The organism is uncultured Methylophaga sp., assembly GCF_947259025.1.
Taxonomy (GTDB): domain Bacteria; phylum Pseudomonadota; class Gammaproteobacteria; order Nitrosococcales; family Methylophagaceae; genus Methylophaga.
The window spans coordinates 1-115,343 of sequence record NZ_CAMYKO010000005.1; the positions used below are offsets into that span (position 1 = coordinate 1).

Below are 115,343 nucleotides of genomic sequence, written 5' to 3' on the forward strand. Positions count from 1 at the left end.
CAGTTATGCCTGGCGGCCATAGCGAGTTGGCACCACCTGATCCCATCCCGAACTCAGCAGTGAAACAGCTCAGCGCCGATGATAGTGTGGGAGTTCCCATGTGAAAGTAGGTCACTGCCAGGCTTTAATACAACAGAAAAGGCCATCCTCAACGAGGGTGGCCTTTTTTGTTGTCTAGAGTTTAGACCGTGACCTACTTGAACGAAGTGACATTTTTGCCGGGAGCAAAAATGGACTGCGAAGCTGCCCGAAGGGTGAGATGCAGGAAGCATCTCATCAAAGTAGGTCACCTTAGTTAAGAAGCGCTTATCTTGATTACTTAAGGATGGGCTTTTTTTATATCTGATAGTTTTGTAGTGCCCTTACTCGAACATGTGAACACCCCATGTGACAAAAACGCCGGGAGCGTTTTTGGACGACCGAAGGGTGGTCGCGCAGCGATTTGCCCCAAGGATGGGGCAAACAAAGTAGGTCACCTTTAACGTTGAACCAAGACTTACCTGGTTCACATTGAGGCCCGATATAACTACCAGCCAAAAACAATCCATAACCCATTAAAAAACCCTCAAACCCAACTATCTTCAACCCTCATCGATCAAAAACCGCTGCAAAAACCCATCCACCACATAGGGCTTTCTGCGTTCATCACAAAATGTGACTGACAGGGTATTATCAGAGACATAATAGATGACCTCCTGTTGACAATAGCGTCCGATGGCACAGGCTTCACTCCAGCCAGCATTCACTGCAAAACAGGGCAATCTTCGCTGATTATCAGTATTAATTTCTGTTAAAGCTTTGACCCAGAAAAAATGTTTCATCAGGTATGTTTCCAAATCCTGAGGGGCTGCGACTGGGTCGGTCGAGACTGAATTGGCAGGGGTGTCAGCAATAATGGCAAAGTGAATTGGCCAGTGGCTTATCTCACGTTCGCTGACAAATTGAGTATGGAAATAATAATCGGGTATTGAAGCTGACATGATGAGTTCCCGTGCGGATTCTAACCCTGTTTATAAAGCTGCTGATTTCTATCTGATGAACCTTGTTGTTGCTTGTTAAGCTAAGCACGACGGTGGTATAGAGTCAAAAAGAAACTATTTGTATCAAAATACTAGACGCCCCTATCCCTAGCTGCTATGCTTGCTCACAGTTTTTTCGAAAACCCCTCCCCGAAAGTACAGATCAGCGCCCATTACTGTGGCGTTTTCAAGGTTTTTCTATATCAAAAATCCCAATCCAGGTAATACATGAATCTGACAGAACTGAAAAAGCAGTCCGCTGCTGAATTGATGGATCTCGCCCTCTCCATGAACCTCGAGGGTCTGGCCAGAAACCGAAAACAAGAACTGATATTTGCCATCGTTAAAGCTCACTCTAAGCAGGGTGAAGACGTCGTTACCACCGGGGTGCTGGAGTTATTACCGGATGGGTTTGGTTTCCTGCGTTCACCTGAAGACTCTTATATCGCTGGCCCAGACGATGTCTATGTATCACCCAGCCAGATCCGTCGTTTTCATCTGCGTACCGGTGATACGATTAAAGGTAAAATCAGACCGCCCAAAGACAGTGAACGTTATTTCGCCCTGGTCAAAGTTGAAGAGATCAACTACGAAAAACCCGATAAGTCCCGCAACAAAGTCCCATTCGAAAACCTGACCCCACTGTTCCCCAACGAACGCTATTCACTGGAGCGCGGCAACGGCAGTACTGAAGATATCACCCCACGCCTGATAGATTTGGCCGCACCGATAGGTAAAGGTCAGCGTGGTCTGATCGTGGCTCCGCCAAAGTCGGGTAAAACTATGATTCTGCAATCACTGGCGCAGTCGATTGCAGCCAATTATCCGGATAGTGATCTGATCGTACTATTGATTGACGAACGTCCAGAAGAAGTTACCGAAATGGCGCGCTCGGTCAAAGGTGAAGTGGTTTCCAGTACTTTTGATGAACCCGCATCACGTCACGTCCAGGTAGCAGAAATGGTGATTGAGAAAGCCAAGCGTCTGGTCGAACACAAGCATGACGTCGTGATTCTGCTTGACTCCATCACCCGTTTGGCTCGTGCCTACAATACGGTGGCGCCATCATCAGGCAAGGTGCTGACTGGTGGTGTGGATGCCAATGCGCTGCAGCGGCCTAAACGTTTTTTTGGTGCGGCACGTAACATTGAAGAAGGCGGCAGTCTGACCATTATCGCGACCGCGCTGATCGAGACCGGTTCACGTATGGACGAAGTCATCTTCGAGGAGTTCAAGGGCACCGGTAATATGGAAGTCCTGCTTGAACGTAAACTGGCTGATCGCCGTATTTATCCTGCTATTAACGTGACCCGTTCCGGTACCCGTCGTGAAGAGCAATTGACCTCTGAAGATGATCTGCAGAAACTGTGGATCCTGAGAAAACTGATTTCTCAGATGGAACCGGTCGAGGCCATGGAATTCATGATGGATCGTCTCAAGTCTACCAAGACTAACGCCGAGTTCTTCGACATGATGAAACAGGGCTAAGATTGCACTGATTATGCAAGACACAATGCCGCCGGCCATCTTTATTATGGGGCCTACGGCAGCAGGTAAAACCGATCTGGCTCTGGCGGTTGCCAGGGCATTTCCTGTCGAAATCATCAGCGTCGATTCCGCACTGGTTTATCGTGGTATGGATATCGGGACAGCTAAACCCAGTGCCGATGTTCTGCAGCAATATCCTCATCACCTTGTTGATATTCTGGATCCCACAGAAGCCTACTCAGCTGGACGTTTCCGCGATGATGCCCGGGCATTAATGGCCGATATTACCGCCCGCGGCAAGGTGCCTTTATTAGTTGGTGGCACCATGCTTTATTTCAAAGCATTGCAGCAGGGACTGTCTGCTTTGCCGCCGGCTGATGCCGAAGTCAGAGCCAGACTGGATGCCATGGCCAGTGAGCACGGGCTGAATTATTTGCATCAACGTCTCAGTGAAGTCGATCCGGTCGCTGCGGCCCGCATTCATGTCAATGATCCCCAGCGCTTACAGCGGGCTCTGGAAGTTTATGAAATTAGCGGAAAGAGCCTCACTGAACTCACTGCACAAGGTGATGATGCATTGCCTTACCAGGTGACTAAAATCATTATCGCCCCGTTTGAGCGTGCTGTTTTGCATCAGAGAATTGCCCGGCGTTATCAGCAGATGGTGGCCGACGGGTTTATTGATGAGGTCAAAACCTTGTACCAGCGTGGTGACTGCCACCCGCAACTGCCGTCAATCCGTGCAGTTGGTTACCGTCAGGCCTGGTCGTACCTTGCCGGGGAGTATGACCACGAGACTTTCGTAGAAAAAGCCATTATCGCCACACGCCAGATGGCAAAAAGGCAGATCACCTGGCTTCGCGCTCAGGATGACGGTATCTGGTTTGATAGTGGAGCGGAGCTGCCGGAGACGGCGGTCAAGCAATATCTCACCGAACAGGTCCCAGAATTGCGTAATAATACTTGACGATTCCGCTGGGGCTTTTAGAATGAATGGTTGGCAGGCTTTTTTTAACAATAATAACAATGTGTGGAGCGAATGATGGCCAAAGCGCAGACTCTTCAAGACCCTTTCTTAAACGCATTACGTCGTGAAAATATTCCGGTTTCCATCTACCTGGTTAACGGCATCAAGCTGCAGGGACAAATCGACTCTTTTGACCAGTTTGTCATCCTGCTGAAAAACTCAGTCAACCAGATGGTTTATAAACATGCTATTTCCACTATCGTCCCTGCGCGCAACGTTAATTACAACCAGGAAGAATAGGAGCCTATTGATTGTTTGATCGTCCTGATAGTAAAGCGGCTTTTGACGATTCCTCGAATAAAGAAGCAGTTGTACTCGTTTATCTCAATTTCAATGACCCCAACTATGATGAATCTCTACAGGAGTTTCAGGAGCTGGTTGGGGGCACCGGTGCTAATATCGCAGCCATCATCCAGGGTAAAAGACACCGTCCTGATCCCAAGTTCTTTGCCGGTAGCGGCAAGGTTGATGAAGTCGCCGAGCAGGTGGCGGCAGCCCATGCGTCACTGGTGATTTTCAATCATGAACTGTCACCCAGCCAGGAACGTAACCTCGAGCAGCGGCTCAAGTGCCGTGTATTGGGCCGTACCGGTCTGATTCTGGATATTTTTGCCCGCCGCGCCCGCTCGCATGAAGGTAAACTTCAGGTGGAACTGGCCCAGCTCAAGCATATGTCCACCCGCCTGGTTCGGGGCTGGACTCACCTGGAAAGGCAAAAGGGCGGTATCGGTTTGCGTGGTCCTGGTGAAACCCAGCTCGAGACCGACCGGCGCTTATTGGGGCAGCGCATTAAAACGCTGAAGAAAAAGCTCGATAAAGTACGGTCACAACGTGATCAGGGCAGACGCTCCCGTCACCGTGGTGGCGTGCCGGTGGTATCGCTGGTCGGCTACACCAACGTGGGCAAATCCACCTTATTCAATAGAGTGACTTCGGCCGAAGTTTATGCCGATGACCGTTTGTTTGCGACACTGGATCCAACACTGCGCCGGATGAAGCTGCATGATACCGAAATGCTGATCATGGCTGACACGGTCGGATTTATCCGTCAGTTGCCCCATGATCTGGTGGAATCATTCAGCTCCACGCTGGAAGAAACCCGTGATGCCGCTTTGCTGGTGCATGTGGTGGATTGTGCCGCCAGTGATCGTGATGATCTGATGCATCACGTCAATGATGTGTTGCAGCAGATAGAAGCACACGAAGTGCCGCAACTCATCGTTTATAACAAAATCGATAAAGTCGAGCAGATGGCGCCGCGCATCGAGCGCAATGCCGATGGTGAAATCAGCCGGATATGGCTGTCAGCACAAACCGGTGAAGGTCTGGAACTGCTGCGTCAGGCGCTGCATGAATATTTTCCGCAACCTGAGCAGTCAGAGTATCTGAACTAGACAACGTGTTTTGGTTGCTAATAACAACCATCTCCGTAAAATAGTCGTTTTTAAATAATTATCTCTGTTTTCTCATCTTGGAGAGCTACATGGCTTGGAATGAACCCGGCAACGGTGGTAAAGACCCGTGGGGTAATCGTGGCAATGACGGGCCACCGGATTTGGACGAAGTTGTCCGTAATATGCAACAAAAACTGGGCGGCCTTTTCGGCGGCGGTAAAGGCGGCTCCGGCGGTAGCAACCGTTCCGGCCAGGGTAAATTTGGTCTGGGCCTGATTGCCGTTATCGCAGCCATTGTCTGGATGCTTTCCGGCATCTATATCGTCGAGGCGCCCGAACGCGGCGTGGTGCTGCGCTTTGGTCAGTATGCGACCACGACCATGCCTGGTCCACACTGGCACCTGCCTTATCCGATTGAAAAAGTCGAAGTCATCAACGTTGAAGAAATCCGTACAGTTGAAATTGGCTATCGCTCTACCGGTGTTGCCAACACTAACTCGATTCCTTCCGAGTCGCTGATGCTGACCAAAGACGAAAACATCATCGATCTGAAAATTGCAGCGCAATACCGGATTCAGGACGCAGCAGATTACCTATTCAACGTGCGTAATCCGGATATTATTCTGCGTCAGATGATGGAAAGCGCGGTGCGTGAAACTGTCGGCCGTTCCAACATGGACTTTGTGCTGACTGAAGGGCGTAGTGCGATCGCCAACAGCACCGAGCAACTGTTGCAAACCATGCTTGATGCACACGAAGCTGGTTTGCTGGTGACCAGTGTCAACATGCAGGACGTGCAGCCGCCGGAACAGGTGCAGGCAGCGTTTGCTGACGTGGTCAAAGCCCGTGAGGACGAAGTCCGTCAAATCAATCAGGCTGAAGCCTATTCTAACGACATTCTGCCCAAGGCCCGTGGTCGTGCGTTCCGTATTGTTCAGGAAGCCGAAGCCTACAAGAGCCAGGTGGTTGCCAAGGCCGAGGGTGACGCCAGCCGTTTTACTCAGGTCATGAGCGAGTACAATAAAGCCCCGGCGATCACCACTGAGCGTCTGTATCTGGATGCCATGGAATCAGTCTATTCGCGTAGTCAGAAAGTGATGGTGGATGTCGAAAACGGCGGCAGCAATGTTCTGTATCTGCCTCTCGATCGCCTGCGCAGTTCCGCCGGCAGTTCACCTTCCCGACTGGATCTCAATGAATTTAATTTCCCGTCTTCCAGTGGAAGCAGTAATTCATCATCAGGCAGCGCATCACAAAATGATGCCCGCAGCAGAGGAGGACGCTAAATGAGTTCACGTATGACGCTGATTCTGGTGCTGGTTGTGCTGGCACTGGTGACCTTAAGTTCTTCGCTTTTTGTGGTAGATGAACGGCAAAAAGTGGTCCTCTTGGCACTGGGTGAAATTGAACGTACAGATTTTGAACCCGGTCTGCATTTCAAAATGCCGTTTGTCAATAATGTGCGCAAGTTCGAAGCCCGTGAAATGGCACTCGATGCTCAGCCAGCACGTTACCTGACCGGTGAAAAGAAAAACGTGATTGTGGATTCTTTCATCGTCTGGCGCATTGAAGATGTGGGCACCTATTTCACCTCCATGGGGGGTGACGAAGAACGTGCCGCATTGCGTTTGTCGCAAATTATCAAAGATGGCCTGCGTGCCGAGTTTGGCCGCCGCACCATCCAGGAAGTCGTTTCCGGCGACCGGGTGACCATGGTCGAGGATATCCTCAAGCAGGCCAACCGCATTGCCGAAGGCTTTGGTATCGCCATTTCCAATGTGCGTATCAAGCGTATCGATCTGCCCTCCGAAGTCAGCTCCTCGGTCTATACCCGTATGGAAGCTGAGCGTGAGCGTGTGGCCAAAGAGCTGCGCTCACAGGGTGCCGAGGAAGCAGAAAAAATCCGTTCCGATGCCGATCGTCAACGCACGGTTATCCTTGCTGAAGCACAACGTGATGCCGAGGAAATTCGTGGTAATGGCGACGCCACCGCCACCGAAATCTACGCTGATGCTTTTGGTCAGAACGAAGACTTCTATTCACTCTACCGCCGCTTGAGCGCATATCAAAATGTCTTCCGTGGTGACGACATGCTGGTAATTGAGCCCACCGGGGACTTCTTCGACCGCTTCAGTGACTCGACCCTGTCTCCATTGCAGTGAGTCCGGAGCTGTTCCACAGTCTCTGGATAGCAACGGCTTTGATGCTCGTCATCGAGGGCATCATGCCGTTTTTGAGTCCGCAAACGTTTAAACGGGCTTTACTGCAAATGGCCGCGATGCCCGACAGGCAGGTTCGCCTGATCGGGCTTATCAGCATGATCGCAGGCCTGATTTTTTTGTACTGGATTAATTAACGCGACATGACTATCAAAGAGAGTTGGCTGCTGCCTGAGGGCATTGATGAGTTACTGCCACAGGAAGCCTCACAACTGGAATGCCTGCACCGTTCCCTGGTTGACCGCATGCGCAGCTGGGGCTATCAACTGGTGGTCCCGCCGCTGGTTGAATACCTGGACTCGTTGCTGACCGGCACGGCCAAAACCCTCGATATACAGACATTCAAGCTGACCGACCAGATGTCGGGCCGGATGCTCGGCATTCGGGCTGATATGACGCCGCAGGTAGCCCGTATTGCTGCGCATAAAATGCGTAATCAGGCCGAGATTCTGCGCCTGTGCTACATCGGCAGCGTCTTGCATACCTTGCCTCAAGGGCAGGGAACCTCACGCAATCCGATCCAACTGGGCGCCGAGATTTACGGTCACGCCGGCCCGGAAAGTGATGTGGAAAGCATCGAAATGATGGCGGATCTGCTCAATGTGACCGGAGCCGTGTCTGAAATCGCGCTGGATATCGGTCATGTCGGTATTTATCGCGGACTGGCCGAATACGCCGGCCTCACGTCGACGCAGGAAGAGGCCTTGTTCTCAGCGCTGCAGCGCAAAGCGGCGGCGGAGATTGACGCGCTGCTGGAGAGTTTTGAGCTGGCTGATGAGGCCCATCAGATGCTGCAGGCGCTGGCTGAACTTAATGGTGATCGCAGCGTGCTGGAACAGGCGCGTACCAAACTGGCCAAAGCGCCGGATTCAGTACAACAGGCCTTGGCAACACTCAATACAATCAGTGAGATGTTGTCTCAGCGTTTGCCTGAGTTAGTGATCAACCTGGATCTGGCAGAACTGCGAGGCTATCACTATCACACCGGTGTGGTATTCGCAGCCTATAAACCGGGCTCTGCGCAGTCTATCGCCGCCGGGGGCCGTTATGACGATATCGGCGAACACTTCGGCTACGCTCAGCCGGCTACCGGTTTCAGTCTGGATCTGAAAAAGATCGCCACTTTGCTGCCTGTCAGCGACCAGGCAGAGGCTGAAGTCATTGGCGTCGAATGGCATAACGATCCAGCCCTGCTGGATACTGTCGCCTCACTGCGTGATGCCGGCAAAGTCGTTATCTATCAAATGCCCGGCGCGGCAGTCACAACATCACATACATTGGTCAATCAAGCCGGTCACTGGCAAGTGACTGAAACAGGAACACAAACACGTGGCTAAAAATATTGTAGTAATTGGCTCCCAGTGGGGCGATGAGGGTAAAGGTAAACTGGTCGATCTGCTGACCGATAATGTGTCCGCAGTAGTGCGTTTTCAGGGCGGCCATAATGCCGGTCATACCCTGGTTATTGATGGCAAGAAAACGATTCTGCACCTGATCCCGTCGGGTATTCTGCGTGAAAATGTCCAGTGCCTGATCGGTAACGGTGTGGTGCTGTGCCCTGAAGCCTTGCTCAAGGAAATGACGGAGCTGGAAAACAATGGCGTGCCGGTTCGTGAGCGTCTCAAAATCAGCGCCGCCTGTCCCTTGATTCTGCCCTACCATATTGCCCTGGATCAGGCGCGGGAACTGCGTCGTGGTAAATCTGCGATCGGCACTACCGGCCGTGGTATCGGTCCGGCTTATGAAGACAAAGTCGGTCGCCGTGGTCTACGCGTTGGCGACTTGCTGGACGAAAAAGTCTTTGCTGAAAAACTCAGGGAAGTGATGGAGTTTCATAACTTCTCACTGGAAAACTACTACGGCGTCGAGCCGGTCAGTTATGACAAAGTGCTGAAAGACACGCTGGCGATGCGGGATATCCTGCTGCCTTTAATTGCCGATATTCCGGCCTTGCTGCAAGGCTATTACGAAGCCGGCGAAAACGTGATGTTCGAGGGCGCCCAGGGTGCACTGCTGGACATTGACCACGGCACTTACCCCTATGTGACTTCCTCCAACACCACTGCCGGCGGCAGTGCCACCGGTGCCGGTGTCGGTCCCTGTCATATCGACTATGTGCTGGGTATAACCAAAGCTTATGCGACACGCGTCGGTGCCGGGCCGTTTCCGTCAGAACTGTTTGACCACATCGGTCAGCATCTTGCGGAAAAGGGCATGGAAAAAGGGTCGACTACCGGCCGTGACCGCCGCTGCGGCTGGCTGGATATGGTGGCCTTGAACCGTGCCAGCTGGATCAACAGCATCACCGGCCTGTGTCTGACCAAGCTGGACGTACTGGATGGATTGGAAACCCTGCGCTTGTGCGTGGGCTATAAAAAAGCCGATGAGCCGGTTGATATTCTGCCGCTGAGCGCCGACGAGTTTGAAGGCTGTGAGCCGGTCTATATTGATATGCCGGGCTGGCAGGAGTCAACGCTGGGCGTGACCGAATATGAAGCGCTACCCGCCAATGCCCGGGCCTATATTGAAAAAGTGGAAAGCCTGGCCGGCGTGCCTATCGATATTATCTCCACCGGGCCTGATCGCTGCGAAACGATTGTTCGCCGCGACCTGTTCCAGGTCTAAATCAAAGCCCTCGCAAGAGGGCTTTTTTTATGTCTTTGTATCGGGGGAGACAGCTGCCATAATCGCCGAATAATCGGTATCATCCAGCCCCATCGCTAGGGTTTTATCCAGTAGTTTTTCAATGCCTTCGAGGGCACTGGTATCCAGCCCCAAGCCCTCGGCAACCGACAGGAACAGGCGGGTATCTTTGGCCAGATGCTTGGTGGGGAAGTTAGGGTTGCCAAAATCACGATCCAGCATACGGCTTAATTTTTTGTCGAAGGTGGGGGCATAGAGGGCACTGTCGCGAACAATTTTCATAAACTGTTCGGTTTCAATGCCTTCTTTTTCCACCAGGGCCAGGCTCAGTGAGAAGCTGGCTGTGAGCCCGGCAATCAACTGGTTCATCGCCAGTTTGACCGTGGCACCCTGACCGACCTCGCCGATATGTTGTGGTTCGCTGCCGATGATTTCCAGCAGCGGCAATGCTGTCTTGTAATCAGTTTCTCTGCCGCCCGCCATCAGGATAAGCTTGCCGCTGCGGGCCTCGGGCAGGCTGCCCAATACCGGACATTCCAGGTAACGGCCTTTCATGCTGTTCACCCGGCTGGCCAGTTCGCGTGATTCATCGGGGGCAATGGTGCCCATCTGCATGATCAGTGTGTCCTGGAAGGCAGCCGGAGCAATGCCATCAAATACCGTATGAATGGCCTCGGCATCACTGAGAAATAACAGGCAGAGGTTGCTTTGCTCCAGCACCTGCTGCGCAGACATGGCTACTTCAGCGCCCAGCGTGGCCAGTTCCCGGGTTTTTTCGGCGCTGCGGTTATAGATGATTAGCGACTGGTTTTCGGCCAGCAGATGCTGTGCCAGAGCCTGTCCCATCAGGCCTGTGCCGATTAATCCGATTTTCATGATTTATTAATCGATCCTCAAGCAGATAAAACAGTCACTATGCCATAGATAGCGGCGCCGTTGTGAGATAGAATAATGCCCATTTTACAGCAGACACAGGGGAAAACGGTGTACAAGAAAAACATGAGCATCGCAGGCTTCGACGAAGAAGTGTTCAATGCCATTGCAGCTGAAGATACGCGCCAGGAAGATCACATCGAACTGATTGCCTCGGAAAACTATACCAGTCCGCGGGTAATGGAAGCGCAGGGCTCATCTTTAACCAATAAGTACGCTGAAGGCTATCCGGGCAAACGCTATTATGGCGGCTGTGAGCATGTTGATACCGTTGAAGACATTGCCATTGCCCGTGCCAAACAACTGTTCGGTGCGGATTATGCCAATGTGCAACCGCACTCGGGCTCACAGGCTAACGCTGCTGTCTACCTGGCTTTGCTGCAGCCCGGCGACACTATCCTGGGCATGAGCCTGGCCCACGGTGGTCACCTGACACACGGTGCCAAGGTTAGCGCATCCGGCAAAATCTATAACTCCGTGTCCTACGGCATCAACACCGAATCTGGTGAGATTGATTATGAGGAAGTCGCGGCGCTGGCTAAAGAGCATCAGCCTAAAATGGTGGTGGCCGGTTTCTCTGCTTATTCGCGTGTGATTGACTGGCAGAAATTCCGTGAGATCGCCGATTCTGTCGGTGCCTATCTGCTGGTCGATATGGCGCATATCGCCGGTCTGGTGGCTTCTGGTCAGTATCCTAACCCGGTACAGATTGCCGATGTCACCACTACAACCACCCACAAAACCCTGCGCGGTCCGCGCGGTGGCCTGATTCTGGCGAAATCCAACCCGGACATCGAGAAGAAACTCAACTCTGCCGTATTCCCCGGCTTCCAGGGCGGCCCGCTGATGCATGTGATTGCCGCCAAAGCGGTGGCGTTCAAAGAAGCCATGCTGCCAGAGTTCAAAACCTATCAAGAGCAGGTCGTTAAGAACGCCCGTGTCATGGCCGAAGTGTTTATGAGCCGCGGTTATGATGTGGTTTCCAAAGGCACCGATGACCACCTGTTTCTGGTCAGCTTTATCGAAGCCGGCCTCACCGGTAAGGAAGTCGATGCCTGGTTGGGCGCTGCCAACATCACCGTCAACAAGAACGCGGTGCCCAATGATCCGCAGTCGCCGTTTGTGACTTCAGGTATTCGCGTCGGTACGCCGGCCGTGACCACACGTGGTTTCAAAGAAAATGAATGCCGCGACCTGGCCAACTGGATGTGTGATGTCATTGATGCCAAAGGCAGCGAAGATGTCATTAAGGAAGTGAAAGCCAAGGCCATTGCGGTTTGCCAACGTCTGCCGGTCTATTCCTGAGTTAAGGGCTGACGATGCGTTGTCCGTTTTGTGGTGCTGATGACTCCAAGGTGGTTGACTCACGGCTGACAGCGGAAGGCGATGCCATCCGCCGTCGGCGCATGTGCGTTGAGTGCAGTGAGCGTTTTACCACTTATGAAACGGCCGAACTCAGCCTGCCACGGCTGGTCAAACGCGATCGTTCACGTGAGCTGTTTGATGAAAACAAACTGCGTGCCGGTATTATGCGGGCGCTGGAAAAACGCCCGGTTAGTATTGATGATGTTGATACGGCGGTCAAAGCGATCACACGTCGTCTATGGGCCAGCGGTGATCGTGAAATCGACAGCCGCCTAGTGGGTGACTGGGTCATGGATGCCCTGCGTGAGCTGGATGAAGTGGCCTATGTGCGCTTTGCCTCGGTATACCGCAGCTTTCAGGATATTGATGCCTTCCGTGAAGAAATCGAGCGTATGAAAAGCCAGTCAGATAACGGGGATAACGAAGGCTGACAGGCTGAAAGGCCTGATTATCAGGCATAATAAGATTTGCCCCGGGTTCAGCAAGAGATGGTCATGTCGACACCTGAACAATATATGGCGCGAGCCATTCAACTGGCCGAACGTGGCCTTTACACCACCGACCCCAATCCGCGGGTGGGCTGTGTACTGGTCAAAAATGATCAAATCATCGCAGAAGGCTGGCATATGCGAGCCGGTGAAGGCCATGCCGAGGTCAATGCGCTGCATCAGGCAGGCCGCGAAGCGGCCGGCGCCGACTGTTATGTCACGCTTGAACCCTGCAGCCATTTCGGCCGAACACCGCCCTGTGTCGATGCCCTCATCAATGCCCGGGTTAAACGGGTTTTTATCGCCATGAGCGACCCCAATCCGATTGTTTCCGGTGCTGGTATCAAACGCCTGCAGGATGCCGGCATTGAGGTGCACAGCGATATCCTGGCCTCGCAATCGGAGAAACTGAACCCCGGTTTCTGCCAGCTTATGCGCATAGGCAGGCCCTATGTCCGCAGTAAGCTGGCGATGAGTCTGGATGGCCGTACCGCCATGGCATCGGGTGAAAGTAAATGGATCACCGGCCCCGAGGCCCGCACCGATGTACAGAAATTGCGGGCCCGCAGTAGTGCGATCCTGACCGGTATCGGCACGGTGTTGGCAGATGACCCGATGCTGAATGTCAGGCCCGGGCAGGGCGATAAAGGCTGGTATCCGTCACAGCAAAAAGTGCGTCAGCCTTTACGCGTCATCGTTGATGGCCAGATGCGAATTCCTGAAGATGCCAGATTGTTGCAGCAGGACAGGGTTTTGCTGGCGACAGCGGTCGATAAAGCTGCGCCGGGTGGCATAGACAGCGTGGTCCTGCCGGGAGAAGGGGACATCATCGACTTGAATGCATTAATGGCGGTGCTGGCTCAGCGAGAAGTCAACGAAGTCATGGTCGAAGCCGGCGGTGTACTCAACGGTGCGCTGTTGCAGGCCCGGTTGATTGATGAGCTGGTCATCTACATGGCACCCAAGCTGATGGGCGATATGGCGCGCGGCGTGTTTCATTTGCCGGGCATGGACACCATGGCGCAGAACATTTCTCTCAACATCACTGATATGCGTGCCATTGGCCGCGACTGGCGTATTACTGCCAAACCCGAATATAACGAAGCCTTTTAAATGAAGGATAGCTAAGCATGTTTACCGGAATTATTGCCGCTGTAGGCAAAGTGAATGCGGTTGAGCCCAGTGGCGGCGATTTACGACTTAAAGTCGATGCCGGGTCGCTGGACCTGTCTGATGTGAAACTGGGGGACAGTATTGCCACCAACGGGGTTTGTCTGACCGTGGTAGAGATTCATGGTAGCCAACTGAGCTTTGATGTATCCCGGGAGAGCCTGGATCGCACCAGCCTGGGACAGGCCAAGCCGGGCTCCAGTGTCAACCTGGAAAAAGCCATGGCAGTGGGTGACCGGCTGGGAGGCCACATTGTCAGCGGCCACGTGGATGGCCTGGGCAAGGTGACATTGCTTGAGCCTTCAGCACGCTCGGTCAAGTTTCGTTTTGAAGTGCCGGCTGAACTTGAACGTTATATTGCTGAAAAAGGCTCGATTTGCATTGATGGCACCAGTCTAACCGTGAACCAGGTCGGTCCCGGCTGGTTTGAGGTGAATATCATTCCGCACACGATGGAGTGGACGATCATCAGCGATTATCAGACCGGCACCGTGGTCAACCTTGAAGTGGACCTGATAGCCCGCTACCTGGAGCGCTTGTTGCCGGGCCAGACCGACCACGGTATTAGTCGTGACACTCTCGCCAAACACGGATTTATCTGATTATGCAGTTGAACACGACCGCTCAAATTATCGACGATCTCAAACAGGGCAAGATGGTCATCATCATGGATGACGAGGATCGTGAAAACGAAGGTGATCTGATCATGGCGGCGGAGAAGGTGACGCCGGAAGCCATCAACTTTATGGCCCGCTTCGGCCGTGGCCTGATTTGCCTGACACTGACAGAAGAGCGTTGCCGCGAATTGCGTCTGCCTTTGATGGTGTCGGATAACCAGACGCCATACTCCACCAACTTCACCGTGTCGATTGAAGCTGCCAAGGGCGTGACCACGGGCATTTCCGCAGCTGACCGCGCGCTGACCGTTCAGGTCGCCGTTGATCCTCAGTCCAGGCCTGATGACCTGGTTCAACCCGGTCATGTATTTCCGCTCAAGGCCCAGCCGGGTGGCGTGCTGACTCGGGCAGGGCATACTGAGGCCGGTTGTGACTTGGCGCAAATGGCCGGTTTCTCAGCCAGTGGCGTGATTGTCGAAATCCTGAATGACGACGGCAGTATGGCCAGAAGGCCGGACCTGGAAAAATTCGCCCAGACGCATGATCTGAAGATCGGCACCATTGCTGATCTCATCAGCTACCGGCTGGAAAACGAAATGACAGTCAAGCAACTGTCGCAATGTGATTTCCCTACCGATTATGGTGATTTCCGCCTGCACAGTTACCAGGATACCGTGAACAGTCAGGTGCATCTGGCACTGGTTTACGGTGATGTTGAGCCGGATCAGGAAACCCTGGTGCGGGTGCATATGGCCGATCCCCTGGGTGACTTGCTGGGTTCGGTTCGTGATCCCAGTCACTGGCCGATTCCGGAAGTGATGCAGAAAATCCAGCAGGCCGGCAAGGGCGTGTTGGTCGTACTGCGACAGCCGGAGCAGAACAAACAACTGGCGGCCAAGATCGCCCGCTACCAGCAGGAAGATGAAGCGGAAACGCCGCCACCGGGCACCGGGGGCTGGGATTTACGCACCTTCGGTGTCGGCGCCCAGATCCTGGCTGATCTCGGCGTTAAAAAAATGCGGGTGATCGGTACTCCTACCAAGCTGACCGGTGTGTCTGGCTTTGGACTGGAACTCACCGGTTACCTGGAGGCCGACCAGTTTTGAGCGACGCTCGACGTATCGTGATTGTGGCCGGCGAAGCCTCGGGCGATGCCCATGCCGGCAGGATGATTGCGGCGCTCAAATCAAAGCGGCCTGAGATTGCCGTATCAGGCATCGGCGGTGATGCTTTGCGCCAGGCCGGCGCAGAGATTTTTACCGATTTTCGCGAGCTGGCGGTGATGGGCCTGGTGGAAGTGCTCAAACGCTACCGCGCGATCAAAGCCATATTCAATGATCTGGTCGAACGCCTAAGCAGGGATAAACCGGACTTACTGATCCTGGTAGACTATCCCGGCTTTAACCTCAAGCTGGCCAAACAGGCCCATAAACTGGGTATACCGGTGTTGTATTACATCAGCCCCAAGGTCTGGGCCTGGCGTCCCGGTCGCATAAAGACAATTCGGCGCTACGTGGATCATATGGCGGCCCTGTTCCCGTTCGAGCAAAGCCTGTATCAGGATGCCGCTGTGCCAGTCACTTGTGTCGGTCACCCGCTGGTCGATGCGGTTAAATCTGACCTGACGCCAGAGCAAGCAAAAACGCAGTTTGGTTTGGATCCGCAGCATCGCGTTTTGGGTTTGTTTCCGGGCAGCCGTCGCAGTGAGGTGGAAAACCTGTTGCCGATCATGTTGCAGGCGGCAGAAAAAATTCAGCAGCGCCATTTCGACCTGGAAGTGGTGTTACCCTTGGCACCGGGTCTTGATACTGATTTGATTGAGCCATTACTGAAACAATCCAGCGCGAGGGTGCAGGTAATCTCGGCTGACTTTTATGATGTCGTGCGCAGTTGCGATGCGATTGTCGCGGCCTCGGGCACAGTCACATTGGAAATTGCTTTGATGGGCGTGCCGCACCTGATTACCTACCGGGTGGCCCCCATGAGTTACCGCATTCTCAAGCGTCTGGTCAAAATTCCCTATGTCGGGCTGTGCAATATCGTCACTGGTGACAATATCGTGACCGAACTGCTGCAGGATGAAGTTACGGTAGAGAACCTTGACCGCGAGCTAACCCTGTTGCTAACACAGCCCGAGGCACAAAGCCGGGCACAAATGATCCGCCAGCAGGTGCTGGCCGCTCTGGGACCATCCGGTGGTGCTGATAATGCGGCTGATGTGGTGTTGACCATGCTGGATAACGCTGATGACTGACAGTCTGCTGGTCGCCGGAGTCGATGAAGTCGGGCGCGGTCCACTGGCGGGGCCGGTGGTGACTGCGGCGGTCATTTTGGATCCGGATAAACCTATTGAAGGCCTGGCTGACTCAAAAAAGCTCACTGAAAAGCGTCGTGAAAAACTGGTGCCTTTGATTATGGAAAAAGCGCTGGCTTTTGCTATCGGCCGCGCCGAGCCGCTTGAAATCGATCAGCTTAATATTCTGCAGGCGACCTTGCTGGCGATGAAACGGGCAGTGGAAGGGCTGAGCCAGGCACCGGGACATGTGCTGGTGGATGGTATCCATGCGCCAGCCTTGAACTGCACAGTCACCACCGTTATCAAGGGCGATCAGTCTGAGCCCGCGATTGCGGCGGCTTCAATACTGGCCAAGGTCACGCGTGACCGGGAAATGCTGGAAATGGATGCGCTTTATCCCGGCTATGGGTTTGCTCAACATAAAGGCTATCCCACCAAGCAGCATCAGCAGGCTTTAATTGAACTCGGGCCGACAGACATTCACCGGCGCTCTTTCAGCCCGGTGCAGATGAGTCTGCTTTAGGCTGAAATCTCATGGTATTATTCACAGCTTATGCTGTCTCTTAATAAACTCATCAACAAACTGGTCAAAGGCAAGAAAGCCCAGCCTGACGTTCAGTCCGGCGAGCCGGTCATCGTGCCACGCAGTGAACACACCATCTCACGCAAGCAAATCAGTCAAAATGCCCTGAATGTCCTATACACGCTCAAGGATGCTGGCTATGAAGCCTACCTGGTGGGCGGCTGTGTGCGTGACCTGTTACTGGGCCATGAGCCCAAGGATTTTGATGTCGCAACAAATGCGCTGCCCGAGCAGGTCGACAAGCTGTTTCGCCGCAGCCGCCTGATTGGCCGCCGTTTCAAACTGGTTCATGTGCGTTTTGGTCGGGATGTGATTGAAGTCGCGACTTTCCGCGCGCCGCCCGAGGCCAGCAACCATGTTGATGATCAGGGCCGCATCATGCAGGACAATGTTTACGGCACGCTGGAGCAGGATGCCTGGCGCCGTGACTTCACTGTTAACGCGCTTTATTACAATATTCGTGACTTTTCCATTGTCGACTACACCAGCGGTATTGATGATCTCAACGCGGGGCTTATCCGGCTGATCGGTGATGTGGAGACCCGCTACCGCGAAGACCCGGTACGCATGCTGCGCGCTTTACGTTTTGTCGCCAAGCTGGGCCTGAAGTTGGATGACGACACTGAAGCCGGCATTTTCAACCATGCCGGCCTGCTGGCAGATATTCCGCCAGCGCGTTTGTTTGACGAGACGCTCAAGCTTTATCTCACCGGTAATGCGGCTGTTACCCATGAACTGTTATGTCATTACCACCTGTTTGATGAAATGTATCCGCAGACAGCGGCTTTGTTGCATCAGGAACAGGACGGTTATCCGCGCACCTTGCTGATGAAAGCGCTGGAAAATACCGATCGGCGCATTGATGCCAATAAACCGGTGACCCCGGCCTTTTTGTTTGCAGCGCTATTGTGGGAACCGGTCAGGCAGCGGGCGCAACTGCTGATGGAAAACGGCATGCCCGAGATTCCAGCGATGCAGCGTGCGTCTTCAGAGGTGATAGGCGATCAGATCCAGCGTGTGTCTTTGCCCAAACGTTTCAGTCTGGTCACCCGCGATATCTGGAATATGCAGCCGCGTCTGACTAAACGTCAGGGCAAGCGCGCATTCAAGTCTTTGCTACACCCCAAATTCCGTGCTGCTTATGACTTTCTGGCTTTACGCAGCGAAGCGGGTGAGCCGCTGGAAGAACTGGTCGACTGGTGGACCCGCTTCCAGGATGTGTCGGCGACAGAACAACAGACCATGGTGAACAGCCTCGGTGATGGCGGGGGCGGTGGGGGTAACCGCAAACCGCGCCGGCGCCGGCGCCGCAGGAAACCGGCGGCCCGGCAACAGAATAAGGGTGAGTAATGCAGGTCTATATCGGTCTGGGTAGTAATCTGGCTGATCCAGAGCAGCAAATCCTGTCAGCAATTGAAGACATTGCCGCAATAAAAGAGACCACGCTGTTGCAACAGTCGTCTCTGTATTCCAGCCCGCCCATGGGCCCGCAGGATCAGCCTGACTATATCAATGCCGTCGTCTGTATCGATACGACCTTGTCTGCCCACAAACTGCTGGATGCCCTGCAAAAGATTGAACAACAGCATGGCCGCATCCGTAAACGTCACTGGGGCGAACGTACACTGGATCTGGACATCCTGCTGTTTGCTGATAAGGTCATTGAAGACGAACGGCTGAGCGTACCGCATCCAGGCATGGCAAGCAGGGCCTTTGTGCTGTTTCCGCTGGCCGAAATTGCACCCGAAATAAGCATTCCCGGCATGGGCGAACTGAGTGTCTTGCTTGAGCAATGCCCGCGGGAAGGTCTGAAACAACTGGATAAGCAATAAACATGAAGCAATCGCTGCCACATCAATACATTGTTGTCGAAGGCCCAATCGGTGTCGGCAAGACCCATTTGGTTAAGCGCCTGGCCGAAAGTTTTGGCGGAACCGAACTGATGGAGCAGCCGGAACACAATCCGTTTCTGGAAAAGTTTTATCTCTATCCCAAACAGTCGGCCCTGCCCACCCAGCTCAGCTTTCTTATGCAACGGGTCAAACTCAGCAAAACCCTGAACCAGGATGACCTGTTCAATGACTTGCACATCGCCGACTTCATGGTGGAAAAAGACAAATTGTTTGCCCAGATTTCGCTGGATGACGATGAGTTGGCTTTGTACAACATGGTCTATGACAACCTGACCCTGCATCATCGCAGCCCTGATCTGGTGATCTACCTGCAAGCGTCGCTGCCGGTACTGAAGTCCCGCATTGCCCAGCGTGGTATTGGCTATGAACAGCATATCGAGGAAGGCTATCTGAAGCGTCTGGCAGATACCTATGCCGACTTTTTTCATTACTATGATGCATCACCGCTGTTAATCGTGAATGCCGAGCAGATTGATCTGGTCAACAGCGAGCAGGATTATCAGCAGTTATTAGAGCAAATCTGCACCATCCAGAGCGGACGTCATTACTACAATCCGCTGCCGGTAAAAGAGAAGAAATAATATGATCCGTCTTAGCCTGACTGCCCTGCGAAAAATGAAAAAAGCGCAGGAGAAAATTGCCGTTTTAACCGCCTATGACGCCAGTTTCAGCCATGCGCTGGAGCAGGCTGGGGTGGAAGTCATCCTGGTGGGAGATTCCCTGGGTATGGTAATTCAGGGCCAGGAAAGCACTTTGCCGGTGACCGTGGATGACATGATTTATCACACAGCTAACGTCGTGCGCGGTAGTGATAAACCATTTGTTATTGCTGATATGCCGTTTATGAGCTTTGCCAATTCCGATCAGGCAATTGCCAACGCAGCGCGGCTGATGGCTGAGGGCGGCGCGCAAATGGTTAAGCTGGAAGGCGGTGCGGTGATCGCCGATACTGTCGAGCAGCTTACCGCACGGGGTATTCCAGTCTGCGCCCATCTGGGCCTGCTGCCACAGTCTGTGCACCGGTTGGGCGGCTATATTGTTCAGGGGCGTGAACAACAGGCTGCCGAAGAACTGCTGGTCGATGCGCGCAAGCTGGAACAGGCCGGGGCCGATATGCTGGTGCTGGAATGTGTGCCTGCCACGCTGGCAGCCAAAGTCACTGACGATTTGTCGATCCCGGTGATTGGCATCGGTGCCGGTCAGGACTGCGACGGTCAGGTTCTGGTGCTTTACGATATGCTGGGTTTGACGCCGGGTAAACGGCCACGTTTCAGCCATGACTTCCTGGCTGATACCGGTTCGATTCAGGCAGCGCTGAGCCAGTATGTAGAGGATGTCAAAAGCGGCCGTTTTCCCACTGTCGATCAGCAATTCTAATGCAGGTCGTAGATAACCTCGTGGCCCTGCGTACGCGGATTAAAAATTGGCGGGCCGACAATGAAGTGATTGCTTTTGTGCCTACCATGGGCAATCTGCACCAGGGGCATCTCTCATTGGTCAAAAAAGCAGCCGAGCTGGCTGACCGCGTGGTTGTCAGTATTTTCGTCAACCCACTGCAGTTTAACGATAAGCAGGATCTGGACAATTATCCGCGGACTTTAAACGATGATATCAAGCAGCTCAGTGAACTGCGCTGTGATCTGGTGTTTACCCCGGATGACAGCATTATGTACCCGCGGGGTATGAGCAATCAGACCAGCGTGCATGTACCTGGCATGGATGACAAACTCTGTGGGCTGGGGCGGCCGGGCCATTTCGATGGTGTGGCCACGGTCGTGACCAAATTACTGAATATGGTTCAGACCGATATCGCCGTATTCGGTGAAAAGGATTACCAGCAACTGCTGTTGATCCGGCAACTGGTTCAGGATCTGAACCTGCCGATGGATATTATCGGCGCACCAACCTGCCGTGAGCAGGATGGTCTGGCCATGAGTTCACGTAATCAGCGCTTGACTGAGAGCGAGCGAGAAAAGGCACCGTTGCTGTATCAGCAACTGCAGGCAGTGAAAACAGCATTGCTTGAAAACCGGCAGGGGCTTGACGCCGCGCTGGCAGATGCGCAGAGTCAACTTAGCGAGGCGGGATTTGAGACCGAATATCTTGAAGTCCGCCGCGCTGATAATCTGCAACCGCTGCAAAGCGGTGAGACAACCACAGCCCGTATTCTGGTCGCGGCCAGGCTTGGGTCAGTCAGACTGATAGATAATATTCTGTGTGACCTTGCCTGAGCTTCCCTAACAAGGGATAATATTGGGCTAACTTACAAGATTTGTCCGCTATGCAACTGACACTGTTAAAAGCAAAATTACATCGTGCCTGTGTGACCCATTCCGAGCTGGAATACGAGGGTTCCTGCGCGATTGACGGTAAATTGCTGGAAGCTGCAGGTATTCACGAATACGAGCAAATCCAGATTTACAACGTCGCCAATGGCGAGCGTTTTACCACTTACGCTATCCGCGCTGAAGATGGCTCCAATATCATCTCAGTCAACGGCGCCGCCGCACACAAAGCCTCACCGGGTGATCGCATTATTATCTGTGCTTATGTCAGCATGGATGCCAAGGAAGTCGAGCAGCATAAACCGACTTTGGTTTATCTCGACGAGAACAACGACATCACTCATATGCGTCACTCAATTCCGGTACAGGCTGCCTGATTGAGCTAACTGAGTTTGTTCACCGAACTTGTGATGATAAAAGCGACTGTATTTCAGTCGCTTTTTTCGTTTTAATATCGTCACACTGGCGATAGCTTCACATCAATGTGGCAGTTCAGTGACTGGCAGGAGAAGCCTGCGTGATTGTCAGCGATGAAAGTCACGCCGTCATCAAACCGTCATCAAATCCTCATCAAGCTGTCACAGCATCACTCTATGCTTGCCGAAGTCAGGCAAGTTTAGAGATAAAAGATGCTCAATATTGAACAGGCAGTTCAGCAGAAATTTCCCCGTTTCCAACATACCCGTCCCTGGATTAAAAAGCCGACGTTAGGCTTTCTCCGCAGAATCACCCATGAGCAGGAAGTCAATCTGTTTCTGGAACAGCATCAGGACTTGCACGGCTTTGATTTTATCGACCAGGTGCTGGATTATTTCAATTTCAGCTACAGCATCAGCCATCGTGATCGCAGTAATATCCCGGCCACGGGCCGCGTGGTGATTGTCGCCAATCATCCACTGGGTGCACTTGATGGTCTGTCATTACTCAAGCTGGTGGGCGAAGTCCGTCGTGATGTCAGAATTGTCGCCAACGATATGCTGATGAACTGCCAGGCGCTGGAGTCACTGTTTCTGCCGGTGGATAACTTGTCCAAATCCACCCGAAAAAGCAGTATCTCGCGCATCGTCGACAGCTTGAATAATGATGAAGCCGTGATTGTATTCCCGGCCGGTGAAGTCTCGCGCTTTCGGCCTAATGGCATTCGTGACGGTAAATGGAACAGCGGTTTTCTGAACTTTGCCAAAAAGTCCAATGCGCCAATCCTGCCGATTTATGTCGGCGCCCGAAATTCGTCCTTATTTTACAGCGCTTCCATGGTTTACAAGCCGCTGTCGGGCATGATGCTGGCCCATGAAATGTTCAACAAGACCTCTAAGAACATCACCATGCGCGTGGGCGAGGCGATACCCTATCAGCAGATTAATGATCTGCCGCTGGTCAAGGCGGAAAAAGCCAAGCTGCTGCGTCGCCATCTCTACCGTATGGCCAAGGGTAAAAAGCCCTTGTTCAAGACTGAACAGACCATTGCGCACCCGCAGGAACGCCGCATTATCAAACGTGAGTTGCAGCAGGCGGAACTGCTGGGTGAAACCGCGGATAATAAAAAAATCTACCTGTTTGATTACCAGCCGGACTCCGCAGTCATGCACGAAATTGGCCGCCTGCGTGAACTCACCTTTCGTCAGGTGGGCGAGGGGACTGGCAAGAAACGCGATCTGGATCGCTATGATCGTGATTACCGCCACCTGATTTTATGGGATGAGCAGGAACTGGAAATTGCCGGTGCCTACCGTCTGGGCGAAGTCTCCCGCATCCAGGCACAACTGGGTAGTCGTGGAATTTATAGTGAAGAGCTGTTTGATTATGACCGGATCAAGATGCAGCGCTATTTTGATCAGGGCATTGAACTGGGACGAAGTTTTGTCAGCCCCAGGTACTGGGGGCGGCGCAGCCTGGATTATCTCTGGTATGGCATTGGTGCCTATCTCAAACGCTATCCTGAAATACGCTATCTGTTCGGCCCGGTCAGTCTGACCAACAGTTATCCGGACTTTGCCAAGGGGCTGATTGTCAGCTACTACCGCCATTATTTCGGCGACCAGGACAGGCTGGCCAATGCCCGCGTACCATACTTACTGGATGACAGCATGCAGGATCGGGTCTGGCAGACTTTAAGCGGTGAAGATGCTGATGAAGACTTTACCCTGATGCGTGAGCAACTGATGCATATGAATGTCACTGTACCTACGCTCTATAAGCAGTACGCCGATATCTGCGAAAGAGGCGGAGCCCGTTTCCTCGACTTTAATGTTGATGCAGACTTCGGTCATTGTATAGACGGACTGGTGATGATCGACTTACAACAACTCAAAGCAGCTAAGCGTAAACGCTATCTCGGTGATTAAGAGCTGACGCTATCTGTCGCGGCCATGGCAGTTTTTGTATTTTTTACCACTGCCGCAGAAGCAGGGATCATTGCGCCCCAGCTTAACCGGCGGCAGAAACAGCCCGTCATGATAGAACCAGCGTCCGGCTTCGCGTGTAAAGCGGGAACGTTCATGTAACTGACCCACCGGGTCATCCTGGTAAAACGCCACAAACTCAACCTCGGCCAGATTATTGGCCTGCTTGTGATCGATAATTTTGAGTCCCAGCCACTGCGTACTGGATACTGACTCCTGCAGTGCCTCACGCTCACCATGATGACGCTTGGAAGGGTGGAGCGTGTCCAGCAGATAATCGACCAGCCCCAGTTTGAAAGCGCTGAAACGCGAACGCATCAGGTTTTCGGCATTGTCTGCATGACGCTTTTGTTGGTGCAGCGGCTGACAGCATTCGGTATAAAGCAGCTCGCTATTGCACGGACATAGAGATGATTCACTCATAGTGCTCCTGAGCCAGTTGCATCAGATCGGGATGCTGAAACTGATATCCCAACCGTTGTTTTACTTTTTTGTTAGTGACGATCTTATACGCAGGCGGGGCAGGATCGGCAAGCGCCGGGAAATCTGTGCCCGCCAGTTCGCTGGCATAGCGATAAAATTCGCGTTTGGGGGGATGGCTGTCGCTGCAGCCGTTGAACACCTCACCCCAGCAATCCTGCTCGATGATGGCCATGATAATGCCGATACAGTCATCAAAGTGGATCAGATTAATCGGGGCATCAACTTGTTTAATGGTTTTACCACCACGGAAAAAACGGCCCGGATGACGCCCTGGTCCTACCAGGCCACTGAAGCGCACCACCGTTGTCTGAAACGCAGGGCACTGGCGAAATAACTGCTCAATCTCAAACAGGGGACTGTCGGGGTTTTCTGCGCCTTCATCCTCGCTGACTTCACGGTTAAGGTTCTGGTAGACGGAGCTGGAACTGACAAATAACACTTGCTGCAAAGAGCTGTTTTCGATGTCCCGAATCAGTCTGGCAAAGCCTTCCTTATTCTTACTGGTGATATTGATAATAAGGGTATCGGCGTCAAGGAATGCGCCATCGATGGGCTGATGTTTATCAATATCAACAAGGTAGCTGTCAAAACCCGACTCTCGCAGCAGCGCCAGTTTATCCGGGCTGCGGGTCGACAGTTTCAGCTGATTGCCTGCTTGTGTCAGGGTGGAAGCCAGCGCTTTGCCCAGCCAGCCACTGCCTAAAATACTGATCCTCTTGATAACACACCTTCCTTTTCAAACGGCGCCATTCTAACGCATACAGTCTAAATAGATAGCCCCTGAGTCATCGCGTGTTTAATGCTGTCTTAAAGCGCAATTGACGATAGAATAAAACCATTATGAGTGCCCCCGAATTACCCAAGATTTTTTCAGGAAAATGCATAACGATTTTATTCTGGCTGCTGCTGATGGGATCGCTGACATTATTTTTCAACGGCTTTATCCAGCAACGCGATAACCCCAACCATGCCCTGTTATCGAGCGACAGCGCCCGCGGCGAAGTGGTGCTGGAACGTAACCGTGCCGGCCATTATCTGGCGCCGGGCCTGATTAACGGTCATCCGGTTAATTTCCTGCTGGATACCGGTGCCACTCATGTGAGTGTGCCAGAGAGCATCGCCAGCGCCGCCGGACTGAAAAAGGGCCGGCAAAGCATGGTGTCAACGGCGAACGGTGTAATTCCGGTTTATCAGACTGAGCTGGCCTCAGTGCAACTGGGCGGCATTACCCTCAACAACATTACTGCCAGTATTAATCCGCATATGCCTGATGAAATGGTATTGCTGGGCATGAGCTTTATGAAACACCTGGATATGAACCAGCGTGATGGCACCCTGACTCTGCGGGTGCCGGGATCAGGATAGGGCGATCTTGATCACCTTCATATAGGGAAAATCCATGCGGGCAATCACTTCCTTGTCCGGATAATAAACCATATCCACACGCGCGCCCTTGAGCGACTTGTACTTACGACGGCGCTTGTATTTAAAGGGCACTTCCTGACCCTCAATCATGACCGTGTTCAGAATCCAGTCGCCATCCTGGCGTTGCACATGAGAGCTGACTTTCTGCATGGTGGAATGAGTCAGTTGCTCATGTTCTGCTAACAGTTTTTTGGTGGTTTTAACTTTCATGGCGATACCGCTGGTGGAGGATGCCGACCCGCTCAACATAGACTTCAGTTTCGGCGTAGGGCGGTATGCCATTATATTTTTTCACTGCACCCGGCCCGGCATTATAAGCCGCTGTGGCCAGTTTGATATCACCCTCAAACTGTTTGAGTAGCGCAGCCAGGTATTTCACACCGCCTTCAATGTTCTGTTTAACATCATAAGCGTTTTTCACGCCCAGATCACTGGCAGTGCCCGGCATTAACTGCATCAGTCCCTGGGCGCCAACGCGGGATGTCGCTTTGGCATTGAAAGCGGATTCGGCATGAATCACCGCTCTCACCAGTGCAGGATCGACCTGATATTGACTGGCAAAGCGTTTCACCTCACTGGCGTAGGAGGCGGTATTGAGACTGATGGTATGCCAGTTGATCCTGGAGTCGGGGTTACAGGCAAAGCAACTGTATTCGAGGGTTTCAAAGCTGCCGTGCCGGGGTTTTTTATCGGAAAACACAAAGCCTTCACCGGTCTGGGATTTATAAATGACCGTGACCTTACCCGGTGAAGTGGTGTTATTGCTGAACTCGATGCTGCCGTCGGCTTTCTCGATACGCTTGATAGCGTCAGCCTGAGCCGCCGGGGCTAAACATAAAAACAGGAGAAAGCGCGTCAGCGATTGCCTCATGCCACCGGCCAGTATCGTCCTGATGCGCCGATGATAATGGTCAGCAGGCCCAGAATCAGGTTCAGTAACACCAGCTTGCGGATCTGGGTCAGATTATTACGGCCGGTGATCCAGTCATGCTCCGCGACCGCCCATTTGAGCTTTTTGAACGGGTTGAAAAACACATGCATGAAAATCAGCATCATGAAAATGCCGGTCAGCAGCATGATGTGCACATGCACGCCGACCCCATCAACACCGCCCATGCCGCCCAGCAGGTGAATCATCCAGAAGCCGGTGACCAGCAGAGTAATGATAGCGCACCAGATCCAGACAAAAAACAGCCTGAAAACCTCACTCCACAGTGGCAGACGCTGCTCCGGCGGCAACAGACTGGCGGCAGTGGGCCTCAGTACCATATAGGCGAAAAACATGCCGCCGACCCAGATCACAGCGGCCAGCAGGTGCAGCGGAATCAGAATGCCCATCGCTTGTCTCCTTACAATTTAAGAGTCGATTGTAAGCCCTTCCAGCTTGATACGCCATTCGCGGGGGCCGGATTCATGGACCGAGTCACCCTGGCTATCGACGGCCACGGTGACGGGCATGTTTTCAACATAGAATTCGCGTACCGCCTCCATACCCAGTTCTTCAAAGGCCACCATGCGTGATGACTTGATCGCTTTGGACACCAGGTAAGCGGCACCGCCAATGGCTATAAGATAGATCGAGCGGTGGTTTTTAATGCTCTCTACGGTCGCTTTACCGCGTTCTGCCTTGCCGATCATGCCCAGCAGACCGGTCTGGCTCAGCATCATGTCGGTGAATTTATCCATGCGTGTGGCGGTAGTAGGACCGGCCGGGCCCACCACTTCATCTTTGACCGGATCCACTGGGCCCACGTAGTAGATAAAGCGGTTATGGAAATCCAGTCCGTCAGGCAATGGTTGCCCACTGGCCAGCAGATCGGCAATCTTCTTGTGCGCGGCATCACGACCGGTCAACAGATGGCCGGACAGCAGCAGAGTTTCCCCTGGCTGCCACTGTTCGATATCGGCCTGGGTCACCGTATCCAGATTCACATGACGGGTATTTTCTGCTGCTTCCCAGGTAATGTCGGGCCAGTCGTCAGCGGCGGGTGGCTCGAACTGGGCCGGGCCGCTGCCATCCAGTGTGAAGTTAATATGACGGGTGGCAGCACAGTTGGGGATCATCGCCACTGGCAGGGAAGCGGCGTGGGTGGGAAAGTCACTGACTTTGACATCCAGCACTGTGGTCAGACCGCCCAGTCCCTGAGCACCAATTCCCAGCTTGTTGACCTTGTTGTAGAGTTCGACCCGCAATTTTTCGGCTGCGGTTTCAGGGCCGCGGTCAATCAAGTCTTGAATATCAATAGGATGCATCAGCGATTCTTTGGCCATCAGCATGGCTTTTTCAGCCGTGCCGCCAACACCAATACCCAACATGCCTGGTGGACACCAACCCGCGCCCATTTTAGGCACGGTCTCCAGCACCCAATCCACCAGGCTGTCACTGGGGTTGAGTATGGTGAACTTGGCCTTGTTCTCGCTGCCACCACCCTTGGCAGCAAGCAGCACTTCCACCTTGTCACCGGGCACGATTTCGGTGTGAATCACCGCCGGGGTATTGTCTTTGGTGTTCTGACGGCTGCCCAGCGGATCGGAGACCACGGATGCCCGCAGCACATTATCCGGGTGCAGGTAAGCGCGGCGTACGCCTTCATTGACCATCTCTTCCAGACCCAGCTCGGCATCCCACTGCACCTGCATGCCGACCTTGATAAAGATATTGACGATGCCGGTATCCTGACAGATGGGACGGTTGTTTTCAGCGCACATGCGCGAGTTGACCAAGATCTGGGCGATGGCATCACGCGCTGACGGTGACTGCTCACGCTCATAGGCCTGGCTCATAGCCTGGATAAAATCGCGGGGGTGATAACAGGCGATGAACTGCAATGCGTCAGCGACGCTGTCAATCAGATCCTGTTGTTTGATGCGAGTCATTAAAGCACCTTTATCCCAGCTTGGCCTGCAAAGCGCTGATAACCTCATCCAGAGGCAGATCGTCGCCATCGCCAGTGCGACGGTTCTTGTATTCCACCACGCCATTATCCAGGCCGCGTTCACCCAGAATCAGGCGGTGGGGAATACCCACCAGTTCCATATCGGCGAAGGCGACACCGGGACGCAATCCGCGATCATCAAGCAGCACATCAACGCCTGCAGCCAGCAATTGCTGATAAATTTCTTCTGCTTTTTCTTTGACTCGTGCTGACTTGTGGGCGTTCACCGGTACCAGCGCGACCTGGAACGGCGCAATCGCTTCCGGCCAGATAATGCCGCGATCATCATGGTTTTGTTCAATGGCAGCAGCGACAACGCGCGATACCCCGATGCCATAACAGCCCATGGTCATCACCTGTGATTTGCCTGACTCGGTCAGTACCACGGCGTTCATCTTGCTGGAGTAATTTTCACCCAGCTGGAAGATATGACCGACCTCGATACCACGGGCGATATCCAAGGTGCCCTTACCATCCGGGCTGGGGTCGCCGGCCACCACATTACGCAAATCGGCCGTTTCCGGTTCCGGCAGATCGCGGCCCCAGTTGACGCCGGTCAGGTGTTTTTCATCTTCATTGGCACCGCAGACAAAATCAGCAGTTCTGGCGGCAGCGTGATCTACCAGCACCGGAATATCCAGCCCCACCGGGCCGACAGAGCCGATATTGGCGCCACAGTTTTCCTTGACCTGCTCTGGCGTGGCAAAGGTCAGCGGTGAGGCCACCAGGGGATGTTTTTCCACCTTGATTTCGTTCAGGTCATGATCGCCACGTAATACCAGCGCCACGATGCTACCTTCATCACTGCCTTCAACCAGCAGGGTTTTCAGACATTGTGCAGCGGGCTTGTTCAGAAAAGCGCTGACTTCATCAATCGTGTGTTGTTTTGGCGTATCAACGGTTGCCATTGATTCGCTGGCTTGTGGTCGCTCACTAGGGGGAGCGACGGCTTCAGCCAGTTCGACATTGGCGGCATAGTCGCTATCACTGCTGAAGGCAATGGCATCTTCACCGGAGCTGGCCAAGACATGGAATTCATGCGAGGCATTACCGCCGATGCTGCCGGTGTCAGCCTGCACCGCGCGAAAATCGAGGCCGATTCGGCTGAAGATCCGTGAGTAGGCGGCATACATGTCGTCATAGGTCTGCTGCAGCGAGGCGTGATCCAAATGGAAAGAATAGGCATCTTTCATCAGGAACTCGCGGGCACGCATCAGGCCGAAACGGGGACGGATTTCATCACGGAATTTGGTCTGGATCTGGTAGAAATTAACCGGCAGTTGCTTGTAACTGCGGATTTCCTGGCGGACCAGATCGGTAATGACTTCTTCATGCGTCGGGCCATAGCAGAAATCGCGCTCGTGGCGGTCGGTCATCCGCAGCAGTTCCGGGCCATATTTGTCCCAGCGTTCACTTTCCTGCCACAGTTCAGCGGGTTGCACTGCCGGCATTAACACTTCCTGTGCGCCACTGTTGTTCATTTCCTCACGGATAATCGCTTCGGTTTTCCTGAGAATTTTCAGCCCCATCGGCAGCCAGGTATAGAGGCCGGATGCCAGTCGACGGATAAGTCCGGCCCGCAGCATCAGTTGATGACTGATGATTTCCGCATCAGCCGGGGTTTCTTTGAGGGTGGAAATGAGCAGGTTTGAGGCGCGCATGTGTGGTTATTGTTCCTGTGTTACAAAAGGACACCACCGGCAGGCCGGTAGTGCCACGGATTGATTCTGTTAATTTTTCTAGAAAGTACTGTGGTCCCAGCCCCAGTTATGGCGTTCCGAGTCAGTCATACTGATATAAATACGACTCCCGTCGATGCCCAGCTGCTGGTTAATCATGGTGCATAAAGCGTCGGAAAAGGCTTTGCGGTCACTGGGCAGGCCCAGAGAGCGAATGTCCAGAATAGCGGTGGGCGCATCACTACCGCCGAACAGCATGCCGGCTTTCTGTTCCAGCGCCACCATCACATAAGTTTCAGGTTTGCCAGTCGCCTTGGCTACAGTTTCACTGGCGGCTTTAAGAAAAGCCGGTTCGTCTTTCACGTCCTGATTGGTTACTACATTAAGATAAGGCATTGTCTTCTCCTGAGTTACGGGCAGAATTCTTCAATCTGTTGCTGAGCCTCTTCGATTTTCTGCTGGCGTTCTTCTTCACTGAGACGGTAGGCATTGCCTTCTTCATCCAGAAAACGTCGTCCCGGGTTGTCCTGATAAAGCTGCAGGTTGCTCTGGGCGGTGGCACAGTTCTGCTCGATGGCAGCCTGTCTTTCGGCCTCACTTTGCTGTTCCTGCTGTGCTTCTTCGGCGGCCGTCTCACTGGCTTGTTGCTGTTCGATCAGTTCATCCACTTCCTGTTGGGCCTGCTCCTGATCGATGGGTGGAGGCAACGGCACATCTATCGTTTCAGCTTCACCGGATGCTGGGGGCTGTTGGGAGTAATGCGTCTGACCATTTTCGTCGACCCAGGTGTAGATTTGGGCATGGACGCTGAAACTCAGGCTCATCGCCAGTATAGCCAGGCAAAGCTGTCTGTAATCCATTAAAACCATATTCCCCACCTGTTTGATAATTGGGCCTGCTATTATTGGCAGGCTTCTAAATTCTACGCCAAAGCGCTCAATCATCAAATGTCTTATAGTTCAGCACGTTTTGAAACGCATCTTCCTGTGACTGAGAGCGGTCATACCGCCGTGGCGCTTCTGGCAGAGCAAACCGGTCTATCCCGGCAGCGTATTAAAGTTGTGATGCGACAGGGCGCGGTGTGGCTGACCACCGGTAAAAGAACGCAGCGTCTCCGCCGGGCCAGCCGTGAACTGGGGCCGGGCCAGACACTGCATATGTATTACGATGAAAAGGTGCTCAATCAGGTGCCGGCCGAGGTCGAGTTGGTAGCAGACAAAGGCCATTACAGTATCTGGAACAAACCCTGCGGCATGTTCTCACAAGGCTCGAAATGGGGCGACCACTGCACCGTGACCCGCTGGGCTGAGCAACACCTCAGGCCCGAGCGCAATGCTTTTGTGGTTCATCGGCTGGATAGGGCGGCTAATGGCCTGATTATTGTCGCTCATGAAAAGCAGGCGGCAGCTAAGCTCTCATCCTTGTTTCAGACCCGTCACATCGACAAACGCTACCGCATCTGGGTGGCGGGCGAATTCCCGGACCGGGCCACGGCTGAAAAGCCGATAAAAGTGGCGCAGACTCTGGACGGCAGACACGCCTGCAGTTATTTCAGTCGATTGCGTTATGACGCTGTTAATAACCAGACTCTGCTTGATGTCAAAATCGACACTGGCCGTAAACATCAAATCCGGCGTCATGTCGCCGCACTGGGCTATCCGGTTATCGGAGATCGGCTCTACGGCGAGGTCAAGACCAAACAAGACTTACAGCTCACAGCTTATTACCTGGCTTTTACCTGTCCATTCAATGACCTGGAGCAGGCTTTTGATCTTCGCGGTGCTGAATTGACAAACCTGACACTGCGGGAGTAATTTGAAACTAGGTCAGCAGCGGAGCGTCGACGATGACACGTGACTACGACTCTGAGCAAAACAGACAGGTATGGAATGGAAAGGAGCGGCGCAGGGAGCAGCGGCGTGAAGGTCATGACCGCCGGGACATGATTCGGTTTGAACCGGATAAAGATGACCGCCGATCTGGTGACGAACGCCGTAAAAATACAAAGTCCGGATGGGATTCCGGCAGGACCATCTGAGCGGTCTCGCTCACTGCAAGCGCCGGATAATACCTGGCAGATAAGTACTCTGGCTCAAGCCCCGAGCGGTCAGCAGTATCATCAGTGCGGCCCATAAACCGTGATTTTCCCAACCTTGTAACAAATACCAGCCCGGCAGAAAGCAGATAAAGGTTGAAAACAGCATGGTATTGCGCATTTCCCGGCCCAGTGTTGCGCCTACAAATAAGCCGTCAAACAGATAAGACCAGACTGCCAGTACCGGAGCCAGCACCACCCAGTAGCGATAGCTTTCTGCCGTCGTGGCAACGCTCTCAATGCTGGTCAGCAAAGCAATAATCTCAGAACCGAAAAGCCAGTAGACCAGGCTGAACAGGCAAGCTGCCAGCCATGACCAGATGCCGTTTAACTGCAGGCTGCGTTTGAGCATGGTCGCATCTCGCCGGCCAATTGCCCGGCCACTCATGACTTCGGTGGAATTGGCAAAGCCATCCAGCACATGGGCCATAAAAGTAATAAAGTTGAGCAGCACCATATTGGCCGCCAGTGTCACATCGCCGGCCTGAGCCCCCTGATTGGTGAAAAAAGCAAAGCTGAAAATCAGGCACAGAGTCCTGATCATAAAGTTGCCATGCAGGTTAAGACTGTGCCGGTTTTCAATCATCAACCGCAGTTCATCCCGCAAGCGGATCTGAGTTAAATTGAGACGCCGCTGTTGCAGTAAAGCCAGCGCAAACACCAGGCCGCAATACTCTGCAATCACCGAAGCCAATGCGACGCCATCGGCTTTCATGCCAAAACCATTCACCAGCAACAGGTCAAAGCTGATATTGCAGAGGTTAATCACCAGCACTACGGCCAGCGCAGATCGCGAGGCCGCCATACCAATCAACCAGCCTAATATCGCGTAGTTAAGCAGGGTGGCCGGCGCGCTCCAGATGCGGATCTGATAATACATCCCGGCTTCGGCAAGCACTTCAGGGCTGCCGTCGATAATCCTGAAGGCCAGCCAGCCTATCGGCGCCTGCAAGGCCAGTAATAGCACGGCGATGATGATAGCCAGCAGACCCGACTGCACCAGCACATCACGGGTTTGGCTGTCATCGTCACCACTGCTGGCCTGTGAGGTGAGCCCCGTCGTTACCATCCGCAAAAAGCCAAAGCCCCAGAACAGAAAGCTAAACAGCATGCTGCCCAGGGCGACGGCGCCCAGATAGATTGGCGAGTCAAGATGGCCGACCACCGCCGTATCAACCATGCCCAGTAAGGGTGTAGAGAGATTAGCGAGAATCATCGGGCCGGCAATGGCCCAGATTTTTTGATGCGTAATGGTGTTTGTGCTGTGCAATGTTTTATCCATAAACAACAAGGCCACCCGCAGGTGGCCTCGTTCAGTAATGCGTTTTTATTTTCAGATCAACAGCGGGGCGATAACCAGGCTGACAATCGCCATGACATTGATCAGGATGTTCATCGACGGACCCGAGGTATCCTTGAGTGGATCACCCACGGTATCGCCGACAACAGCGGCTTTATGAATATCTGACCCCTTGCCGCCGTGATGGCCTTTTTCCACATGCTTTTTCGCATTATCCCAGGCACCGCCGGCATTGGCCATCATCAGTGCCATCATCACGCAGCAGATAAGCGCACCGCCGAGCATGCCGCCCAGTGCTTCCGGGCCCAGGCCGAAACCGACCACAATCGGTGCCAGCACAGCCAGCGTACCGGGTAGGATCATCTTCTGTAGAGCGGCTTTGGTCGCGATATCGACGCAGCGGGCAGTATCCGGTTTGGCTTTACCTTCCAGCAGGCCCGGAATCTCTTTGAACTGGCGACGGATTTCACGAATCATATCAAAAGCGGCATCACCGACTGCGGTCATGGTCAGCGCACTGACCAGGAACGGGAAAATACCGCCCAGGAACATGCCCATCAACACCAGCGGATTATTAATCAGCAGGGCAAAGCTGGGGTCGCCCTGGGTGATGGTTTCGATATAAGCGCTGATAATGGCTAATGCCGCTAGCGCAGCTGCGCCGATAGCAAAGCCTTTACCAATAGCAGCTGTGGTGTTGCCCAGTTCATCCAGCGAGTCGGTAATATTGCGGGTGTCTTCGCCCATTTCTGCCATCTCAGCGATACCCCCGGCATTATCCGCTACCGGACCATAGGCATCGATGGCCATGGTAATGCCGACTGTGGCCAGCATACCGACAGCAGCGATACCGACTCCGTAGAGGCCGGCAAAGAAGCTTGAAGTGAAAATAATGGCGGCAATGGTCAGCACCGGAATAGCCACCGACTGCATGCCTAGTGCCAGGCCGCCAATCATGACGGTGGCTGGGCCGGTTTCACCGCTGCCAGCCAGTTTGCGAACCGGTGAACCGCCGGTGTAATACTCAGTGCTGAGACCGATCACAATACCGCCAATGGCACCTGAGAGTACGGCAACCCACAGCGCTGTCAGACCGCCCAGACTGGTAATCAACAACCAGGAGACGATGATAAACAGCAGCGAGGCGCCCATGGTGCCGATACGTAATGCCACTTCCGCGCTTTTTGCAGAAAAGACCTTGACCGCAATAATACCGGCAACAGAGCAGAGCAGACCGACAGATGCCAGTGCCAGCGGCATGAACATCAATGTTGACTGACTGTCGGCCAGTTGACTGACCGCCACTGCGCTCATGGTTGAGGCGATGGCGATACTGGCAATCATCGCCCCGCAGTAGGATTCAAAAATATCCGAGCCCATACCGGCAACATCGCCGACATTGTCACCCACGTTATCGGCAATCACGCCCGGGTTACGCGGGTCATCTTCGGGAATACCGGCTTCGACTTTGCCCACCAGATCAGCACCGACATCGGCCGATTTGGTAAAAATACCACCGCCGACACGGGAGAACAGAGCAACAGATGAAGCACCCATACCAAAGCCGTGAATGGTGTGAGCGGTGTGTGGATCACTGCCGTAAAGAAGATAGAGCGTGCCCAGGCCTAAAAGGCCCATCGCGGCGACCGTCAGCCCCATGATTGAGCCGCCGAAGAAAGCTACGGTCAAAGCTTCGGGTGCACCACTGTCGCGTGCGGCAACGGCAGTGCGAACATTGGCCTGAGTGGCCGTATACATGCCGATAAAACCGGCCGAGGCAGAGCTAATCGCACCCACAAAAAAGGCCAGCGCGGTGTGCCAGCCCAAATCAGATAGCCCCAATCCGATAATGCAGATCAAGCAGAAAATACCGAGGCGGCTGTACTCAGCCCGCATAAAGACCATGGCGCCCAGATGTATTTGATCGCCGATATCCACGACATTACCGGTCCCCGGTGAGTGAGACCTGACCTTTTTATAGACCAGAAAAGCGCAGAGAAGTCCGAAGAGTCCCAAAATCGCTGGGACGGTGCTGAGTGCCGTCATAAGTCCTACCTCGTTATTGTCGTTAGAAAAGTTTTGCGGGTGTTGCTCCTTGTCTTTTTTTGGTGCTTCGTTTCTTATACCTGTATCGTAATTCTAAGTAAAGTCGCGGTCTGAGGCGGTTTTTGTAACAGGAGAAATGGATTTGATGCTGGAGTGGCTCAGTTTCGCCCTGGCCGGGATCGTGGCCGGATTGACGGCCGGACTGTTTGGTATTGGCGGTGGTCTGATTATCGTGCCGATTCTGGTCACAGTGTTCAGCTGGCAGGGCATGTCAGCGGAGATTGCGATACATGTTGCCATCGGCACCTCGCTGATGACTATCTGCGTGACGTCACTGTCATCGATGCGTGCTCATCACCGTTACGGCACGACTCAGTGGCGGCTGGTGGCGAAGCTGGCACCCGGTCTGGTCCTGGGTAGCCTGATCGGCGCAGTGATTGCTGCCAACCTTTCCAGTCAGTGGTTACAGTCGATCTTTGCCGTGTTTGCCTTGCTGATGGCAGTGAGGATGTGGATGCCGCCCCCCAGCGCTCTGTCAGTCAGGTTGCTGGGCAAACCTTTGATGAGTTTTTATGGTCTGCTGACCGGTGTTGTTTCTGCCATGGTGGGCATTGGCGGCGGCACGCTGGTGGTGCCTTACCTGGTGATGGCTGGCCAAGAGATACAAAAAGCAGTGGGGACCGCCGCAGCCTGTGGCTTTCCCATTGCCGCCAGTGGCGTGATAGGCTTTATCTGGATGGGCAGCCAGGTTCACCAGGTTGAAGGTGACTGGCTGACCGGCTTTGTTCACTGGCAGGCCTTTCTTGGTGTGATTGCGACCAGTGTTTTTATGGCGCCGCTGGGTGCCAGACTGGCCCGGCAATTGTCGCATCGCAAACTAAGCCGGTTGTTTTCACTGGTCCTGCTGCTAGTGGGGCTGACTCTGCTGAGCCGTTAATTTAACGCGAGGAGGCGGCATGAAAAAGTGGATATGCACAGTATGTGGTTTTGTCTATGACGAGGCCGAGGGCTTGCCGGAAGAGGGCATTGCACCGGGCACGGCCTGGGAGGATATTCCCGATGACTGGGAATGCCCCGACTGCGGCGCAGTTAAAGAAGACTTTGATATGATTCCGCTGGAAGAGTGAATGTCACCCTAACATTCAAGCTACTAAATAGCTGTCTCGTCATTGCGAGGCCATAGGCCGGGGCAATCCAGTTCAGTGCTGCCGAGCAGACTCGGATATTGTTACCCTCGCCAGTGCAGCTAGCAGAGACAATTTGAATTGACTTTCACTCAGTCAAATCAGCTTGATCATGGCAAACAAGACGTGAGCACCGTGTTTGTGAGTTTAATCCGCCGGGCTTTTCTTTTATAATTCGTGGATTTACTCATTCTTAAACTGGAGCTCAGAACACTATGAACCTCGACCGTGTTGGTTCGGGCAGTAATCTGCCACAAGACGTTAATGTCATCATCGAAATCCCTTCACATTCCGATCCGGTGAAGTACGAAGTCGATAAGGATACCGGTGCCCTGTTTGTGGATCGTTTTATGAACACGGCGATGTTCTATCCCACCAACTACGGCTACATCCCGCACACCCTCTCTGATGACGGTGACCCGGTTGACGTGCTGGTGGTCAGTCCTTATGCACTTATCAGTGGTTCTGTAGTGGCCTGTCGCCCGGTGGGCATGCTGAAAATGACCGATGAATCGGGCGAAGATGCCAAAGTCATCGCCGTGCCACACGATAAAATGTACGACGATGTCAAAGATATTGAAGACGTCTCACCCATGTTGCTGGATCAACTGGCTCACTTTTTCGAGCACTACAAAGACCTGGAAAAGAACAAATGGGTCAAAATCGAAGGCTGGGTCAGCAAGGCAGATGCCGAACAAGAGATTGTTGCCAGTGTTGAGCGTTTCAAAGCAGCACCGGTCAAACCCCAGTTCTAAAGCAGAACTGCCAGCAAATCATCGGCGAGCTGAGTGTTCAGTCTCGCCGATTTTTTTATAAAGCGACTTCAACATGACACAACTTATCCTGCAGGGCGTCACACTGGAACAAAAACAGGCTGAAACGCTTGCTAGGGACTTTGGCGGCGAGCTGGACTGGCGTGGCAAGTTTGCCCTCATCGACCAGGCAGAGATTAACCGCGATGCGATGGATGCGCTGCGCCGCAAACATGACTTTGATATTAACTGTCTGCCGGATGGCTTTGACAGCAGCGCGGCAAAACTGCTGGTCACCGATATGGATTCGACCCTGATCAGCATCGAATGCATTGATGAAATCGCCGATTTTATGAACATCAAACCGCAGGTTGCCGAGATTACTGAAGCCGCAATGCAGGGCGAGATTGATTTCGAAACTTCACTCAGACAGCGCGTGTCATTGTTAAAAGGATTAGATGTGACGGTGTTGGAGCGTGTTTATGAGGAACGTTTACAACTCAATCCCGGTGCTGAGATCATGGTGGAAACACTGAAAAAGCAGGGGATCAGCCTGGCGCTGGTATCGGGTGGTTTTACTTTCTTCACCGACAGACTTAAGCAAAGGCTGGGTCTGGATTTCACTCAGGCCAATGTGCTTGCTGAAAAAGACGGCAAACTGACCGGCGAAGTAGACGGCGAAGTGTGCGGCGCAGAAGCCAAAGCAACATTTTTACACCGCTGTTGTGAGCAGCTTGATATCAGCCCGGCACAGACGCTGGCGCTTGGCGATGGCGCCAATGATTTACTGATGATGGAACCGGCCGGCCTGAGCGTGGCTTATCACGCCAAACCCAAGGTTCAGCAGCAGGCTGATACAGCGATTAACCACAATGGTCTCGACGGCGTATTAGGCTTGTTGCAGCTCAATTATAACTAGCCTAAGCTTGAAATTGAGACCATCGTCCCCATTCTAGATACTGATTTTTTCCAAACTACGAGGATATTTTAATGGACGTTATGGAGCGGATTTCGCAGGCGATTGAAAGCAATGCAGTCATCCTGTTTATGAAAGGCAGTCCGGAATTTCCACAATGTGGCTTTTCCAGCCGTGCTTCTCAGGCTGTTGCAGCCTGTGGTGCCGAGTTTGCCTATGTCAACGTTCTGGCAGAGCCGGAAGTGCGTGAAAATCTTTACCGTTACGCTGACTGGCCGACATTCCCTCAGCTTTACATCAACAAAGAGCTGGTCGGTGGCTGCGACATCATCATGGAGATGTACGAAAACGGCGAATTGAAAAAAATGATTGATGAAGCCACAGCGAGTCAATAAAACGCATGAGTGACGATCACGATCACGACTGGCACGGCGATAACGATTACGCAGTCGCACCGGCCAAGCCTGATTTGAAGCGACCACCCAAGTACCGGGTGATCATGCTCAATGACGACTATACGCCGATGGATTTTGTGGTTGAGGTTCTGGAAGCCTTATTCGGTATGGGGCGTGAACGTGCCACACGCACCATGCTGCAAGTTCACACCGAAGGCAGTGCCTTGTGTGGTATTTTTACTTATGAGATAGCTGAAGCGAAAGTCGAACAGGTCAACAGCTATTCTCAACGCCACGGCCATCCATTGCAGTGTACGATGGAAGAGGAATGACCCGGTTCGATCCAACAGGTGGAACGCAAGATGTTAAGTAAAGAACTCGAACAGACCCTCAGTCAGGCATTCAACTACGCGCGCCAGCGCTCGCACGAGTTCCTGACCGTAGAACACCTGCTGCTGGCCTTGCTGGAAAACGGCCAGGCGCTGGCTGTACTTAAGGCCTGTAACGTCGATATATCGGTGCTGCGCCAGGAATTGAGTGACTTTCTTGCTGACAACCTGCCGACGTTGCCGGAAGACAGCGAGCGCGAAACCCAGCCTACACTGGCTTTTCAGCGCATTCTGCAACGTGCGGTGATGCATGTGCAGTCTTCGGGCGGCACCGAAGTGACCGGCGCCAACGTGCTGGTTTCTATTTTCTCTGAACAACAGTCTCAAGCCGTCTATCTGCTACAAAAGCAGGATGTGACCCGGCTGGATGTGGTCAATGCCATCAGTCACGGCGAGATCGATGAAGTCGTGGAAGAGTCTGAAGACGAGCCGCGGGTGGATGCAGAAGAATCGGCTGAGGACAGTAAAAATCCTCTGACCCTCTATGCTGAGAACCTTAATGCTTCGGCCAAAAAAGGCCGCATTGATCCACTGATTGGCCGCAGCATGGAGCTGGAGCGCACGCTACAGGTGCTGTGCCGCCGCCGTAAGAATAACCCGCTGTTTGTGGGCGAGGCTGGTGTGGGTAAAACCGCATTGGCAGAAGGGCTGGCGCGCCGCATCGTACAAGGTGATGTGCCTGAGGTTTTGGAAGAAACCGTGATTTACTCCCTGGATATGGGCGCTTTAGTCGCCGGTACCAAGTATCGCGGTGACTTTGAAAAACGCCTCAAAGCCCTGTTACGAGAACTGAAAAAACAGCCGCAGGCGATTTTGTTTATCGACGAAATCCATACCATGATCGGTGCCGGTAGTGCCGGCAACTCGACCATGGATGCGGCCAATCTGCTCAAGCCATTGCTGGCCAGTGGTGAACTGAAATGTATCGGTTCTACGACCTACCAGGAATACCGCGGTATTTTTGAACATGATCGCGCGCTGGCACGTCGTTTCCAGAAAATCGATGTGCCCGAACCTACTGTCAGCGAAACCGTAGAGATTCTTAAAGGCCTGAAACCCGGCCTGGAAGAACACCACAACGTGCGCTATTCACAGGCGGCGATTGAGCAGGCTGCAGAACTGGCCCATCGTCATATCAATGACCGTTATCTGCCCGATAAGGCGATCGACGTGCTGGATGAGGTCGGCGCTGCCCAGCGGATTGCGCCCAAGTCCAAACGCAAAAAACTGATTGGTGTGAATGACGTGCAGGCGATAGTCGCCAAGATTGCCCGTATTCCGGCCAAGACTGTCAGCAATGCCGACAAGGACAACCTGCGCAAACTGGAACAGAACCTCAAACGGGTTATCTTCGGTCAGGATGAAGCGATTTCGGCATTGAGTTCGGCCATCAAGATGGGCCGTTCCGGTCTGGGGCATCCGGAAAAACCGATTGGTGCGTTCCTGTTTGCCGGTCCAACCGGTGTCGGTAAAACTGAAGTGACCCGCCAACTGGCCCACAACATGGGTGTGGAGCTGATCCGCTTCGATATGTCGGAGTATATGGAAAGCCACACCGTATCGCGTCTGATTGGTGCACCGCCGGGCTATGTCGGTTTCGACCAGGGCGGGCTGTTGACCGATGCCATTATCAAACAGCCGCATGCCGTATTGCTGCTGGATGAGATCGAAAAAGCGCATCCGGATGTGTTCAATCTGTTGTTGCAGGTGATGGACCACGGTACCTTGACCGACAACAATGGTCGCAAAGCCGATTTCCGTCATGTGGTTCTGGTGATGACCAGTAATGCAGGTGCGGCCGAAATGAGCAAAACCTCCATCGGCTTTACCAAGCAGGAACATCAGACTGATGGCAGCGAAGCAGTCAAGCGCACGTTTACGCCGGAATTCCGTAACCGTCTGGACGGTATTATCCACTTCAAACCGCTGGATAAAGACGCCATTCTGCGGGTGGCCGACAAAGCGGTGCTCGAACTGGAAATGCTGTTGCAGGATAAAAACGTCACCATCGAAATTGACAATGCTGCGCGTCAGTGGCTGGCCGATCACGGCTATGACTTGTTGATGGGGGCAAGACCGATGTCGCGCCTGGTGCAGGAGAAAATCAAGCGACCTCTGGCTGATGAGCTGCTGTTTGGCAAACTCAGCCAGCGAGGCGGTCATGTCCGTGTCACCTTACAGGATGATGAACTGCATCTTGAGATGGAAAATGCCGCGGAGTCTGTCGATCCCTGAGTAACGCATCAAGCGTATTTTGCTTAACAACAATGAGCCCGGTAGTGATCACTATCGGGCTTTTTTGTGTCTGGCTTAGCTTTTCTTTTTTTGCGGATACAGAAAAAGTTATTCACCTCGGGAACTTCTTCCTGTCAGGGATTTTAACTAGGCGTCGCAAGTGATTGATTTTTCATATGACTAAGATAAGTTATTGAAAAATATAGCTATTATTTGATGGTTAATTTTTAACCATTTAGAGGAGATATCAGACCTGACAGGCAGTTAGCGACAAACCACTGACTTAATCACAGACTTATCCACAGAAAATGTGAGTAACTTTACAGTCATATGACAGAGCAAAATCCGGGCCACATAACTGAGATTTCAGCGTCTTTTGAGGCTCTCCGCTGATGACGCGGATTAGATATTAACCACAGAGGCACAGAGAGCACAGAGCCTCATGTAGTGTTGATGAGGTTGAGCTATAAAACTTCATCATCAATGACAGTGATCAGAGTCAGTTTGATACATGCCAATAATCATTGGTTCTCTGTGCCTCTGTGGTTCGATGTTATAGCTCAATGCCTTTCTGCGCCTTGAATCCGGCACGGAAGGCATGCTTGACATCATCGACCCGGCTGACGGTATCAGCGGCTTTAATCACCGCCTCAGGCGCATCACGGCCAGTGATTATGACATGCTGCATTGGCGGTCTGGCGGCGATATCGTTGAGCACTGTTTCGGTGTTGAGGTATTGCATGGCCAGCACGATATTAAGTTCATCCAGCAATACAATATCGAGTTCGGGGTTAGCCAGCATGACTTTACAGATAGCCCAGCCTTTTTCTGCCGAGGCGATATCCTGTTCCAGGTTCTGTGTTTCCCAGGTAAAACCGTCGCCGACCACATGATAGTCAACCTCATCGGGAAAGCGGCGGAAGAACTTTTCCTCGCCGGTACTGAAAGCGCCTTTGATGAATTGCACCACGCCGACCTTCATTTTATGACCCAATGCTCGGGCTACCATGCCAAAGCCGGACGAACTTTTGCCTTTGCCGTTGCCGGTTATAACTAGTAACAGGCCTTTTTTCTGATCGGCTTGTTTGATCTTTTCATCGACCAGGGTTTTCTGTTCTTGCATGGCCTGTTTATGGTGATGTGAGTGTTCGGTCTCGCTCATCGTTCTTCCACGTAAATTGTTAATCATCTCAGTTAATGAATTAACAAGCTAATTCATTGAAAAAGGCATCAGTCTATCAGCATCCTGGCACTATTCGGGCATACCTGCCTGCTGTCCATTATTCTCTACAGCACAAGACTGTGTTAAACAGACTTTTGCGAGAGTGGCGATGATGATGGGGGCTAGCCGAGTCTTCAGGCTTTTCAGCTAAAAATCTCTCACCGTATTCACGGTTATCGATGGATAGAAAAAAGGGCGGCATGGCCGCCCTTGTCAGGGTTATTGATGTTGTAATTCAATGCCCAGAAGTCCGCTAATGCCCGTTCCCTGGTAACCCCACACAGGCTCGTAGTGACGGTCTGTGAGGTTTTCCACGCGAGCAAAAACACGTGCATTGTCATTGACTTTGTAGTCAGCGCTGACGTTGACTACTGCATAACTGCCCATGCGTACTCTGTCACCTACAGCGTCGACATCCTTGCGGCTCCCGATATGATGCAGGCTACCGGTGAAACGCCAGTCCGTCGCCGGTTGATAAACCAGATCAAGGTTGGCCTGATGTACCGGACGACGCAGTAACTGCTGATCATCTTCGTTCTGGCTCCGAGTGTAGGTGTAGTTGATATGCACATCCAGTTGCTTGGTCAGTTCTACACTCATATCAGCTTCAAGGCCGTGGATTTCGGCCTCGTCAACATTCACGCTGGTGCTGTCAAAACTGGGCAGGTACACAGTGGTAATAAGGTCATCAATATCGTTTTTGAACAACGTGGCACTTGTCTGTACCTTACCTTGCAACCAGCTTTGATCGAGACCCAACTCCCAGTTTTCACTGATTTCGGGATCCAGATCGGGATTACCGTAGTAGGCGCTCAGAAAACTGTTAGGGGTGAATCCATACATTTCGTAGAGTGAGGGTGCACGAAAGCCTTCGCTGTATGCAGCACGAATTTGTGTCGATGACGTTAACTCATATCGTGTTGCCACACGGTAGGTGGTTTCAGAGTCAAAGTCATCAGTATTATCGTGACGAACACCCAAAGTCGCTGACAGTTTTTCTGTGAGGGTAATTTGATCCTGAATGTAAACAGCACGATTCTGGCGAGACTCATCTGTCATCTGGTTCTGAATGAAGCCTCCTCCAAAATCAGTAAAGCCATCCGCTTCAATCTCTTCCTCTTCAAATTCATAACCGACAGTGATGATGTTGTTTTCGATGAAGTAGAGATCGTTCTGAAGACTTAGCTTTTCTTTTTTTCCATCATAATCAGTGCGGTTCAATGTCTGAAATGGCGTTTGCCTGTCATTACGGTTTTTGCGTTCAATGTCGGTGTGAGTGAACGTCAGCGTGGGTTGCCAGAGATCATCAAAAAACTGGCCTTTGAGTTCAGCCCCTATATAGGTCTGGCGACTAGTGTTATAGGCATCAAAGTCTTCCGAGAGGAATCCATCAATATCGGTTTCCGATTCTATATGCCGGCCGAAAATGGAAGTCTGCAGGTTTTCACCCTGCCAGCCAAGTCGAGTTGAGACCACTTTATTCTGATAACCATCGTCATCGCGGGCGATGCCTGATGGCATGCGATCCTTGTTGGGAGCACTGTCATTATCAGACTCATAAAGCCCGCCGGTGAGTGAGTAGTTGAAGCTATCCTTGGAACCGGAAACAGAGAATGTTTCATGGTGCGTGGACTTGTTGCCGGCAGCGAGCTTGGCACGTGCTTTCAAAGGGCCTTCACCAGCTTTGGTGCGGATATGAATGACAGCACCAATGGCATCTGCGCCGTAAAGCACGCTTTGTGCACCTCTGACGATTTCGATTGACTCTACGTCGTCCAGCAGGAAGTTGCCGAAATCAAACGTGCCAGTGGGATTACTGGGGTCATTGATTTCGATGCCATCGACCATGACCAGTGTGTGATTGGAATTGCTGCCTCTGGCAAAAACCGAAGTTTGTGAGCCGCGGCCACCGGTTTCCGCAACGCGGATACCTGATACACCTTTTAATGCGTCTGCCAGACTGTGAAGTTGTTTGAGTTCGATTTCTTCACGGGTAATAACAGAAACACTGCTGCCGGTATTTTTCACGGCTGTCGGAGTGCGCGTTGCCGTCACAACGATTTTGTCGAGGTCGGTACCGGCCGCGTGAGAGTTGATTGACAACCCGGTCAATAAAGTAGCCCCGATAACCTGCGAGAGGAGAGTTTTCTTGGATAACATGATAAACGCCTGTGATTGGCAGCATCCACCCGATACTGCTGGTAAGTCCTATTCGCTGCAGGCGTGACGAGAGCTCGGCAGAGCCGATACTGATTCGCCGAGCCGCCCACCGCGACGCGAAAGCTGGGATAAGATCCCGCTGACACAGGCCGGTCTCCGGACTGATAAGCTAAGAATTCACAATCGCCTTCCCATGCAGGCACAGTGGCTGAATGATTGTGTGAAGCTTGATTACCGTTGCGGGGGCAGTATCGGACTTGCGTGAAGCGCACCGATTTCCCGATTATCCTGCAAATATTTGCAGGCACCCGTGTCAGAGTGCCGCAAACTCTAATGCCGCAGCCGGCTTATGTCAATTTTGTGTCAAGATGGGCAAAGCTGGTCATAGCGGGCTATAGCCTTTAAAATTAAGCAATTTAGCCGGATAAACCATTTCCCGATGACAGAAGAATTCCAAGACAAGGGCTTTGCCACCCGCGCTGTTCGTGTTGGCCATCGCAGAACACCGGAAGGCGAGCAGTCCGAGCCGATTTTCCCGACGTCGAGCTTCACTTTTGAGAGTGCAGAGCAGGCGGCGGCGCGCTTTGCCGGTGATGAGCCCGGCAATATCTATTCGCGCTTCACCAACCCGACCGTTCGTACCTTCCAGGAGCGGCTTGCCGCGCTGGAAGGCGGCGAATCCTGTGTCGCTACGTCATCAGGCATGTCGGCGATTCTCTCCACCATGATGGGTCTGCTGGAGGCAGGTGATCATGTGGTCTCGTCAATGAGTATATTCGGTACGACCCGGGTTCTGTTCGACAAGTACCTGAGCAAGTTCGGCATCAGCACCGATTACGTCAGACTCTCCGATCTGGAGGACTGGAAACAGGCGATCAAACCGGAAACCAAGATCCTGTTTCTGGAAACACCTTCCAATCCGCTGAACGAAATTGCCGATCTGGAAGCCTTATCAGCTCTGGCTAAAGCGAATGACTGTCTGCTGGTGGTGGATAACTGCTTTTGCACGCCTGCCTTACAGCAACCGATGAAATTCGGTGCCGATATCGTGGTGCATTCGGCCACTAAATATATTGATGGCCAGGGCCGTTGTATTGGCGGCGCTGTGGTCGGAGATGCTGAGCTTGTCGGTGAGCAGGTATACGGCTTCTTGCGCACAGCCGGCCCCACCATGAGTCCATTTAATGCCTGGACTTTTATCAAGGGGCTGGAGACGTTGGACTTAAGGATGAAGGCCCACTCGGCTTCAGCGCTGGAACTGGCACAGTGGCTCGAGCAGCAGCCTGCCGTGAGTAAAGTGTTTTATGCCGGTCTGCCAAGTCACCCCCAGCATGAACTGGCGAAAAAACAGCAGTCTGCCTTCGGCGGCATTATTGCTTTTGAAATCAGAGGCGGTCAGGCTGATGCCTGGACCATGATTAACGCCCTGGAATGGCTGTCGATCACAGCCAACCTGGGCGACAGCAAGACCACGATCACACATCCCGCCACTACGACCCATGGTCGTTTGAGTGATGAAGACAAGGCGCTGGCAGGCATCAGCGATGGCATGTTGCGCATTTCAGTCGGGCTGGAAAACGTCGACGATATCAAGGCCGATCTGGCCCGGGGCTTTGCTGCGCTCTGATTCAGCGGCATAAAACCTGCATACATCACTTCAAACTGGTCTAACGTCAGATTTCTGTCTCGCCTGCACAGGCGGGGCAGACTGGCCTGAATCAAATGAGTGGTTATGCTATGCCATTAGCTTATAAATTCGTTCTACCCATCTTGTTGATGCTATTGGCGTCAATGTCATCTTATGCCGCCGAGACCGAGCCGGTCAGTGATGTGCGTGTGTTAATCGATGTGTCCGGCAGTATGAAAGACAATGACCCGCAAAACCTGCGGGCGCCGGCGATGCGAATGCTGGTGGGACTGATGCCCGAGCAGGCCCGTGCTGGGGTCTGGACTTTCGCCAAGATGGTTAACATGTTGGTGCCTTGGCGCGATGTCAGTGATGACTGGCGGCAGAACGCCATCGAAAAGTCTGAGAAAATCCATTCTTATGGCCTGTTCACCAATATCGAACAGGTCCTGCAAACAGCCACTGCCAATCAGAAAAAGCCCGATCCGAAATTCAAACGCAGCATGATTTTGCTGTCAGACGGCTTTGTTGACCTCAAGCCGGGAGACAGCGCCAGTCAGGCATCCCGCCAACGGATTCTGGATAACATCGTGCCGCGGCTGAAAAAACTCGATATCACCGTACACACCATCGCCCTGTCAGAGAATGCTGACCATGAACTGCTCAAAGCGTTGTCGATGGCAACCGATGGCTGGCACCGCCAGGCTGAATCAGCCGAGCAGCTACAGCGGATCTTTTTACACCTGTTCGAACAGGCGACCAGCCGTGACACAGTGCCGCTGGCCGATAACCAGTTCCGGATTGATGACAGTGTGGAGCAGATGACCGTGCTGGCTTTCCGTCGTCCCGGTTCAGCCGCTACCAAGCTGCAACTGCCTGATGGCCAGACTGTTGGCATGGGACAGCAATCTGAGCGGATCCGCTGGCAGCATGAGACTCACTTTGACCTCATCACCATCGACCAGCCAGAGACGGGCCAATGGCAGATTAATGCCGAACTGGATCCCGATAACCGGGTGATGGTGGTCACCGATATGCAACTGGAAACCAGTGAGTTACCCAGTAATGTGCTGGTTGGTGAGCAGTTTGACTTTGAAGCACGCCTGACCGAAAAGGGCGAAACCATTACCCGTCCGGGATTCCTGGAACTGGTTGACGGCAAGCTTGCCCGTCAGCAGGCTGATGCCAGTGACGATCTCGCGATGGCACGCGAGCCTGACCAGGCTATCTACCGGGCCGCGCTGGGTGCCGGGTTTGAAGCCGGCCGTAATGATGTGATCGTCACCATGAAAAGTGCTACCTTTGAACGCCAGCGTCGCCAGAGTATCAACGTGATTGCGGCACCGGTCGATATTCAGACCTCACAGCTTGAACAGCAGACACGTAGTCACCGGATCGAGGTTGAAGCTGATGTCGGACTCATTAATCCGGATTCGCTGACGATAACCGCCTTATTAAGAGAGGAAGATGGCAGTGAGTGGCCGTACCAGATGCTCAAGACCGATAGCAACCATTGGCGACTGACATTAACAGACTTGACGCCGCAGCAGGATTACACGCTTTCGTTGCAGTTACGCGGAGATACACCAGCCGGACGACAGGTCTTTTTGCAGCCTGAAGAAATAACGCTGGAGGATAGTCTGGCGGCAACTGCGACTGAGACTCAAAGCCCGGTGGCCGATGGCTCAGGAAACAATCAGCAAAGCATGACAGAAAAACAAAGCGCACCAGATAAGGCAGAAAATGCTGCGCCCGAGTCCTCAGAACCGGAGTCAGCCATGTCAGATACAACAAAACTGCTGATTGGCAATGCTGTCATTCTGGTGCTGCTGCTGGGGGGTATTATCTGGTGGCGCAGACAAATGGCCACGCCACAGGTCGCAGGAGACTTTGTGTAAATGAATTTGACCGATCCCATTCTGGAACTGCTTGCCTATGAAGTGGCGGTGATTTTTGCCGTCATTGCCGGTGTTGTGCTGTTTAAAAACCTGAAAAAGAAACGTCGCGTTGATGCCGATACCGCGAAAACGGTTAAACACATCAAAAATAACCGCGAAAACCGTGAAGCTGAACTGCAGACTTTGCTGGCGGAGCATTATCAACTGTCAGGCGATGAGCTCGAGCAGGAAGTTAAAGCCTTTGCTGAGCGTGAACGAGAAATCTACAAAAGCCTGGTAAAGACGTTTATTGAACAGGATGGCAAAGCTTTCACCGCCTTGCCCGCCCAGCTCGAGCAGGCAGTGAATTCAGCGCTTGCTAAAATGCCGCCACAGACGGAAGTTGAACAGGAGCCAGAAGCCGAAGCTGATACTGAAATGCAGACAGCGGCTGAAGCAGAAGAGCAGCCACAAGACGAACAAAGTGAAGAGGCAGAAGCCCCTGAAAAACAAGCCCTCTCTGAACAGTCGGACGAAGCGCTTGAAGCTGAAACCGATGAACCAGAAGCTGAGCAAGCTGTTATTGACGAAGAAGAACAGTTGTTCAGTGATACGGGGGAAAAACTCAGTGAGGATAGCATTGCGGAAGAAAGTGCGCCCGCTGAGACTGAGTCAGTGGATGAAACGCCACCGGAAGAAGCCGAGGTAGACGAGGATCAAAACGCCACTATCAATGACGACCTCAACTCGTCAGTAGATGACATTGAGATTGAACCAGCAGCAGATATCAGCGAAGCGCCGGAAGAGGCCTTACGTACCGATGAAATTGAAGCCTTGCTGGATGGCCAGGACTTCACGCTCGAACAAGAGGGTGAGGAGGTTGCCTCCCCAGATGATATTGAAATTGAAGCATCGCAAGCCGACGAACCACCATCAGCCGTAACCACCAACAATGAGCAGCCCGATGAAGCCAGTACCATACTGACAGATGAAGCCGCCGAGTCCGGCCCCGCTGAGCTCACTGATTTGGATGATGATTTTACGCCGAGACAGGAGTATCGCCAAGCTCAGAATACGGATGAGACACTCGAGCGCTTTGCAGATATCGGTGAAGATATAGAAATTCCCGGCGATCCGAATTACCCCGCTAAGCCCGATTCTGACAAAGAAGCACAACCAGAAGCCACTGAGGTGCCTGAAACAGAGAAGCCGGAGCCTCAGAAAAAAGGCCTGCACGGCTTTGTTACTAGAGACAGTTTTCATTTTCAGCCGCAGACCAATCTGACACCTGGATCAGAAGCAGTCACCAGCGAAGATGAGAGTGCAGCGCGTGATGACGATCTCGTTCCGGCCGATAACGAGCCTGAGTTGTCCTCCGATGAAGCGGTAGTTGGCGATGAGGCTATTGATGAACTACTAGATAGTCAGGAACCAGCCCCGGAGCCTGAGCCACAAGCTGTATCTGATGAGGTAGAGCAGCTTGATGAAACAGCCGCTGAATCTGACACATCCACTGAATCAGTGGAAGCTCAAAATGAGTCCACGCCCGATACATACGGGATAAGCGGCGTTCAGGACGATGTTATAGCCGATACAGAGGCAGTCACCGCATCAGAACAGGCTGAGATGAATGATAGTGCGATTGATGACTTGCTGGATAGTCAGACAGACAGCCTGGACCCTGAATCGCAGACTGAGCCAACAGAGCTTACTGAGACAGCTGAACCTGATGCAGAGTCTCAAACATGGGGAGATGAAGTTGAACCAGATACAGCCTCCGAAGCCATGGAAACCAGTGATGAAGCCGCGCCAGATGAACCTGAAGGCGTCGATGCTGAAGCAGCAACGCAAGATGACTTAGCTCAGGCGATACTGGATAGCCAGCAGGCTGATGCAGCGCCAGAATCACAGTCAGAACTGACTGAGGCTCAGGATAGTGAGCAAGCAGGTGATCCTATCGCCAATGACTCGATGGAAGAGTGGGCAGAAGACGTTGAACTAGTCGCATTCGCTGATTTAGCGGATGCGGATGACACTGTACCCGAAGCAGATGACAAAACGGCACTAACAGAAGCGTCAGACACGCAGGAAAAAGCTTTACTGGACAGTCAGCAGACAGACAATATTGCAGAGCCAGAGCCAGAGCCAGAGCCAGAGCCAGAGCCAGAGCCAGAGCCAGAGCCAGAGCCAGAAAAAGCCGAAGCAGCATTTCAGACAGAAGCCGAGCGGCTGGAAAACTTGATGACATCAAGCGAGCCAGTGTCTGATGCCAAAGCGTCGCAGCAACCAGTATCTGAAGACGATAGCGAAGCGGATGAGGCGCCTCATTCCGAACTGGAAGATTTGCGTGCCAAATTACGTGCCCGCACAGCGCAGCTGAAAGCAGAAGCCGAGGCCCGCCAGGCGGAGCAGGTTCAGGATGAGCTTGTGCAGGAAGAGTCAATCAGTGAAAACAGCGACGTGATCGAGTCAGCCAATGAGGACGAAGAGGTCAATCATATTGCTGAACCTGAACCTGAACCTGATTTCACATCAGAAACAGGCGTGTCAGACGAGGATGAAGAAGCAGCGTTATTGGCAGAATGGCAGCAACAACTTGCTGAGTCTGAATCATCAGCCACTGTTGAATCAGACGAGAACCCAGAAGAGTCAGAGCCAGAGCTGGAGACAACTACACCGGAGACCGAACAGCCGGTACAGAATTTATCCGAGCAAACCGCTTCCGATGAGGCGGATGAAGCAGCGATACTGGCGCAGTGGGAACAACAGCTGGCCGCTGAAGCGGATGTGCCGTCAGAGCAACCACAGGCAGAACAGCCCGAGATTGAGGACTCAGTAGACAATTCCCTGCCTTATTCCGAAGCACAGGCTGAGGAAATTGATCAGCAGGAACGCGCTGAACAGGAAGCAGAGGCCGCACTTGCCGCTGCCTGGGAACAGGGTATCGACACGCCGACTGATGACGCTGAGGATGACACGCCGCTCAACCCGCTGCCGGTGAGTGAACTTGATGATGCCCAGACTGAAGCAGAGGCGCCATCTGCAGAGCCGGAAGAGGAAGAGATTGATACCGGACCACCGGTCGAGCTGAGCGATGCCAAAGTGGCTTTATCGGAAATGTGGGATGATCTGACCGAGGAGCCGTTGCCATCTGAAGAAGAACTTGAGTCAATGTTCCGGGAGATTAAGCAACTCGACCAAGACGACGACAGCGGCCAGAATGAGTCGGTGACCGGCAAGCCCCGTAATGGTGACGAGTTGAAATCCATCCTGTCATCAATTCCATCGTTCTCGCAGATGAACAAAAACTCCGATTCCTGACAGCTGAAAGCTCTGCGTTCAGCCTTCACTGCGAGTCAGCACTGATTCTGCTAAAATCTGCCGCAGTTTTTAGTAGGAAAACCAATGACAGAACAAGTACATGATGTCGCCATTATTGGTGGTGGCGTATGTGGTACCGCTTTGCTGTACCTGCTCAGTGAATACACCGATATCCAGAATATCGCTTTGGTTGAGAAGTACGGTCAGGTTGCCAGCGTAAACTCTCATGGCCGCAATAACAGCCAGACCCTGCATTGCGGTGATATTGAGACCAATTACACGTTGGAAAAAGCCGCCAAGGTCAAAGCCGCTGCCGAGATGGTGGTCAACTACACCGAAACCCTGGATCAGCGTGATGACATCATCTTCAAATACCCCAAGATGGTGCTGGGCGTGGGTGAGAAGGAATGTCAGCAACTGAGAGAGCGTTTTGAGCAATTCAAAACCGTGTTCACCAGTATGCAGTTGCTGGAAAAAGAACAGATTGCCGAAATAGAGCCGAGTGTCATCATGGTCGGCGGCAAAATGCGTCCGGAACCCTGTGTCGCCCTCGCTGTGCTGGATGAGCACGCTGCGGTTGATTATAACCGTCTGGCGCAGAGCTTTGTGGAGCAGGCTGAAAAGCGTACTGACAAAGCTATTCAGCTTCACCTCAACAGTCATGTTGAAAACATTGTGGAGAAGGACGGTCTGTTTTCGATCGTCACACAGAACCAGGTGATCAAAGCCCGTTCCGTGGTGGTTTCCGCCGGTGGACACAGCCTGTTGCTGGCGCAACAGATGGGTTATGGCCTGGAGTATTCCTGTTTGCCTGTTGCAGGCAGCTTCTATTTCACACCGCCGATTCTTAACGGCAAGGTTTATACCGTACAAAATGACAAGCTGCCATTTGCTGCGGTGCATGGTGATCCCGATGTGCTGGTCGAGGGTAAAACGCGATTTGGCCCCACCGCACTGTTGCTACCCATGCTGGAGCGCTATAACAGTAAAACCTTCGTTGAATTCTTACGCGTGCTCAAACTCGATAGCCGGGTTTTCAGAGTCTTCTGGGATTTGTTCAAGGTCAGCGATATTCGCAACTATATTTTCAAGAACTTTCTGTTTGAAGTGCCGGGACTGAGGCGCTGGCTGTTTATGCGTGATGCACGCAAGATCGTACCAGGCCTGAAACTGGACGATGTGTCTTTCGCCAAGGGCTTTGGTGGTGTCAGACCGCAACTGATTGATAAAAAAGCGGCCAAGCTGATGCTTGGTGAAGCCAAGATCAATCCGGGCACCGGCATCGTATTCAATATGACCCCGTCACCAGGGGCTACCAGTTGCCTGGAAAATGCCGAGCTGGATATGCGCCTTGTCGCCGGCAGACTCGGTGCCAACATTGATGAAACACGGCTTAAACAAACCCTGCATAAATGAACGGTTTTTCATGACTGATACACGGATAGGTTTAAATTGCTGGAAATTTTTCAAACCAGTCTTGCTGAACAGATTGTCTTTTGAATAACCATGAAATCATCTCCATATATTACCGCTGAGGGCATGTTTCGGCTTAACCAGGAACTCAGTGAACGCTGGCAACGCCGGCGTGAAGTGGTGGTGGCACTCGCTGCCGCTGCCGCTGAGGGTGATCGCAGCGAAAACGCTGAGTATATCTACCGCAAAAAAGAACTGCGGGAACTGGATCGCCGTATTCGCTATCTGCAAAAACGACTGCCTGATCTGCGCGTGGTGCATGATGTTCCCGAGGATCAGGACAAAATCTTTTTTGGTGCCTGGGTGACCCTGGAGACCGAAGCGGGTGAGGAAAAAACCTATCGCATTGTTGGCCCCGACGAAATCGATTTTGAAACCTGTAATATCAGCCTGGACTCGCCCATGGCGCGCGCCTTGCTGAGTAAACAGGTTGACGACGAGATCACCATTCATGTGCAGGAGCAGGCCAGTCATTTCTTTGTGCTGGCCATTGATTATCAGCTTCCCTGATAGTGTGACATCTTAGTGAATAGGGGAGCGCGCTTGATGCTATCAATGCAGCGCGCCAGCTGTGGCCCAACATACTGATACTGAACTCAACAGTTTCTGCGGCTGTTTTGCTATCAACACCAACCCCTCCAGCCCGCTTAAGCACGAAGCCATGGATCCATTGAGCGATAAGTCAGGATAAATGCCAGTTAGTGCTTGAAACAGTTGCTTACTGATAATATGATATGATGTATCATAACTGATGAGGCAATAATGAAAGATAATCTAGCGGTGGCTTGTTCCGGACTATGTCTCCTGCACTGTCTGCTACTACCAATATTATTGGCAATGGGCCTGACAGGGGCGCTCACATCGATGATGGCATCGGAGCTGTTCCATATTCTCATTTTGGTACCGGTTGTTGGACTGGCGCTGTTCAGCCTGCCACGGTCTTTTTTCCAACATGGTTCTGCATTGCCCATGATTTATGCCGGGCTGGGCATCGGTGGCCTTATTTGCAGCCTGATGGTGTCGGAAGCTTATGAGCTTTGGGTGACTATCCCGTCAGCATTGCTGGTGATTTGGGCACATCTGTGGAATCGCTGGCTGTTGATTCGTCAGGACTTGCAATGGGCGGTACAGACCGATGGATGAAAAAAGCTTATTAAATGCGTCGGAAGACGACTACATGAATGATGAGCAGCTTGCCTTCTTTGATGCTCGCCTGGTCGAGTTGAGAAAACAGACTCTGGAAGAAATCGAGTCCATGCGTGCAGAAATCAACCAGGGGCGGGTCAGTGATATGAGTGACAGAGCCACACTGGAAGAAGAGGCGATTATTGCTATACGTATCGCTGATAGAAAACGTCAGTTGATTCCCAAAATCGATGCAGCACGCCATCGCATCAGACAGGGCGACTATGGTTACTGTCTGCAGACGGGTGAGCCCATCGGTATTGCCCGCCTGTTGATTCGCCCCACCGCAGAATATTGTGCCGATGTGAAAACCATTAATGAAAGAAAGGAAAGCCAGTATGACCACTGATCAGGAAAACCGCTTGCCCGTTACCGTTTTATCCGGTTTTCTGGGCGCCGGAAAAACCACCGTCCTGAATCACATTCTGAATAACCGTGAGGGCCGCAAGGTCGCCGTTATCGTCAACGATATGAGCGAGATCAATATTGATGCTCAGCAAATCAATAATGACGTTGACTTCAACCGCGCCGAAGAAAAGCTGGTGGAAATGAGCAATGGCTGCATCTGCTGTACTTTGCGTGAGGATCTGTTGCTGGAAGTCCGACGGCTGGCTGATGAAGGACGTTTTGATTATCTGGTGATCGAATCAACCGGGATTTCCGAGCCGTTACCGGTCGCCGAAACCTTCACCTTTGCTGATGAAGATGGTCAGAGCCTTTCCGAAGTGGCCCGTCTGGATACGCTGGTCACTGTCGTTGATGCGGCCAACTTTCTTAATGACTTCCAGCAGGCCGGTATGCTGCAGGAGACCGGTGAGTCTCTGGGTGAAGACGATAACCGCAGTGTGGCTGACCTGCTGGTGGACCAGATTGAATTCTGTGATGTGATTTTAATCAGTAAGACGGATCTGTGCAGTCCTGAACAACTCAAAGCCGTGACCGGTGTGATCAAAAGTCTGAACCCGGAAGCTGAGATTGTCCCTATCGAGCAAGGCCGTGTTGATCTGACTCATGTTTTGGCAACGGGTAAGTTTGACTTTGAAAAAGCCGAACAATCAGCGGGATGGTTGCAGGAAGCGCGCGGTGAGCATAAACCGGAAACGGAAGAGTATGGCATCAGCAGTTTTACCTACACTGCGCGTAAACCGTTTAACCCACAGAAGTTTTATGAGTTTCTGCATCAGGAATGGCCCTGTGGCAAGTTGATTCGCTCTAAGGGTTATTTCTGGCTGGCCAGCCGGCCCCAGTTTGCGGGGCAGTGGAGTCAGGCAGGGGGCATTGCCCGTCATGGCTTTGCTGGTATGTTCTGGCGAGCAGTACCGGAGAGTCGCTGGCCTCAGGATGAAGAGTCACTGAAAATCATCAAAGAGCACTGGGTGGAACCGTTCGGCGATATGCGCCAGGAACTGGTATTTATTGGCCAGAATATGGATGAGGCCCAGGTCAGAAACATGCTGGATGAGTGCCTGATCAGTGAGGAAGAATTACTCGCCGGTAAGGCGCTGTGGGAAACCATGACTGATCCGTTTCCACGCTGGGAGCAGGCATAATGTCGGCCCTGGCAGATCGTGTTTATCCGTCACCGGTGACTGTCTCGGAGAGCCCGCTGGTGCTGAGTGAGATATACCAGCCGGACGTGGATTTTGCTATCTGGCAGCGTGAGTTCAGTGATGAGCTTGAACAGAATATTAACAGCTTACTGGCAAAGCAGACACGATTCAGTTTCAGGGTGATCCTGCGGCCTGAAGAGGTGTCAGAATGGTTAAAAGCTAAGTGGCCGGCCAGTCACCTTGAAGCCTTTCAGGCGGATGTTCAGAAGCTGGTCACGATGTTCGCTGACTTGTTTGATCAGAGTCATGTGGGAATGAGGCTGGAGCTTGTCGACAAGACCCTGTGTCCGCTGTTTCATGTGGACAAGGTCATGGCACGCATGGTGACAACCTATCACGGCCCGGCAACCGAGTGGCTGACGGAAGACAATATCAACCGACAGGCGCTGCAACTTCGTGATCACGAGCATGTTATGCGAGACAAGGACAGATTAGAGGCGGCCAATGCTGGCGAGGTGCTGCTTTTTAAGGGGCAGGAATGGCCCGGAGAAGAAGTGCAGGGCATTGTTCACCGTTCTGCACAAGCCACAGCAGAAAATCGTCGCTTGTTGCTGACGCTGGACCTGGTCTGAGTCCTATCTGACAAGGACTGTCTTTTAGTATTTAGCAGGGCGATTGTGACACGCATCGGCCTGCTCACAATGTTGTCTCGTTCTGGTCATGACTATTAAGCCCCTGAATTCAACATCCCCACTTTCTGCAATTTACCGGCAGTTTCTGCAATTTACCGGCAGTTTCTGCAAACGCTCGGCGAACAAGGGTTTACCGGTGAAATAGGGCAGGATTATGCGACGCGTACCGTGTTTGCGACGGATAATTCCATCTACCAGCGCCTGCCACAGGCCATTGTTTTCCCCGCTCATGTGGAAGATGTCCGTTTACTGGCCAGATTATTAGCCAGGCCCGAATTCACCGACATTAGCATTAGCGCCAGAGGAGGCGGCACCGGCACCAACGGCCAGTCCCTGACAAATGGGGTTGTGGTGGATTTATCCCGCCACCTGAATCAGGTTCTGGAAATCAACGTCGAGCAACAATGGGTCCGGGTGCAGGCCGGTGTGGTGAAAGATCAATTAAACGCCATGCTCAGGCCGCATGGCCTGTTTTTCTCGCCAGAGTTGTCGACCTCAAACAGGGCGACGATTGGTGGCATGATCAATACCGATGCCAGTGGACAGGGGAGTTGTGTCTACGGCAAAACCCGCGATCATGTTTTAGAACTGGATACCGTTGTCATCGGGGGGCAACAACTACACACGCACACTATTGCTGAGACTGATCTGACGCAACATACTGCCGGGTTATCTGAACATGAAGCATCTTTGTATCATTCTCTGGATAAGCTCAGCAGTGATAATCAGGCACTGATAGCGTCAACCTTTCCAGCCTTGAATCGCTGCCTGACCGGTTATGACCTGGCTCATCTGAAAGAGGACGGACAGTTCAATTTAAATAGTGTGCTGTGCGGCTCCGAGGGCACACTGGGCTTTGTCGTTGAAGCCAAACTGAATTTATTGCCTATTCCCAACTACAGCACGCTGGTGAACCTTCGCTATCCCAGCTTCATGGATGCATTACGTGATGCCAAAACTTTGATGCAGCACCAGCCGCTTTCTATCGAAACGGTTGATTCACACGTACTGCAACTGGCTCAAAAAGACAGTGTCTGGCAGAGCGTCTCCGAGTTTTTTCCCGCTGACAGCGGTGAGATCCTGGGCATTAATTTAATCGAGTTCAGCGGCGATAAAAAATCATCCGTGGATGCTCAGGTGAATGCCTTTTTGGCCTATCTGCAGCAGGATGAAGCCATGCCTCGGGCCGGATATACCCTGGCTGAGGGCGAAGATGCGGTTAAGCGGGTCTACGCGATGCGTAAACGTGCCGTCGGTTTGCTCGGTAATGCGCAGGGTGAAGCTCGTCCACAGCCATTTATTGAAGATATGGCTGTACCGCCGGAAAACCTGGCAGACTTTATTTATGAACTGCGCTCTCTCCTGGACAGCTACCAGTTGCAATATGGCATGTTCGGACACGTTGATGCAGGGGTTTTGCATGTCAGGCCTGCATTGGATATGAAAGACCCGCAACAAGCTGCTTTAATACGTCCCATCACTGATCAAGCCGTCAAACTGATTGAAAAGTATGGCGGCCTGTTGTGGGGAGAGCACGGTAAAGGACTGCGCTCTGAGTATGTGCCGCAATTCTTCGGTGACTTGTATCCGGCTATCCAGCAAGTCAAAAGCCTGTTTGACCCGAATAACCAGTTAAATCCCGGCAAGATCGCCTCGCCCTTGGGGTCTGCCAAAGACGCCTTACTTAAGATCGATGGTGTTGCTTTACGCGGTGAGTATGACCGACAAATCGCACCCTCAAACTGGCAAAGCTTTGGTGCCAGCATGCACTGTAATGGCAATGGCGCCTGCTATAACTACGACGTCAACGATTCTATGTGTCCATCATGGAAAGCCACACGGCAACGTATTCACTCACCCAAAGGGCGTGCTTCGCTGATGCGGGAGTGGTTGCGACTACAACAAGGCAGTGGTGTGGATGCCGCTGAGCAGGAACGCAGCGCATCCGAACGATCCCTCTGGCAGCAGCTGACACAGGCTGTCACGAAAAAAAGGCGAAAGGCTGAAGATAGCTTCAATCATGAGGTGTACGACGCTATGGCTGGCTGTCTGGCCTGCAAATCCTGCGTCGGGCAATGTCCTGTCAAAGTGAATATACCTGAGATCCGATCACGGTTTTTGTATCTCTATCACCAGCGCTACTTCCGACCATTGCGAGAATACCTGGTGGCTTCGCTGGAGTTTTTCATTCCCTATCTGTCACCTTTTTCATCGCTGTATAACGCGGTGATGGGACAGCCACGGGTGACACGGTTGTTGGCGAAAACCATTGGTATGGTGGACAGCCCCTTATTTGATGCTGAGCATTCAGGCTTTCAAGCCACGCTTAAGCAATGGGGTGTGAAAACAGCCAGCGTCAGTCAATTATCACAATTGAGTGAGGCAGAGAGAGCGCGCTGTGTTGTCCTGGTTCAGGATACCTTCACCCGCTATTTTGATACCCGTGTTCTTGCGGCCCTGATCGAGCTGATGTCTGAATTAGGTTTTTCCGTGTGGTTGGCCAGGCACAGGCCTAACGGTAAACCCCTGCATGTCCAGGGTTTCAGAAAAGCCTTTGCCGGGACGGCACAACGCAATATTCAGGCGCTGAACGCGCTGGCGGATCTGAATGTCACGCTGGTTGGGCTGGATCCGGCAATGACGCTGATTTACCGGCAGGAATATGCGGCGCTACCCAATATCGAATCTGTGCCTGAGGTGTTACTGCCACAGGAATGGCTGATAAAGCATGTACCTGAAAGCAGCCCCTCGACAGCGTCAGTGTCATACAAGCTGTTTCTTCACTGTACCGAAAAAACCAATGCGCTGAGCAGTAGTGCAGATTGGCAGACTGTGTTCCAGCATCTTGGCCTGCCTTTGTCCGTAGTGCCCACAGGCTGTTGCGGCATGTCAGGCACCTATGGTCATGAACTGCGAAACCTGGACACCTCGACCACCATTTTTCAGCAGTCATGGGCACCTCAACTGGCACAGACTCAGCCGGATGAAGAAGTGTTGGCGACAGGCTACTCCTGCCGTTCGCAAGTGAAAAGGATGCAGGGTGTGAGGTTAAAGCACCCGGTAGAGGTGTTGCTCGAAGCGGTTAAATGCGGCCGGGCAACAGCTTAGAATCAGAGGATTGTCGGGTTGGGGGCGTCACCGTAGACGTCTTCCGGCTCAAACTTTTTTGACTGCTCGGTAAAGATTAGGTCCGATTGTCGTTCACGGTCTTGCCCGACCGGGACACGACGATAAAAGCAGGAGCGATAGCCAACATGGCAGCTTGCGCCTGATCCCAATACCTTCACTGCCAGCCAGATCGCATCCTGGTCGTCATCAACACGCATTTCGATGACCTGCTGGACAAGGCCACTGGTCTTACCTTTATGCCACAGTGTTTGCCGTGAGCGGCTCCAATAATGCGCTTCGCCGGTTTCAATGGTTTTGCTGAGCGCTTCCTGATTCATATAGCCCAGCATCAATACCTCGCCTGAGGCATGGTCGGTGGTAATACAGCTAATCAAGCCTTGCTCATCAAATTTTGGCGCGAGTTCCTTGCCTTCTTCGACCTGCTCGATGGTTTTCCTCTCGTGAAACAGGGACGGTGATGTTTCGGTCATGGTAGTGTCCTCAAGTCGTTACTGGTGATAATCAAACTGGATAGGCTGAGCGTCCGGCCGGGTCGACAATGCCTCGTCCCGAACAACGATACTGCCCCGTACAATGGTATGAATCGGCCAGCCGGTGATGGCTTTGCCATCGTAAGGTGACCAGCCTGACTCACTCGCAACCCAGCTGTTTTCAATAGTGCGTTTAGCGGTGAGATCGACAATAGAAAAGTCGGCGTCATAGCCCACGGCAATACGTCCTTTACCTTGAATATTGAATAAACGAGCAGGACCCGCACTGGTTAAATCGACCAGACGTTGTAATGTCAGCCGACCGTGGTGCACATGGTCGAGCATTACCGGTAGCAGGGTTTGTACGCCAGTCATACCGCTGGGGGAGTTGGGATAAGGTTTGGCTTTTTCTTCCAGGGTGTGGGGCGCATGGTCACTGCCAATCACATCAACGATGCCATTGTTGATGGCACGCCATAAAGCGTCCTGGTGGCGTTTTTCCCTGACCGGCGGGTTCATCTGAGCGAGACTGCCCAGACGTTCATAGCAGTCTGGTGCGCTCATGGTCAGATGATGCGGGGTGACCTCAACGCTGACATGGTGCTTATGTTCGGCCAGGAAGGCGATCTCTTCTTCAGTACTGATATGAAGCACATGTAAGCGCCGACCGGTTTTTTCAGACAAGGCGACGATACGTTTGGTCGCCAATAAGGCACTCTCCACATCACGCCAGAAGGGGTGCTGAAGTACATCTTTACCGGCCTCAACAAGCTGACGACGCTCACGCAGACGTTGTTCATCTTCAGCATGAATGGCCACACGGCGCTGACCTGAGCTCAAAATTCGTTCCAGAATCGTTTGATCATCAGTTAATAAATCACCAAACGAGCTACCCATAAACACTTTCACGCCCGAGCAACCGGGCAGTAACTCCAACTCGGCCAATTGCTCGGCATTAACGACAGAGCCTCCGAGATAGAAAGCATAGTCACACCAGGCGCTGCGTTTCGCGATATCCAGCTTGGCACCAAGATCGGCTTTATGCATCGTTAAGGGATTGGTATTGGGCATCTCGAATATGCCGGTAATGCCGCCAAGCACCGCACCTCGTGTACCCGCTTCAATCGTCTCTTTGTGGGTTAACCCCGGTTCACGGAAGTGTACCTGTGTGTCCATCACGCCGGGCATCACATGCAGACCCTTCACCGATAAGGTGGTGTCTGCTGACCACTGCGCTTGCAAATCACCCAATGCCACAACACGGCCACCTCGGCAGGCGATATCGATTTTCAGTTCACCAGAGGGAGTGATGACGATGCCGTCACTGATCAGTAAGTCAGCATGATGGGATGCTGCTTGCGTATCATTCATGGGTGTCAGCCTGTTGGGGTTGCAATGCTTCCAGCACAGCCTGAAGTTGCTCAGTCTGTGCCTTTTGATCCGGTGGTTGAATCACATCAGTCATGAGGCTGAGCATCTCAGTGATGGGCAAAGCGCCCAGGTTGTTGCCATTCAGCTGGCGCAATGAGAGGGTCTGATGTTCTGTCTCTTTATCACCAATAACAGCAATATAGGGAATACGTTGCAGCGTGTGTTGGCGGACCTTGTAGCCTATTTTTTCTGAGCGGTTATCGATATCGACGCGACATCCTGCGTGGCGAAGTAACTGGGCAACCTGCTCTGCGTAACCGCTGAGGCCCTCATGAATGGTGCAGATAATCAGTTGAACAGGGGATAACCAGACGGGCAGCTTGCCTTCATACTGTTCGATAAGAATGCCGATAAAGCGCTCCAGCGAACCCAAAATGGCGCGGTGCAACAGCACCGGCGGCTGAGGCGCGCCATTATCACCGATGTAACTGAGCCCGAAACGTTCCGGCAGATTCATGTCGACCTGTAGTGTGCCGCACTGCCAGTCCCGTTTAATCGCATCCTGGAGGACAAACTCCAGTTTGGGCCCGTAAAATGCGCCTTCACCCTCATTGACCTGATATGGCAGCTGTAATTCATGCAGTGCATTGATGAGGGCTTGTTCCAGGCGATCCCAGGTTTTATCGGATCCGATTCGGTTATCGGGTCGTGTAGACAGCTTGATTCGGATATCGTCAAAACCCAGCTGTTTGTAGATGTCCAGCAGCAGGGCAATGGCAGCAACACATTCCGGCTGCATCTGATCAGGCGTGCAGTAGATATGGGCGTCATCCTGGGTAAAATGTCTGACACGCAGTAAGCCATGCAAGGCACCGGATGGCTCATAGCGATGCACTTTACCAAACTCACTCATTCGAACCGGTAAGTCACGGTAGCTCTTGATGCCCTGCTTGTAGAGCAACACGCTGCCCGGGCAATTCATGGGCTTCATCGCCAATACCCGACCATCAGCTGTCTCAGTGGTAAACATATGCTCTCGGTAATTGTGCCAGTGCCCGGAGGTTTCCCAGAGACTTCTGTCCATCACGTCGGGAGAGTTGATTTCCTGGTAGCCTTCATATGACTGTCTGCGGCGCAGATAGGCAATTAACTGCTGCAATACCTGCCAGCCCCTAGGCTGCCAGAATACAGAGCCGGGCGCTTCTTCCTGAAAATGAAAAAGATCAAGTTGGCGGCCCAGTTTGCGGTGATCACGTTTTTCCGCTTGTTCCAACTGATGCAAATGTGCTTTAAGCGCTTTTTTATCCGGCCATGCCGTGCCGTAGACCCGCTGCAGCATTTCATTACTGGCATCACCGCGCCAGTAGGCGCCGGCAAGCTTGGTTAATTGAAAGGCCTTACAGAAGGACATATCCGGCACATGCGGACCACGGCACATATCAATATATTCTTCATGGTAATAGAGGCCGACTTCCTTCACGTCGTCAGCCATATCATCAATGATCCGCACTTTGTAAGTTTCGCCGCGGGCTGCAAATATCGCTCTCGCTTCCGATTTTGCGGTCAGTTTCTTGATAACGCTGTAGCCGGTTTTTGCCAGCGCTTCCATGCGCTGTTGAATGGTGATTAAGTCTTGCGGTGTAAAGCGATGGTCGCTGTCTATGTCATAGTAAAAACCGTTGTCGATGACTGGACCGATGACCATTCGCGTATCAGGAAACAGTTGTTTGACCGCATGACCGAACAAATGTGCTGTTGAATGACGGATGATGTCGATGCCCTGTTCACTGTTGGCAAAGATCGGGTCAATCACACAGTCGCTATGGATGACATCACTTAAATCGCGCGGTTGACCGTTTATCAGCGCCGCCACAACAAAAGGTGTCTTTTTGGGCAGCAGAAGCTGTAATGCTTCTTCAAGACGAACAGGCGTATTGAATGTTTCTGTCGCCCCTGATTTGAGGGTGACTGTCAGCACAAAGTTGGCCTTGGACGGGGGTAACAACATGGCGGCTAAAACTCGTTTTGTATGTTTTTGTAACCCTTCACCAAGGCATTGTTAGTCAGGGCGACATCTTCTGAAAATGAGCTGGCATCGGCGGAGACTTGCGGGAATTGAGCGAGGTCAGTATCGGCACCGATACGTTGCGTTGAGGGCACATAAAAGTTAGCTGGCAGTTCACAACCATCAACTACGGCGTTGTAGCGAACCACGCAGCCGCTATTGAGCTTGCAGTTAAACAAGACGCTGTTAAAGCCGACAAAAACCTTGTCACTGATCTCGCACGGACCATGCACGATGGCCCGGTGTGCAATAGAGGTATGTTCGCCGATGGTCACTTTCGCCCCGGATTTTGAGTGAATGACCACGCCATCCTGAATATTGGAGTGCGCCTTGATAATGATGGGTTCAATGTTGCCGTTTTCATCGAGCTCATCGGCGCGAATGACAGCATAGGGCCCAATGAAGACGTTTTCTTCAATGACGACAAGACCACAGACAATGGCAGTCGGATCAACAAAGGCATCAGGATGCACCTGAGGCAAGTCGCCACGTGGGTTTTTTCTAATCATGTAAAAGCTTCTTTGTTTTAGTTTGAGATGAACGCATCAGCAAATGGCTGAGCAGGGTAAGGTGAGGAAACTCCAAAAGCATGCCGATGACAATAGCCGCGTAGATCAATGGCTGGGAGGGCAATGCAACCATTGTTACCGCCAGCATCAGCGGGGCATTTCGTGCTGCAATTGTCATGGTCAGTAGTACGTGCTCAGCATAGGGGAGTGCAAAACGTTTGCTGAGTAACTCGCTGAGGACAAAGGTCAATACAAAGAAGCAAAAAACAGCCAGTAATAACCAGGCAACGACGTTGATATGGCTCAGCAGGACATGAATGTTGCCGGCAAAAATCTGCATAATCAGCAGTGAAATCAGAATCGGGATAAGCTGTGATATGGCGGCCTGTAAAGCACGCATTTGTTCTTTAGTCAGCAGCAGGTTGAGCAAGACTCTCGCTGCTAAGGCAAGCGCAAGCGGTTCTATAAACCAGTGCTGCAGGGTGTTAGCTAGTATCCCCGGTTCAATGGTGACCACATCGCTGGTGAAGACATATAAAAACACCGGGTAAAGTAATAGTTGCAAAACCATGTTTACAGGCAGTAAAGCGGCGCCCAGCAGGGTGTCGCCGTGGCAAAGGCGGGTAAAACCCAGAAACCAGTCCGTGCAGGGCGACATAAAGTAAATCACTAACCCGACCATCAGCAGCGGGTAGTCACTCAGGAACACAGAGGCAATGCCGTAACCGATGACAGGCACTAAGACAAAGTTGGCAATAACCGCGATGACTAAGACTTTGAGCTTGTGTCGACTATTGATCACCAGGTTAAATCTAAGACTGAAAAACAGCAGCGTAATCAGGGTCAATAGTGTGGGGTCGCTGTACTGACTGATAGACTCAGCGAGCGCGGGGGTGGCGGCGTGGCCAATTAAGCTGCCACTGATGAGACCGATAAGCAATACCAGGGCTGAGAAACCCAGTCCGTGCTGGGGGGATGGGGGTAGCGTGGTTAACATTCGCAGTCCTCACAACATTCGCTATTACCAAAGGGACCCCAGGGGGCAGATTCAGCGTGCAGATCACTGTCATCCAGAGACAGGCAGAGAGCTATCAAACTGGCGAGTTGGGTAAAGCGCTGACGGAATTTGTAGATAAAGCAATACTGCTGCGTGCCTTGCTTGACCTGGGGGCCGACAAGAAATAACCCGGGAGTGCGGGTAGACTCATCAGCCTCGCTAAGCTGAAGTTTGCCGTTTTCATCCCATTCCCACAGCTCACTAATCTGCTGAGCGCCGCCGCCGGCTACAAACCCGGTCGCTAGAATGGGCGGGTGGTTCACATGCCATTGCCGGCCATCTTCGGCGTGTACCCGGAATGCACTATCCTCGCCCTGGTCAACATGACTGATATTGGCACCGAAATGAATGTCCAGTCTCTGGGTTTTCAATGCCTCGTTCAGCCTGTCCCGGCTATGTGGTGATAACGATAAACTGGGGTCATAGAGGTTCTCCGATTCCCAGCTGTGTTTTTTTACCAGCAGGCGCACGTGGTGCCCTTGTTGGACCAGGTTTACGCTGGCATCAACACCGCTTTCGTAACCGCCGATAACGATAAAGGTCTCGGCATCGTAATCGGTCCAGTCATTGACCGTGGCATAGTGGATACAGGAGTCTGCGCCGGGAAAGGGGGCGAGATCCGGAAACTGGTATTCCCCCGTTGCCCAGATCAAAAACTTGGTTTTGACTTCACCCCGTTCAGTTTGCAACTTAAAACCGGCCGGTTTACAACGGTCGACGTGGTTAACAGGACAGTGTTGCTCAATGGGCAACATAGCGGTTTCAGCGATAAACGCCAGATAATCAGCGTATTGATTTCCGGGGGGGTGCTGTGAGCCGCAAAATATCGCCGGTGAGCTCAGTTCGCTGATGGCATTTAGATCAGCCAGACCATAAGGGTTGCTGTGAAATGACGGCGTTAAGAAATGGGTTTGCCTGGGCCAGCGTCGAAAAGATTCGCCGATATCACCCGGCTCGAGGACGACATAGGAGAGAGCAGGGATATGCTGAAGTTTCAGTGCCATCCCGATCCCTGCGGCACCGGCACCGACAATGACGACATCGTATGACTCTTCCATTGCTCAGTGCCCCCGTGTTTCGCTGAATTGATGGGCAGACAGGTGTATTTTCTCGACCATACGGGCGAGTCCCGTGGCACGTTGTGAGCTCAGATTGTAAACAAGCCCGGTTTGGGTAATGAAGTCAGCCGGAGTTCGTTGAATTTCGGTGGCAGATTGACCTGAATAGACTCGGAACAACAGGGCCATCAGTCCTGCTACAATCGTTGAATCGCTGGTTCCGGAAAAATATAATCTGTTGCCCGATGATTCGGCCCGGAACCAGACATTCGACTGGCAGCCGGCTATTTTATATTGCTCGGTTTTCAGGTGATCGCCATCGCGTCTCAGTTTTTTCCCCAGATCCACCAGGTAGGCATAGCGATCGACCCAATCCTCCAGCGTGCTGAAGTTGTTGATGACTTCGGCCTGAGCCTCTTTAATACTTTGCTTGTTTTTACTTGCAGCCATAAATAACGATGGATTCATAAAAGATACAATATATCATATCATAATAGTCGTGCCATTTTTCAAGAAAAGGTTATACTGTATCTATTAAAATAATCGTTTCGTCAGCATGCTATGGTCTACTGCTATAAGGCAGTAAAAGAACACTGGCGAAAAGCGCTGTAGCGTCTTTGCTGGACTTGAGATACGTATCACAGTCAGCTGCCCGGAAACTCATACAAACCGATATGCCAATGAAAACTGAAAAAATACTTCAGCAAGCTGAAAAAACCTGCATGGAACAGGGGGGGCGTTTAACCCCCAAGCGTCGCCAGGTACTCGAGATTTTGCTGCAACAACCCCAACCCTTATCAGCCTATGAAATTGCCGATCATTACCAGCAGATTCTGAGTGAGACCATCCCGGCGATGTCGGTATATCGAATGCTCGACTTTCTGATTTCACAAGGCTTGGTTCATAAACTGGCATCAGCGAATAAGTTTATTGCCTGCTCTCATATTACCTGTACCCACGGTCATCAGACACCACAGTTCCTGATTTGTGATAACTGTCATTCAGTGCGTGAGGTAGGGATTGATAATCGGCTTATTAACGCGCTGAAAAAAAGTATCAGTGACAATAAGTTCCAGTTAAACAGCCCCCAACTGGAACTTCATGGGCTATGTGAAGACTGCCAGTAATCACCTGTCACCGGCTATGTTGCCGGTTTTCTTTTTTGTAATAAATGATATGATATATCTAATGCTGGCTGACTTATCCAATTGCTGAAAACAGCCAGATCCTTGCCTGCTTGAGAAGGCTGTCGTTGTCCTCGCAATGGCCGTTTAGGAGTTTCCATGAACATCGTTTGTTTAAAAAATGCCCGTGTCTATGATCCACTTCAACAAGCCAGCGGGGAAATGATGACACTGTGGATAGGCGATGACAGGATAATCGATGAGCCTTCAGCGGAACTGCAGCAAAAAGCGACTGTGTATGACCTGAATGGGTCCGTGACCATGGCTGGTGCTCTGGATATTCACAGTCACATTGCCGGCGGTAATGTGAATACCGCCCGACTGATGTTGCCTGAGCAACATCGCAGTCATCTTGAACGCAATCATCAGACACCATTTTCCAATGCCAAATGGTCTTCCTTTGAGACCGGGTATCGTTATACCGAAATGGGCTACAGCATGGTGCTGGAGCCAGCGATGTTGCCGGTCAATGCGCCGCAGGTGCATGCCGAGCTGGCAGATATTCCCATCATTGATACCGCAGCGTTAGCGGTGCTTGGCAGTGATGATTTCCTGGTCAGGTTGCTGCGTGCCGATGCCAGTCAGGCACAAGTGAACGACTACGTCAGCTGGACAATGAATGTCACCAAGGCGCTGGGCCTGAAGGTGATCAATGCCGGCGGCTCGCAGGCTTTCAAAAAGGGAGCAGAGACCTTCAGTTTGGATGATGTTGTGCCTGAGTACGGCATATCTTCCAGAACGCTTTTGCAACGCTTGCAAACCGCCGTGGTTCAAACCGGCTTACCACACCCTGTTCATGTGCATTGCAATAATCTGGGCACCCCCGGCAATATTCAAACCATCGTTGACACCATGGAGGCGGCACAGGGCCTGCCCATGCACCTGGCACATGTGCAGTTTTACGGCTATGGCGATGAAGGCAAATATGGTTTCTCATCGTCGGCAGCACGGTTGATGGAGGCCTTTAACCGGCACCCGAATATTACCATGGATGTGGGACAGGTTTTGTTTGGTCAGACTGTCACCCTGTCTGGTGATGTGATAGCACAGTTTGCTCGTCGCTATGACGCCTCACCACAGAAATGGAATGTCTGGCATGCCGAGAACGAGGGGAGTGGTGGGATTGTTCCTTATCACTACAAATCAGCGGGTTTCGTGAATGGTCTGCAGTGGGCTATCGGTCTGGAGATATTCCTGCTTTGCGATGATCCCTGGCGTTTATTTTTCACCACAGATCACCCCAATGGCGCGCCGTTTACCCGCTATCCCGATTTGTTGCGGCTGTTGATGGATTACGACTACCGAATCGAGTGTCTGTCTCATCTGCATCCGGATATCGCTGAAATGACCTTGCTGGCAGATATCAAACGCGAATACAGCCTCGATGAAATCGCGGTGATGACCCGCGCTGCCCCTTCGAAATTACTGGGTCAACAGGATCGTGGTCATCTCAAGCCGGGCGCCAGAGCAGATATTGCGGTCTACCGTGAACAGGACGATAAAGCGGCGATGTTCCGCCGGGCTGACAAAGTGTTTAAAAACGGCCAGCTGGTTCTGGATGAGGGCGCTATCCTCTCAAGTGCGGCGGGCAAAACGCTGGCCCTGAATGTGAGCTATGATCGGAAAATTGAGCCTCATATTCAAAGCTATTTCGATCGTTTCTATAGTTTACGAATCAGTAACTATGGTATCACCGATGACACTGGCGAGCTTGAAAGACGATTGCAGATGCACATAGTCAGCGGTGCATTCTCACACTAGCATCTGGAGTCTGTATAATTCACTATTTAAGATACGATACATCATATAGTTTGAGGTCTGAATGAAAGATAAAGCAGCCGTGTTATTATCCGGGCTCTGTCTGCTGCACTGTTTCCTGCCCCCGCTGATTATCAGTCTTGGGCTGATGAGTTTTGCCGGCGAAATGCTGGAGTCTGAATGGGTACACCTTGCGCTGCTATTCCCGGTTGTCGGGCTCGCGTTGTTCAGTTTACCCGTCTCTTATCGTAATCATCGCTCTCGTGGGCCAATGTTAGTGGCTGCTGCGGGTATCACTGCACTGAGTAGTGCCCTGATCCTGCCTGAAACGCTGGAGCTCTGGATTACGGTCCCGGGAGCTTGCCTGCTGATGTTCGCGCACAGCTGGAATAGCATGTTGCTGCAACGTCAGACAGTGGTGTCGCCAGAGGTACTGGTGCGGGCTACCCGATAAGCCACCAGAGAAACTGTTTAAGGAGCGAAAAATGAACAGGTTCAGATTGAATGCACTTGGGAGTGTCATTGCAGCCTTGCTGTCCGTGTCGACAAGCGCAGCTGTTGTCGCCGACGAGCAGCATGACCACCATGATCATCATGGCCACCAACACAGTTCGACTGAAGCCCATGTGCACGGGGAAGCAGCGTTAAACCTGGTCATTGATGGACAGACTTTGCTGGTTGAGTTTATCTCGCCAATGGAGAACCTGCTTGGTTTTGAGCATGCGCCGAAAACTGAGCAACAGAAACAGTCTTATCAGCAACTGCTGCGACAGCTGGCCGGTTACCGTTCACTCTTTTCTATTCCCGGTGGACAATGTCAGCTTACTGACCAGCATCACAAGCCGCCTTTTAACGATGCGTCAGGCAAACATGCCGAATGGCAGGGTGAGTATCACCTTAGCTGTGATGAGCTAGAACAGGCCGACCGTCTTCAACCTGAGATTTTTTCCGCCTTTCCCGGTGTGGAGAAGCTGACAGTGCAGTTGATTTCGACCAAAGGACAATCCCAATTCATCCTCAGCAAAGACAGTGATCCTGTTCCACTGCGCTAGCTCGCATCAACCTCGTTTTTTCAATCACAGCCCCCAATTTATGAGCGAACTGAAACTACAGCGTATTCAGCACGCGCTGCCGACCAATGTCATCACCGGCTTTCTCGGGGTCGGGAAAACCTCAGCGATTCAGCATCTGCTTGAACAGAAACCTGACTCAGAACACTGGGCTGTGCTCATCAATGAGTTCGGTAAAGTCGGCATTGATCGCCAGTTGCTGAGCAGCACCACAGACAAACAAGGGCAGATAGAGATCCGGGAGGTTGCTGGTGGCTGCATGTGTTGTTCTGCAGGACTGCCTATGCAGGTGGCGCTCAATCAAATGCTGAGAAGCCGTAAGCTGGATCGCTTACTGATCGAACCCAGTGGCCTGGGTCATCCGGAGGAGGTGATTGCTTCGCTGGCCGGCCCCAACTACCGGGGGATGCTTGATATCAGAGCCACCCTGACACTGGTCGATGCCAGGCATTTTAATGATGCGCGCTATACCGAACACCCGGTGTTTCAGCAGCAACTGCATATCGCCGATACACTCGTTGTCAACAAAACGGATTTATCTGCACCCGCTGATATTCAGCAAATGGAAAAGACGCTGATTAGACTGCATCTTGATGAGATGCCGACGCACTATTGTGAACAGGGACGGCTGGATCCGGCCTGGCTATCAGCGCCGGCCAAGTTTGATCAGGCGAAATGGGCCAATCCGCCCAGCGTGCTCAACCTGGAGTCAGCTGAAGCACCGCTGCCTGACTGTGGTTTCCTGAGAGAGGAGCAACAGCTCGATGGCTGGTACAGCTGTGGCTGGCGCTTTGAACAAGACTGGCATTTTGATGAGGCTGGCTTGCTTGAATGGTGTGCTGTGCAGCAAGCTGAGAGACTCAAAGCTGTGGTTAACATTGGCAATAAGGCCATGGTGATTAACCAGGTTGAGGGTCAGATGAAAGCTCAGCACAGCAGAACAGGCGTCGATGAGAGCCGACTGGAAATGCTGTTTCGGAGCAAACCGGATGCCGCCGCGCTGGAAACGTCTTTACTGGCCCGCCGCCGTGATTACTCTTCGGTATAAAGTTCTACCGTTTCCGCGGTCATGCTATAAGCAGACTGTGCCACATTATTCTCAGTGAAGCTGGTTGTGATGGTCCCTTCCAGCCAATAGGCATTATAAATATCTTCCACCATAATGCCTTGTTGTGAGGTGACATAAATAATCTGATTGGGTGGTGGTGGTGGCAGGTGAATGCAGGCACCGAAGTAGGGCACCAGGAAAAACTCCGTGACTTCCTGTTTGTCGTTCATCTCTACAGGCACAATAAAACCGGGTAGCCGAATGGCTTTGCCGTCCATGGATTCAACAATATCAGTTGAAACCAATGCTCGCTGGTAGGCATCATCGGGTGCGGTAGACTGTTCCAGTGCGTTGAGCATTTTGTTACTGAGATTGTCCTCAGGACTGCCGTCTTCAATCTCGTTGATATAGTCGGGTGGATTCTCCAGCGCTTTCAAATCTTTTTCCGGCAGCAGATCAACCCAGTTGATACGCTGGTAGTCTTCGGCCAATGACAGGCCTGAAAAAACAAAAAGAATAAGAAAGACGATCTGGCGGGTGAGGGCAGCAGTTAGCTTGGGCATACGCAACTCATTATTGACCTGATATGTTGTATCATCCAAGCTGATTGTACATGAATTGACTGTGTAAATATGCTCCTTATCGACAATCTGACATTCCGTTATCCGGGTGACGATAGAGACCTGCTCCATATCCCTCACTGGCAGGTCGAGGCCGGTGAGGCTATCTTTCTGTCAGCCCCTTCCGGCAGTGGCAAATCGACGCTGATTAATTTACTAGCGGGCATTCTTACGCCGCAACAGGGCACGATCCGCTTGCTTGATACCCTGATTAATCAATTGTCTGCTCGCCGCCGCGATGCGTTTCGGGCCCGTCATATCGGCATGGTATTTCAGCAGTTTAATCTCATTCCTTACCTCAGTGTGATGGATAATATTCGCCTTGCCAGTCATTTCTCGGCGCTGTCAGCAGCAGAGGCTGATAAGCGCGCATCCCAGCTGTTGGACAAGCTGGGGCTGACTGAAGCAGAAGCCGGACGTAAGGCAGGCCTGCTCAGTGTCGGTCAGCAGCAGCGGGTGGCAATTGCCCGCGCCCTGATTAACGAGCCTGAACTACTGCTGGTTGATGAACCGACTTCGGCGCTGGATACGGCTCACCGTGACAGGTTTATTGATTTATTGATGCAGCAATTGGTGCCAGCACGCACCAGCCTGATTTTTGTCAGTCATGACACCAGTCTGCGGTCGCATTTCAGTCGACATGTCGAAATAGGAGCACTTCAGCATGATGCTGCTTAAACTTGCCTGCTACAGTCTCGGTTCCCGGCTGGGCACGGTATTGTTGACAGTGTTGATGATGAGCGTCAGCGTGTTTGTACTGCTCAGCGTCGAGAACATCCGCCATCAGGCCAAGGAAAGTTTTCAGCAAAGTGTTTCTGACGTCGATTTAATCGTCGGCCCGCGTACCGGGCAGATCAACCTGTTGTTGTATTCCATTTTCCATATCGGTGTACCAACCCACAACCTGAGCTGGAACAGTTATCGGATGTTGCAACAGCATCAGGATGTCGACTGGACTATTCCTTTGTCACTGGGGGATTCTCATCAAGGCTACCGGGTGGTGGGGACTGAACAGCAGCTGTTCGCGCATTTTCGATATCGCGCTGATCAGGCACTGGATTTTGCTTCCGGTCAGGCTTTTAATAAAACTTATGATGCGGTGGTGGGGGCTGAAGTCGCTTCCAGTCTGGGCTATCAGGCCGGCGATGAGATTGTGCTGGCCCACGGCATTGCCGATACCAGCTTCAGTCGCCATGACAACCATCCATTTCAAATCAGCGGCATTCTCAAGCCCACCGGCACGCCGATCGATCGTTCGGTATTTATCAGCCTGACCGGCCTGGAAGCCATGCACGCGGATTTCCCCGGTGCTGATACCGCCCCTAATCTGACACCGCAGTCGGTAACTGCCGTGATGGTCGGGCTCAAATCGAAAATCAAAACCTTCACTCTGCAGCGAGAGATCAACCAATATGCGGGTGAAGCCCTGCAGGCTATTTTGCCCGGTGTGGCATTGAGCAGCCTGTGGTCAATGCTCGGCGGGGTAGAACAGACTTTATGGGTGATATCGCTGTTGGTGCTGTTGGGCGCTTTGATTGGCATGGTCAACGTGCTGTTACTGTCGATGCGGGAGCGGCAACATGAACTGGCGGTATTAAGAGCACTGGGATACCGGCCCGGCTTTTTGTTTGCCTTGCTGCAACTGGAAGCGCTGTTGATTACTGTCTCATCAATCATCGTCGCCTTACTGGCATTAGCAGCAGGCGATATCTGGCTGCGCCAGTGGCTGTTGTCCCAATTCGGTTTGTTTCTTTCTGAGAGCCTGCTACAGCCGGGAATGGCGCATTTGTTGATGGGGATTGTGCTGGCCGCGGTCGTGTCAGCCTTACTGCCGGCAATCAATGCTTACCGGCAGGGGCTGAATCTTCAACTGCGTTAGTGTTATTTAATTGGCGGGGGTGAGGCGGTAGATAATGCCCGCATCAGTACCGACCAGAACAGCACCGTTGGGTGCTTCGATGACATTACGGATACGGCTGTTCAGGCTTCTCAGCAAACGCTTTTCGTCCACGGCTTCATTGCTGTCATTGAGGGTGACGATATTCAGGTGTTGCAGTTTCATCGCCCCTGAGAGTAGCTTGCCCTGCCAGGATGGAAATAACGTGCCCTGGTATTGAATAAGGCCACTGGGCGCGATCGAAGGGTCATACATTTTGACCGGTTGTTCCATGCCTGCTTTTTTCTCTTCACCTACTGCCATCGGCGCCCAGTATTCCTGGCCGTAGGAGATTTCCGGCCAGCCATAATTGTTACCGGGTTTGACCAGGTTAATTTCATCTCCGCCGCGGGGGCCGTGCTCCTGGGCCCATAAAGTCTCGGTGTCTGTGTTGTAAAACAGCCCCTGCACATTGCGATGACCATAGCTCCAGATTTCCGGCAGGGCATTGTCCTGACCGACAAAAGGATTATCCTCCGGCACGCTGCCATCGAGTTTCAGGCGCAGAATGCTGCCAGCATGGTTGCCCAGGTTCTGACCATTTTCGCGTTCACCGCGATCGCCGAGTGACAGAAACACATGGCCATTGGCATCAAAAGCAATTCGGCCGCCGAAGTGCACATCATTGCCAGTGCGGCTTTGGGTGACAATCAAATCCTGCCATTCGACCAACTGCTTGTCCTGCAGTTTGGCACGTGCCAGCGTGGTCGCACCTTTACCATCAACATTTTTGATATAGCTGATATAAATCCAGCCGCTGTTGGCAAAGTCCGGCGACAGGCGGATATCAAATAGGCCGCCCTGACCGCCAACGCGTACGTCATTCGGCAGGCCGCTGATTTTAATAACCTCAGCGGAACCGGCTTTGATATGGTTCAGCTTGTTCTCACGCTGCGTCACCAGCAGGCTGTTATCGGGTAATACTGCCATGCCCCAGGGGACGGAGAGGCCGCTGGCCAGCTTTTCTATTTTGAGATCCTTGTCACGGCTGATGTCGGCACTCACCGAAAATGCTAACAGGCAGGTCAGGGATAAAGTCAGCGTTTGTAGCCATTTCATATTCAGTTCCTTTGTTAGAAAGCGTTACGAAAGTTTAGGTTCAGCGGCGTGAGCATTCGGGGGTATTTTAAGGCTTCGGGCCTGGATTGCTTCGCATACGCTCGCAATGACGTGAGCCAGATAGGTCGCGGGTTTGAGATACATCACATTCCATCACGCGACACCACTACACAATTAACCTCAAATAAAACTAAAAGTCGGCAAAGCCATACTCCCCGTCATTGCGAGCGTGAGCGAAGCAATCCAGTCCTAACATTAACGACGCAGAGCAGGACTGATTGTCTTCCCCGATATCAACAGCTATAGCCCGCAAAAAACCATTCTTCAGTCATTGCGAGCGGCAGCGAAGCAATCCAGTCCCAACATTAACGACGCAGAACAGGACTGATTGGTCACTCCCCGCTACCAGCAGCTATAGCCCACAAAACCATTCTTCCGTCATTGCGAGCGCTAGCGAAGCAATCAAGTCCCATCTTCAAGCACACAGTGCATGCTTTGATGAATCGCCCAGTCTATGAACTACATGACAACATCGAACAACCAGGCTTATTCCTGGCCCAATCCGGCCGTTTAGCGGCGTACTCATGGTATTGCGGCTGTTCATCATAAGGCCGACGCATCACTTCTAATAATTCATTGACCAGTGAATAATCGCCTTGTTCCGCTTTATCAATCGCCAATTGCGACAGGTAATTGCGAAGCACGAACTTGGGGTTGACCCGATTCATTTTTGCCTTGCGGGTTTTATCATCAACGCCGTCGTCTTTCACGCGCTGCAGATAACGGCGGATCCAGGCCACAAACTCGGTCTTGTCGGTTCTGTTCAGACTCTCCGGTGCGTAGAAAGCGACCATCAACGGAGCCAGCAGGGTGTCTTCGTCAGCATCAATATCTTTTACGCTGACATCAGCCAGGTGACGGTAGAACAGCGTCATATCTGTCTCAGTAAACTGCATAACCCGGTTAAGTTCCTGGTTCAGCTCTTCGTCTTCCGGCTTGAACTCGGCCAGGCCCAGTTTGTCAGCGCGCATCTGCTGCCATTTATCGGTATAGACCGTGACATAGTCATTCAGAATATCGCGCAAGGCCTCGGCGTCATCAATCAAGGGGTAAATCGCATTGGCCATTTGCAGCAGGTTCCATTGCGCGATTTGCGGCTGGGCGCCGAAACGATAGCGGCGGCCGGTGGCATCAGTGGTATTGGGCGTCCAGTTGGGATCGTAATCATCGACCCAGCCGTAGGGGCCGTAGTCGATAGTAAGACCCAGCACCGAGGTGTTATCGGTATTGAATACGCCGTGGACAAAGCCCACCCGCATCCAGTCCACCACCATATCAGCCGTACGCTCGCAGATTTCCCGGAACCAGTTGAGATAGGTTTCCTTGCCTGGTGCGCCCAGGTGCGGAAAATCAGTTTCCAGCGTGTAATCGACCAGCTTCCTCAGGGTCTCGATATCGCCGCGCGAGGTAAAGATTTCATAACTCCCCAGACGCAGGAAGGAGGGCGCAACACGACAGACTACCGCGCCCGGTTCGTTCTTGGGGCGGCCGTCATAGAACATATCGCGGGTGACCGACTCGCCGGTGGCGACAATGCTTAGCGCTCTGGTGGTAGGAATACCCAGGTGGTACATGGCCTCGCTGCAAAGAAACTCCCGAATGGATGAGCGCATTACCGCCAGTCCGTCGGCCATCCGTGAGTAGGGCGTTTCACCCGAACCCTTAAGCTGCAGGCACCAGCGTTTGCCGTTTTTGTTGATAACTTCACCGAGGTTAATGGCCCGACCATCACCCAGTTGTCCGGCCCAGTTGCCGAATTGGTGGCCGCCATAGCATTGGGCATGCGGCGCCATATCGGGCATCACTTCGTTACCGGAAAACACACGGGTAAATTGCGCGCTCTGGCAATCCGCTTCGCTTAAGTCCAGCTCCTCCGCCATTTCTCTGGAAAAGGCCACCAGTTCAGGGGCCTTGAATTGACGCGGGGTAACGCAGGAATAACAAGCTTCCATGACCTGACGGCGGTGGTTATCGGTTACCGGATCGGCAGGTAATTCTCGAACGAACTTGTTGTCGAAATGAAAGTTAAGCGGCTCGCTTGTTTCCGTTGTGGTTTGTGCTATATGTTCAGTCATAAGCCTTATTACATCAGAATTAGTGTTAACAAAAAACCGGAGAAAAAAGATGTTAATTGGCGTACCCAGGGAAAAGAAGAATCATGAGTATCGTGTGGGTTTGACACCAGCCGGGGTGCGGGAGTTGACCTCGGCCGGACATAAAGTGCTAATAGAGCAGGATGCAGGTGCAGCCATTGGCCTCAGTGATGAAGCATATCAACAGGCTGGCGGCGAGATTGCGGAGACAGCGGCAGCCATATTTGATGCTGCTGAACTGATTGTGAAAGTGAAAGAACCACTGGAGGATGAACGGCGCCAATTACGTTCTGGTCAGGCTTTGTTTACCTATCTGCATCTGGCCCCTGATTTTGAGCAGACCCGTGATCTTGTGGATTCCGGAGCGGTCTGCATTGCCTATGAAACGGTGACCGATGACGATGAGGGACTGCCTTTGCTGGCACCCATGAGTGAAGTGGCCGGACGCATGGCGATTCAGGCTGCAGCCCATGCGCTGGAAAAGACACAGGGCGGCATGGGTGTATTGATCGGCGGTGTGCCCGGCGTTGCACCGGCCAATGTGGTCGTGATTGGCGGTGGTGTGGTTGGCATTAATGCTGCCCGAATGGCCATGGGCCTGGGCGCGGATGTAACGATTCTGGATAAATCCCTTGCCCGGCTGAAAAACCTGGATGAACAATTCGGCCCTCAGCTGAAAACCATTTATGCCACCGCTGAATCGATAGACTGCGCAGTCCTCAGTGCCGATATTGTGGTCGGTGCCGTTTTGCTACCCGGTGCCAGAGCACCCAAATTGATCTCGCGTCAGATGCTGGCCAAGATGAAACCGGGCTCCGTGCTGGTGGACGTATCGATTGATCAGGGTGGCTGTTTTGAAAGCGCCAAACCGACCACTCACGACCAGCCCACTTACCAGGAGCAGGGCGTGATTCACTATTGCGTTGCCAATATGCCCGGAGCCGTGGCCAGAACTTCCACCTTTGCCCTCACCAATGCCACGCTGCCGTTCGTCATGGCGCTGGCCAATAAAGGCATTAAACAGGCATTACTGGATGACCCGCATCTGCTGGCGGGGCTGAATATCTATCAAGGCAAGGTCACTTATCAGGCTGTGGCCGAGGCACATGGTTACGAGTTTGTTAGCCCTGAGTCGGTGTTGGTTTGAACCACAGAGGCACAGAGGGCAGAGTTCTTCACTATCCGCAGATTTCGCAGATGAACGCAGATTGCTGAGAGCAAAACAACCCGGAAAGAGAGACGTTGTACAGACGAACAAGGTTTTAGTTTAACTTTTTGTAATCTGCGTTCATCTGTGAAATCTGCGGAAAGGTTTTTTCATTCACTCTGTGTTCTCTGTGCCTCTGTGGTTATTCCAGAACAGGCTGAAAATCAAACTCCACCGCCGGATTCCAGATACGTTGCCAGACCCATTGCAGGCCCTGACGGCGACTGGGAGCAACCCTGACGCGGTTGGGCGCGGCAGGCTCAATCTCGCGACCATTTTCTTCAGCTAATTTAAAGCGGAAAAAGTAGGCGGGTTCCATGCCCATTCTTAAATCAGTGGCGATGATCTGTTCCCCCTGTTTTTCCAGCTTGAACAGGCCATTGGTAAACCAGTCAATGCGCTGCAAAGCTGGCAGTGACTGCGTTTTGGTAATCAGTTCACCGCCCCGGTCAAAGCGTTTGAATTGCATAGGTTGAGTGGCATCAAACAAAGAGCGGTAACCCTCGTAGTAGTTATCCTTTTCAATTACCAGAATTCGCCACAGGACGGTATTAAAAGCGGTTGCTGACACTTGCATCTGTTCATAGTGGATCTGCTGCTCGGCCAGTGCCTGCCTGGCCTGATAGCTGACCCACTGCTGGGCACTGAAGCCCCAGACGAGATAAAGGCAGCTAAAAGCAAAGCCATAGCGCATGACTTTATTACTGCTTGTGCTCGTGGGCCTCAGTAATATCGCCAGAAACCCGGCCAACAAAGCAATGGAATAGGCCGGATCGATGATAAACACGCTGCCACCTGAGACCGGCGGCGGCATCATTGGCCAGAATAACTGCGTGCCATAAACTGTGAGCGCATCCAGACCCGCATGAGTGGCCAGCACCAGCCAGACCAGCAGCCACCAGGTGGAAAAGGCGAAGGTCTTGTCAAAACGCTGAAGTAGTGCCGCCAACACCGGTGCAATAGCCGTATGCACAAACCAGGAGTGGGTCCAGCTTCGGTGAAAGGTCATCGAATCCAGATCGTTATCGTAGGGAATCATGACATCGAGATCCGGCAACACAGCGATGCCGGCACCCCAGAGCATCGCTTTTCGACGTGATGTCTTACCGCCGACAGCGTAGCCTACGGCGCCGCCCAGTAATGCTTGCGTGATGGTATCCATTGCTTGATATCGTTTGCGCTTGCTCAAATTAAGAAATAATGGGTCTGATGTTCACGGAGTGTTGCGGGAAAAAATTCCCTGTAATACTCTCATTGCTTCTTTTCCTGAGAACCACAACCGCAAGCCAGACATGAAAAAGAATGCGCAACTGAGACAGCCAACGCAAGCAGAAATTCAACCGGTGCTTAATGCCCTCAATGCCGGACAATTGGGCGCCGCCGAGGCCAGCGCCAAAAAAATGCTCAAGCAATTTCCCAACGCTTTTGTGCTGCACAATCTTTACGGCAACGCGCTGGCGGGTCAGAACAAGTTCAAGGAGGCCGTCGAGGCTTTTCGAAAGGCGCTGAAAATTGACCCCACTATCGCCGAGCTGCATTTTAATGTCGGTATCTTGTTGACCAATCTGAACCGCACCGAAGAGGCGATTCAGAGCTATAAAAAAACAGTCAAACTGAAACCTAACCTAGTCGATGCCCACTATAACCTGGCGATTGCCTATCAAAATCAGCGTCAATTTGAACTGGCTGGAAAAAGCTATCAGAAAGCCGTTGAACTGGAACCGGGCTTTTACGAAGCCATGGCCAACCTGGGCGTCGTATTGCAGGAGCAGGGGCAGTTGGTGGAAGCGGTGGACGCTTACCAACGGGCGCTGACCATTCAGCCCGATGCGCAGACCTATTTTAATCTGGGCACGGCATTGAAAAACCAGGGCAAGCTTGGCGATGCCATCGATGCCTACAACCGGGCACTGGAACTTAAGCCTGATTACGCCGAGGTGCACAGCAATATCGGTGAAGTGCTCCGCGATCAGGGCCGTTATGATGAGTCAGTGAAAGCATACAAATACGCGCTCTCACTGGACTCTGAATTGCCCCTGGCTAATTACAGTCTGGCGGTTTATTTCTATGATAGTGGCGATCTGCAGGGCGCACTGGAACATTTCCAGCGCTCGCAATATGCCGACTGGCAGGAGCGATCGTTGTATTGTCTGTATAAAACCGGCCAGTTTGAAGCATTCAAACAGGGGCTGGATGAACTCAAGCGCAGCAAAGATAATTCACCATTTCTGGCGACACTGGCCGGGCACTACGCTGAAAACTTTGGCACCGACAACGATTACAACTTTTGCAAGAACCCACTGGATTTTGTCTTTCACACCGAGATTCCTGAACTTAAAGGTGACAGTCAGCTTCTGAAAGACCTGCTGCAGGATATTGAAACCTGTGATGCCGAAGAAAAGTCTCAGGGCCGTTTGCATAACGGTGTGCAGTCTGCCGGCAATCTGTTTAAGCGGCCTGAAGCCTCATTCAGAAAACTTGCTGAATGCGTGATGCAGGCCATTGAACGTTACCGTAAGACCTTTTCCGGTGAGAACTGCCAGTTTGTCAGAGCCTTTCCAAAAAACACCGAATTCGCCAGCTCCTGGTACGTGCGCATGCGAACCGGCGGGCATCTGACCTCGCATATTCATGAGGAAGGTTGGGTCAGTGGCTCTTTGTACCTCACGCTGCCTAAAAACAAACAGCATCAACATGAAGGCAGCATAGAGCTCAGCACCCACGGCGATGATTACCCTAAGAAGCATGATAAATTCCCCACCAAAACCATCGCTCCAGAAGTAGGCGACCTGGTGATGTTCCCATCCTCGGTGTTCCACAGAACCATCCCGTTCAGCTCCGATGAAGAGCGGGTTTGTATCGCCTTTGATTTAAAACCCGCTTAATTGCCGTCACACTGTGGCCTATGTCTCAAGGCTGACAACAATTGAGAGATTGTTAGGCCAGACAGTAAGCAAGCCCCGTCACTGCGAGGAGCGATAGCGACGAAGCAGTCCAGCCCCCACCTCAGATGAAGTAGTGGGTCGGATTGCCAATAAACTCGGCTTTCAGCATCATAACGCTCACCTTGGGTTTGCTGGTCGATAAATTGTGCCCCTCTAATCAGGGAAGTCAGAGGCGAGGGTGATACACTTCGCTCTCTACCGCCCTGCAATTACGGATAATAAATAAAAAAGGATCACCCATGCCGCCAGCACACCAATCATTCATGTCCCGATGGACACCTGCTGAAATCATGTTGGCCGTCCTGTTTTTGCTGGCACCACTTTATTATCACCCCAATCTGGGCGGCGCCGGACTGAGAATTCCACACAACAGCACCATCTGGCTGGTTGCGCTTGTCTTTATCACCTTTTCGCTGAATAAAGTCATCAAAGCAGAGAGTTTTCAACTACCACGCTATTTCGGCTATCTGGCGGCTTTCCCACTTTTGGTTATTTTGAGTGGCTTTCTTGCTGGAGTTGAACAGCCTTTGAGTTGGCTGTTCAGGATTTTGTTCATTCTCGGTGGTTTCGCTTTTCTTTTTAGTTTGTTCCAGCACAACCTGAAAGCCGGGCGCTGGGATCGCTTGCTACTGATCATCGCTTTATCCGGTTTGATTCATGCTGGCGTTGGCTTGTTGCAAATCTGGCTCAAGCAGGATATGCCATACCTGTTACCGAAATCGCCTGAGGGCATACCCGATGGTTTCTTTCAGCAAGTCAATAACCAGGCAAGCTATTTGGTGACCTGCATCGCCCTGGCTTTTTACCTGGCCTCGAGGCCACTGCTTCAGAATCGCTTGTTGGCATTGCAACTGCTGCTCGCGGTCATGGTACTGGCCAGCAGCTTTATCTTAGGAATATCCGGTTCGCGTATCGGTTTGCTTACACTGGTGATCGCACTTCCAGTGATCTTACTGGCAAGAAAAATACAACTGATTAATAACAAGCGATTCAGTGCTTTGCTTATAGTGGCTGTTATCAGTGGTTTTATGCTTGGCGCAGTACAGAGCGGCGGCAGAGTGCTGGATAAGACTGCTGCTGTTCAGGAAGGTTATACGGGATCAGCCCGACTGGGTATCTACCATATATCCGCTGACCTTTTGGTAGAAGAGCCGTTGTTTGGTCATGGGATTGGCAGCTTCCCACGCGTTTTTCAATATGCCAAACCTGATTTTTATCAGGAACAGCCCGATGCCAAGCTACCCAAGGAAAAAGTCGGTCACCCACACAATGAACTGCTGCAATGGATGGTAGAGGGCGGCGTTACGGCTTTACTGGGGATATTAGTTGCTACGATTGGCGTATTGCTGGCTTTAACAAAGTCAGGAGGCAGTCGTGGCTGGAGTTATTTCGCCCTGTTACTGCCACTGAGCTTTCACACACAGGTTGAGTTGCCATTTTATATGTCAGCGATGCACTGGCTGGCGTTTATGATTCTGCTGGCAGTGCCACTGAAGCTATTCTCCACTCAGCGGAATAACCTGATGACGGTTTATGCCAAAAAACTCTCGGCTATCAGCTTACTGGTGATCAGCCTGATTTTGATGGCAGCTCTGGCTCACACGATTCGTGCTAATTGGGACTTTGTATCTTTTTACAAAGGCCAGCAAAACGAGGATCCGTTACCGATAGCTAAAAAGAACCCATTTCTGTCCGAGCAGGCACAATGGATAGATATGAGTGCCATGATGTATTCCAGCATGCAATACGATTTAAGAGAGAATGTGGCGTATTATGCGCAATGGGGTGAGCAGTTATTGGAAACCAATCCTGATATCGATTTATATGCCAAGTTATTGGATGCTTACGAGTATCTGGATAAAAAAGCAGCCTACTGTGAGACAGCCCGAGAGGGCAATCTGATATACCCCCGGTCTGAAAAAATGCTGCAAGCACTAAACTATTGTCAAAACTGACAATCTGCGTCACATAATGACGCTTGTCCGCAGGTTTTATTTTAAGTGTTTACCTTAAGTTGATGATATATATTGTTTTTAATTTCTGGCACGCTTATCGCTTTTGTTAAGACAGCAAATTTTGAGTTTGCTGTTTTATTCACAAGGAGTCATACAAATGAAACAGGTACAACAAGGTTTTACATTGATCGAACTGATGATCGTTGTGGCGATTATCGGTATTTTGGCAGCGATTGCATTGCCCGCTTATCAGGATTACACAGTTCGTGCAAAAGTCCAGGAAGGCACAAGCCTCTCTGCTCCAGTAAGAACAGCAATTGGTATCGCATGTAGTGAAGGTACAACCTTTGCAAGTGCTGACAACAATGCCTTTGATTTACCAGCTCCAAGCGATTACGCAAACGCAAGTGACATGGTTTCGCTTGTCACAGTTGGTTCAGGCGGCGCATCTCAGGCCACAGTAACAATTGAGTACGCTGGTGCCAGCGCTCCAACCCAAATCAGTGGTGGTGAAGTAATCTACACTGGTGATTGCTATAGCACTGGCATGCAGTGGAGTATCACTGGTAATGGTGTTGCTGATAAGTATTTACCTAAAACATCAGCTGGTAATTAAACAATTAATTAAGATGGTTTGATAGATAATCATACTTAGATAATTGTGTGAAAAAAGCCTCGGATTAATCCGAGGCTTTTTTATGTGCTGTTTTGAAAGTTTATGAATGAATATCCACAAAGGCACAATGTTCACTGTGAAAATAATTGTTTTGATTGGTGCGTGAGAGTTTCTCCGCACGGGGAGAATCATGGATAGTTTTTTACGGGTTCCTGAGTCTGTGGCTTGAGTTCTGAGTTATTTCACCCGCATCCCCGGTTGAGCACCATCATCCGGACTCAGAATAAACAAGTCTTTTCCACCCGGCCCAGCGGCCAAGACCATTCCCTCTGACAGGCCAAAGCGCATCTTACGTGGTGCGAGGTTAGCCACCATCACAGTGAGTTTGCCTACCAGATCTTCAGGCGCGTAGGCAGATTTAATACCAGCAAAAACCTGTTTTTCATCCAGACCGATATCCAGAGTCAGTTTCAGTAACTTATCGGCGCCTTCAACATGTTCGGCATTCACAATTTTGGCAATACGCAGGTCAATTTTGGCAAAGTCATCAAACTGAATCTCATCGGCGATCGGGTCGATGCCTTTGGCTTGTTCAGTTTTTGCCTTGGGTTTTTGCTCGGCGGCCATGGCTTCTTTTGAGTCACTGACAATAGCGTCGAGTCTATCCTGCTCAATACGGGTCATCAGCGGTTTGAATTTATTGATCTGATGGCCCAGTAGTGGGGTAGCAATATCAGACCATTGCAGCGGTTCAATATTGAGGAAGGCTTCAGCTTGTTCGGCAGTACGGGGCAGAACTGGTTTCAGGTAGGCAATCAATACTCGGAACAGGTTGATGCCCATGCTGCAGATAGCCTGGACTTCATCTTCTTTGCCCTCTTCCTTGGCCAGCACCCAGGGCTTCATTTCATCAATATAGACATTGGCGCGGTCTGCCAGCGCCATGATTTCACGCATGGCCTGACCGAATTCGCGGGCTTCGTAGCGTTTGGCGATGGCTTCAGCCTGGTTGCTGAAATCAGTGAACAGGCCGGGTTCGGTCAATGTGTCTGTGAGCTTGCCATCAAATCGTTTACTGATAAAACCGGCACAACGGCTGGCAATATTGACGACTTTGCCCACCAGATCAGCATTAATGCGGGTCTGGAAGTCTTCCAGGCTCAGATCAATATCATCAATGCCGTTACCCAGTTTGGCCGCGAAGTAATAGCGAAGGTATTCCGGGTTGAGATGATCCAGGTAAGTGCGGGCCTTGATAAAGGTGCCACGGGACTTGGACATCTTTTTACCGTCCACGGTGAGAAAGCCATGGGCATAAATATTATCAGGCTGACGGAAGCCGGCCCCTTCCAGCATCGCCGGCCAGAACAGGGCGTGGAAATAGATGATGTCTTTACCGATAAAGTGCACCATTTCGGTGTCACTATCCGGCTTCATAAATTCATTAAAGTCGATGCCTTCACGCTCGCAGTAGTTTTTAAAGCTGGCGAGATAACCAATCGGCGCATCCATCCACACATAGAAAAACTTGTTGTCAGTGTCAGGAATTTCAAAACCGAAGTAGGGCGCGTCACGTGAGATATCCCAGTCCTGCAAACCACTGTCGAACCACTCTCCCAGCTTGCGCGTGACTTCCGGCTGCAGGTGATCGCTATGCGTCCATTCCTGCAAGGTCTTTTCAAAGTCGCCAAGTTTGAAAAAGTAGTGTTCGGATTCTTTAGTAATCGGGGTGGCTCCTGAAACCGCTGATACCGGATTTTTCAGTTCAGTCGGTTCGTACGTAGCACCACAGGCTTCGCAGTTATCACCATATTGATCGGCAGCACCGCACTTGGGACATTCACCACGAATAAAGCGATCCGGCAGAAACATTTCTTTCTCCGGATCGTATGCCTGGCTGATAGTGCGGGCTTCAATATGCCCGGCATCTCGGTTGGCCAGGTAAATCTGACTGGCCAGCGCCCGGTTTTCATCACTGTGAGTGCTGTGATAGTTGTCAAAATCAATCGCAAAGTCGGCAAAATCAGCCTGATGTTCTTTACTGACATCGCTGATGAGTTGCTCCGGCGAAATGCCTTCGTTTTGGGCCCGCAACATGATCGGGGTGCCGTGAGCATCATCAGCGCACACATAATGGCATTCATGCCCACGCATTTTCTGGAAGCGCACCCAGATATCGGTCTGAATATATTCCACCATATGGCCCAAATGGATGGAGCCATTGGCATAGGGCAGGGCGCTGGTAACCAGAATTTTTCTTTGCATGAGTGAATGATTTTTGCGGTTGGGAAAAGTCACAGAAGATACCAGAAATCAGTGTCTGGCACCATGTGGTGAAGCTAGTTTGAGGACAGGGAGAAGTGATTAATGGAATGCGGGGTTACATGATTGTAATGCAGGAAATTTGAATCGTTAGTGGCTGATCTACTCTCAAGAGCCCGGACTGGATTGCTTCACATGCGTTCGCAATGACGGTGGAGACGCTTTTTATGTCGGCTGATGTCTTTCGGATATGACATACAGTGCCATGGTTTTGGGCTGCACATTGTATGTGAGCTACTTGAACCACAGAGGCACAGAGGGCACTGAGAAATCATTAATGGAATACTGGATTACATGATTGGAATGAAGGGGTTTTGAATCTTCAGTGGCTGATTCACTCTCAAGAACCGGGACTGGATTGCTTCACTGCGTTCGCAATGACGACAGGTCTGTAAAACAGTTTCAAATGCTGATTCAAACTTGGTCATTGCGAGGAACGAAGCAATCTAACCATCTTCAGGCTGAAGCACTGGCTCAGGACAGCGTTAAGTCTTTTTGCAAAAGACCTCTGTGCTCTCTGTGCCTCTGTGGTTGGTTCCGGGTTAGGATCTATTTCACTTTCAAGAGCTGGGACTGGATTGCTTCACTGCGTTCGCAATGACGACAGGTCTGTAAAACAGGTTCAAATGGCTGATTCAAATTCGGTCATTGCGGGGAACTAAGCAATCTAAACATGTTCAGGCTGAAGCTCTGGCTCAGGACAGCGTTAAGTCTTTTTGCAAAAGACCTCTGTGCACTCTGTGCCTCTGTGGTTGGTTCAGCGTTAAAATCTATTTCACTTTCAAGAGCTGGGACTGGATTGCTTCACTGCGTTCGCAATGACGATAGGTTAGTAAAACAAATTCAAACATTGATTCAAACTCGGTCATTGCGAGGAACGAAGCAATCCAGTTGTGTTCTTAGTGTGGCAGCAGGTCATTTTGATCGAACCAATTTTCCTGTAGAGGGCTCTGTGCCTCTGTGGTTGATTCAGCGTTAAAATTTATTGAAAGTGGCTCGGGTTTAGTCTAGATTGGAAGCTATAACTCTTATATAAGACTTGCAGATCGTGAGGGAATTGATGGAGCTGAAGTTACACGACATACACGCTGATTCTATTGAGCTGGCGCTTGATAAGGCCCGTCAATATCGTTCTCTGCTGGAGCCGGAAATTGCGGAGAGTATTTGCCTCGATATTCTGCATATTGATGCGGAGAATCAGCCTGCACTGGTCGTTTATATTTTGGCGCTGAGTGATCAATTGCATCATGCCGGCAAGAAAACCCAGGTCCAGGCGATTGAAATGGCAATCCAGAAGTTGCAGAGTCGCTACCAGCAATTTTATTACACTGGGCTGCTGCACGAACGACGTGCACGCTTCATGCTGACTCAAAGCATGGCAAGAGTATTTGCCTATGATTATTTTATTGAGGCACTGCAGTTTTATCAGAAAGCGGAGAAGATCCGGCCCGAACACAACGATGAATCCATCTTGCGCTGGAACAGTTGTATCCGCACCATTGATAAAGAGAAACTGAAACCCCGACCGGATAGCAAAGACGTGCGACTGGACATGGAAAGTTAAATGCTGCTTCAACTGCAAAAACGCTCAATGGCGCTGGCAGGTACGGTGATGACTGCCTACCTGATATTTCATATGCTGAGTAATCTCAGTTTTTTCTCTGCACCGGCGTTCGAACGCTTTTATGACTTTTATAATCAGCCCTGGGTGCGCTGGCCGTTATTGTTGCTGGTGCTGCTGAGCTTGGCCATCCATGTCAAAGCGGCTTTGGCCATTCGCATCAAGAATGCCAAAGCACGGCGGGTGGGCTACAAAAAACACGATAAACTGCATGTGCCGGCAGCGCTGGTATCGCTCAGTGTGGCGTTGCTGTTACTGTTCATTGTTGTGCATATCGCTCAGACCCTGATGCTTGACACGAACCACGTCCGGGCCGCCATGCTGGACTGGTTCAGCGCTACCTGGATGTTGCTTTTCTATCTGGCAGGCTTGTTTATTCTGGCGATGCATTTACAACATTCGCTAGTTAATGTGCTGCAGACACTGGGTATCAGTTCCAGGATGTACCAAGTTTTGATTATCAGTGGTGTTGTTCTTTTAACTGCAGGCTTTGCCTCGGTACCGGTTTACATTTGGATCACAGCATGAGTGAGTTTGAGCTGGAAAGTCACGCCCCCAAAGGGCCGTTACAGGATCGCTGGAAGCAGCATAAATTCAACTCTCGGGTGGTCAGCCCGGCCAACCGCAAGAAATACACGGTTATCGTAGTCGGCACCGGACTCGCAGGCGCATCAGCAGCGGCGTCACTGGGTGAAATGGGATACCGGGTCAAAACCTTCTGTTTTCAGGACAGCCCGCGCCGTGCTCACAGTATTGCCGCTCAGGGTGGTATCAATGCTGCTAAAAATTACCAGAACGATGGCGACAGCGTCTGGCGCTTGTTTTACGACACCATCAAAGGCGGGGACTTTCGCGCCCGTGAATCCAATGTATTCCGGCTGGCAGAACTGAGCACATCCATTATCGACCAGGCTGTTGCGCAGGGCGTACCCTTTGCCCGGGAGTACTCAGGCTACCTGGCCAATCGCTCTTTTGGTGGCGCTCAGGTGTCACGAACCTTTTATGCCCGAGGTCAGACCGGCCAGCAGTTATTGCTCGGTGCCTATCAGGCAATGAGCCGACAGGTGGCGGAAGGCCATATTGAACACCGTTCGCGCTGTGAGATGCAGGAGCTGATCATGGATGGTGAACGGGCCATTGGCATTATCACCCGTGATCTCGTCACAGGCGAGCTGGAAAGCCACCTGGCGGACTGTGTGGTGTTGTGCACTGGCGGTTATGGCAATGCTTTCTACCTGTCAACCAATGCCAAGGGCTGTAATACCTCTGCGATCTGGCGCGCCCACAAAAAAGGCGCCTTATTCGCCAACCCCTGTTTCACCCAGATTCATCCGACCTGTATTCCACAGCATGGCGAGCTGCAGTCCAAGCTGACTCTGATGAGTGAGTCGTTGCGTAATGACGGCCGTGTATGGGCCCCGAAAAACAAGGCAGACTGTGATAAGAACCCGGAAGACATTCCGGAGCAGGACCGAGATTATTTTCTGGAGCGCATGTACCCTTCTTTCGGCAACCTGGTACCTCGGGACATTGCCTCACGAGCCGTCAAACTAATCTGTGATGAGGGCCGAGGTGTCGGCGCTGAAATCGACGGACAGAAGCTGGGTGTCTATCTGGACTTTGCTGATGCCATTAAAAACCAGGGGCTCGATGCCGTGCGCGAGAAATATGGCAATCTGTTTGAAATGTATCAGCGCATCACGGCGGAAAACCCATACCAGACCCCGATGCGGATTTATCCGGCCGTGCACTACACCATGGGCGGCTTATGGGTGGACTACAATCTGATGACCTCGGTTGATGGTCTGTTTGCCGGCGGCGAGGCTAACTTTTCTGATCATGGGGCTAATCGCCTGGGCGCCAGTGCTCTGATGCAAGGGCTGGCAGATGGCTATTTTATTTTGCCGACCACCGTTTCCGATTATCTGGCCCGGCACCAACCCATCAAGCCGGAACAACATCAGCAGCAAGTCACCACTGCGATGCAGGAGGCGCAATCACGCATTGATCAACTGATGAACGCGCCTGAACCGACAAAGACACCGGATGAGTTTCATCGCCAATTGGGGCAGATCCTCTGGCATGCCTGTGGCATGGCCAGGGAAAAAAACAGCCTGCTGAAAGCGGTAGAGCAAATCAAGACTCTGCGCGATGAATTCTGGCAAAAGCTGAAAATCACTGGCACTGCAGCGCAATTAAACCAGACCCTGGAGCGGGCAGGTCGGGTGGCGGACTTTTTCGAACTGACCGAGTTGATGTGCCTGGATGCACTGGAACGTGAAGAGTCCTGTGGCTGTCATGCCCGTGAGGAGCACCTGACTGATGAGGGTGAGGCGCAGCGCAATGATATGGACTATTCCTTTGTCGCGGCATGGCAGTACAGCGGTGACGTCAGCAATCCCGTTCTGTTGCGCGAATACCTGCACTTTGATTTCGTTCGACCCAGCATAAGAAATTACCAATGATATTCAAACTCAATATCTGGCGACAGGACAGCTCCGAAGCAGAGGGCTTTTTCGAGGCGCATCAAGTCGATGCCAGTGAGGATTCTTCTTTTCTGGAAATGCTGGATGCGCTCAATGAGCAACTGATTGTTGAAGGTAAAGACCCGGTGGCCTTTGATTTTGATTGCCGGGAAGGGATCTGCGGCTCCTGCAACCTGGTGATTAACGGCACGCCGCACGGTAAACAGCGTGCCACCACCAGTTGTCAGCAATATATGCGCGATTACGTTGACGACAAGGAGCTATGGATCGAGCCCTGGCGGGCCACGGCTTTTCCTGTCATTAAAGACCTGATTGTCGACCGCACGGCGTTTGACCGTATTATTCAGTCCGGTGGTTATGTGCCTATCAGAACCGGTTCGGCTTGTGAAGCCAACACCTTGCCGGTTGAGAAAGAGGTCGCTGATGCTGCCTTTGATGCTGCAACCTGCATTGGTTGTGGTGCCTGTGTGGCCGTGTGTCCCAATGCCTCGGCTACTTTGTTTGTTGCCGCAAAAGTCTCGCATCTTTCGACTCTGCCTCAAGGGCAGATCGACAAAAAGCGGCCCGCCAGAATGTTGCAGGCGATGGAAAATGAGGGGTTTGGCAGTTGCAGTAACTACCGTGAATGCGAACGCGTCTGTCCCAAAGAAATCAAAGTTACCACCATCACCACCATGAACCGTTTGCTCTACCGGCAAAGCTAGCGCTATAGTCTGAGTTTTGTGAAAAACTGAAGTACAAGGAGTTGGTGAATGGAGTTTGCCCTGGCGGTTGCTGTGTTGCTGGTGCTGGTCGTAGCCTTGCTACTGATAAGGCGTCGTAAACAACAGCAACAACAAGCCGAAAAAACGCCGGCTAAACCCGTCAAACCCTACGCTGCGGTTAAAATCAGACCGATTAAACATCACGCCTGTGATGCGGCTTATGAAGCCTCATATAAAATCTTTCTGGTCAGGGAAGCACCGATTCTGCCGTTAAGGGACTGTAACCGGCCTGGTCAGTGCCGTTGCAGCTACGTGCATTACGATGATCGCCGTCATGGTCGCAGACGCTCAGCCAATATCCAGACCCATGACCTGCATATTGAAGGATACCCTACTGATCGCGAGCGTCGTCAGGGCAGGCGACGGGGCCGCCGAAAAACAGATTAGACAATACCAACCCCTTCATTGGTCGCTATGGCAGACCACACAGCATCGCACTCCTGATAAGATGGTGATAAAGCGTTTTATGCTAAAAGTCACGGGCAGAGGCAAGGAACTGAATCAAAGCATGACTGACAAAACCGCTGACATTTCGACCGCCAGTCTCACCGTTGGTTGGCGTGAATGGCTGTCATTACCCGATCTGGGCATTAATGCGATTAAGGCCAAGGTAGATACCGGTGCCAGAACCTCGGCGATTCACGCGTTTGAGGTGGATCCGTTTGAAAAAGACGGTAAACCCTGGGTGCGTTTCGGCCTGCATCCCAATCAGAATGACAGCGAGCATGTCATTTGGTGTGAGGCCGAGGTCATTGATGAGCGCAATGTTACCGACTCGGGTGGTCATACCGAAAAGCGCTTTGTGATTCAGACCCACTTGCAACTGGCAGACAAAATCTGGCCGGTGGAGGTGACACTAACTAACCGCGACAATATGCTGTTTCGCATGTTGTTGGGCAGAACAGCCATGAAGGCTGGCAATATCCACGTTAATCCGGCTAACTCGTTTCTGGCCGGTCCCCGGCCACAGGAACCGGAAGCGCAGTTGCAAGAAGATATCCTTGATGGAGAAAGTGAATGAAAATAGCCATCCTGTCGCGTAATGCCAAGCTCTACTCGACCCGCAGACTGATTGAAGCCGCCGAAGCCCGTGGGCATGAAGTGCACGTGCTGGATGTGTTGCGCTGTTATATGAATATCACCTCACTCAAGCCCGAAGTGCATTACAAGGGCCAGGTGTTAACTGGTTATGACGCGGTGATTCCCCGTATCGGTGCTTCGGTAACATTCTACGGCACCGCTGTGCTGCGACAGTTTGAGATGATGAGTGTGTATCCACTCAACGAATCGGTGGGCATCAGTCGTTCACGCGATAAGTTACGTGCATTACAGCTATTGTCACGCAAGGGTATCGGCTTGCCGGTCACTGGCTTTGCTCATCGGCCGGATGATGTCGATGATTTGATCAAAATGGTTGGTGGGGCACCGCTGGTGATTAAACTGCTGGAAGGCACGCAGGGCATCGGTGTGGTGCTGGCCGAGACCGAGAAAGCTGCCGAGAGCGTTATCGAGGCATTTTTGGGCATGAATGCCAACATCCTGGTACAGGAATTTATCAAGGAAGCCGGTGGTGCCGATATCCGCTGCTTTGTAGTCGGTGACAAGGTGGTGGCGGCAATGAAACGTCAGGGTAAAGAGGGCGAGTTCCGCTCCAACCTGCACCGTGGCGGCAGTGCTAACCTGATTCGTATTACACCGGAAGAGCGCGCTGCGGCAGTGCGCGCCGCCAAAACCATGGGCCTCAATGTCTGCGGCGTCGATTTGCTGCGTTCCAACCACGGGCCCGTAGTGATGGAAGTGAATTCCTCTCCTGGTCTGGAAGGCATTGAAAAAGCCACCGGTAAGGATGTGGCCAGTATGATCATCAGTTTCATCGAAAAAAACGCCAAGCTGGGTAAAACCCAGACCCGCGGCAGAGGTTAGGCATCAAGCTCATGGCTGAATCGCTGACGATTGCCGGGCAGGAAATCAAACCCGGCGAAAATCGTATTATTGAGGTGCCGCTGCCCGATCTTTATATGCACACCTCTTTAACGATGCCGGTACAGGTGATCAATGGCCGTCGTAAAGGGCCGGTATTATTTGTCTCTGGCGCCGTTCACGGTGATGAAATTAATGGCGTTGAAGTCATTCGCCGCCTGCTGAAAAGCAAAGGGCTGAAAGGTCTGCGCGGCACTCTGATTACCATTCCCGTAGTGAATGTCTATGGCTTTCTTAACCAGTCACGCTATTTGCCCGATCGTCGTGATCTGAACCGCTGCTTTCCGGGCTCCGAGCAGGGCTCGCTGGCTGCGAGACTGGCACACAGTTTTATGACCGAAGTGGTCAGCCAATGCACCCACGGTATCGATCTACATACTGCCGCGATTCACCGCGATAACCTGCCGCAGATACGGGCTGATTTGAGCAGCCCCGGGGTCGAAGAGATGGCCCGGGCCTTCGATGCGCCGGTGATTGTGAATTCGGGGCTGATTGAGGGATCTCTGCGGCATGCAGCACAACAGGCCAATGTGCCGATCATCGTGTTTGAAGCCGGTGAGGCGCTGCGCTTTAATGAGTTGGCGATACGTGCCGGTCTCAAGGGTATTCTGGCAGTGATGCGTGAGATTGGCATGCTGGCCGCCAAGCGCCAGCGTGTGAAAAAACGCGATCCTTTTGTTGCCCGCTCTACGGCATGGGTCAGGGCACCGCAAAGTGGCATTTTCCGGACCCTGGTGCCGATGGGTGCCAGTGTCAATAAAGGCGATCTGCTGGGAATGGTGTCGGCACCCTATGATAAAGATAATGCCGAGTCAGAAGTGTTTGCCAGCACGGCCGGTATTGTTATTGGCAGAACCAATATCCCGCTGGTCAATGAAGGGGAAGCGCTGTTTCATATCGCCCGCTTTAACAAACTGGAAGAAGTCGCTACCAGTGTCGAAGCCTATCACTCGGATCTGGACCCGGCTACAGATACTTCAATGCCGGAAGAACAGCCCATTATTTGATTGTTTTGCAGACACAAAAAAACCTCATGGGAAAACCCATGAGGCCGTAAAGGGAAAACATAAAACTTGTTATCCTTGTCGCGAAGCAACGTCCCACCAAATTTTATGCTGACGCCAGCTTACGTCAGCCCCCGGTGAGCTGTTACCCCTTTTTTTAGGGGGTAGCCGGAAAGGTCAGAATCAAGCGACAACCGCCACTGCTGATTTTTTCGATATTCAGGCTGCCACCCAGCTTTTCAGCCCGTGATTTCATATTGCGTATGCCGAGGCCACGGCTCATCGCTTCAGTATCAGGGTGGAACTCACCGTTATCCTCAATTTCAATAAGAAAGTCCTCTTGCTGTTGCCCGGCGCGGAAGCGAATTTCGCCAGCGCCCGAATGCTTGAGGATGTTGGTAAAAGCTTCCTGCAGGATTCTGAGTAAATGCAGGCCGGTCTGTGGTTTGATCGACAAGGAATCGGCCTCCGGGGCAACCAGCCAGTCCAGTTCAATATCAAGCGGTTCCAGCCTGCGGCTGGTACGATATTTAAAGTCAGCGAGCAGAGAAGCCAGCACATTATTCTGCATGCTGAGCGAGTGGATGATCAGCCGCAGATCATTAAGACTCTCGGTCAGCATGGCGTGAATGTTTTCTTTCACAGCCGAGTCCTGTTCACGTTCCAGCATCGCCAGAGAGGCGACCAGCTGACCGCCGATACCATCATGCATGTCACGCATGATCCGTTCACGTTCTTCCAGAATGGCTTTGCTGCGCTCCAGGTCAATGGTTTCCTGGCGCTGCTGAGCCAAAGCCTGATTTTTCTCGGACAGCTGTTCTACACTCTCATTCAGGGAAGCGGTGGCGGCGTTGATTTTCTGTTGCAGTTCAGCATCGTTTTGCTCCAGCGAGGCAATCACATCGTTAAATGTCCGCTGGAAATTGCGCAGTTCGCCACTGCCGTTTTCTTCGACGCGGGCGGTGAAATCTTTTTGTTCCAGTCTTTCTGCCGTAGTCATCAGCGAACTGATGGCCTCATTCAGACGTCGGCTGAACAGATATACCAATAACAGGCCCAGTGCCAGTGCCACCAGGGCAATGCTCAGCACCTTGATATAAGCGCTGAAGCGTTGTGCCTCAGCGCTATTGTCAGTAAAGCCGATATCAACGCTGCCCAGTGGTGCCCTCACTGCTGCCGGGGCGGAAAAGTCGTCCAGATCCGGGGCTTGGGAAAAGACCGGACTACTGAACTCGCGAAGTCTCCCCTTGTCATTGCCGTTGTTCTCGGTCAGTAATAATTGTCCCGACACGTCAACGAAGCGAATGTAATTAAGATCATGCGTTTTGATCAGCAGGTCGGCCACCTCCTGCAAGGCATCAACATCACCGGTATAAAGCGGAAACTCGGCCATCACTGCCGCCTGATCGGTGATGCTGTCACCACGTTTGATGACTTCGCTTTCAATACTGTCCAGCACATCAAACAGGATAAACAACGAGACCACCGCGATAGTCAGTAGCAGCGGCAGAATCGTGATCAGCAGTAACTGTGTTTTCAGCTTAGTCGCGAACATTGTTTTGCTCACCTGCGGTCATGGATTCGGGAAGAGGAATGTTCAGAGCACGCGCAATATTCTTGTTGTAATCAATGCTTAAGCGCGGGTAAAGGATCCCTTCCTGGGTGAGTCTTCCCTGATTGTTTTGCCAGCCGATAATCTGCTGCGCGGTGGTGTGTGCGATATCTCTGAGGCTGGCATAGACGGATACCAGCGCACCGGCTTTAAGAAAGCTTTGTGAATAGCCGACCACCGGCACGTTGTATTTATAGCTCTGGTACAGCATCCACTTGGCGGTTTCCCCCGACCAGATGCGTGAATCACGTAGCGCGATTAATGCTCCGGCATTAAACAACGCCTGATCGATAATCTTGGCGGGTTCGGCTTCTGCCTCAATAACCAATACTTCCAGCTCTACACTGTCGGGAATAGTGAGCTGATCTATCTGTAAGCGCATTGACTGGTTTTCTTCAGAAACCGCGATCACCAGTTTATTGTGATAGCGCCCCTCAACAATATCGACAGCAGAGTCGAGCAGAGTCTGCAGAGGCTGATCCAGCATCACCGAAGCCCAGTGTTTTGCCTGTGGTTCGGGCAAGGCCATGTGATTGATATAACTGTAGAGTTGGCTGTGCTCGGAGTAGCTTTGGCTGACATAGCGGGTCGCGGCTTCACCCACGGTCACAAGCAGATCATCCGCGGCGGGTTGGAAGGACTGGAATGGCTTTAACAGCCTGACTGTAACAGGCGGGGGGGCATCTTGTTGTTCTAATTCAGCCTTAATATCGCTGGCAGCCTGCAGGTGGGAGTCGCTGTCGGCAGACAGAACGATATGCACTGAGCCCGCATGAACCGGGCTCAGTACAGTGAGTAGCAGAAAAAAGACTGCCAGTAATCGTGTCACTTAGAAGTTGAGGTAAGTAACACTGAAGTAATAGCGAGGTTGGAATTCAAGCAGGTAATTATCGTCATCATCCTGTTGAAACTCGCTGTATTTCTCATTGCCAATATTTTGCCCTCCTAGCTTAAATACCAGTTCCTGTTTACCTGCCAGCGGCACGCGTTTAATGATGGAGGCATCCACCCTTGTGTAGGAGTCCACCTTGTCGCCCCGGTCGAACCATTGCATGGTGCCGACATGATAAAGGCCGACATTGAACTGCCAGTTATCCACTGTTTTGGCAGCGAGGATACCGTAACTTTTCCTGGGTGCACCACTGTGCAACGAGACAATATCAGTGGCTGGATTCGGCGGTGGCTCGTTGATTTCTTTGATATAAGTGCCAGTTTCATGACCCCGATTGAAATGAAAACGAATGAAACTGTCTTTCTGTGGCCGGTAGAGAATTGAGCCTTCAACACCATACATCTGTGACTGGGTGACATTGCCAAGACGTGTTAAATCACCACTGAGATCCCCGACGCCGGGGTCTTCGTCATTGTAGAAATCAATGATGTTGTCATATTCTTCTTTATAAGCACGGATTTCCCAGCTCAGCGGGAAGTTTTGCATGCGGCCCACATAACCGATATCCAGGGCTTTAACCCGCTCAGCTTCAATACCGTTATCGCCCAGATAGACCGCATCCAGTGGCACGCCGGTTTCTGAATAGATGGTCAGGTCAAAATTTTCTTCCAGCAATGAGGGGATGCGGTAAGCCTTGGAATAACCAATACGGATCGACTGTGTCTCCTTGATATGCCAGGTCAGGCTGAGTCTGGGCGAGAAGTGGGGTTCGTCAGTGCGATTGATTTCGTAAAAGCCACCGGCATTCGCGGTGAACTTATCACCCAGTGGCACCTGGACATTACCGAAGGCTCGAAAGCTGGTATTGGAGACCGAGTCTTTGTCCGGGAAGAAAGATTCACTTTCCATCGTGTCATAGCGGCCGCCGAAGCCGACCACGTATTGCAGGCCACTATCCAGAATTTCGCTGTACTGCAGTTCCAGATCACTGCGGTGGCTTTTATAAGTGCGCTCACCGGCTTCGACTCTTTGAAAAGGGCTGCCGACATTTTCGACATTATTGTTGTAGAACTCTATTTCCGCTACTGAAGATTCGAGTACCTGCCACAGCGGGAATGACCCGGTCATATCATCTTCTTCGCGGAAGTTATGATAAAAATTTAACTTGATTTCCTGACTGTCACTGATCAGGTGATCCCAGCGAAAATGGGCTGAGATGGCATCGGTATCGCGGCTGCGATCATAGAAACTGGTGGGGTTACCCGGATCAATCGGTGTCATGCCAGCTTCACCGGAAGTGGCGCTGAAATGCGTAAAAAAGTTGTTGCTGGCATTGTGACGATAGCGGCCGGTCAGCGCGACATCATGAAAATCGCGGCTGTCCAGGTAATTATCGTAACCATCATGATCACGGGTAGCGGCACTGAGGCGGTAATTGAGCTTCTTATATTCACCGCTGTGACGCAGCAACAAGCGGCGTTCACCTTCATTGCCGTAACGAGCACCGAGTTCCCATTCATTATCGAGCTCAGGCGCTTTGGTAATCACATTAATGGCACCGGCGAAGGAGTTGGCACCATAAGCGGAGGCTGCCGGTCCCCTGACGACTTCGATGCGCTCAATATCTTCGATCTGGATCCCCAGCGTGTTCCAGTCAATCGCCGAAATGGCGTTGGTATAAGTCGAGCGACCATCAATCAATAGCTGCATACGGTTGGGATATTCCCAGCCGTCACCGTGATTGATGACGGCATGCGTACCGCCATCAGCATGCGCCACCTGAAAGCCAGGAACCAGGCGAAAAATGTCGGCAACATCGACAAATCCGCTTGCACGGATCATAGCGCTGTCGATGACCGTCACCGCCGAGGGCGATGACAGCACGGACTGGGTCAGTCGGCTGGCGCTGGTAATCACGGGCAACTCACTAAAAAAATCTTCCTCGAACTCGTCCGACAGGACGTACTGGGGTGTAACTCCGAGCATGATGGACAACAGCAGGGGGCGACTTGTTATTCTCATTGTCATCTACCTTGTTTTAGATGATTCCCAGGAGCGTGGCTTCGCTCACGGCTTGCATCTTATTTTTCACTGACAGTTTTTTATAAACGTTGGAGACGTATTCCCTTACAGTGTAATAAGAGAGATCCAGCATTTTGGCTATCTCTTTAGAGGTGTATCCCTTGCTGACCAGCAGCAATACCTCTTTCTCGCGCGGGCTGAGAATGCTCGCCGAGGGTTTGGCTTCTTCGGCAGAGGAGTCAGAAATGGACAGTTCGTTGAGCAGGTAACGGGCGATACTGGGACTGATAGGTGCACCGCCTTCCACCATCTGAGCGATGGCTTCGTTGATGTCCATGAAATCATCATCTTTGAGAAGGTAGCCCGAAGCACCGGCTTTCAGCGCTTCGATAACATGATAACCATCACCAAATACTGTGATCACAATAGCAAGCTGGGTTTTCACCGCAGGCAGATTGATGAGCTTGATAAGATCGACGCCATTACCGTCCGGCAAATCCAGATCAGTCAGGAGAATGTCAGGCGGGGTGTCACGGATAAAATCCAATGCTTCGGTGTACGTGCTGACCGAACCACTGAGGTCAAACTGACCACCATTATTAATCGCATCTTCGAGGCGATGACGGGTGGCTTCAGAGTCTTCGACAATCAGTATGGTCTTCATTTATCCGTCTTGGTCGCTATCTTTCACGGTACGCAAATGACCACGTGAACAGTCAGCACCGTGTCGCTCATCGTGACTTGAGAAAATCACGTTTCAGGTCACTCTAGGTTATCAGTAGGCAAGGATATCATTATCCCCTCAGTTGAGGGGAGGTAGCTGCCGCCAGCTATCACTGGGCAATGATTTCGTCATGCTGCAGGTGACACTGAAATGGCGTTGCCATAAGTCTGTAAAGTGACTGATGTAATAGTTGTAATTATTCTTTGCTTTTTTAGCTTAAACTGGTGAAAATCGCGGTTTTATTGACCGCTCAGGAAATGCCGCCGATGCAAAATCACCTCTCCTCAATGCTGGATAATGACCTGGACTTGAGTGCGGAGTGGAGCGCCCAGCACAGCGCCCGACTGTATGGCGTGCGCGACTGGGGCAGTGATTACTTTGATGTCTCCGAGCAGGGTGATGCGGTGGTATCGCTGAAGTTCGGTGACAAGCAGATCCAGGTACCGATTATTGATATCGTTCAGGGCATGCGTGAGCGCGGCCTGGATATGCCGGCCGTGTTGCGCATTGAGAACCTGCTGGATCTGCGCATTACCCAGATCAATGAAGCCTTTGCCAAGGCGATTGAAGAATCCGGCTACCAGAACCATTACCGTGGTGTGTTCCCGATCAAGGTCAATCAGCAATGCCACGTTATTGAAGAAATTGCCGATTATGGCAGCCGTTACCATCACGGGCTGGAAGCGGGCAGCAAGGCGGAGCTGATCATCGCTTTGTCACAACTGCGCGATCATGACAGCCTGATAATCTGCAATGGCTACAAAGATGAAGAGTTCATCGAACTGGGCTTGTATGCCCGGCAGATGGGCATCAAGTGCTTTTTTGTGCTGGAAACAGCGATGGAGCTGGATACTATTCTGGAGCGCAGCCGCGCGCTGGGTATTGATCCGCTGATCGGCGTACGCATTCGTCTCGCCTCGATGGTCGAAGGGCACTGGAATGAGGACAGCGGCGATCGCTCGATTTTCGGCCTGTCCACGGCGGCATTACTGACCGTTGTCGATAAGCTGAAAAAAGCCGATATGCTGCATTGTCTGCAGTTAATGCACAGCCACCTGGGCTCGCAGATCCCCAATATCCGCAATATCCGTAGCGGCGTGATGGAGTCCTGCCGTTTCTATGCCGGTTTGATTGAGGAAGGGGCGCCCATGGGCTACATGGACCTGGGCGGTGGTCTGGCGGTCGATTATGAAGGCGCGCGGACCAATAGCACCCACAGCATGAACTATGGGCTGGATGAATACTGCATCAATATTGTGGAGACTTTGCAGGAAAGTCTGGACCCGCTGGATATTCCCCATCCGGTGATTATTTCCGAATCGGGCCGGGCGCTGGTGGCTTATTCTTCGATGCTGCTTTTCAATATCCTCGAAGTGCGCGAGCACAAGCCGGATCCGATCCCCGAGCAAGCGCCCGAAGACAGTCATGATCTGATTGTGAACCTGTATTCGGTCATGAATAACGTGGCCGTGGAAAACCTGCAGGAGTGCTATAACGATGCGCTGTATTACCGCGACGGCATGCGCGAACTGTTTCATCTGGGGCAGGGCACGCTGCGCGACAGAGCGCTGGCAGAAAATCTGACGCTGGCCATTTTGGAGCAGATATCCAATCTGCTGCCCCAGGCCAGACGGGTGTCTCAGGAGCTGACGGTCTTACCCGAACTGCTCTCCGATATTTATTACGGCAACTTCAGCCTGTTCCAGTCGCTACCGGATATCTGGGCCATCGACCAATTGTTTCCCATCATGCCGATACACCGCCTGAACGAGGCGCCAGTGCGTGACGGGGTACTGGCTGATATGACCTGTGACTGTGATGGCAAGATCGATAACTTCATTTCTCCTGACGGCGTGCGTAAAACCCTGCCGTTGCATCCGCTGAAAGCCGGAGAAGAGTATTACGTCGGTGTGTTCCTGGTCGGGGCTTACCAGGAAACGCTGGGCGATCTGCATAATCTGTTCGGCGATACCAATGTGGTCAGCGTGCATATCAATGAAGATGGCAGCTTTGATTTCCGCCGTGAATTTCACGGTGACAGCATTGCCGACGTGCTCAGCTACGTGGAATATGACCCCAAGCTGATGCTGGAGCAGTTCCGTCGTATTGCCGAACAGGCCGTGCGTGACGGCAGGATCTCGGTGCCGATGCGGCAGCAGATGCTGCGTGCTTTCCGTGAAAGCATGCATGGTTACACATTCTTCGAACGCTAATTGATGGGGGTTGCCCCGCTTTTTTGAACTGACAAGGGAAAGGTTCTAGTTATGTCCAAGGTCGTGATTATTGGTGCCGGTGGTGTTGGCGGCGTAGTGACACATAAATGTGCCCAGTTACCGGAAGTCTTTTCCGAGATCGTGCTGGCCAGTCGCACGGAAGAAAAATGTAAAGCCATTGCTGCCCAGTTGGATCGCCCAATCAAAACAGCGCAGGTTGATGCGGATGATGTGGCGGCACTGACCACTTTGCTGGAGCAGGAAAAGCCGGACCTGGTGATTAATGTGGCACTGCCTTATCAGGATCTGACCATCATGGACGCCTGCCTGGCTGCCGGGGTGGATTACCTCGACACGGCGAACTATGAACCACTGGATACTGCCAAGTTTGAATATAAATGGCAGTGGGCTTACCAGGAAAAATTCCAGCAGGCTGGGCTGACGGCTCTGCTGGGCAGTGGTTTTGACCCCGGTGCCACTAACGTCTTCACCAGCTGGATTGCCAAGCATCATTTCGATGAAATTCATGAGCTGGATATTATCGATGTTAACGGTGGCGATCACGGCTATCCCTTTGCCACCAACTTCAATCCGGAAATCAATATCCGTGAAGTCACCGCGGAATGCCGCCACTGGGAAAACGGCGAATTTGTCACCACCCCGGCGATGTCGAAAAAAGCCAGTTTTACCTGCCCGGAGCAGGTTGGCAGCTACAACATCTACCGGATGTACCATGAAGAACTGGAGTCCCTGGTCAAGCACTTTCCCACGCTGAAGCGGGCGCAGTTCTGGATGAGTTTCGGTGACAGTTATCTTAAGCACCTGGAGGTGCTGGGGAATGTCGGCATGACCGGCATCGAAGCGGTTGAATTCCAGGGCCAGCAGATTGTGCCCATCCAGTTCCTGAAAACGTTGCTGCCGGATCCTTCAACCCTTGGCCCGCGTACCAAAGGTAAAACCTGTATTGGCTGCGTGATCAAAGGTATCAAGGATGGCAAGGAAAAGATCGTTTATGTCTATAACATCAAGGATCATCAGGACTGCTATAAAGAAGTCCAGTCTCAGGCGATATCCTACACCACCGGTGTGCCGGCCATGATCGGTGCCAAGATGATACTCGAAGGTAAATGGAAACAGCCGGGCGTGTGGAACATCGAACAGTTCGATCCGGATCCGTTTATGGAAGATATGAACAAATACGGCCTGCCCTGGCAGGTGGTGGAACTGGACCAGTTCGATCTGGATAAATAAACCCATTGTGGTAAGGGCATAATCAATAAACCACAGAGGCACAGAGCGTTTGTCATTGCGAGTCCGGCGGCCGAAGCAATCCAGCCCCAATCCGGGAAAAGATTCTCTACCTTCAAGCTGTGTCAGTGATATTTTCCTCTGTGAACTTTGTGTCTCTGTGGTTAGAAACTAGGTTACTCAATGCAATTCACCGATTTTTCCAAACTCGACCTTTCGCGTTTACCGTCTCCCTGTTTTGTGGTGGACGAAGTCGCGGTTGAGCGTAATCTCAGCATCCTGAGCGACGTTGCCCAAGCCAGTGGCGCCAAGATTCTGGGGGCATTAAAAGCGTTCTCGATGTGGTCGATGGGCGAGCTGACCCAGCGCTACCTGAGTGGTACCTGTGCCAGCGGGTTGCACGAAGCCAGACTGGGTTACGAGGAATACGGTGGTGAAGTGCATGCCTTTGCCGCAGCTTTCAGTCAGGCCGATATTGAGGAACTGCTGAGCTTTGCTCATCACATCGTGTTCAATTCCTGTGGCCAGTGGCTGCGTTTTAGAGAGCAGTGCCTGGCGGCACAAAAGCAGCGACCTGAATTGAAGTTTGGTCTGCGCATTAACCCTGAGCATTCGGAAGGCACGGTGCCGATTTACGACCCTTGCGCGCCCGGCTCAAGGCTGGGTATTCCCTTGTCGCAACTGGATGAAACGACGCTCGAAGGCATCAGCGGTCTGCATTTTCATACCCTGTGTGAGCAGGGCTTTGAACCTTTGGCACGCACCGTGGCCGCGATTGAGGAAAAATTTGGTCACCTGCTGCCACAGATGCAATGGGTTAATTTTGGCGGTGGTCATCATATTACTGCCGAGGGCTACGACATTAACGGCCTGGTGGCGTTGATCCGGGCATTCAGGCAGCGCCATCAGGTTGACGTTTATCTGGAACCGGGCGAGGCGATGGCGATTGGTACCGGCATTCTCAGTTGTGAGGTTTTGGACATCACCTGGAACCAGCTGGATCAGGCGATCCTCGATACCTCTGCTACCTGTCATATGCCGGACACGCTGGAAATGCCTTACCGACCCGATATCAGCGCTGCTGACGAAGCAGGCAAACTGGCCCATACTTATCGACTGGGCGGGCTGACCTGTCTTGCCGGGGATGTCATCGGGGATTACAGCTTTGCCGAGCCACTGCAGGTCGGACAAAGGCTGGTGTTTGAGGATATGGCGCATTATACCATGGTCAAAACCACGACTTTTAACGGCACCAAACTGCCTGCGATTGCCATCTGGAATTCGGAAACCGATGCTCTGCGTGTGGTCAAACAGTTTGGCTATGAAGACTTTAAACACAGGTTGTCCTGATATGACGCAGCTTGAGTACCCGATTTTCCTCGGTTCTGAAATCGACCAGCCGGCACCGGAACAGGCCATGTTCCATGTGTTGCCGGTGCCATTTGAAAAGACCGTATCCTACGGTGGAGGTACCGGACAGGGCCCATCCACCATCCTTCATGCTTCCTGGCAACTGGAAGAGTGGGATGGCAAGAGCAAACCCTGCGATGCCGGTATTTATACCTGTGAGCCGGTTGATTGTGAGGGGCAAGCCGACACGGTAATGAAGAATATCGCGGCCGCTACCGCCTCAATTGTCAGGCAGGGCGCAATCCCTGTGGTGCTGGGCGGTGAACATACCGTCACCTATGGCGTGATTAGGGGCCTGATCGATGCAGGTATCACCGATTTTGGCGTGGTGCAGATTGATGCCCATGCCGACTTGCGACAGGCCTATGAAGGCGATCTGCTCAGTCATGCTTCGGTGATGAAACGTATTGTTGATTTGGGTATACCGCTTTATCAGCTGGGGATCCGCGCTTTATGCGAGGAAGAAATCGGTTTTCGAGATGAGTTCGATGTCGGCTATCACGATGCTGAAGATCTGGTGATGAATAATATTCAAAACGTTGATCTGCCCGCTGACTTCCCGCAGAAGGTCTTCTTCACGGTTGATGTTGATGGCCTGGACCCTTCAGTATTTCCGTCGACCGGCACCCCGGTACCGGGTGGTCTCGGCTGGTATCAGACCCTGAATCTGTTTGAGTCGGTTGCCAGGCAACGTCAAATCATTGGTTTTGATGTGATGGAATTCGCGCCGATTGAGGGCTTCCATGCTTATGACTTTGCCGCCTCGATGCTGACTTACAACTTGATGGGCATTGTGCAGCGTCACCAGCGTTGAGAATGATTCGGTTAACCACAGAGGCACAAAGCACACAGAGTTGAAATAGCAGTCATTGCGAGGCCTTGCGCCGAAGCAATCCAGTCCCTGAGTGGAGTAGCGCTTCCCAGGCTGAGTTTCTGCCGCACTCACTGATAAATCTGCGCCCATTCGAAGTGGTGTAGTTCGCGCCGATGATGGGCTTCATGCCTGTGACTTAACTGCCACTGATTAAAAACAATAACCACAGAGGCATAGAGCACACAGAGTTAAAATAGCAGTCATTGCGAGGCCTTGTGCCGAAGCAATCCAGTCCCGAAGTGGTGTAGCGTTTTCCAATCAGAGTTTCTGGCACACCCACTGGCAATCCTGGTATACAACTCTGTGTTCTCTGTGCCTCTGTGGTTAGTTTCTAAACATGCTGAATTTTTTCTTTCCAAAGCGAGAGTTAAGGGCTAAAATCCGCCATTTTTTCCGGGACTCTGACCATGCACCAAGCCACTGTTCAACTGCTTAAAGATTACTACGACGCCTTTAACCGTCAGGATATGGATGCCTTTCTGGCGATGCTGACCGAGGATGTAATCCATGATGTGAATCAGGGCGATCGTGAGATTGGCAAAGCGGCTTTTTCAACGTTTATGGATCGCATGAACGCGCACTACAAAGAGCAGATTGTTGATATTGTCATTATGACCAACGATGAAGGTGACCGCGCAGCGGTGGAATTCACAGTGCTGGGCGAATACTTGTCCACTGATGAAGGCTTGCCGGAAGCTTCCGGTCAGACCTACCGTCTGCCAGCCGGTGCCTTTTTCGTGATCAAGGATGGTAAGGTGGCCCGCATCAGTAATTATTACAACCTGGAAGACTGGACTGCCCAGGTGGTGGGTTAAAAACAATCATGCTGGAATTGCAACGCCTCAGCGGTGATGAACTCAATCAATATATCCCGGCTTTAGCCCGGTTACGGATAGCGGTTTTTCGCGACTGGCCTTATCTTTACGATGGCGATCTCGCCTACGAAGAGAAGTACCTGCAAACATACATTGAAGCAGCGGACAGCGTTATCGTAGTGGCTTTTGATGGCGATCGGGTAGTCGGGGCATCCACTGGCATTCCGCTGGCGCGAGAGACAGAAGAGGTCAAAGCCCCCTTTATTGAAGCCGGCCTGGATATCGACCGCATTTTCTATTGTGGCGAATCAGTATTACTGACCGAATACCGCGGGCAGGGCGCTGGAGTGGCCTTTTTTGAGCATCGCGAGGACCATGCTATGCAGCTCGGTGGTTTTGACTATAGTTGTTTCTGCGGCGTCCAACGCCCACAGAACCATCCACGGCGTCCTGCCGAGTACGTGCCGCTGGATGAGTTCTGGCGTAAGCGTGGCTATGAAAAAGACGAAGCCTTGCAAACCAGCTTTGCCTGGAAAGAGCTGGATGAAGACCGAGAGTCCCCCAAGCCCATGACCTTCTGGATGAAACGGCTCAAATGACAACGGTTAAGGCGGCAGTAGCGCAATACGACATCAGCTTTTTCAGCCACTGGAGTGAGTTTGAAAACAAGCTCACCCGCTGGGTCAAACAGGCGGCTGACCATCAGGCGAAACTGCTGGTTTTACCAGAATATGCCAGTATGGAGTTGGCCTCCTTATTTGGCGAAACCGTCTATCAAGATCTCACTCAACAACTGCACGAAATGCAGGCCGTTTATCCGGCTTATCAGGATCTGTATCAGCAACTGGCCCGCCAGTTTGATGTGATAATCCTGGCGGGAAGCTTCCCGGTATTGCAGCCCGATGGCAGTTTTCGTAATCGTGCCTGTCTTTATGGTGTGGATGGCCTGATTGATTATCAGGACAAGCTGATCATGACCCGCTTTGAAAACGAGCAGTGGCTGATTCATGCCGGCCATGAGATCAAGGTCATCGATACCGATATCGGGCGCCTGGGTATCAATATCTGCTACGACACCGAGTTTCCGATGATTGCCCGTCAACAGGTTGAAAAGGGCGCCAATCTGATCCTGGCGCCGAGCTGCACTGATACTGAAGCCGGGTTTCATCGTGTGCGCATTGGCTGCCAGGCCCGTGCGCTGGAAAACCAGTGCTATGTGTTGCACTCGCCTACATTCGGCGAGGCGGACTGGTCAGAGGCGGTCGACATTAATACCGGCCGCGCCAGCATTTATACGCCGGTAGATTATGGTTTCCCGGACAACGGTATTCTGGTTGAAGCTAGCGAATCGATGCCGCAGTGGGTCTATGCCGAGCTTGATATCGACAAAATCGCCCGTGTCAGAGAGGAAGGTCAGGTATTTAATTATCGTGACTGGCCCTTGCAAAATCAGCTTCAGCCCCCAACTAAATAGTAAGCCTAAAATGCCCTCGCTGAGGGCATGGATGTACCTGCTGCACAAATAGCCACAAGACCTGTATGGATGAAGCCGTTGCCGGCAACGGTTAACATAGCGGTATTGCCCATCACCGTGCAGGCACTGAAACAAACAGGAGCGATCAATGTTAGACCAAGCGCAAGTTCAGGAAGTCATCAACGATTTCGTGGATCCCCAGACCGAGATCAGGCTCGGTGACACCCGGCCCGCCATTAAGGTCAGAGAAGATGGCGATGCGCTGCAGCTTGATATCAGCCTCGGCTATCCGGTCAAGGGCTATGCCGATTCATTGAAAACACAACTGCTGGATGCGCTCAAACAAGCCGGTGCTGACAAAGCCGAAATAAACCTGAGCACCCAAGTCGTCAAGCACAAGGTGCAGCAAGGCGTACCGGCGCTGGAAAACGTCAAGAACATTATCGCCGTGGCATCAGGCAAAGGCGGCGTGGGTAAATCGACTACCTCGGTCAACCTGGCACTGGCGCTTGCAGCCGAAGGGGCCAAGGTTGGTGTACTGGATGCTGATATATACGGGCCCAGTCAGCCGCGCATGCTGGGTGCCAGCAAACGCCCTGAATCTGAAGATGGCAAAACCATCGAACCGATTGAGAGCTACGGCGTGCAAAGCATGTCAATCGGTTTTCTGATCGACGAAGAAGAGCCAATGGTGTGGCGCGGACCGATGGTCACTCAGGCCCTGCAGCAAATGCTGGGTGATACCAACTGGAAAGAACTCGACTATCTGGTCATTGACCTGCCGCCAGGCACCGGCGACATTCAATTGACTTTGTCGCAGAAAGTGCCGGTCAGTGGCTCTGTGATTGTCACCACGCCACAGGATATCTCGCTGCTGGATGCGCGCAAGGCCTACAAGATGTTTGAAAAGGTCAAAGTGCCGGTGCTGGGTGTGGTCGAGAATATGAGCACGCACATCTGTAGTCAGTGTGGTCATGAAGAACATATCTTTGGCACTGGCGGTGGTCAGAAGATGGCCGATCAGTATGGCATCAACCTTTTGGGCAGCCTGCCGCTGAATATCCGCATTCGCGAAGATGCTGATGGCGGTCAGCCCAGTGTAGTGACTGATCCGGAAGGCGATATTGCCATGGCTTACCGGGGTATTGCCCGTCGTGTAGCAGCCAGACTGGCGATGCAGGGCAAAGATTATTCCGCTGCCTTCCCCAATATCAAGGTGACCAACAGCTGATTTACCCGCCGGGGAAATCAGGTATCATGAGGCTTTTGTTTCAAGGCTAAAGCGGCTTAACTATGATCAAATCGGACAAATGGATTCGCCGGATGGCGGAGCAGGGCATGATCTCGCCTTTTGAAGCGGGACAGATTCGTTATCATGACGACAACCGTATTATTTCTTACGGCACCTCAAGTTATGGCTATGATGTCCGCTGCTCTAATGAGTTCAAGATATTCACCAATATCAATTCTGCCATTGTCGATCCCAAAAACTTCGACGAAAGCAGCTTTGTTGATGTGAAGTCCGATGTCTGTATTATTCCGCCCAACTCATTTGCCCTGGCCCGAACTGTCGAGGCTTTCAAGATTCCACGTAATGTGCTGACAGTCTGCCTGGGCAAGTCGACCTATGCCCGCTGCGGCATTATCGTCAATGTCACGCCGCTGGAACCCGAATGGGAGGGCCAGGTTACGCTGGAGTTCTCGAACACGACGCCGCTGCCGGCCAAGATTTACGCGAACGAAGGCGTGGCGCAGATGCTGTTTTTCGAGTCCGATGAAGTGTGTGAGACGTCCTATGCTGATCGTGGGGGTAAATACCAGGGTCAGTCAGGTGTGACGCTGCCACGGTCGTAAGTGGGGATGACAGCGACGGCCAATCTCCCTCGACTGGCGCTGCTGGTTTTAATCACTGGCTTGCTCACGGCCTGCAGTAATGAAAAAACGCCAACCCAGCAGTGGCAGCACAGTCATCTTGGCAGCTATGCTGCAGCGTTTTCTCCGGATCGACGCTATGCGCTGGTGGGGGATACCGATCAACCCGCAAAACTCTGGGATCTGGAAAGCGGCAAAATCAAATACAGCTGGCAGAACCAGCCAGATCAGGCCGGCACTACCACTGATGTTGCCTTTTCTCCCGATAGCCGGGTCGCTGCTACCAGCGAATCCAACACGGTCGTGTTATGGCGGCTGTCCGATGGTAAGCCGGTAAGCCGGCTGCAATTCCCGGTCCCGGTCAAGGATATGGCGCTGGCAGCCAACGGGGATTATCTTTTACTGGCATTACAGGATCGCACTGCGGTCTATTTTGATGTGGCAGCCAACCAGGTTCGCCAAATCTTTGAACATGACGGGGCTCCGGTCAATTCACCGATTAATCAACTGATCAATACCGTGGCCTTATCTGCCGACGGTAAAACCGCCCTGACCGGCGGTGATGACCGCACAGCGCGACTTTGGGATCTGGAAACCGGCGAACAGCTTCAGCAATGGCAGCATGGCAGCCCGGTCAGCCTGGTGTCTTTCAATCCGCAGGGTGACTATGTGATCACCAGTGCCGGTAATGATCAGACTTATTTATGGGGTCTGCCGTCTGCACAGCAAATCGCCGCACTGAATACGTCGCCAATACCACTGGACGGGCCGTGGGCGGATTTCCCGGTGTTTAAGACCACCACCACGGCAGTAGGTTATTCAGCCGATAATCAGTTCATCGTCACCGGTCATCCCAACCAGACCATCTGTACCTGGCGGGCACGGAACGGCGAAAACATGGCGTGCTGGCAAGCGCCGCGGCGCGAAGCGCTCAAGCCCGGCGTGGTTTTACAGGCAGTGACATTCAGCCAAGACGGACAATCAATTTTGACCGAGGCCGGTAACGGCCTGGCACAGAAGTGGAGGTTCACCAATGACTGAGTCTTTATTGAAACTGGTGTTTTTTGTCCCTGAGTCACATAAAGAAGCGGTGAAACAGGCTATCTTTTCTGCTGGGGCCGGCCAGTATGAGGGGTATGACAGCTGCAGTTGGGAAAGCCAGGGTCACGGGCAGTTCCGGCCGCTGGATGGCAGCGATCCGTTTATCGGCAAACAGGGTGAAATTGAGCGGGTGGCAGAATTTCGGGTCGAAACCGTGTGCCCCGAATCTGCTATCAAAACTATCCTGCAGGCGCTGATTGAGGCGCACCCCTACGAAACCCCGGCTTATGAAGTCTGGTCTGTTAAGACAATTGACGATTTTTGATTGAGAGCATGATTTATGGATACCTCCACTAGCGACGTCTCACCCCGGGTGACTCGACTGGAAGATTACCAGCCACCGGCTTACCTGGTTGATGAAGCCCTGCTGCATTTCGATCTCGACAGCGACAGCACCCGGGTGGTCAGCACCCTCAGTTTGAGGAGAAACCCCCAAGGCAATGGCGGTGACTGTGTTTTGGATGGTGAAGAACTGACGCTGGTGTCGGTCAAGCTTAATGGCAGTACCCTGTCTGCCAGCCAATATCAACGCAGCGAAAAGCAGTTGCTGATCCCGAATCCGCCTGAACAGTTCGAGCTGGAAATCACCACCGATATCCAGCCTGATCAGAATACGGCGCTGGAAGGTTTGTATTACTCCGGCCGTATCTTGTGCACGCAGTGCGAGGCCGAGGGGTTCCGCCGTATCACCTATTATCCGGATCGTCCTGATGTGATGTCGGTATTCACCGTCACCATCGTCGCCGATGGTGAAAAATGGCCCACCATGCTGTCCAACGGCAACCTGGAAGATCAGGGTAAATTTGACGATGGCCGTCACTGGGTGCGCTGGCATGATCCTCATCCCAAACCCAGTTACTTGTTTGCTTTGGTGGCCGGTGATTTATATGTGCAGCAGGACAGCTTCACTACCATGGGTGGGCGTAACGTTGCGCTGAGAATTTACGTTGATCCGGAAAATAAGCATAAGTGCGATCACGCTTTGAACTCGCTCAAGCAGGCGATGAAGTGGGATGAAAAGACCTACGGCCGCGAATATGATCTGGACGTGTTTATGATCGTCGCCGTTAATGACTTCAATATGGGCGCGATGGAAAACAAGGGCCTGAATATTTTCAACGCGGCCTGTGTGCTGGCCAGCCCTGAAACTGCGACCGATGCTGACTTCTATACCATCCAGAGCATCGTGGCCCACGAGTATTTCCATAACTGGTCGGGCAACCGGGTGACCTGCCGCGACTGGTTCCAGTTGAGCCTGAAAGAAGGCTTCACAGTCATGCGTGACCAGAGTTTCAGTGCTGATTTAAACTCGGCTGCTGTCGCGCGTATTGATGATGTCGATAAACTACGCAGCATGCAGTTTGCCGAGGATGCCGGGCCGATGGCGCACCCGGTGCGACCTGATTCCTACATCGAAATCAGCAACTTTTACACCGTGACTATTTACGAGAAAGGTGCAGAAGTCGTGCGCATGCTTAAAACACTGGCCGGTGAAGCGGGTTTCCGTAAAGGCGCCGATCTCTATTTTGACCGTCATGATGGGCAGGCAGTGACGACTGACGATTTCGTCAAAGCCATTGAAGATGCCAATCAACTGGATTTGAGCCAGTTCCGCCGCTGGTATCAGCAGGCGGGGACACCGTCACTGAACATTGAGTCGGACTACGATCCGATTGCCCATAGTTTGAGCCTGACTGTGACCCAGAGCTCTCCACCCACACCCGGACAGCCCGATAAACAGCCGCTGCATATTCCTTTTGCTATTGGTCTTCTGGATAAAGATGGCGAAAGTCTGCCCTTGCAACTGGCCGGTGAAAACAAGCCATACCCGGATGAGACCCGCGTATTGTCAGTGACCGAAGCCAGTCAGACTTTTGAGTTTATCAATTTGCCCAGCGAGCCACTGCCCTCGGTATTGCGTGGATTCTCGGCACCGGTCAAACTCAAGCACGAGCTGAGCAATCATCAGCTTGCTTTTATGATGGCCAATGACAAGGACAGCTTCAATCGCTGGGATGCCGGTCAAAAGCTGGTCATCAATATTCTGCTGGGCCTGGTCAATGATATTCAGCAGCAAAACCAACTGACGTTGTCACCACTTCTGATTAGTCAGTTTGAACAGGTGCTGGCTGATGACAAGCTGGATCCGGCACTGGTTGCCAAAATGCTGACCCTGCCCAGTGAAAACTATCTGGCGGCGCAAATGGATAAGCCTGATGTGGATGCGATTCATGAAGCCCGCGAGTTCGTTAAACGCAGTCTGGCGACCGCGCTGAAAGCGCAGTTTGATAGCAGTTATCAGCGTCTTGGTAGTGATAAACAATATGACTTTAATGCCGCTGATATGGCAGCACGCAGTCTTAAAAACCTGTGTCTTTCCTATCTGGTCGCTAGCGGCGATCCGATGCAGATCCAGCGTTGTTTACGGCAGATGAAGCAGGCTGACAATATGACGGAATTGCTGGCCGGGCTGAAGTTAATGTCCAATCAGGTCGGCCCCGAGCGCGATCATGCACTGCGCGCTTTCTACGAACAATGGAAACATGATAAACAGGTCGTTGATAAATGGCTGGCGGTGCAGGCCTCATCGACACTGCCTGATACCCTGTTCCGGGTTAAAGGGCTGATGAAGCACGAGGCCTTTAATATCAAAAACCCCAACAATGTGCGGGCGCTGATCGGCATGTTCTGCCGCAATAATCCGGTCAACTTCCATGCTAAAGATGGTTCCGGTTACCGCTTCCTGGCTGAGCAGATTCTGGCACTGGATAAACTGAATCCGCAGGTGGCAGCGCGCATGCTGGGCGCTTTGAACTCATGGCGTCGCTATGATGATCAGCGCCAGGCGATGATGAAACAGGCGCTGGAAAACATTGCGGCAGAAAAAACCTTGTCCGCCGATGTGTATGAGATTGTGACCAAGTATCTGACTGCCTGATATGTTCGAGTTGCATCCGAAACTGGCACAGGACACTCACCGGGTCGGCCAATATGCCTTGTGTGAGGTGCTGCTGATGAACGACAGCCGCTATCCTTGGCTGATCCTGGTTCCCAGACTTGAGTCAATGCGCGAGATCCATCAACTGAGTGAGTCGGAACAGCAGCAGCTGATACAGGAGTCCAGCTTCACGGCCAGCCGTATGCTGGAGCTGTTCTCTGCTGACAAGATGAATGTGGCCGCATTGGGCAACCAGGTTGAACAACTGCATGTTCACCATATTGCCCGCTTCAGCACTGATGCCTGCTGGCCGGATCCGGTCTGGGGGCGGGGCACGGCAGAACCGTATTCTGACGTTGCTGCTGCAGCGATGCTGTCACAGCTGCGCCGGGTGTTGGATGATTATTTGACTTGATATGACCGAACTACGATTTCGCCTGAACCTGAGCCGGGAAGAGGCACTTCGTTATTATCAGGGCGAGGCCAGTACCGTTGTCACCCGTGCTGAAAATGGCCAGAGCATCAGTTTTCCGGCTTCGCATATCCGGCCTTTTGTGAATGCCGACGGGGTTCGCGGGCTTTTCCGGATTCGTTTTGACAGTCGTCACAAACTGCAGTCGCTGGAGCGTATTGGCTTTTAGCCGCTTTTCTTTGCCGATGACTTCTCGTCAGGCTTGTGCACAATCAGTTGTGTGCCTGACAGCAAATCATGCCAGCTCAGTTTGTCCTTGCTCAGCCATTGCCAGAAAAAACCCAGCCCTAAACAAAGCCAGGAAATAATCGCCACGGCAAAGCGCATGGCTGCCTGTTGCCAGCTGATTTCGACCTGGTTTTGTCCCACCAGATACACTTTCCAGGCGCGCATGCCCAGGGTCTGGCCACCATGCGTCCAGAACCAGCCATAAAAGAACAGGCTGACCAGCAGCAGATAGAGCACAAAGATCGGGTTGCCGGGTTCGATTGCCTGCCCCTGGTTAAGCACCACCGGGATGACTGTCGCCAGCAACAGCGCCGACAGCAATAACAACACATCATAGAGCATGACCATCAGCAGTCGCAGCAGGCCGGGGCGGGGATTGGTGTCTGTCATGTTTTACCTGATAAAGCAGTATTTTATTTGGGCGTTAAACCCCACATAAAGTATCATTATCGCTTTCGATAATCATGATTTTGGGATCCGCATGCTGCAACTGATCGGCCGTCCGGCTTTTTCTGCTTTCCGTCTGGAGAAATTACTCAGCACCATTCAGGCTGAGGTCGCAAGCGTCACCGCGATTAGAACTGAATATCGCTATTTTGTTGAAATTGAAGGTGAATGCATTCTACCGGAGAAAGAGCAGGAACTGGTGGAAACCCTGTTGCAGGCCAAAGTGGCTGACAGCGAGCCGCAGGCCGATGAAAGCTTTTTCCTGGTAACGCCGCGTCCGGGCACAATCTCACCCTGGTCGAGTAAGGCCACCGATATTGCGGAAAACAGCGGTGCCGATGATATCCAGCGAATTGAGCGTGGTGTCGCCTTTTTCGTCAAAAGCAGCGAAGCGCTGAGCGCGGCACAAAGAGAAGCGGTCTCCCAGCAGCTGCACGACCGCATGATTGAATCGGTGTTTGAAACAGTTGATGATGCCGATCGGCTGTTTGTGCATGGCGCTTCCCGGCCGCTGGTAAGCGTGGATATTCTTAACGGTGGTCGTGAGGCGCTGGTTAATGCCAACCAGAACATGGGACTGGCACTGGCGGAAGATGAAATTGACTACCTGTTCGACAATTTCAGCCTGCTGGAACGCAACCCCAACGACATTGAACTAATGATGTTCGCACAGGCCAACTCCGAGCATTGCCGTCATAAAATCTTCCGTGCCGACTGGATCATCGACGGCGACAAGCAGCCGCATACTTTGTTCAATATGATCCGCAACACCCATGACAAGAACCCGGCGGGGGTGGTGACCGCCTATTCCGATAACTCATCCGTTATCG

At 52.2% G+C, this 115,343-nt stretch carries 108 protein-coding genes, 1 rRNA gene and 1 riboswitch (1 of these 110 running past the window's edge); of the genes, 77 read left to right on the top strand and 32 right to left on the bottom strand.

Features of this window, described 5'->3' with window-relative positions; translation table 11 throughout:
• Positions 1-8: 8 nt before the first annotated feature.
• Positions 9-123, top strand: a 5S ribosomal RNA gene (gene rrf, locus Q0X64_RS05975).
• A 458-nt stretch (positions 124-581) separates the two neighbouring features.
• On the opposite strand, the gene Q0X64_RS05980 is transcribed toward rrf, so the two are convergent.
• Positions 582-980, bottom strand: coding sequence for a hypothetical protein (locus Q0X64_RS05980; protein WP_297809904.1), 399 nt, complete (start codon positions 978-980; stop codon positions 582-584).
• Positions 981-1,247: 267 nt separating this feature from the next.
• Between Q0X64_RS05980 and rho the strand changes: the two genes are divergently transcribed.
• From rho to Q0X64_RS06025, 9 genes are all read left to right on the top strand, one after another.
• Positions 1,248-2,507 (top strand): transcription termination factor Rho, encoded by a 1,260-nt coding sequence (gene rho, locus Q0X64_RS05985; protein WP_297809907.1) that lies wholly within the window; start codon positions 1,248-1,250, stop codon positions 2,505-2,507.
• Positions 2,508-2,520: 13 nt separating this feature from the next.
• Positions 2,521-3,474 carry a tRNA (adenosine(37)-N6)-dimethylallyltransferase MiaA gene (gene miaA, locus Q0X64_RS05990; RefSeq protein WP_297809909.1) on the top strand — a complete coding sequence of 318 codons (954 nt, stop codon included), beginning with the start codon at positions 2,521-2,523 and terminating at the stop codon, positions 3,472-3,474.
• Positions 3,475-3,549: 75 nt separating this feature from the next.
• Positions 3,550-3,774: an RNA chaperone Hfq gene (gene hfq / locus Q0X64_RS05995; protein ID WP_297809912.1), complete on the top strand. Its 225-nt coding sequence runs from the start codon at positions 3,550-3,552 to the stop codon at positions 3,772-3,774.
• 11 nt (positions 3,775-3,785) lie between these two features.
• Positions 3,786-4,928, top strand: coding sequence for a ribosome rescue GTPase HflX (hflX, locus tag Q0X64_RS06000; protein ID WP_297809915.1), 1,143 nt, complete (start codon positions 3,786-3,788; stop codon positions 4,926-4,928).
• A gap of 89 nt (positions 4,929-5,017) precedes the next feature.
• Complete coding sequence (gene hflK, locus Q0X64_RS06005; RefSeq protein ID WP_297809918.1) at positions 5,018-6,214, top strand: FtsH protease activity modulator HflK; 1,197 nt, start codon at positions 5,018-5,020, stop codon at positions 6,212-6,214.
• Positions 6,215-7,090: a protease modulator HflC gene (hflC, locus tag Q0X64_RS06010; protein WP_297809922.1), complete on the top strand. Its 876-nt coding sequence runs from the start codon at positions 6,215-6,217 to the stop codon at positions 7,088-7,090.
• Positions 7,087-7,284, top strand: coding sequence for a DUF2065 domain-containing protein (locus tag Q0X64_RS06015; RefSeq protein WP_297809925.1), 198 nt, complete (start codon positions 7,087-7,089; stop codon positions 7,282-7,284). Before hflC ends, Q0X64_RS06015 begins: the two co-directional genes overlap by 4 nt.
• Before the next feature lie 6 nt (positions 7,285-7,290).
• Complete coding sequence (locus Q0X64_RS06020) at positions 7,291-8,484, top strand: ATP phosphoribosyltransferase regulatory subunit (RefSeq protein ID WP_297809928.1); 1,194 nt, start codon at positions 7,291-7,293, stop codon at positions 8,482-8,484.
• The gene (locus tag Q0X64_RS06025; protein ID WP_297809931.1) at positions 8,477-9,772 is read left to right on the top strand and encodes an adenylosuccinate synthase; all 1,296 of its coding nucleotides are present in this window, start codon (positions 8,477-8,479) and stop codon (positions 9,770-9,772) included. The genes Q0X64_RS06020 and Q0X64_RS06025 overlap by 8 nt, the downstream gene beginning before the upstream one ends.
• A gap of 27 nt (positions 9,773-9,799) precedes the next feature.
• Here Q0X64_RS06025 and Q0X64_RS06030 read toward each other — a convergent pair whose 3' ends face one another.
• Positions 9,800-10,666, bottom strand: a complete 867-nt coding sequence (locus Q0X64_RS06030) for an NAD(P)-dependent oxidoreductase (RefSeq protein ID WP_297809934.1) — start codon at positions 10,664-10,666, stop codon at positions 9,800-9,802.
• Between the two features lie 108 nt (positions 10,667-10,774).
• On the opposite strand from Q0X64_RS06030, the gene glyA reads away from it, so the two are divergent.
• From glyA to Q0X64_RS06100, 14 genes are all read left to right on the top strand, one after another.
• On the top strand, positions 10,775-12,028 hold the full coding sequence (gene glyA, locus Q0X64_RS06035) for a serine hydroxymethyltransferase (protein ID WP_297812129.1): 1,254 nt from the start codon (positions 10,775-10,777) through the stop codon (positions 12,026-12,028).
• 14 nt (positions 12,029-12,042) lie between these two features.
• Positions 12,043-12,519 carry a transcriptional regulator NrdR gene (gene nrdR / locus Q0X64_RS06040; protein ID WP_297809936.1) on the top strand — a complete coding sequence of 159 codons (477 nt, stop codon included), beginning with the start codon at positions 12,043-12,045 and terminating at the stop codon, positions 12,517-12,519.
• Between the two features lie 63 nt (positions 12,520-12,582).
• The gene (gene ribD, locus Q0X64_RS06045; RefSeq protein ID WP_297809939.1) at positions 12,583-13,689 is read left to right on the top strand and encodes a bifunctional diaminohydroxyphosphoribosylaminopyrimidine deaminase/5-amino-6-(5-phosphoribosylamino)uracil reductase RibD; all 1,107 of its coding nucleotides are present in this window, start codon (positions 12,583-12,585) and stop codon (positions 13,687-13,689) included.
• 17 nt (positions 13,690-13,706) lie between these two features.
• Complete coding sequence (locus Q0X64_RS06050) at positions 13,707-14,348, top strand: riboflavin synthase (protein ID WP_297809942.1); 642 nt, start codon at positions 13,707-13,709, stop codon at positions 14,346-14,348.
• Positions 14,349-14,350: 2 nt separating this feature from the next.
• Positions 14,351-15,469, top strand: coding sequence for a bifunctional 3,4-dihydroxy-2-butanone-4-phosphate synthase/GTP cyclohydrolase II (ribBA, locus tag Q0X64_RS06055; protein ID WP_297809945.1), 1,119 nt, complete (start codon positions 14,351-14,353; stop codon positions 15,467-15,469).
• On the top strand, positions 15,466-16,617 hold the full coding sequence (lpxB, locus tag Q0X64_RS06060) for a lipid-A-disaccharide synthase (protein WP_297809948.1): 1,152 nt from the start codon (positions 15,466-15,468) through the stop codon (positions 16,615-16,617). Before ribBA ends, lpxB begins: the two co-directional genes overlap by 4 nt.
• On the top strand, positions 16,610-17,182 hold the full coding sequence (rnhB, locus tag Q0X64_RS06065; protein WP_297809950.1) for a ribonuclease HII: 573 nt from the start codon (positions 16,610-16,612) through the stop codon (positions 17,180-17,182). The genes lpxB and rnhB overlap by 8 nt, the downstream gene beginning before the upstream one ends.
• Before the next feature lie 30 nt (positions 17,183-17,212).
• A complete protein-coding gene (gene pcnB / locus Q0X64_RS06070; protein ID WP_297809952.1) occupies positions 17,213-18,592 on the top strand; it encodes a polynucleotide adenylyltransferase PcnB in 1,380 nt (459 codons plus the stop codon).
• Positions 18,592-19,074, top strand: coding sequence for a 2-amino-4-hydroxy-6-hydroxymethyldihydropteridine diphosphokinase (folK, locus tag Q0X64_RS06075; protein WP_297809955.1), 483 nt, complete (start codon positions 18,592-18,594; stop codon positions 19,072-19,074). Before pcnB ends, folK begins: the two co-directional genes overlap by 1 nt.
• A 2-nt stretch (positions 19,075-19,076) precedes the next feature.
• Positions 19,077-19,736, top strand: a complete 660-nt coding sequence (locus Q0X64_RS06080) for a deoxynucleoside kinase (protein ID WP_297809958.1) — start codon at positions 19,077-19,079, stop codon at positions 19,734-19,736.
• Position 19,737: 1 nt separating this feature from the next.
• Positions 19,738-20,532 carry a 3-methyl-2-oxobutanoate hydroxymethyltransferase gene (gene panB / locus Q0X64_RS06085; RefSeq protein WP_297809961.1) on the top strand — a complete coding sequence of 265 codons (795 nt, stop codon included), beginning with the start codon at positions 19,738-19,740 and terminating at the stop codon, positions 20,530-20,532.
• A complete protein-coding gene (gene panC, locus Q0X64_RS06090; RefSeq protein WP_297809964.1) occupies positions 20,532-21,386 on the top strand; it encodes a pantoate--beta-alanine ligase in 855 nt (284 codons plus the stop codon). Before panB ends, panC begins: the two co-directional genes overlap by 1 nt.
• Positions 21,387-21,436: 50 nt before the next feature.
• Positions 21,437-21,817: an aspartate 1-decarboxylase gene (gene panD, locus Q0X64_RS06095; protein ID WP_297809967.1), complete on the top strand. Its 381-nt coding sequence runs from the start codon at positions 21,437-21,439 to the stop codon at positions 21,815-21,817.
• A gap of 252 nt (positions 21,818-22,069) precedes the next feature.
• Positions 22,070-23,785 (top strand): lysophospholipid acyltransferase family protein, encoded by a 1,716-nt coding sequence (locus tag Q0X64_RS06100; protein ID WP_297809970.1) that lies wholly within the window; start codon positions 22,070-22,072, stop codon positions 23,783-23,785.
• A gap of 9 nt (positions 23,786-23,794) precedes the next feature.
• On the opposite strand, the gene Q0X64_RS06105 is transcribed toward Q0X64_RS06100, so the two are convergent.
• Positions 23,795-24,265 (bottom strand): YchJ family protein, encoded by a 471-nt coding sequence (locus Q0X64_RS06105; RefSeq protein WP_297809973.1) that lies wholly within the window; start codon positions 24,263-24,265, stop codon positions 23,795-23,797.
• Positions 24,258-25,046, bottom strand: coding sequence for an NAD(P)H-binding protein (locus tag Q0X64_RS06110; protein WP_366517507.1), 789 nt, complete (start codon positions 25,044-25,046; stop codon positions 24,258-24,260). The genes Q0X64_RS06105 and Q0X64_RS06110 overlap by 8 nt, the downstream gene beginning before the upstream one ends.
• Positions 25,047-25,234: 188 nt before the next feature.
• Here Q0X64_RS06110 and Q0X64_RS06115 point away from each other — a divergent pair, with 188 nt between their 5' ends.
• Positions 25,235-25,690 carry a retropepsin-like aspartic protease gene (locus tag Q0X64_RS06115; RefSeq protein WP_297809976.1) on the top strand — a complete coding sequence of 152 codons (456 nt, stop codon included), beginning with the start codon at positions 25,235-25,237 and terminating at the stop codon, positions 25,688-25,690.
• On the opposite strand, the gene Q0X64_RS06120 is transcribed toward Q0X64_RS06115, so the two are convergent.
• From Q0X64_RS06120 to Q0X64_RS06150, 7 genes are all read right to left on the bottom strand, one after another.
• Complete coding sequence (locus Q0X64_RS06120; protein ID WP_297809978.1) at positions 25,682-25,960, bottom strand: hypothetical protein; 279 nt, start codon at positions 25,958-25,960, stop codon at positions 25,682-25,684. The two genes, Q0X64_RS06115 and Q0X64_RS06120, sit on opposite strands and share 9 nt — an antisense overlap.
• A complete protein-coding gene (locus tag Q0X64_RS06125) occupies positions 25,950-26,621 on the bottom strand; it encodes a lytic transglycosylase domain-containing protein (protein ID WP_297809981.1) in 672 nt (223 codons plus the stop codon). Before Q0X64_RS06125 ends, Q0X64_RS06120 begins: the two co-directional genes overlap by 11 nt.
• The gene (locus Q0X64_RS06130) at positions 26,618-27,088 is read right to left on the bottom strand and encodes a CopD family protein (RefSeq protein ID WP_297809984.1); all 471 of its coding nucleotides are present in this window, start codon (positions 27,086-27,088) and stop codon (positions 26,618-26,620) included. Before Q0X64_RS06130 ends, Q0X64_RS06125 begins: the two co-directional genes overlap by 4 nt.
• 18 nt (positions 27,089-27,106) lie before the next feature.
• On the bottom strand, positions 27,107-28,627 hold the full coding sequence (locus Q0X64_RS06135) for a fumarate hydratase (RefSeq protein WP_297809987.1): 1,521 nt from the start codon (positions 28,625-28,627) through the stop codon (positions 27,107-27,109).
• A 10-nt stretch (positions 28,628-28,637) separates the two neighbouring features.
• The gene (locus tag Q0X64_RS06140; protein WP_297809990.1) at positions 28,638-30,347 is read right to left on the bottom strand and encodes a proline--tRNA ligase; all 1,710 of its coding nucleotides are present in this window, start codon (positions 30,345-30,347) and stop codon (positions 28,638-28,640) included.
• A gap of 78 nt (positions 30,348-30,425) precedes the next feature.
• A complete protein-coding gene (locus tag Q0X64_RS06145; RefSeq protein ID WP_297809993.1) occupies positions 30,426-30,761 on the bottom strand; it encodes a phenylpyruvate tautomerase MIF-related protein in 336 nt (111 codons plus the stop codon).
• Positions 30,762-30,775: 14 nt separating this feature from the next.
• A complete protein-coding gene (locus Q0X64_RS06150) occupies positions 30,776-31,225 on the bottom strand; it encodes a DUF4124 domain-containing protein (protein WP_297809995.1) in 450 nt (149 codons plus the stop codon).
• A 126-nt stretch (positions 31,226-31,351) separates the two neighbouring features.
• On the opposite strand from Q0X64_RS06150, the gene Q0X64_RS06155 reads away from it, so the two are divergent.
• Entirely contained in the window at positions 31,352-32,179 is an 828-nt protein-coding gene (locus Q0X64_RS06155) for an RluA family pseudouridine synthase (RefSeq protein WP_297809998.1), read from the top strand.
• A 234-nt stretch (positions 32,180-32,413) separates the two neighbouring features.
• On the opposite strand, the gene Q0X64_RS06160 is transcribed toward Q0X64_RS06155, so the two are convergent.
• The gene (locus Q0X64_RS06160) at positions 32,414-33,742 is read right to left on the bottom strand and encodes an MATE family efflux transporter (RefSeq protein ID WP_297810000.1); all 1,329 of its coding nucleotides are present in this window, start codon (positions 33,740-33,742) and stop codon (positions 32,414-32,416) included.
• Between the two features lie 51 nt (positions 33,743-33,793).
• Positions 33,794-35,806 (bottom strand): sodium-translocating pyrophosphatase, encoded by a 2,013-nt coding sequence (locus Q0X64_RS06165; RefSeq protein ID WP_297810002.1) that lies wholly within the window; start codon positions 35,804-35,806, stop codon positions 33,794-33,796.
• A 136-nt stretch (positions 35,807-35,942) separates the two neighbouring features.
• Between Q0X64_RS06165 and Q0X64_RS06170 the strand changes: the two genes are divergently transcribed.
• The 7 genes from Q0X64_RS06170 (at position 35,943) to clpA (ending at position 41,677) form a co-directional block, all read left to right on the top strand.
• On the top strand, positions 35,943-36,743 hold the full coding sequence (locus Q0X64_RS06170) for a sulfite exporter TauE/SafE family protein (protein WP_297810005.1): 801 nt from the start codon (positions 35,943-35,945) through the stop codon (positions 36,741-36,743).
• 19 nt (positions 36,744-36,762) lie between these two features.
• Positions 36,763-36,933, top strand: coding sequence for a rubredoxin (locus Q0X64_RS06175; protein ID WP_297810008.1), 171 nt, complete (start codon positions 36,763-36,765; stop codon positions 36,931-36,933).
• 272 nt (positions 36,934-37,205) lie between these two features.
• Positions 37,206-37,745: an inorganic diphosphatase gene (ppa, locus tag Q0X64_RS06180; protein ID WP_297810011.1), complete on the top strand. Its 540-nt coding sequence runs from the start codon at positions 37,206-37,208 to the stop codon at positions 37,743-37,745.
• 73 nt (positions 37,746-37,818) lie between these two features.
• Positions 37,819-38,661, top strand: a complete 843-nt coding sequence (serB, locus tag Q0X64_RS06185; protein ID WP_297810014.1) for a phosphoserine phosphatase SerB — start codon at positions 37,819-37,821, stop codon at positions 38,659-38,661.
• A 71-nt stretch (positions 38,662-38,732) separates the two neighbouring features.
• Positions 38,733-39,053: a Grx4 family monothiol glutaredoxin gene (grxD, locus tag Q0X64_RS06190; RefSeq protein ID WP_297810017.1), complete on the top strand. Its 321-nt coding sequence runs from the start codon at positions 38,733-38,735 to the stop codon at positions 39,051-39,053.
• A gap of 5 nt (positions 39,054-39,058) precedes the next feature.
• Positions 39,059-39,385: an ATP-dependent Clp protease adapter ClpS gene (clpS, locus tag Q0X64_RS06195; RefSeq protein ID WP_297810020.1), complete on the top strand. Its 327-nt coding sequence runs from the start codon at positions 39,059-39,061 to the stop codon at positions 39,383-39,385.
• A 30-nt stretch (positions 39,386-39,415) separates the two neighbouring features.
• Positions 39,416-41,677 carry an ATP-dependent Clp protease ATP-binding subunit ClpA gene (gene clpA, locus Q0X64_RS06200; RefSeq protein ID WP_297810022.1) on the top strand — a complete coding sequence of 754 codons (2,262 nt, stop codon included), beginning with the start codon at positions 39,416-39,418 and terminating at the stop codon, positions 41,675-41,677.
• 553 nt (positions 41,678-42,230) lie between these two features.
• Here clpA and cobO read toward each other — a convergent pair.
• Positions 42,231-42,839 (bottom strand): cob(I)yrinic acid a,c-diamide adenosyltransferase, encoded by a 609-nt coding sequence (gene cobO / locus Q0X64_RS06205; protein WP_297810023.1) that lies wholly within the window; start codon positions 42,837-42,839, stop codon positions 42,231-42,233.
• A gap of 279 nt (positions 42,840-43,118) precedes the next feature.
• On the bottom strand, positions 43,119-45,059 hold the full coding sequence (locus Q0X64_RS06210) for a TonB-dependent receptor (protein WP_297810026.1): 1,941 nt from the start codon (positions 45,057-45,059) through the stop codon (positions 43,119-43,121).
• Positions 45,060-45,188: 129 nt separating this feature from the next.
• A riboswitch (cobalamin riboswitch) is annotated at positions 45,189-45,386 on the bottom strand.
• A 112-nt stretch (positions 45,387-45,498) separates the two neighbouring features.
• Between Q0X64_RS06210 and Q0X64_RS06215 the strand changes: the two genes are divergently transcribed.
• From Q0X64_RS06215 to Q0X64_RS06260, 10 genes are all read left to right on the top strand, one after another.
• On the top strand, positions 45,499-46,686 hold the full coding sequence (locus tag Q0X64_RS06215) for an O-succinylhomoserine sulfhydrylase (RefSeq protein ID WP_297810029.1): 1,188 nt from the start codon (positions 45,499-45,501) through the stop codon (positions 46,684-46,686).
• 110 nt (positions 46,687-46,796) lie between these two features.
• On the top strand, positions 46,797-48,584 hold the full coding sequence (locus Q0X64_RS06220) for a VWA domain-containing protein (RefSeq protein ID WP_297810031.1): 1,788 nt from the start codon (positions 46,797-46,799) through the stop codon (positions 48,582-48,584).
• Entirely contained in the window at positions 48,585-51,884 is a 3,300-nt protein-coding gene (locus tag Q0X64_RS06225) for a hypothetical protein (RefSeq protein WP_297810035.1), read from the top strand.
• A gap of 84 nt (positions 51,885-51,968) precedes the next feature.
• A complete protein-coding gene (locus Q0X64_RS06230) occupies positions 51,969-53,300 on the top strand; it encodes an FAD-dependent oxidoreductase (RefSeq protein WP_297810037.1) in 1,332 nt (443 codons plus the stop codon).
• 90 nt (positions 53,301-53,390) lie between these two features.
• A complete protein-coding gene (gene greB, locus Q0X64_RS06235) occupies positions 53,391-53,867 on the top strand; it encodes a transcription elongation factor GreB (RefSeq protein WP_297810040.1) in 477 nt (158 codons plus the stop codon).
• A 252-nt stretch (positions 53,868-54,119) separates the two neighbouring features.
• Entirely contained in the window at positions 54,120-54,500 is a 381-nt protein-coding gene (locus Q0X64_RS06240; RefSeq protein WP_297810043.1) for a MerC domain-containing protein, read from the top strand.
• Positions 54,493-54,891: a TraR/DksA C4-type zinc finger protein gene (locus Q0X64_RS06245; protein ID WP_297810045.1), complete on the top strand. Its 399-nt coding sequence runs from the start codon at positions 54,493-54,495 to the stop codon at positions 54,889-54,891. The genes Q0X64_RS06240 and Q0X64_RS06245 overlap by 8 nt, the downstream gene beginning before the upstream one ends.
• Positions 54,881-56,092, top strand: coding sequence for a zinc metallochaperone GTPase ZigA (gene zigA, locus Q0X64_RS06250; protein WP_297810048.1), 1,212 nt, complete (start codon positions 54,881-54,883; stop codon positions 56,090-56,092). Before Q0X64_RS06245 ends, zigA begins: the two co-directional genes overlap by 11 nt.
• Positions 56,092-56,724 carry a DUF1826 domain-containing protein gene (locus tag Q0X64_RS06255; RefSeq protein WP_297810053.1) on the top strand — a complete coding sequence of 211 codons (633 nt, stop codon included), beginning with the start codon at positions 56,092-56,094 and terminating at the stop codon, positions 56,722-56,724. Before zigA ends, Q0X64_RS06255 begins: the two co-directional genes overlap by 1 nt.
• 228 nt (positions 56,725-56,952) lie before the next feature.
• Positions 56,953-59,892: an FAD-binding and (Fe-S)-binding domain-containing protein gene (locus Q0X64_RS06260; RefSeq protein ID WP_297810056.1), complete on the top strand. Its 2,940-nt coding sequence runs from the start codon at positions 56,953-56,955 to the stop codon at positions 59,890-59,892.
• 2 nt (positions 59,893-59,894) lie between these two features.
• Here Q0X64_RS06260 and hisI read toward each other — a convergent pair whose 3' ends face one another.
• The 7 genes from hisI to Q0X64_RS06295 are packed head-to-tail and all read right to left on the bottom strand — an operon-like array spanning position 59,895 to position 66,893.
• The gene (hisI, locus tag Q0X64_RS06265) at positions 59,895-60,383 is read right to left on the bottom strand and encodes a phosphoribosyl-AMP cyclohydrolase (protein ID WP_297810059.1); all 489 of its coding nucleotides are present in this window, start codon (positions 60,381-60,383) and stop codon (positions 59,895-59,897) included.
• Positions 60,384-60,401: 18 nt separating this feature from the next.
• On the bottom strand, positions 60,402-61,754 hold the full coding sequence (locus Q0X64_RS06270; RefSeq protein ID WP_297810062.1) for a dihydroorotase: 1,353 nt from the start codon (positions 61,752-61,754) through the stop codon (positions 60,402-60,404).
• Positions 61,747-63,732 (bottom strand): threonine--tRNA ligase, encoded by a 1,986-nt coding sequence (gene thrS / locus Q0X64_RS06275; RefSeq protein ID WP_366517508.1) that lies wholly within the window; start codon positions 63,730-63,732, stop codon positions 61,747-61,749. Before thrS ends, Q0X64_RS06270 begins: the two co-directional genes overlap by 8 nt.
• Positions 63,733-63,767: 35 nt before the next feature.
• The gene (locus tag Q0X64_RS06280) at positions 63,768-64,328 is read right to left on the bottom strand and encodes a carbonate dehydratase (protein ID WP_297810069.1); all 561 of its coding nucleotides are present in this window, start codon (positions 64,326-64,328) and stop codon (positions 63,768-63,770) included.
• Positions 64,321-65,325 (bottom strand): arsenic resistance protein, encoded by a 1,005-nt coding sequence (locus Q0X64_RS06285; protein ID WP_297810072.1) that lies wholly within the window; start codon positions 65,323-65,325, stop codon positions 64,321-64,323. The genes Q0X64_RS06280 and Q0X64_RS06285 overlap by 8 nt, the downstream gene beginning before the upstream one ends.
• Positions 65,319-66,443 (bottom strand): NAD(P)/FAD-dependent oxidoreductase, encoded by a 1,125-nt coding sequence (locus tag Q0X64_RS06290; RefSeq protein ID WP_297810074.1) that lies wholly within the window; start codon positions 66,441-66,443, stop codon positions 65,319-65,321. Before Q0X64_RS06290 ends, Q0X64_RS06285 begins: the two co-directional genes overlap by 7 nt.
• 3 nt (positions 66,444-66,446) lie before the next feature.
• Entirely contained in the window at positions 66,447-66,893 is a 447-nt protein-coding gene (locus Q0X64_RS06295; RefSeq protein ID WP_297810076.1) for a SufE family protein, read from the bottom strand.
• 230 nt (positions 66,894-67,123) lie between these two features.
• Between Q0X64_RS06295 and Q0X64_RS06300 the strand changes: the two genes are divergently transcribed.
• The 5 genes from Q0X64_RS06300 (at position 67,124) to Q0X64_RS06320 (ending at position 71,503) form a co-directional block, all read left to right on the top strand.
• Entirely contained in the window at positions 67,124-67,570 is a 447-nt protein-coding gene (locus tag Q0X64_RS06300; RefSeq protein WP_297810079.1) for a Fur family transcriptional regulator, read from the top strand.
• Between the two features lie 156 nt (positions 67,571-67,726).
• Positions 67,727-69,388, top strand: a complete 1,662-nt coding sequence (locus Q0X64_RS06305) for a formylmethanofuran dehydrogenase subunit A (protein ID WP_297810082.1) — start codon at positions 67,727-67,729, stop codon at positions 69,386-69,388.
• A gap of 61 nt (positions 69,389-69,449) precedes the next feature.
• Positions 69,450-69,839 (top strand): MerC domain-containing protein, encoded by a 390-nt coding sequence (locus Q0X64_RS06310; protein ID WP_297810086.1) that lies wholly within the window; start codon positions 69,450-69,452, stop codon positions 69,837-69,839.
• A gap of 31 nt (positions 69,840-69,870) precedes the next feature.
• A complete protein-coding gene (locus Q0X64_RS06315; protein ID WP_297810089.1) occupies positions 69,871-70,437 on the top strand; it encodes a DUF2796 domain-containing protein in 567 nt (188 codons plus the stop codon).
• Between the two features lie 40 nt (positions 70,438-70,477).
• The gene (locus tag Q0X64_RS06320; protein WP_297810092.1) at positions 70,478-71,503 is read left to right on the top strand and encodes a GTP-binding protein; all 1,026 of its coding nucleotides are present in this window, start codon (positions 70,478-70,480) and stop codon (positions 71,501-71,503) included.
• On the opposite strand, the gene Q0X64_RS06325 is transcribed toward Q0X64_RS06320, so the two are convergent.
• Positions 71,488-72,066, bottom strand: a complete 579-nt coding sequence (locus Q0X64_RS06325) for a DUF3299 domain-containing protein (RefSeq protein ID WP_297810096.1) — start codon at positions 72,064-72,066, stop codon at positions 71,488-71,490. The two genes, Q0X64_RS06320 and Q0X64_RS06325, sit on opposite strands and share 16 nt — an antisense overlap.
• 69 nt (positions 72,067-72,135) lie before the next feature.
• Between Q0X64_RS06325 and Q0X64_RS06330 the strand changes: the two genes are divergently transcribed.
• Both Q0X64_RS06330 and Q0X64_RS06335 read left to right on the top strand, forming a co-directional pair.
• Positions 72,136-72,801, top strand: a complete 666-nt coding sequence (locus Q0X64_RS06330; RefSeq protein ID WP_297810098.1) for an ATP-binding cassette domain-containing protein — start codon at positions 72,136-72,138, stop codon at positions 72,799-72,801.
• The gene (locus tag Q0X64_RS06335) at positions 72,788-74,002 is read left to right on the top strand and encodes an ABC transporter permease (RefSeq protein ID WP_297810100.1); all 1,215 of its coding nucleotides are present in this window, start codon (positions 72,788-72,790) and stop codon (positions 74,000-74,002) included. Before Q0X64_RS06330 ends, Q0X64_RS06335 begins: the two co-directional genes overlap by 14 nt.
• 6 nt (positions 74,003-74,008) lie before the next feature.
• Here the strand turns inward: Q0X64_RS06335 and Q0X64_RS06340 are convergent, their stop codons facing one another.
• Positions 74,009-75,118 carry a PQQ-dependent sugar dehydrogenase gene (locus Q0X64_RS06340; protein WP_297810103.1) on the bottom strand — a complete coding sequence of 370 codons (1,110 nt, stop codon included), beginning with the start codon at positions 75,116-75,118 and terminating at the stop codon, positions 74,009-74,011.
• Between the two features lie 512 nt (positions 75,119-75,630).
• Positions 75,631-77,253 (bottom strand): protein adenylyltransferase SelO, encoded by a 1,623-nt coding sequence (locus tag Q0X64_RS06345; RefSeq protein WP_297810106.1) that lies wholly within the window; start codon positions 77,251-77,253, stop codon positions 75,631-75,633.
• A gap of 49 nt (positions 77,254-77,302) precedes the next feature.
• Here Q0X64_RS06345 and ald point away from each other — a divergent pair, with 49 nt between their 5' ends.
• Entirely contained in the window at positions 77,303-78,418 is a 1,116-nt protein-coding gene (ald, locus tag Q0X64_RS06350) for an alanine dehydrogenase (protein ID WP_297810109.1), read from the top strand.
• A gap of 202 nt (positions 78,419-78,620) precedes the next feature.
• Here ald and Q0X64_RS06355 read toward each other — a convergent pair whose 3' ends face one another.
• Positions 78,621-79,640: a metal-dependent hydrolase gene (locus Q0X64_RS06355; protein WP_297810112.1), complete on the bottom strand. Its 1,020-nt coding sequence runs from the start codon at positions 79,638-79,640 to the stop codon at positions 78,621-78,623.
• 130 nt (positions 79,641-79,770) lie between these two features.
• Between Q0X64_RS06355 and Q0X64_RS06360 the strand changes: the two genes are divergently transcribed.
• From Q0X64_RS06360 to Q0X64_RS06370, 3 genes are all read left to right on the top strand, one after another.
• On the top strand, positions 79,771-81,363 hold the full coding sequence (locus tag Q0X64_RS06360; RefSeq protein ID WP_297810115.1) for a tetratricopeptide repeat protein: 1,593 nt from the start codon (positions 79,771-79,773) through the stop codon (positions 81,361-81,363).
• Positions 81,364-81,713: 350 nt separating this feature from the next.
• A complete protein-coding gene (locus tag Q0X64_RS06365) occupies positions 81,714-83,378 on the top strand; it encodes an O-antigen ligase family protein (protein ID WP_297810118.1) in 1,665 nt (554 codons plus the stop codon).
• Between the two features lie 157 nt (positions 83,379-83,535).
• Positions 83,536-83,994, top strand: a complete 459-nt coding sequence (locus Q0X64_RS06370) for a pilin (protein ID WP_297810121.1) — start codon at positions 83,536-83,538, stop codon at positions 83,992-83,994.
• Between the two features lie 237 nt (positions 83,995-84,231).
• Here the strand turns inward: Q0X64_RS06370 and metG are convergent, their stop codons facing one another.
• Positions 84,232-86,259, bottom strand: a complete 2,028-nt coding sequence (metG, locus tag Q0X64_RS06375) for a methionine--tRNA ligase (RefSeq protein WP_297810124.1) — start codon at positions 86,257-86,259, stop codon at positions 84,232-84,234.
• A 1,117-nt stretch (positions 86,260-87,376) separates the two neighbouring features.
• Here metG and Q0X64_RS06380 point away from each other — a divergent pair.
• From Q0X64_RS06380 to Q0X64_RS06415, 8 genes are all read left to right on the top strand, one after another.
• Positions 87,377-87,880, top strand: coding sequence for a hypothetical protein (locus Q0X64_RS06380; RefSeq protein ID WP_297810127.1), 504 nt, complete (start codon positions 87,377-87,379; stop codon positions 87,878-87,880).
• Entirely contained in the window at positions 87,881-88,465 is a 585-nt protein-coding gene (locus Q0X64_RS06385; protein WP_297810130.1) for a succinate dehydrogenase, read from the top strand.
• The gene (locus tag Q0X64_RS06390; protein ID WP_297810133.1) at positions 88,462-90,402 is read left to right on the top strand and encodes a fumarate reductase/succinate dehydrogenase flavoprotein subunit; all 1,941 of its coding nucleotides are present in this window, start codon (positions 88,462-88,464) and stop codon (positions 90,400-90,402) included. The genes Q0X64_RS06385 and Q0X64_RS06390 overlap by 4 nt, the downstream gene beginning before the upstream one ends.
• Complete coding sequence (locus Q0X64_RS06395) at positions 90,399-91,127, top strand: succinate dehydrogenase/fumarate reductase iron-sulfur subunit (RefSeq protein ID WP_297810135.1); 729 nt, start codon at positions 90,399-90,401, stop codon at positions 91,125-91,127. Before Q0X64_RS06390 ends, Q0X64_RS06395 begins: the two co-directional genes overlap by 4 nt.
• Positions 91,128-91,175: 48 nt before the next feature.
• Entirely contained in the window at positions 91,176-91,574 is a 399-nt protein-coding gene (locus Q0X64_RS06400; protein ID WP_297810138.1) for a hypothetical protein, read from the top strand.
• A gap of 121 nt (positions 91,575-91,695) precedes the next feature.
• The gene (locus Q0X64_RS06405; protein ID WP_297810141.1) at positions 91,696-92,208 is read left to right on the top strand and encodes an ATP-dependent zinc protease; all 513 of its coding nucleotides are present in this window, start codon (positions 91,696-91,698) and stop codon (positions 92,206-92,208) included.
• Positions 92,205-93,110 carry a 30S ribosomal protein S6--L-glutamate ligase gene (rimK, locus tag Q0X64_RS06410; RefSeq protein WP_297810144.1) on the top strand — a complete coding sequence of 302 codons (906 nt, stop codon included), beginning with the start codon at positions 92,205-92,207 and terminating at the stop codon, positions 93,108-93,110. The genes Q0X64_RS06405 and rimK overlap by 4 nt, the downstream gene beginning before the upstream one ends.
• Positions 93,111-93,121: 11 nt before the next feature.
• Positions 93,122-94,174, top strand: coding sequence for a succinylglutamate desuccinylase/aspartoacylase family protein (locus Q0X64_RS06415; protein WP_297810147.1), 1,053 nt, complete (start codon positions 93,122-93,124; stop codon positions 94,172-94,174).
• Between the two features lie 154 nt (positions 94,175-94,328).
• On the opposite strand, the gene Q0X64_RS06420 is transcribed toward Q0X64_RS06415, so the two are convergent.
• Genes Q0X64_RS06420 through Q0X64_RS06435 form a run of 4 tightly spaced genes read right to left on the bottom strand, consistent with a single transcriptional unit; the run spans position 94,329 to position 99,361 of the window.
• Complete coding sequence (locus Q0X64_RS06420) at positions 94,329-95,726, bottom strand: ATP-binding protein (RefSeq protein ID WP_297810150.1); 1,398 nt, start codon at positions 95,724-95,726, stop codon at positions 94,329-94,331.
• Entirely contained in the window at positions 95,713-96,612 is a 900-nt protein-coding gene (locus Q0X64_RS06425) for a hypothetical protein (RefSeq protein WP_297810153.1), read from the bottom strand. Before Q0X64_RS06425 ends, Q0X64_RS06420 begins: the two co-directional genes overlap by 14 nt.
• On the bottom strand, positions 96,613-98,697 hold the full coding sequence (locus tag Q0X64_RS06430) for a TonB-dependent receptor (protein ID WP_297810156.1): 2,085 nt from the start codon (positions 98,695-98,697) through the stop codon (positions 96,613-96,615).
• A gap of 16 nt (positions 98,698-98,713) precedes the next feature.
• Entirely contained in the window at positions 98,714-99,361 is a 648-nt protein-coding gene (locus Q0X64_RS06435; RefSeq protein ID WP_297810158.1) for a response regulator transcription factor, read from the bottom strand.
• A 326-nt stretch (positions 99,362-99,687) separates the two neighbouring features.
• Between Q0X64_RS06435 and speA the strand changes: the two genes are divergently transcribed.
• The 14 genes from speA to Q0X64_RS06505 all read left to right on the top strand — a co-directional run bounded on the left by speA (position 99,688) and on the right by Q0X64_RS06505 (position 114,007).
• Positions 99,688-101,634: a biosynthetic arginine decarboxylase gene (gene speA / locus Q0X64_RS06440; RefSeq protein ID WP_297810161.1), complete on the top strand. Its 1,947-nt coding sequence runs from the start codon at positions 99,688-99,690 to the stop codon at positions 101,632-101,634.
• Positions 101,635-101,685: 51 nt separating this feature from the next.
• Positions 101,686-102,885 (top strand): saccharopine dehydrogenase family protein, encoded by a 1,200-nt coding sequence (locus tag Q0X64_RS06445; RefSeq protein ID WP_297810164.1) that lies wholly within the window; start codon positions 101,686-101,688, stop codon positions 102,883-102,885.
• Positions 102,886-103,065: 180 nt separating this feature from the next.
• Entirely contained in the window at positions 103,066-104,232 is a 1,167-nt protein-coding gene (nspC, locus tag Q0X64_RS06450; protein WP_297810167.1) for a carboxynorspermidine decarboxylase, read from the top strand.
• A 1-nt stretch (position 104,233) separates the two neighbouring features.
• Positions 104,234-105,106, top strand: coding sequence for an agmatinase (gene speB / locus Q0X64_RS06455; protein WP_297810170.1), 873 nt, complete (start codon positions 104,234-104,236; stop codon positions 105,104-105,106).
• Positions 105,107-105,573: 467 nt separating this feature from the next.
• A complete protein-coding gene (locus Q0X64_RS06460) occupies positions 105,574-105,981 on the top strand; it encodes a ketosteroid isomerase-related protein (protein WP_297810173.1) in 408 nt (135 codons plus the stop codon).
• Between the two features lie 8 nt (positions 105,982-105,989).
• The gene (locus tag Q0X64_RS06465; protein WP_297810176.1) at positions 105,990-106,580 is read left to right on the top strand and encodes a GNAT family N-acetyltransferase; all 591 of its coding nucleotides are present in this window, start codon (positions 105,990-105,992) and stop codon (positions 106,578-106,580) included.
• Positions 106,577-107,455, top strand: coding sequence for a carbon-nitrogen hydrolase family protein (locus Q0X64_RS06470; protein ID WP_297810179.1), 879 nt, complete (start codon positions 106,577-106,579; stop codon positions 107,453-107,455). The genes Q0X64_RS06465 and Q0X64_RS06470 overlap by 4 nt, the downstream gene beginning before the upstream one ends.
• A gap of 148 nt (positions 107,456-107,603) precedes the next feature.
• On the top strand, positions 107,604-108,686 hold the full coding sequence (apbC, locus tag Q0X64_RS06475; RefSeq protein WP_297810182.1) for an iron-sulfur cluster carrier protein ApbC: 1,083 nt from the start codon (positions 107,604-107,606) through the stop codon (positions 108,684-108,686).
• A gap of 62 nt (positions 108,687-108,748) precedes the next feature.
• Positions 108,749-109,309 carry a dCTP deaminase gene (gene dcd, locus Q0X64_RS06480; protein ID WP_297810185.1) on the top strand — a complete coding sequence of 187 codons (561 nt, stop codon included), beginning with the start codon at positions 108,749-108,751 and terminating at the stop codon, positions 109,307-109,309.
• A gap of 6 nt (positions 109,310-109,315) precedes the next feature.
• Entirely contained in the window at positions 109,316-110,368 is a 1,053-nt protein-coding gene (locus Q0X64_RS06485) for a hypothetical protein (protein WP_297810187.1), read from the top strand.
• Positions 110,361-110,693, top strand: a complete 333-nt coding sequence (locus tag Q0X64_RS06490) for a YqfO family protein (protein WP_297810189.1) — start codon at positions 110,361-110,363, stop codon at positions 110,691-110,693. Before Q0X64_RS06485 ends, Q0X64_RS06490 begins: the two co-directional genes overlap by 8 nt.
• A 15-nt stretch (positions 110,694-110,708) precedes the next feature.
• Complete coding sequence (gene pepN / locus Q0X64_RS06495) at positions 110,709-113,366, top strand: aminopeptidase N (protein WP_297810191.1); 2,658 nt, start codon at positions 110,709-110,711, stop codon at positions 113,364-113,366.
• A gap of 1 nt (position 113,367) precedes the next feature.
• Positions 113,368-113,781: an HIT domain-containing protein gene (locus tag Q0X64_RS06500; protein WP_297810193.1), complete on the top strand. Its 414-nt coding sequence runs from the start codon at positions 113,368-113,370 to the stop codon at positions 113,779-113,781.
• Between the two features lies 1 nt (position 113,782).
• Positions 113,783-114,007 (top strand): DUF2835 domain-containing protein, encoded by a 225-nt coding sequence (locus tag Q0X64_RS06505; protein ID WP_297810195.1) that lies wholly within the window; start codon positions 113,783-113,785, stop codon positions 114,005-114,007.
• Here the strand turns inward: Q0X64_RS06505 and Q0X64_RS06510 are convergent.
• Positions 114,004-114,456: an RDD family protein gene (locus tag Q0X64_RS06510; RefSeq protein WP_297810198.1), complete on the bottom strand. Its 453-nt coding sequence runs from the start codon at positions 114,454-114,456 to the stop codon at positions 114,004-114,006. The two genes, Q0X64_RS06505 and Q0X64_RS06510, sit on opposite strands and share 4 nt — an antisense overlap.
• Positions 114,457-114,547: 91 nt before the next feature.
• Here Q0X64_RS06510 and purL point away from each other — a divergent pair, with 91 nt between their 5' ends.
• A protein-coding gene (gene purL, locus Q0X64_RS06515) for a phosphoribosylformylglycinamidine synthase (protein WP_297810200.1) crosses the window boundary here: on the top strand, positions 114,548-115,343 show its 5' portion. It continues 3,089 nt past the right edge of the window; 796 of the gene's 3,885 nt are visible here — the first part of the coding sequence; the start codon lies at positions 114,548-114,550; its stop codon lies beyond the right edge, outside the window.

Bases quoted from the DNA above. Each gene is read 5' to 3' on its own strand.
- Q0X64_RS06510 (WP_297810198.1), bottom strand. From the start codon at position 114,456: ATGACAGACACCAATCCCCGCCCCGGCCTGCTGCGACTGCTGATGGTC.
- Q0X64_RS06420 (WP_297810150.1), bottom strand. From the start codon at position 95,726: ATGTTCGCGACTAAGCTGAAAACACAGTTACTGCTGATCACGATTCTG.
- dcd (WP_297810185.1), top strand. From the start codon at position 108,749: ATGATCAAATCGGACAAATGGATTCGCCGGATGGCGGAGCAGGGCATG.
- Q0X64_RS06320 (WP_297810092.1), top strand. From the start codon at position 70,478: ATGAGCGAACTGAAACTACAGCGTATTCAGCACGCGCTGCCGACCAAT.
- hfq (WP_297809912.1), top strand. From the start codon at position 3,550: ATGGCCAAAGCGCAGACTCTTCAAGACCCTTTCTTAAACGCATTACGT.
- Q0X64_RS06165 (WP_297810002.1), bottom strand. From the start codon at position 35,806: ATGACGGCACTCAGCACCGTCCCAGCGATTTTGGGACTCTTCGGACTT.
- Q0X64_RS06130 (WP_297809984.1), bottom strand. From the start codon at position 27,088: ATGGGCATTCTGATTCCGCTGCACCTGCTGGCCGCTGTGATCTGGGTC.
- Q0X64_RS06240 (WP_297810043.1), top strand. From the start codon at position 54,120: ATGAAAGATAATCTAGCGGTGGCTTGTTCCGGACTATGTCTCCTGCAC.
- Q0X64_RS06295 (WP_297810076.1), bottom strand. From the start codon at position 66,893: ATGGCTGCAAGTAAAAACAAGCAAAGTATTAAAGAGGCTCAGGCCGAA.
- greB (WP_297810040.1), top strand. From the start codon at position 53,391: ATGAAATCATCTCCATATATTACCGCTGAGGGCATGTTTCGGCTTAAC.
- Q0X64_RS06125 (WP_297809981.1), bottom strand. From the start codon at position 26,621: ATGAGGCAATCGCTGACGCGCTTTCTCCTGTTTTTATGTTTAGCCCCG.
- Q0X64_RS06175 (WP_297810008.1), top strand. From the start codon at position 36,763: ATGAAAAAGTGGATATGCACAGTATGTGGTTTTGTCTATGACGAGGCC.
- Q0X64_RS06490 (WP_297810189.1), top strand. From the start codon at position 110,361: ATGACTGAGTCTTTATTGAAACTGGTGTTTTTTGTCCCTGAGTCACAT.
- Q0X64_RS06290 (WP_297810074.1), bottom strand. From the start codon at position 66,443: ATGGAAGAGTCATACGATGTCGTCATTGTCGGTGCCGGTGCCGCAGGG.
- pcnB (WP_297809952.1), top strand. From the start codon at position 17,213: ATGCTGTCTCTTAATAAACTCATCAACAAACTGGTCAAAGGCAAGAAA.
- Q0X64_RS06280 (WP_297810069.1), bottom strand. From the start codon at position 64,328: ATGATTAGAAAAAACCCACGTGGCGACTTGCCTCAGGTGCATCCTGAT.
- Q0X64_RS06485 (WP_297810187.1), top strand. From the start codon at position 109,316: ATGACAGCGACGGCCAATCTCCCTCGACTGGCGCTGCTGGTTTTAATC.
- Q0X64_RS06215 (WP_297810029.1), top strand. From the start codon at position 45,499: ATGACAGAAGAATTCCAAGACAAGGGCTTTGCCACCCGCGCTGTTCGT.
- Q0X64_RS06220 (WP_297810031.1), top strand. From the start codon at position 46,797: ATGCCATTAGCTTATAAATTCGTTCTACCCATCTTGTTGATGCTATTG.
- Q0X64_RS06340 (WP_297810103.1), bottom strand. From the start codon at position 75,118: ATGAAATGGCTACAAACGCTGACTTTATCCCTGACCTGCCTGTTAGCA.
- Q0X64_RS06390 (WP_297810133.1), top strand. From the start codon at position 88,462: ATGAGTGAGTTTGAGCTGGAAAGTCACGCCCCCAAAGGGCCGTTACAG.
- Q0X64_RS06445 (WP_297810164.1), top strand. From the start codon at position 101,686: ATGTCCAAGGTCGTGATTATTGGTGCCGGTGGTGTTGGCGGCGTAGTG.
- ald (WP_297810109.1), top strand. From the start codon at position 77,303: ATGTTAATTGGCGTACCCAGGGAAAAGAAGAATCATGAGTATCGTGTG.
- panD (WP_297809967.1), top strand. From the start codon at position 21,437: ATGCAACTGACACTGTTAAAAGCAAAATTACATCGTGCCTGTGTGACC.
- Q0X64_RS06120 (WP_297809978.1), bottom strand. From the start codon at position 25,960: ATGAAAGTTAAAACCACCAAAAAACTGTTAGCAGAACATGAGCAACTG.
- Q0X64_RS06160 (WP_297810000.1), bottom strand. From the start codon at position 33,742: ATGGATAAAACATTGCACAGCACAAACACCATTACGCATCAAAAAATC.
- ribBA (WP_297809945.1), top strand. From the start codon at position 14,351: ATGCAGTTGAACACGACCGCTCAAATTATCGACGATCTCAAACAGGGC.
- Q0X64_RS06225 (WP_297810035.1), top strand. From the start codon at position 48,585: ATGAATTTGACCGATCCCATTCTGGAACTGCTTGCCTATGAAGTGGCG.
- hisI (WP_297810059.1), bottom strand. From the start codon at position 60,383: ATGACCGAAACATCACCGTCCCTGTTTCACGAGAGGAAAACCATCGAG.
- Q0X64_RS06380 (WP_297810127.1), top strand. From the start codon at position 87,377: ATGGAGCTGAAGTTACACGACATACACGCTGATTCTATTGAGCTGGCG.
- Q0X64_RS06385 (WP_297810130.1), top strand. From the start codon at position 87,881: ATGCTGCTTCAACTGCAAAAACGCTCAATGGCGCTGGCAGGTACGGTG.
- Q0X64_RS06470 (WP_297810179.1), top strand. From the start codon at position 106,577: ATGACAACGGTTAAGGCGGCAGTAGCGCAATACGACATCAGCTTTTTC.
- Q0X64_RS06395 (WP_297810135.1), top strand. From the start codon at position 90,399: ATGATATTCAAACTCAATATCTGGCGACAGGACAGCTCCGAAGCAGAG.
- serB (WP_297810014.1), top strand. From the start codon at position 37,819: ATGACACAACTTATCCTGCAGGGCGTCACACTGGAACAAAAACAGGCT.
- Q0X64_RS06330 (WP_297810098.1), top strand. From the start codon at position 72,136: ATGCTCCTTATCGACAATCTGACATTCCGTTATCCGGGTGACGATAGA.
- ribD (WP_297809939.1), top strand. From the start codon at position 12,583: ATGTCGACACCTGAACAATATATGGCGCGAGCCATTCAACTGGCCGAA.
- metG (WP_297810124.1), bottom strand. From the start codon at position 86,259: ATGCAAAGAAAAATTCTGGTTACCAGCGCCCTGCCCTATGCCAATGGC.
- Q0X64_RS06255 (WP_297810053.1), top strand. From the start codon at position 56,092: ATGTCGGCCCTGGCAGATCGTGTTTATCCGTCACCGGTGACTGTCTCG.
- Q0X64_RS06170 (WP_297810005.1), top strand. From the start codon at position 35,943: ATGGATTTGATGCTGGAGTGGCTCAGTTTCGCCCTGGCCGGGATCGTG.
- Q0X64_RS06230 (WP_297810037.1), top strand. From the start codon at position 51,969: ATGACAGAACAAGTACATGATGTCGCCATTATTGGTGGTGGCGTATGT.
- clpS (WP_297810020.1), top strand. From the start codon at position 39,059: ATGAGTGACGATCACGATCACGACTGGCACGGCGATAACGATTACGCA.
- Q0X64_RS06370 (WP_297810121.1), top strand. From the start codon at position 83,536: ATGAAACAGGTACAACAAGGTTTTACATTGATCGAACTGATGATCGTT.
- Q0X64_RS06460 (WP_297810173.1), top strand. From the start codon at position 105,574: ATGCACCAAGCCACTGTTCAACTGCTTAAAGATTACTACGACGCCTTT.
- Q0X64_RS06030 (WP_297809934.1), bottom strand. From the start codon at position 10,666: ATGAAAATCGGATTAATCGGCACAGGCCTGATGGGACAGGCTCTGGCA.
- Q0X64_RS06435 (WP_297810158.1), bottom strand. From the start codon at position 99,361: ATGAAGACCATACTGATTGTCGAAGACTCTGAAGCCACCCGTCATCGC.
- Q0X64_RS06335 (WP_297810100.1), top strand. From the start codon at position 72,788: ATGATGCTGCTTAAACTTGCCTGCTACAGTCTCGGTTCCCGGCTGGGC.
- Q0X64_RS06400 (WP_297810138.1), top strand. From the start codon at position 91,176: ATGGAGTTTGCCCTGGCGGTTGCTGTGTTGCTGGTGCTGGTCGTAGCC.
- Q0X64_RS06140 (WP_297809990.1), bottom strand. From the start codon at position 30,347: ATGCGCGCCTCAAACCTGCTCATTTCCACCCTCAAAGAAACCCCGGCT.
- pepN (WP_297810191.1), top strand. From the start codon at position 110,709: ATGGATACCTCCACTAGCGACGTCTCACCCCGGGTGACTCGACTGGAA.
- nrdR (WP_297809936.1), top strand. From the start codon at position 12,043: ATGCGTTGTCCGTTTTGTGGTGCTGATGACTCCAAGGTGGTTGACTCA.
- speA (WP_297810161.1), top strand. From the start codon at position 99,688: ATGCAAAATCACCTCTCCTCAATGCTGGATAATGACCTGGACTTGAGT.
- Q0X64_RS06430 (WP_297810156.1), bottom strand. From the start codon at position 98,697: ATGAGAATAACAAGTCGCCCCCTGCTGTTGTCCATCATGCTCGGAGTT.
- Q0X64_RS06080 (WP_297809958.1), top strand. From the start codon at position 19,077: ATGAAGCAATCGCTGCCACATCAATACATTGTTGTCGAAGGCCCAATC.
- Q0X64_RS06345 (WP_297810106.1), bottom strand. From the start codon at position 77,253: ATGACTGAACATATAGCACAAACCACAACGGAAACAAGCGAGCCGCTT.
- panB (WP_297809961.1), top strand. From the start codon at position 19,738: ATGATCCGTCTTAGCCTGACTGCCCTGCGAAAAATGAAAAAAGCGCAG.
- rimK (WP_297810144.1), top strand. From the start codon at position 92,205: ATGAAAATAGCCATCCTGTCGCGTAATGCCAAGCTCTACTCGACCCGC.
- grxD (WP_297810017.1), top strand. From the start codon at position 38,733: ATGGACGTTATGGAGCGGATTTCGCAGGCGATTGAAAGCAATGCAGTC.
- Q0X64_RS06325 (WP_297810096.1), bottom strand. From the start codon at position 72,066: ATGCCCAAGCTAACTGCTGCCCTCACCCGCCAGATCGTCTTTCTTATT.
- rnhB (WP_297809950.1), top strand. From the start codon at position 16,610: ATGACTGACAGTCTGCTGGTCGCCGGAGTCGATGAAGTCGGGCGCGGT.
- Q0X64_RS06415 (WP_297810147.1), top strand. From the start codon at position 93,122: ATGGCTGAATCGCTGACGATTGCCGGGCAGGAAATCAAACCCGGCGAA.
- clpA (WP_297810022.1), top strand. From the start codon at position 39,416: ATGTTAAGTAAAGAACTCGAACAGACCCTCAGTCAGGCATTCAACTAC.
- Q0X64_RS06355 (WP_297810112.1), bottom strand. From the start codon at position 79,640: ATGGATACCATCACGCAAGCATTACTGGGCGGCGCCGTAGGCTACGCT.
- Q0X64_RS06270 (WP_297810062.1), bottom strand. From the start codon at position 61,754: ATGAATGATACGCAAGCAGCATCCCATCATGCTGACTTACTGATCAGT.
- Q0X64_RS06365 (WP_297810118.1), top strand. From the start codon at position 81,714: ATGTTGGCCGTCCTGTTTTTGCTGGCACCACTTTATTATCACCCCAAT.
- panC (WP_297809964.1), top strand. From the start codon at position 20,532: ATGCAGGTCGTAGATAACCTCGTGGCCCTGCGTACGCGGATTAAAAAT.
- Q0X64_RS06150 (WP_297809995.1), bottom strand. From the start codon at position 31,225: ATGGATTACAGACAGCTTTGCCTGGCTATACTGGCGATGAGCCTGAGT.
- speB (WP_297810170.1), top strand. From the start codon at position 104,234: ATGACGCAGCTTGAGTACCCGATTTTCCTCGGTTCTGAAATCGACCAG.
- Q0X64_RS06310 (WP_297810086.1), top strand. From the start codon at position 69,450: ATGAAAGATAAAGCAGCCGTGTTATTATCCGGGCTCTGTCTGCTGCAC.
- Q0X64_RS06020 (WP_297809928.1), top strand. From the start codon at position 7,291: ATGACTATCAAAGAGAGTTGGCTGCTGCCTGAGGGCATTGATGAGTTA.
- Q0X64_RS06315 (WP_297810089.1), top strand. From the start codon at position 69,871: ATGAACAGGTTCAGATTGAATGCACTTGGGAGTGTCATTGCAGCCTTG.
- Q0X64_RS06465 (WP_297810176.1), top strand. From the start codon at position 105,990: ATGCTGGAATTGCAACGCCTCAGCGGTGATGAACTCAATCAATATATC.
- cobO (WP_297810023.1), bottom strand. From the start codon at position 42,839: ATGAGCGAGACCGAACACTCACATCACCATAAACAGGCCATGCAAGAA.
- Q0X64_RS06050 (WP_297809942.1), top strand. From the start codon at position 13,707: ATGTTTACCGGAATTATTGCCGCTGTAGGCAAAGTGAATGCGGTTGAG.
- Q0X64_RS06300 (WP_297810079.1), top strand. From the start codon at position 67,124: ATGAAAACTGAAAAAATACTTCAGCAAGCTGAAAAAACCTGCATGGAA.
- Q0X64_RS06115 (WP_297809976.1), top strand. From the start codon at position 25,235: ATGGGATCGCTGACATTATTTTTCAACGGCTTTATCCAGCAACGCGAT.
- Q0X64_RS06505 (WP_297810195.1), top strand. From the start codon at position 113,783: ATGACCGAACTACGATTTCGCCTGAACCTGAGCCGGGAAGAGGCACTT.
- rho (WP_297809907.1), top strand. From the start codon at position 1,248: ATGAATCTGACAGAACTGAAAAAGCAGTCCGCTGCTGAATTGATGGAT.
- folK (WP_297809955.1), top strand. From the start codon at position 18,592: ATGCAGGTCTATATCGGTCTGGGTAGTAATCTGGCTGATCCAGAGCAG.
- Q0X64_RS06305 (WP_297810082.1), top strand. From the start codon at position 67,727: ATGAACATCGTTTGTTTAAAAAATGCCCGTGTCTATGATCCACTTCAA.
- zigA (WP_297810048.1), top strand. From the start codon at position 54,881: ATGACCACTGATCAGGAAAACCGCTTGCCCGTTACCGTTTTATCCGGT.
- apbC (WP_297810182.1), top strand. From the start codon at position 107,604: ATGTTAGACCAAGCGCAAGTTCAGGAAGTCATCAACGATTTCGTGGAT.
- Q0X64_RS06100 (WP_297809970.1), top strand. From the start codon at position 22,070: ATGCTCAATATTGAACAGGCAGTTCAGCAGAAATTTCCCCGTTTCCAA.
- nspC (WP_297810167.1), top strand. From the start codon at position 103,066: ATGCAATTCACCGATTTTTCCAAACTCGACCTTTCGCGTTTACCGTCT.
- ppa (WP_297810011.1), top strand. From the start codon at position 37,206: ATGAACCTCGACCGTGTTGGTTCGGGCAGTAATCTGCCACAAGACGTT.
- Q0X64_RS06145 (WP_297809993.1), bottom strand. From the start codon at position 30,761: ATGCCTTATCTTAATGTAGTAACCAATCAGGACGTGAAAGACGAACCG.
- Q0X64_RS06210 (WP_297810026.1), bottom strand. From the start codon at position 45,059: ATGTTATCCAAGAAAACTCTCCTCTCGCAGGTTATCGGGGCTACTTTA.
- Q0X64_RS06245 (WP_297810045.1), top strand. From the start codon at position 54,493: ATGGATGAAAAAAGCTTATTAAATGCGTCGGAAGACGACTACATGAAT.
- miaA (WP_297809909.1), top strand. From the start codon at position 2,521: ATGCAAGACACAATGCCGCCGGCCATCTTTATTATGGGGCCTACGGCA.
- hflC (WP_297809922.1), top strand. From the start codon at position 6,215: ATGAGTTCACGTATGACGCTGATTCTGGTGCTGGTTGTGCTGGCACTG.
- Q0X64_RS06135 (WP_297809987.1), bottom strand. From the start codon at position 28,627: ATGACTCGCATCAAACAACAGGATCTGATTGACAGCGTCGCTGACGCA.
- Q0X64_RS06500 (WP_297810193.1), top strand. From the start codon at position 113,368: ATGTTCGAGTTGCATCCGAAACTGGCACAGGACACTCACCGGGTCGGC.
- Q0X64_RS06405 (WP_297810141.1), top strand. From the start codon at position 91,696: ATGACTGACAAAACCGCTGACATTTCGACCGCCAGTCTCACCGTTGGT.
- Q0X64_RS06105 (WP_297809973.1), bottom strand. From the start codon at position 24,265: ATGAGTGAATCATCTCTATGTCCGTGCAATAGCGAGCTGCTTTATACC.
- hflK (WP_297809918.1), top strand. From the start codon at position 5,018: ATGGCTTGGAATGAACCCGGCAACGGTGGTAAAGACCCGTGGGGTAAT.
- Q0X64_RS06360 (WP_297810115.1), top strand. From the start codon at position 79,771: ATGAAAAAGAATGCGCAACTGAGACAGCCAACGCAAGCAGAAATTCAA.
- Q0X64_RS06285 (WP_297810072.1), bottom strand. From the start codon at position 65,325: ATGTTAACCACGCTACCCCCATCCCCCCAGCACGGACTGGGTTTCTCA.
- Q0X64_RS05980 (WP_297809904.1), bottom strand. From the start codon at position 980: ATGTCAGCTTCAATACCCGATTATTATTTCCATACTCAATTTGTCAGC.